The sequence below is a fragment of the Chryseobacterium sp. JJR-5R genome (genome assembly GCF_034047335.1).
GTDB lineage: Bacteria > Bacteroidota > Bacteroidia > Flavobacteriales > Weeksellaceae > Chryseobacterium.
Map to the genome: position 1 here is coordinate 3920811 of NZ_CP139137.1, position 115343 is coordinate 4036153.

The 115343-nt window shown below is 40.7% G+C and carries 105 protein-coding genes and 2 riboswitches (2 of these 107 cut by a window edge); of the genes, 46 read left to right on the forward strand and 59 right to left on the reverse strand.

Annotated features, from left to right (window positions below; translation table 11 throughout):
• The 6 genes from SD427_RS17320 to SD427_RS17345 form a co-directional block, all read right to left on the reverse strand.
• A protein-coding gene (locus tag SD427_RS17320; protein ID WP_320559026.1) for an NAD(P)/FAD-dependent oxidoreductase crosses the window boundary here: on the reverse strand, positions 1-90 show its 5' end (the start). The gene continues 1446 nt to the left of window position 1, outside the view; the window shows 90 of its 1536 coding nt (coding positions 1-90); it begins with the start codon at positions 88-90; the stop codon falls past the left edge of the window.
• A gap of 224 nt (positions 91-314) precedes the next feature.
• The gene (locus SD427_RS17325) at positions 315-1199 is read right to left on the reverse strand and encodes a lipid A biosynthesis acyltransferase (RefSeq protein ID WP_320559027.1); all 885 of its coding nucleotides are present in this window, start codon (positions 1197-1199) and stop codon (positions 315-317) included.
• Positions 1200-1325: 126 nt separating this feature from the next.
• Positions 1326-1580: an acyl carrier protein gene (locus SD427_RS17330; RefSeq protein WP_320559028.1), complete on the reverse strand. Its 255-nt coding sequence runs from the start codon at positions 1578-1580 to the stop codon at positions 1326-1328.
• 3 nt (positions 1581-1583) lie between these two features.
• Positions 1584-2804: a beta-ketoacyl-[acyl-carrier-protein] synthase family protein gene (locus tag SD427_RS17335; RefSeq protein ID WP_320559029.1), complete on the reverse strand. Its 1221-nt coding sequence runs from the start codon at positions 2802-2804 to the stop codon at positions 1584-1586.
• A 93-nt stretch (positions 2805-2897) separates the two neighbouring features.
• Positions 2898-3629 carry a 3-oxoacyl-ACP reductase FabG gene (gene fabG / locus SD427_RS17340; protein WP_320559030.1) on the reverse strand — a complete coding sequence of 244 codons (732 nt, stop codon included), beginning with the start codon at positions 3627-3629 and terminating at the stop codon, positions 2898-2900.
• 84 nt (positions 3630-3713) lie between these two features.
• Entirely contained in the window at positions 3714-5234 is a 1521-nt protein-coding gene (locus SD427_RS17345; protein WP_320559031.1) for an aromatic amino acid ammonia-lyase, read from the reverse strand.
• Positions 5235-5331: 97 nt separating this feature from the next.
• Here SD427_RS17345 and SD427_RS17350 point away from each other — a divergent pair, with 97 nt between their 5' ends.
• A complete protein-coding gene (locus tag SD427_RS17350) occupies positions 5332-6576 on the forward strand; it encodes an NAD(P)/FAD-dependent oxidoreductase (RefSeq protein WP_320559032.1) in 1245 nt (414 codons plus the stop codon).
• Positions 6577-6823: 247 nt separating this feature from the next.
• Here the strand turns inward: SD427_RS17350 and SD427_RS17355 are convergent, their stop codons facing one another.
• Positions 6824-8116 carry a phenylacetate--CoA ligase family protein gene (locus tag SD427_RS17355; protein ID WP_320559033.1) on the reverse strand — a complete coding sequence of 431 codons (1293 nt, stop codon included), beginning with the start codon at positions 8114-8116 and terminating at the stop codon, positions 6824-6826.
• Between the two features lie 254 nt (positions 8117-8370).
• Between SD427_RS17355 and SD427_RS17360 the strand changes: the two genes are divergently transcribed.
• The 11 genes from SD427_RS17360 to trpS all read left to right on the forward strand — a co-directional run bounded on the left by SD427_RS17360 (position 8371) and on the right by trpS (position 19695).
• Positions 8371-11049 carry a hypothetical protein gene (locus SD427_RS17360; protein WP_320559034.1) on the forward strand — a complete coding sequence of 893 codons (2679 nt, stop codon included), beginning with the start codon at positions 8371-8373 and terminating at the stop codon, positions 11047-11049.
• Positions 11050-11056: 7 nt separating this feature from the next.
• The gene (locus SD427_RS17365) at positions 11057-11377 is read left to right on the forward strand and encodes a hypothetical protein (protein ID WP_320559035.1); all 321 of its coding nucleotides are present in this window, start codon (positions 11057-11059) and stop codon (positions 11375-11377) included.
• A 450-nt stretch (positions 11378-11827) separates the two neighbouring features.
• Positions 11828-12136, forward strand: coding sequence for a hypothetical protein (locus SD427_RS17370; RefSeq protein ID WP_320559036.1), 309 nt, complete (start codon positions 11828-11830; stop codon positions 12134-12136).
• A gap of 17 nt (positions 12137-12153) precedes the next feature.
• The gene (locus SD427_RS17375; RefSeq protein WP_320559037.1) at positions 12154-12438 is read left to right on the forward strand and encodes a hypothetical protein; all 285 of its coding nucleotides are present in this window, start codon (positions 12154-12156) and stop codon (positions 12436-12438) included.
• A 264-nt stretch (positions 12439-12702) separates the two neighbouring features.
• Positions 12703-16095: an isoleucine--tRNA ligase gene (ileS, locus tag SD427_RS17380; protein ID WP_320559038.1), complete on the forward strand. Its 3393-nt coding sequence runs from the start codon at positions 12703-12705 to the stop codon at positions 16093-16095.
• 52 nt (positions 16096-16147) lie between these two features.
• Positions 16148-16528, forward strand: a complete 381-nt coding sequence (locus tag SD427_RS17385; protein WP_320559039.1) for a TraR/DksA family transcriptional regulator — start codon at positions 16148-16150, stop codon at positions 16526-16528.
• A gap of 85 nt (positions 16529-16613) precedes the next feature.
• Positions 16614-16859, forward strand: a complete 246-nt coding sequence (locus SD427_RS17390) for a DUF6576 domain-containing protein (protein WP_320559040.1) — start codon at positions 16614-16616, stop codon at positions 16857-16859.
• A gap of 18 nt (positions 16860-16877) precedes the next feature.
• Positions 16878-17066 carry a DUF2683 family protein gene (locus SD427_RS17395; protein WP_320559041.1) on the forward strand — a complete coding sequence of 63 codons (189 nt, stop codon included), beginning with the start codon at positions 16878-16880 and terminating at the stop codon, positions 17064-17066.
• A 50-nt stretch (positions 17067-17116) separates the two neighbouring features.
• The gene (locus tag SD427_RS17400; RefSeq protein ID WP_320559042.1) at positions 17117-17755 is read left to right on the forward strand and encodes a lipoprotein signal peptidase; all 639 of its coding nucleotides are present in this window, start codon (positions 17117-17119) and stop codon (positions 17753-17755) included.
• A gap of 13 nt (positions 17756-17768) precedes the next feature.
• Positions 17769-18413, forward strand: a complete 645-nt coding sequence (locus SD427_RS17405) for a vancomycin high temperature exclusion protein (protein WP_320559043.1) — start codon at positions 17769-17771, stop codon at positions 18411-18413.
• A gap of 313 nt (positions 18414-18726) precedes the next feature.
• On the forward strand, positions 18727-19695 hold the full coding sequence (gene trpS, locus SD427_RS17410) for a tryptophan--tRNA ligase (RefSeq protein WP_320559044.1): 969 nt from the start codon (positions 18727-18729) through the stop codon (positions 19693-19695).
• Between the two features lie 71 nt (positions 19696-19766).
• On the opposite strand, the gene SD427_RS17415 is transcribed toward trpS, so the two are convergent.
• The 5 genes from SD427_RS17415 to SD427_RS17435 all read right to left on the reverse strand — a co-directional run bounded on the left by SD427_RS17415 (position 19767) and on the right by SD427_RS17435 (position 24499).
• A complete protein-coding gene (locus tag SD427_RS17415; protein ID WP_320559045.1) occupies positions 19767-20462 on the reverse strand; it encodes a YjjG family noncanonical pyrimidine nucleotidase in 696 nt (231 codons plus the stop codon).
• A 203-nt stretch (positions 20463-20665) separates the two neighbouring features.
• Entirely contained in the window at positions 20666-21256 is a 591-nt protein-coding gene (locus SD427_RS17420; protein ID WP_320559046.1) for an RNA polymerase sigma factor, read from the reverse strand.
• Between the two features lie 197 nt (positions 21257-21453).
• Positions 21454-21945, reverse strand: a complete 492-nt coding sequence (locus SD427_RS17425) for a hypothetical protein (RefSeq protein ID WP_320559047.1) — start codon at positions 21943-21945, stop codon at positions 21454-21456.
• A 90-nt stretch (positions 21946-22035) separates the two neighbouring features.
• Positions 22036-23316 carry a methionine adenosyltransferase gene (gene metK, locus SD427_RS17430; RefSeq protein WP_320559048.1) on the reverse strand — a complete coding sequence of 427 codons (1281 nt, stop codon included), beginning with the start codon at positions 23314-23316 and terminating at the stop codon, positions 22036-22038.
• A gap of 232 nt (positions 23317-23548) precedes the next feature.
• Complete coding sequence (locus SD427_RS17435; protein WP_320559049.1) at positions 23549-24499, reverse strand: LysR substrate-binding domain-containing protein; 951 nt, start codon at positions 24497-24499, stop codon at positions 23549-23551.
• 132 nt (positions 24500-24631) lie between these two features.
• Between SD427_RS17435 and SD427_RS17440 the strand changes: the two genes are divergently transcribed.
• The 5 genes from SD427_RS17440 (at position 24632) to SD427_RS17460 (ending at position 28896) form a co-directional block, all read left to right on the forward strand.
• Positions 24632-26119 carry a catalase gene (locus SD427_RS17440; protein WP_320559050.1) on the forward strand — a complete coding sequence of 496 codons (1488 nt, stop codon included), beginning with the start codon at positions 24632-24634 and terminating at the stop codon, positions 26117-26119.
• Between the two features lie 103 nt (positions 26120-26222).
• Positions 26223-26990: an enoyl-CoA hydratase/isomerase family protein gene (locus SD427_RS17445; RefSeq protein ID WP_320559051.1), complete on the forward strand. Its 768-nt coding sequence runs from the start codon at positions 26223-26225 to the stop codon at positions 26988-26990.
• 44 nt (positions 26991-27034) lie between these two features.
• Positions 27035-27457 carry a dCMP deaminase family protein gene (locus tag SD427_RS17450; protein ID WP_320559052.1) on the forward strand — a complete coding sequence of 141 codons (423 nt, stop codon included), beginning with the start codon at positions 27035-27037 and terminating at the stop codon, positions 27455-27457.
• 10 nt (positions 27458-27467) lie between these two features.
• Positions 27468-28406 (forward strand): site-specific tyrosine recombinase XerD, encoded by a 939-nt coding sequence (gene xerD, locus SD427_RS17455; RefSeq protein WP_320559053.1) that lies wholly within the window; start codon positions 27468-27470, stop codon positions 28404-28406.
• Entirely contained in the window at positions 28381-28896 is a 516-nt protein-coding gene (locus SD427_RS17460) for an NUDIX hydrolase (RefSeq protein ID WP_320559054.1), read from the forward strand. The genes xerD and SD427_RS17460 overlap by 26 nt, the downstream gene beginning before the upstream one ends.
• Before the next feature lie 71 nt (positions 28897-28967).
• Here the strand turns inward: SD427_RS17460 and SD427_RS17465 are convergent, their stop codons facing one another.
• The 4 genes from SD427_RS17465 to SD427_RS17480 all read right to left on the reverse strand — a co-directional run bounded on the left by SD427_RS17465 (position 28968) and on the right by SD427_RS17480 (position 33522).
• On the reverse strand, positions 28968-29426 hold the full coding sequence (locus tag SD427_RS17465; protein ID WP_320559055.1) for a heme-binding domain-containing protein: 459 nt from the start codon (positions 29424-29426) through the stop codon (positions 28968-28970).
• Positions 29427-29430: 4 nt separating this feature from the next.
• On the reverse strand, positions 29431-31182 hold the full coding sequence (locus tag SD427_RS17470; protein WP_320559056.1) for an Ig-like domain-containing protein: 1752 nt from the start codon (positions 31180-31182) through the stop codon (positions 29431-29433).
• A gap of 25 nt (positions 31183-31207) precedes the next feature.
• On the reverse strand, positions 31208-32470 hold the full coding sequence (locus SD427_RS17475; protein WP_320559057.1) for a serine hydrolase domain-containing protein: 1263 nt from the start codon (positions 32468-32470) through the stop codon (positions 31208-31210).
• A 122-nt stretch (positions 32471-32592) separates the two neighbouring features.
• Positions 32593-33522, reverse strand: coding sequence for a 2-hydroxyacid dehydrogenase (locus SD427_RS17480; protein ID WP_320559058.1), 930 nt, complete (start codon positions 33520-33522; stop codon positions 32593-32595).
• Between the two features lie 97 nt (positions 33523-33619).
• On the opposite strand from SD427_RS17480, the gene SD427_RS17485 reads away from it, so the two are divergent.
• Positions 33620-33979, forward strand: coding sequence for a hypothetical protein (locus SD427_RS17485; RefSeq protein ID WP_320559059.1), 360 nt, complete (start codon positions 33620-33622; stop codon positions 33977-33979).
• Here the strand turns inward: SD427_RS17485 and SD427_RS17490 are convergent.
• From SD427_RS17490 to SD427_RS17505, 4 genes are all read right to left on the reverse strand, one after another.
• The gene (locus SD427_RS17490) at positions 33972-34493 is read right to left on the reverse strand and encodes an acyl-CoA thioesterase (RefSeq protein ID WP_320559060.1); all 522 of its coding nucleotides are present in this window, start codon (positions 34491-34493) and stop codon (positions 33972-33974) included. The genes SD427_RS17485 and SD427_RS17490 overlap by 8 nt on opposite strands.
• Positions 34490-35245, reverse strand: a complete 756-nt coding sequence (locus tag SD427_RS17495) for a hypothetical protein (protein WP_320559061.1) — start codon at positions 35243-35245, stop codon at positions 34490-34492. Before SD427_RS17495 ends, SD427_RS17490 begins: the two co-directional genes overlap by 4 nt.
• Before the next feature lie 298 nt (positions 35246-35543).
• Positions 35544-37649, reverse strand: a complete 2106-nt coding sequence (locus SD427_RS17500) for a TonB-dependent receptor (protein WP_320559062.1) — start codon at positions 37647-37649, stop codon at positions 35544-35546.
• 89 nt (positions 37650-37738) lie between these two features.
• A riboswitch (TPP riboswitch) is annotated at positions 37739-37830 on the reverse strand.
• A 111-nt stretch (positions 37831-37941) separates the two neighbouring features.
• Positions 37942-38712: a WG repeat-containing protein gene (locus tag SD427_RS17505; protein ID WP_320559063.1), complete on the reverse strand. Its 771-nt coding sequence runs from the start codon at positions 38710-38712 to the stop codon at positions 37942-37944.
• Positions 38713-38866: 154 nt separating this feature from the next.
• Here SD427_RS17505 and SD427_RS17510 point away from each other — a divergent pair, with 154 nt between their 5' ends.
• Positions 38867-41134, forward strand: coding sequence for an aconitate hydratase (locus SD427_RS17510; RefSeq protein WP_320559064.1), 2268 nt, complete (start codon positions 38867-38869; stop codon positions 41132-41134).
• Between the two features lie 56 nt (positions 41135-41190).
• On the opposite strand, the gene SD427_RS17515 is transcribed toward SD427_RS17510, so the two are convergent.
• Together SD427_RS17515 and SD427_RS17520 are read right to left on the reverse strand one after the other, a co-directional pair.
• A complete protein-coding gene (locus SD427_RS17515; protein WP_320559065.1) occupies positions 41191-41877 on the reverse strand; it encodes a LytTR family DNA-binding domain-containing protein in 687 nt (228 codons plus the stop codon).
• On the reverse strand, positions 41864-42892 hold the full coding sequence (locus SD427_RS17520; RefSeq protein ID WP_320559066.1) for a sensor histidine kinase: 1029 nt from the start codon (positions 42890-42892) through the stop codon (positions 41864-41866). Before SD427_RS17520 ends, SD427_RS17515 begins: the two co-directional genes overlap by 14 nt.
• 164 nt (positions 42893-43056) lie before the next feature.
• Here SD427_RS17520 and SD427_RS17525 point away from each other — a divergent pair, with 164 nt between their 5' ends.
• The 3 genes from SD427_RS17525 (at position 43057) to SD427_RS17535 (ending at position 48333) form a co-directional block, all read left to right on the forward strand.
• Positions 43057-45174 carry an outer membrane beta-barrel family protein gene (locus tag SD427_RS17525; protein ID WP_320559067.1) on the forward strand — a complete coding sequence of 706 codons (2118 nt, stop codon included), beginning with the start codon at positions 43057-43059 and terminating at the stop codon, positions 45172-45174.
• A 56-nt stretch (positions 45175-45230) separates the two neighbouring features.
• Complete coding sequence (locus SD427_RS17530) at positions 45231-47465, forward strand: TonB-dependent receptor domain-containing protein (protein ID WP_320559068.1); 2235 nt, start codon at positions 45231-45233, stop codon at positions 47463-47465.
• A gap of 169 nt (positions 47466-47634) precedes the next feature.
• On the forward strand, positions 47635-48333 hold the full coding sequence (locus tag SD427_RS17535; RefSeq protein ID WP_320559069.1) for a DUF1345 domain-containing protein: 699 nt from the start codon (positions 47635-47637) through the stop codon (positions 48331-48333).
• Between the two features lie 17 nt (positions 48334-48350).
• Here SD427_RS17535 and SD427_RS17540 read toward each other — a convergent pair whose 3' ends face one another.
• The 12 genes from SD427_RS17540 to SD427_RS17595 form a co-directional block, all read right to left on the reverse strand.
• Entirely contained in the window at positions 48351-49061 is a 711-nt protein-coding gene (locus tag SD427_RS17540; RefSeq protein ID WP_320559070.1) for a HesA/MoeB/ThiF family protein, read from the reverse strand.
• A gap of 78 nt (positions 49062-49139) precedes the next feature.
• The gene (thiH, locus tag SD427_RS17545; protein ID WP_320559071.1) at positions 49140-50264 is read right to left on the reverse strand and encodes a 2-iminoacetate synthase ThiH; all 1125 of its coding nucleotides are present in this window, start codon (positions 50262-50264) and stop codon (positions 49140-49142) included.
• Between the two features lie 10 nt (positions 50265-50274).
• Complete coding sequence (locus tag SD427_RS17550; protein ID WP_320559072.1) at positions 50275-51051, reverse strand: thiazole synthase; 777 nt, start codon at positions 51049-51051, stop codon at positions 50275-50277.
• Positions 51048-51662: a thiamine phosphate synthase gene (locus tag SD427_RS17555; RefSeq protein ID WP_320559073.1), complete on the reverse strand. Its 615-nt coding sequence runs from the start codon at positions 51660-51662 to the stop codon at positions 51048-51050. Before SD427_RS17555 ends, SD427_RS17550 begins: the two co-directional genes overlap by 4 nt.
• Positions 51663-51745: 83 nt before the next feature.
• The gene (locus SD427_RS17560; RefSeq protein WP_320559074.1) at positions 51746-52333 is read right to left on the reverse strand and encodes a thiamine phosphate synthase; all 588 of its coding nucleotides are present in this window, start codon (positions 52331-52333) and stop codon (positions 51746-51748) included.
• Positions 52330-54141 carry a phosphomethylpyrimidine synthase ThiC gene (gene thiC / locus SD427_RS17565; RefSeq protein WP_320559075.1) on the reverse strand — a complete coding sequence of 604 codons (1812 nt, stop codon included), beginning with the start codon at positions 54139-54141 and terminating at the stop codon, positions 52330-52332. The genes SD427_RS17560 and thiC overlap by 4 nt, the downstream gene beginning before the upstream one ends.
• 10 nt (positions 54142-54151) lie before the next feature.
• The gene (gene thiS / locus SD427_RS17570) at positions 54152-54358 is read right to left on the reverse strand and encodes a sulfur carrier protein ThiS (RefSeq protein WP_320559076.1); all 207 of its coding nucleotides are present in this window, start codon (positions 54356-54358) and stop codon (positions 54152-54154) included.
• 58 nt (positions 54359-54416) lie between these two features.
• Positions 54417-54513: riboswitch (TPP riboswitch) on the reverse strand.
• Positions 54514-54703: 190 nt separating this feature from the next.
• Positions 54704-55291, reverse strand: coding sequence for a glycoside hydrolase family 19 protein (locus tag SD427_RS17575; RefSeq protein WP_320559077.1), 588 nt, complete (start codon positions 55289-55291; stop codon positions 54704-54706).
• A gap of 106 nt (positions 55292-55397) precedes the next feature.
• Positions 55398-56078, reverse strand: a complete 681-nt coding sequence (locus SD427_RS17580) for an RluA family pseudouridine synthase (protein WP_320559078.1) — start codon at positions 56076-56078, stop codon at positions 55398-55400.
• Positions 56079-56081: 3 nt separating this feature from the next.
• The gene (locus SD427_RS17585) at positions 56082-56405 is read right to left on the reverse strand and encodes a hypothetical protein (protein WP_320559079.1); all 324 of its coding nucleotides are present in this window, start codon (positions 56403-56405) and stop codon (positions 56082-56084) included.
• Between the two features lie 3 nt (positions 56406-56408).
• Positions 56409-57224, reverse strand: coding sequence for a 3-methyl-2-oxobutanoate hydroxymethyltransferase (gene panB / locus SD427_RS17590; protein WP_320559080.1), 816 nt, complete (start codon positions 57222-57224; stop codon positions 56409-56411).
• A gap of 62 nt (positions 57225-57286) precedes the next feature.
• Positions 57287-58000 (reverse strand): Crp/Fnr family transcriptional regulator, encoded by a 714-nt coding sequence (locus tag SD427_RS17595; RefSeq protein ID WP_320559081.1) that lies wholly within the window; start codon positions 57998-58000, stop codon positions 57287-57289.
• Between the two features lie 89 nt (positions 58001-58089).
• Here SD427_RS17595 and SD427_RS17600 point away from each other — a divergent pair, with 89 nt between their 5' ends.
• From SD427_RS17600 to SD427_RS17635, 8 genes are all read left to right on the forward strand, one after another.
• Complete coding sequence (locus SD427_RS17600; protein WP_320561059.1) at positions 58090-60468, forward strand: heavy metal translocating P-type ATPase; 2379 nt, start codon at positions 58090-58092, stop codon at positions 60466-60468.
• 110 nt (positions 60469-60578) lie between these two features.
• Positions 60579-60788 carry a cbb3-type cytochrome oxidase assembly protein CcoS gene (gene ccoS / locus SD427_RS17605; RefSeq protein WP_320559082.1) on the forward strand — a complete coding sequence of 70 codons (210 nt, stop codon included), beginning with the start codon at positions 60579-60581 and terminating at the stop codon, positions 60786-60788.
• Between the two features lie 21 nt (positions 60789-60809).
• Positions 60810-63068: a cytochrome-c oxidase, cbb3-type subunit I gene (gene ccoN, locus SD427_RS17610; protein ID WP_320559083.1), complete on the forward strand. Its 2259-nt coding sequence runs from the start codon at positions 60810-60812 to the stop codon at positions 63066-63068.
• Between the two features lie 18 nt (positions 63069-63086).
• The gene (locus tag SD427_RS17615) at positions 63087-63287 is read left to right on the forward strand and encodes a cbb3-type cytochrome c oxidase subunit 3 (RefSeq protein WP_320559084.1); all 201 of its coding nucleotides are present in this window, start codon (positions 63087-63089) and stop codon (positions 63285-63287) included.
• 9 nt (positions 63288-63296) lie between these two features.
• The gene (locus SD427_RS17620; protein WP_320559085.1) at positions 63297-64178 is read left to right on the forward strand and encodes a cbb3-type cytochrome c oxidase N-terminal domain-containing protein; all 882 of its coding nucleotides are present in this window, start codon (positions 63297-63299) and stop codon (positions 64176-64178) included.
• A gap of 97 nt (positions 64179-64275) precedes the next feature.
• On the forward strand, positions 64276-65730 hold the full coding sequence (ccoG, locus tag SD427_RS17625) for a cytochrome c oxidase accessory protein CcoG (RefSeq protein ID WP_320559086.1): 1455 nt from the start codon (positions 64276-64278) through the stop codon (positions 65728-65730).
• 9 nt (positions 65731-65739) lie between these two features.
• The gene (locus tag SD427_RS17630) at positions 65740-66192 is read left to right on the forward strand and encodes a FixH family protein (RefSeq protein WP_320559087.1); all 453 of its coding nucleotides are present in this window, start codon (positions 65740-65742) and stop codon (positions 66190-66192) included.
• Positions 66183-66947 carry a sulfite exporter TauE/SafE family protein gene (locus tag SD427_RS17635; RefSeq protein ID WP_320559088.1) on the forward strand — a complete coding sequence of 255 codons (765 nt, stop codon included), beginning with the start codon at positions 66183-66185 and terminating at the stop codon, positions 66945-66947. The genes SD427_RS17630 and SD427_RS17635 overlap by 10 nt, the downstream gene beginning before the upstream one ends.
• 77 nt (positions 66948-67024) lie before the next feature.
• On the opposite strand, the gene serS is transcribed toward SD427_RS17635, so the two are convergent.
• The 10 genes from serS to SD427_RS17685 all read right to left on the reverse strand — a co-directional run bounded on the left by serS (position 67025) and on the right by SD427_RS17685 (position 78571).
• Positions 67025-68305 carry a serine--tRNA ligase gene (serS, locus tag SD427_RS17640; protein WP_320559089.1) on the reverse strand — a complete coding sequence of 427 codons (1281 nt, stop codon included), beginning with the start codon at positions 68303-68305 and terminating at the stop codon, positions 67025-67027.
• A 67-nt stretch (positions 68306-68372) separates the two neighbouring features.
• Positions 68373-68876, reverse strand: a complete 504-nt coding sequence (locus tag SD427_RS17645; RefSeq protein WP_320559090.1) for a hypothetical protein — start codon at positions 68874-68876, stop codon at positions 68373-68375.
• Between the two features lie 90 nt (positions 68877-68966).
• Complete coding sequence (locus tag SD427_RS17650; protein ID WP_320559091.1) at positions 68967-70220, reverse strand: polysaccharide biosynthesis C-terminal domain-containing protein; 1254 nt, start codon at positions 70218-70220, stop codon at positions 68967-68969.
• Positions 70217-71353, reverse strand: coding sequence for a glycosyltransferase (locus tag SD427_RS17655; protein WP_320559092.1), 1137 nt, complete (start codon positions 71351-71353; stop codon positions 70217-70219). The genes SD427_RS17650 and SD427_RS17655 overlap by 4 nt, the downstream gene beginning before the upstream one ends.
• Positions 71354-71445: 92 nt before the next feature.
• Positions 71446-71934, reverse strand: a complete 489-nt coding sequence (locus SD427_RS17660; protein ID WP_320559093.1) for a hypothetical protein — start codon at positions 71932-71934, stop codon at positions 71446-71448.
• Positions 71935-71958: 24 nt separating this feature from the next.
• Entirely contained in the window at positions 71959-73098 is a 1140-nt protein-coding gene (locus SD427_RS17665) for a hypothetical protein (RefSeq protein WP_320559094.1), read from the reverse strand.
• Between the two features lie 38 nt (positions 73099-73136).
• A complete protein-coding gene (locus SD427_RS17670) occupies positions 73137-73922 on the reverse strand; it encodes a (Fe-S)-binding protein (protein WP_320559095.1) in 786 nt (261 codons plus the stop codon).
• Between the two features lie 73 nt (positions 73923-73995).
• Positions 73996-75336, reverse strand: coding sequence for a (Fe-S)-binding protein (locus tag SD427_RS17675; protein ID WP_320559096.1), 1341 nt, complete (start codon positions 75334-75336; stop codon positions 73996-73998).
• Positions 75337-75346: 10 nt separating this feature from the next.
• A complete protein-coding gene (locus SD427_RS17680; protein WP_320559097.1) occupies positions 75347-76297 on the reverse strand; it encodes an MlaD family protein in 951 nt (316 codons plus the stop codon).
• Positions 76298-76423: 126 nt separating this feature from the next.
• Positions 76424-78571 (reverse strand): peptidylprolyl isomerase, encoded by a 2148-nt coding sequence (locus SD427_RS17685; RefSeq protein WP_320559098.1) that lies wholly within the window; start codon positions 78569-78571, stop codon positions 76424-76426.
• Between the two features lie 260 nt (positions 78572-78831).
• Here SD427_RS17685 and lon point away from each other — a divergent pair, with 260 nt between their 5' ends.
• Complete coding sequence (gene lon / locus SD427_RS17690; protein ID WP_320559099.1) at positions 78832-81240, forward strand: endopeptidase La; 2409 nt, start codon at positions 78832-78834, stop codon at positions 81238-81240.
• 182 nt (positions 81241-81422) lie between these two features.
• Complete coding sequence (locus tag SD427_RS17695) at positions 81423-82535, forward strand: AI-2E family transporter (protein ID WP_320559100.1); 1113 nt, start codon at positions 81423-81425, stop codon at positions 82533-82535.
• Positions 82536-82656: 121 nt separating this feature from the next.
• Here the strand turns inward: SD427_RS17695 and SD427_RS17700 are convergent, their stop codons facing one another.
• Positions 82657-84015, reverse strand: a complete 1359-nt coding sequence (locus SD427_RS17700; protein WP_320559101.1) for an acyl-CoA dehydrogenase family protein — start codon at positions 84013-84015, stop codon at positions 82657-82659.
• Positions 84016-84318: 303 nt separating this feature from the next.
• On the opposite strand from SD427_RS17700, the gene SD427_RS17705 reads away from it, so the two are divergent.
• The 9 genes from SD427_RS17705 (at position 84319) to SD427_RS17745 (ending at position 92918) form a co-directional block, all read left to right on the forward strand.
• Positions 84319-85227: a DUF4349 domain-containing protein gene (locus tag SD427_RS17705; protein WP_320559102.1), complete on the forward strand. Its 909-nt coding sequence runs from the start codon at positions 84319-84321 to the stop codon at positions 85225-85227.
• 256 nt (positions 85228-85483) lie between these two features.
• Positions 85484-87124 (forward strand): glucose-6-phosphate isomerase, encoded by a 1641-nt coding sequence (gene pgi / locus SD427_RS17710; RefSeq protein WP_320559103.1) that lies wholly within the window; start codon positions 85484-85486, stop codon positions 87122-87124.
• A 108-nt stretch (positions 87125-87232) separates the two neighbouring features.
• Entirely contained in the window at positions 87233-87379 is a 147-nt protein-coding gene (locus tag SD427_RS17715) for a hypothetical protein (RefSeq protein ID WP_320559104.1), read from the forward strand.
• 307 nt (positions 87380-87686) lie between these two features.
• Entirely contained in the window at positions 87687-88571 is an 885-nt protein-coding gene (locus SD427_RS17720) for a bifunctional 5,10-methylenetetrahydrofolate dehydrogenase/5,10-methenyltetrahydrofolate cyclohydrolase (RefSeq protein ID WP_320559105.1), read from the forward strand.
• A 7-nt stretch (positions 88572-88578) separates the two neighbouring features.
• Entirely contained in the window at positions 88579-89208 is a 630-nt protein-coding gene (locus SD427_RS17725; protein WP_320559106.1) for a 7-carboxy-7-deazaguanine synthase QueE, read from the forward strand.
• 39 nt (positions 89209-89247) lie between these two features.
• Positions 89248-90618, forward strand: coding sequence for an exopolysaccharide biosynthesis polyprenyl glycosylphosphotransferase (locus SD427_RS17730; RefSeq protein WP_320559107.1), 1371 nt, complete (start codon positions 89248-89250; stop codon positions 90616-90618).
• Between the two features lie 137 nt (positions 90619-90755).
• On the forward strand, positions 90756-91508 hold the full coding sequence (locus SD427_RS17735; RefSeq protein WP_320559108.1) for an ABC transporter permease: 753 nt from the start codon (positions 90756-90758) through the stop codon (positions 91506-91508).
• Positions 91508-92323, forward strand: coding sequence for an ABC transporter ATP-binding protein (locus tag SD427_RS17740; protein ID WP_320559109.1), 816 nt, complete (start codon positions 91508-91510; stop codon positions 92321-92323). The genes SD427_RS17735 and SD427_RS17740 overlap by 1 nt, the downstream gene beginning before the upstream one ends.
• Positions 92307-92918, forward strand: coding sequence for an outer membrane beta-barrel protein (locus SD427_RS17745; protein WP_320559110.1), 612 nt, complete (start codon positions 92307-92309; stop codon positions 92916-92918). The genes SD427_RS17740 and SD427_RS17745 overlap by 17 nt, the downstream gene beginning before the upstream one ends.
• A 36-nt stretch (positions 92919-92954) precedes the next feature.
• Here SD427_RS17745 and SD427_RS17750 read toward each other — a convergent pair whose 3' ends face one another.
• Positions 92955-93281, reverse strand: a complete 327-nt coding sequence (locus SD427_RS17750; protein ID WP_320559111.1) for a hypothetical protein — start codon at positions 93279-93281, stop codon at positions 92955-92957.
• A 92-nt stretch (positions 93282-93373) separates the two neighbouring features.
• Positions 93374-94180: a M48 family metallopeptidase gene (locus SD427_RS17755; RefSeq protein ID WP_320559112.1), complete on the reverse strand. Its 807-nt coding sequence runs from the start codon at positions 94178-94180 to the stop codon at positions 93374-93376.
• A 103-nt stretch (positions 94181-94283) separates the two neighbouring features.
• Between SD427_RS17755 and SD427_RS17760 the strand changes: the two genes are divergently transcribed.
• Entirely contained in the window at positions 94284-94829 is a 546-nt protein-coding gene (locus tag SD427_RS17760; protein WP_320559113.1) for a DUF4251 domain-containing protein, read from the forward strand.
• On the opposite strand, the gene meaB is transcribed toward SD427_RS17760, so the two are convergent.
• Positions 94826-95812 carry a methylmalonyl Co-A mutase-associated GTPase MeaB gene (meaB, locus tag SD427_RS17765; RefSeq protein WP_320559114.1) on the reverse strand — a complete coding sequence of 329 codons (987 nt, stop codon included), beginning with the start codon at positions 95810-95812 and terminating at the stop codon, positions 94826-94828. The genes SD427_RS17760 and meaB overlap by 4 nt on opposite strands.
• Before the next feature lie 274 nt (positions 95813-96086).
• Between meaB and SD427_RS17770 the strand changes: the two genes are divergently transcribed.
• The gene (locus SD427_RS17770; RefSeq protein ID WP_320559115.1) at positions 96087-96377 is read left to right on the forward strand and encodes a cytochrome c; all 291 of its coding nucleotides are present in this window, start codon (positions 96087-96089) and stop codon (positions 96375-96377) included.
• Positions 96378-96507: 130 nt separating this feature from the next.
• Here the strand turns inward: SD427_RS17770 and SD427_RS17775 are convergent, their stop codons facing one another.
• From SD427_RS17775 to SD427_RS17790, 4 genes are all read right to left on the reverse strand, one after another.
• The gene (locus SD427_RS17775) at positions 96508-96942 is read right to left on the reverse strand and encodes a hypothetical protein (RefSeq protein WP_320559116.1); all 435 of its coding nucleotides are present in this window, start codon (positions 96940-96942) and stop codon (positions 96508-96510) included.
• 63 nt (positions 96943-97005) lie between these two features.
• Complete coding sequence (gene prfH, locus SD427_RS17780) at positions 97006-97704, reverse strand: peptide chain release factor H (protein ID WP_320559117.1); 699 nt, start codon at positions 97702-97704, stop codon at positions 97006-97008.
• Positions 97692-98270, reverse strand: coding sequence for a hypothetical protein (locus SD427_RS17785; RefSeq protein WP_320559118.1), 579 nt, complete (start codon positions 98268-98270; stop codon positions 97692-97694). Before SD427_RS17785 ends, prfH begins: the two co-directional genes overlap by 13 nt.
• Positions 98271-98351: 81 nt before the next feature.
• Complete coding sequence (locus SD427_RS17790) at positions 98352-99743, reverse strand: RtcB family protein (protein WP_320559119.1); 1392 nt, start codon at positions 99741-99743, stop codon at positions 98352-98354.
• A gap of 580 nt (positions 99744-100323) precedes the next feature.
• Here SD427_RS17790 and SD427_RS17795 point away from each other — a divergent pair.
• From SD427_RS17795 to SD427_RS17805, 3 genes are read left to right on the forward strand one after another with little or no spacing between them, the layout of a single operon-like run.
• Positions 100324-101793 (forward strand): DUF4836 family protein, encoded by a 1470-nt coding sequence (locus SD427_RS17795; protein ID WP_320559120.1) that lies wholly within the window; start codon positions 100324-100326, stop codon positions 101791-101793.
• Positions 101786-102433, forward strand: a complete 648-nt coding sequence (locus SD427_RS17800; RefSeq protein WP_320559121.1) for an ATP-binding cassette domain-containing protein — start codon at positions 101786-101788, stop codon at positions 102431-102433. The genes SD427_RS17795 and SD427_RS17800 overlap by 8 nt, the downstream gene beginning before the upstream one ends.
• A gap of 5 nt (positions 102434-102438) precedes the next feature.
• Entirely contained in the window at positions 102439-103599 is a 1161-nt protein-coding gene (locus tag SD427_RS17805) for an FtsX-like permease family protein (protein ID WP_320559122.1), read from the forward strand.
• A gap of 53 nt (positions 103600-103652) precedes the next feature.
• Here SD427_RS17805 and SD427_RS17810 read toward each other — a convergent pair whose 3' ends face one another.
• The 7 genes from SD427_RS17810 to SD427_RS17840 form a co-directional block, all read right to left on the reverse strand.
• Positions 103653-104165, reverse strand: a complete 513-nt coding sequence (locus tag SD427_RS17810) for a hypothetical protein (protein WP_320559123.1) — start codon at positions 104163-104165, stop codon at positions 103653-103655.
• Between the two features lie 60 nt (positions 104166-104225).
• The gene (gene scpA, locus SD427_RS17815; RefSeq protein WP_320559124.1) at positions 104226-106343 is read right to left on the reverse strand and encodes a methylmalonyl-CoA mutase; all 2118 of its coding nucleotides are present in this window, start codon (positions 106341-106343) and stop codon (positions 104226-104228) included.
• 159 nt (positions 106344-106502) lie between these two features.
• Complete coding sequence (locus SD427_RS17820; RefSeq protein ID WP_320559125.1) at positions 106503-108614, reverse strand: prolyl oligopeptidase family serine peptidase; 2112 nt, start codon at positions 108612-108614, stop codon at positions 106503-106505.
• A gap of 148 nt (positions 108615-108762) precedes the next feature.
• Complete coding sequence (locus SD427_RS17825) at positions 108763-109428, reverse strand: hypothetical protein (protein WP_320559126.1); 666 nt, start codon at positions 109426-109428, stop codon at positions 108763-108765.
• A gap of 261 nt (positions 109429-109689) precedes the next feature.
• Positions 109690-110775 (reverse strand): peptide chain release factor 1, encoded by a 1086-nt coding sequence (gene prfA / locus SD427_RS17830; protein WP_320559127.1) that lies wholly within the window; start codon positions 110773-110775, stop codon positions 109690-109692.
• A 117-nt stretch (positions 110776-110892) separates the two neighbouring features.
• Positions 110893-113730 (reverse strand): alpha-amylase family glycosyl hydrolase, encoded by a 2838-nt coding sequence (locus SD427_RS17835; RefSeq protein WP_320559128.1) that lies wholly within the window; start codon positions 113728-113730, stop codon positions 110893-110895.
• A gap of 246 nt (positions 113731-113976) precedes the next feature.
• Positions 113977-115343, reverse strand: the 3' portion of a protein-coding gene (locus SD427_RS17840) for a T9SS type A sorting domain-containing protein (protein WP_320559129.1). The gene runs 709 nt beyond the window's last position; the window shows 1367 of its 2076 coding nt (coding positions 710-2076); the start codon falls outside the window, past its right edge; it ends in the stop codon at positions 113977-113979.

Genomic DNA, 115343 nt, shown 5'->3' on the forward strand with positions numbered 1-115343 from the left:
GACTTTCCGTCCCTCTTTGGCTAAAATAAGAGCCGAAACGAGCCCGCCCAATCCGCTGCCGATTACCAGTATATCAAATTCTTCTTTCAAGGAATGTGCTTTCTTTTATAGTTGAGAAATCAATAAATCAGGAATTAAATTGTACAGTCTTTTATATTGTTTAAAACAGGCTGTATCATGCAAGCCTCTCTAAAATGGCAAAAATAATTTGTATACCAAATGGTTATAAATGAAAAAACTACCGACTGATTATAATTTGATCCTAATTTTCTGAGTTTTATATATTAGTATTTCAGGAAGTAAAAGTAGGAAATTTAATCAACATCATCCCAAAAATCAAAGTAATTGAACCATTGAAGGGGATATTTGCTGATCATGGATTCAAGATTGCGGGTATACGAGTGCAAAAGCCCTTGTGCATCCCGCTTTTTAACGTTCTGCGCGACCCTTGCATATAAATGGTAATGAAGGTTTTTCTCTTTCATCACATGGACGTACACTACCGGGACACCCAGCCTGGAAGCAATGAGAAAAGGGCCGGCAGGAAATTTCGCACTTTTGCCGAGCAGATCTCCTTCAAGATATTTTGAGCCTTCGAAATAGCGGTCACCGGTAAAACAGATCAGTTCATTTTTAGATAACGCCTCATGGATATCAAAGATATGGGACATGTCCTCTTTTACGTAGATGAATTTGATACTGCTTTTCTTAACGGAAACGCTTTCAAGGTATTCTTTGATCACCGTTACTTCCTGGTCGGTTGTTACCAGGTTGATCTGACAGTCAAAATCGATATCTGCAAAAAAATGTTCCGCTATTTCAAAATTCCCGATGTGGGCACTGATCAGGACGCCGCCTTTTTTTTCAGCTAAAAGGTTCCTGAGGTTTTCAATACCGTCAAATTCATAGGTGTATCTGTCTCTTAAACCGGTGGAAATTGCGGTTTTATCAATCAGGACCTTGCCGAAGGTAAAGTAACTCCTGAATACGGAAATTTTTGTTTTGCGGGAACTGTAGTTAAGACGGTTTTTAAAGTAATGTGCAATATAAAGGTTGCTTTTTTTCTCGAACAGGAAATAATAGGTGGCAACAAAGTAAAGAACGGCATATGAACTTCTTACGCCGATATTTCTAATACACCACACGAATATTTTATATCCTAAAATAGTGCCTTTAGATTTACCTTTCCACTTATTCATCGTATCAGTTCAGCAATGTATCGGTTAACAGTATACAGTATAATGATTGGTTTTAACTTAAAAAATATAGCAGGCTGCTAAATTGTCTGTTGTTATGGTTAATTCAAAGTAAATTTTTATCGATAACTATGCGTTTTTTTCAGTGATTTTATTCTCAATGGTTGAATAGAAATCTTCAAAAGTAATGATCTGCTTAAAATCAGCTTCGCCCAGCTTCACTCCGAAATTGGATTCAATGACCACTACCAGGTCAATATAATCCAGGCTGTCTAAGCCCAGCGTTTTTTTAAAATTAGCCTCATTGCTGATTTCATCACCGTCAACTTCAAATTCACTAACTAAAAAGTCGTTGACCGTTGCAACAATTTTTTCCCTTTCCATGTTTTATTTAAATTTTTTAACGATTAATGCAGAATTGGTTCCTCCGAATCCGAAAGAATTGGACAAAAATACATCAATTTTTTGACTTTTTGTTTCAGCGACCAGATTTATCTTTTTCGCCTCATCATCAGGATTTTCCAGGTTGATATTCGGTGCTATAAAATCATTCTGCATCATCAGGATAGAATAGATCACTTCGCTTGCCCCTGCCATCCAGCATTCGTGGCCGGTCATTGATTTGGTAGAGCTTACCGGGACCCCGCCACCGAAAATTTCATAAATCGCCCTGGCCTCATTGGCATCGCCAATCGGTGTAGAGGTTGCGTGGGCATTAATATAATCAATGTCTTCTGCCGCTAACCCCGACTGTTTCAAAGCGCGTTCCATTGCCAGCGCAGGGCCGTCCACATTGGGTGTGGAAATATGGCCTCCGTTTGAGGAAAAGCCGTACCCGACAATTTCGGCAATAATATGGGCTCCTCTTTTCTGGGCAGATTCCAGGCTTTCAACAATCAGGGATGCCGCGCCGCCGCTTGGGATCAGCCCGTCCCTTCCTGAATCAAAAGGCCTCGATGCTTTTGCAGGCTCGTCTTCCCGGACCGAAAAAACGCCCAAGCCGTCAAAGCTGGCCATGGAATATTTATTGGTTTCCTGTGCCCCGCCGCAAATAATCATCTCCTGAAAGCCGTTCTTTATCATCATATAAGCCAGGCCTAATGAGTGGGAACCGCTTGCGCAGGCGGCACTGATGGTAAGATTAATGCCCGTTAGTTTAAAAATTGTGGAAAGGTTCATGGTTACCGTAGAGTTCATGGATTTAAAAATGGCTCCCGAACCTATTAAGGTGGTATCTTTTTTTTCTCTCGCAATATCAATGGATTCTACAACGGCCTGCGAAACACTGTCGTTTCCGTATAAAATCCCGACTTCGTTGCGATCCAGGAAATCCTGATCAATGCCTGCCTGACGCAATGCATCAAGCGTGGCAACATATGCGTATTCGCTTTCTTCACCCATGCTTATGCGCTGCCTCCGGTTCAGAAGGTTTTTAAGGTCGGGTTTCGGGACTACGCCGGTAAGCCCTGACCTGAAGCCGAATTCTTTTCTTTCATCCACCAGAACAATCCCGGACTTCCCCTGATAAAGAGATTCTTTTACCTCTTCCAAAGAAGTCCCGATGCAGGAATAAATCCCCATTCCGGTAATTACAACCCTGTTTTCCATGTTATTAAATTTAACAATATATCAGGATAACAATGTAATAATAATTTTAATCGGTACACTGGTAAATTGTTATAGTAGTACATTATTTCACTATTACGAATAGATTCCTCCGTTAATATTAATTACTTCCCCTGTAATGTACGATGATTTTCCAGAAGCCAGGAACGCTACGAGATCTGCCACTTCTTCAGCTTCCCCGAACCTGTTGACCGGGATCATTGCTTTTAATTCATCTTCATTGAATTCCTGGGTCATATCCGTCCTGATAAAGCCGGGTGCGACGGCATTTACCGTGATGTTTCTTTTGGCCACTTCCTGAGCCAAAGCTTTTGTAGCACCCACCAAAGCCCCTTTCGCTGCAGAATAGTTGGTCTGGCCTGCCGTTCCTTTTACTCCTGATACGGAAACCATGTTGATGATCCTGCCGTATTTGTTACGCAGCAGTTTTTGAATAAAGAAATTCGTTACGTTAAAGAATCCGTTCAGACTGGTGTTAATCACCGCATTCCAGTCTTCACTCGGCATCCACATAAACAATCCGTCTCTGGTAATCCCTGCGTTATTGATAATCACCTCAACCACATCATCCGTATGCGCCTCCTGCCATTGTGTTAAAACCGTTTGGGTTTCCTCTGCATTTCCTACATCGAACTTAAGAATTTCTCCGGTAGAGCCCAATTCTTCAACTTTGGCCAGTGTTTCTCTTGCCGCCGCTTCATTTGAAGTGTAGTTGATCAGGATATGGTATTTTTTCTCTTCCGCGAGTTTTATACAGATGGCACTTCCGATTCCTCTTGAGCCGCCCGTTATGATTGCACATTTCATGTGTTTTGTTTGTTTTTTGTTTTTAGTTTTTACGTTTTTTCCGGTCCCGCTGCATTCAGTAAAGACCGTTTGTTACAGGAAAAGTTACGAAGATTTTAAATAATTCTTCACTTCTTCCAGATAAGGATACATCACCATGTCATCTGAAAAAGCCGGAATAATTTTCCTTACCTTATCATACAGCTCTTTGGTAGCAGACGAGATTTTATCCTGATACCCAAGATACTCAATAGCCTGGACGATGGTAATTGCCTCAATCGTCAATACTTCAAAAGCGTTATCAATCACTTTCCGGCAGATTACGGCTGCATTGGTCCCCATGCTTACAATATCCTGATTGTCATTGTTGTTAGGAATGCTATGAACATACATCGGGTTGGACAGCATTTGGTTTTCAGCTGTTGTAGAGGTTGCCGTGAACTGGACGCCCTGCATTCCGAAATTAAATCCCAGCTTGCCTAAATTGACAAAAGGAGGAAAAATTTCGTTGATCCTGGCATTTAAAAGGTAGTTCAGCTGTCTTTCTGCCAGCATGGTTAATTTCGTTACCACGATTTTCAGCTTGTCCATTTCAAGGGAAATATAATCACCGTGAAAATTCCCGCCATGGTAGACGTGCCGATCCTCAATATTGATAATCGGGTTGTCATTCGCTGAATTAATCTCATTTTCAAGCACTTTCTCCGTATACTCCAAGGTATCCAGAACAGGCCCTAAGATCTGCGGGACACACCTGAGGGAATAATATTCCTGAACTTTTTCTTTAAATACTTTTTCCTGTTCTTCGAAACGTGTGTATAAATGATCGGCCCTTTTTCTGATCAGCTGGCTGTCAGCCAGGTGTTCACGCATCTTTGCAGCAATTTTCTGCTGCCCTTCATGAAGCTTTGTCCCGTTCAATACCTCAGAGAAATGATCATCGTATGCCTGAACGATTTCATTGATGGCACAGGACAGTTTAACAGAAATATCCGTCAGCTGATTCGCTTTATGAGCATTGACAATACCGATTCCTGACATCACGGAAGTCCCGTTCATTAAGGCAAGCCCCTCACGGATCTCCACCCGGACCGGATGCAGGTTCTCGGTCTCAAAAACCGTTTTGGTCAGTTTCCGTTCTCCTTTGTAAAAAACTTCGCCTTCACCGATTAAAACCAGAGCCAGATGGGCAAGCTGAACCAGGTCTCCGCTGGCGCCCACGCCCCCGTGCTCAAAAATCAACGGCGTAATATCTCTGTTTATTAATTCCTTAAGCAGAATAACTACCGAAGGATGGACCCCTGAGTTCCCAAGAGACAAGGTGTTCAGCCTTGCCAGCATGGAGGCCTTCACTTCTGCTGCAGGAAGAGGGTTTCCCATTCCGGAAGAATGGCTCCTTATTAAGTTATACTGAAGCTGATGGGTATCTTCATCACTGATCTTAAACTGGGCCATAGGCCCGAAACCCGTGTTCACCCCATATATTACTTTATTTTTTGAAAACTCCTTCAAAAACTGAAAACTTTTGTCCACTCTTTCCAGAAGTGTTTCATCCAGTTCTATTTGCTCATTTTCAATGATGACCTTTTTAAAGTCGCTCAATTCTAAAAAGTTATTTATTCTCATTAATTAAAGTAATAGTAATATAATTTTGTAATTATTAATTAATTGTCATTAATTTTGCGGCAAAGATAGAAGTTATTATTAAAATAAAAAACCAAAGATGAGCAAAGAATTTGTTGATGTTCTCGTAATCGGGGCAGGGCCTTCCGGATGCGTATCTTCTTCATATTTAAAGAAGAACAACATCAGCGTAAAAGTTGTCGAAAAAACAAAATTCCCGAGACTGGTGGTGGGCGAAAGCTTAATCCCGAGAGTAATGGACCATTTTGAAGAAGCCGGACTTTTTCCTGCTCTGGATAAAATGGGTTTTGAAAAAAAACTGGGGGCACGTTTTTTACGCGGCAATGAAGTCTGCATTTTTGATTTCAGCAACAAATTCGGTGAAGGCTGGGACTGGACCTGGCAGGTACCGAGGGCTGACTTTGATAATACCTTAGCTCAGGAAGTCATTAAAAAAGGAATTGACCTTGAGTTTGAAACTGAAGTTACCGATATCCGTTTCAACGGAACGGATTCTATCACCACCGTAAAAAATAAAGACGGCAAAACAAAGGAGATTCATGCAAAATTTGTCATTGACTCCAGCGGATACGGAAGGGTTCTGCCCCGTCTTTTAGATTTAGAAAAACCTTCAAAATTATCTCCCCATTCTGCAATTTTTGCCCATGTAGAAGACCTCAACAGAGAACAAGGAACGGAAGGTACTTTGATTTCCTTTGATATTATTGAAACGGAAGTCTGGCTTTGGGTCATCCCTTTCTCCAACGGAAATACCAGCGTAGGAATTGTTGGCCCTACGGAATATATTGATAAATTATCTGAAAACGGAGATCCTTCAGAAGCGCTGAAAAAAGCAATATCCCTTTCTGACTATTATGTAAAACGTTTCGGGGATGCAGATTTTCTTTTTGAACCGAAGCATCTGAAAGATTATTCCTGTTCAGTGAAAAGCCTGTTCGGGGACGGTTTTGCCCTCACCGGAAATGCTTCTGAATTCCTAGACCCGGTTTTTTCTTCGGGAATGGCTTTTGCCACGGAATCCGGGATGCTGGCTGCCAAACTGGCCGTGCGGCAGCTGAACGGCGAAACAATAGACTGGCAGACGGAATATTCCGATTATATTTTATACGGTGTTGATGTTTTCACGACGTATGTTAAAGAATGGTACACGGGAAATCTTCAGGAATTATTTTTCCACCAGCCGGAAAACCCGGATGTCAAAAGAAAAATATGCGCCGTTTTAGCAGGTTATGTCTGGAACAAAAAGAATACGTTCGTAAGAATACATGATACCGCGATAAAGAATCTTGCAGAATTTATCAAGACAGAAAAGCTTCACTCATAAAACAGGTTACATCTTGAAACTTTTTTCTTTTCACTAAAATTTTCCCTGAATTCAATAGCTGCAAAAATAATTGAAACTTCATTATTATTTCTCAGAACCTGCTGAGGTTCATTTATAGATTATTTCAGGCATATTATGCTGGCCATACAGTTTACGCCTGCTAAATTTAGAGAATAAGCAAGAGTATATTTAAGAATAAGCTGCAAATTTTTATTAAGATTTAAACAGGCTTCCAAAATCTTACTAACTATCTTAGATCGATAAATGTAATCGGCTTTCTGCTGCTCGGGTTGAAAACAGTTTTAGACAAAATATCAAAATCCACGATTTCAATTTTCGGGCTTACCCTTAATTTTGCCCGGAAATGGTCCCGCACTTCATTCTCAAAATTCTCGTTGCTGATTTCTGTACTTAATTTGATAATGATTTCATCTAAGCCTATTTCATTTGATTGAATTACGATTTGGTAACATAAAATTCCATTAAAATCGTTAAGAATATCATTCATCGCAGGCGGATACAATGTTGTCCCTTTGTATTTGATCATCTGCTGCTTCCGCCCGATAACAGGGCCCAGCCGCATCGTATTTCTTCCGCATAAACAAGGCTCATCATGGGCCTGCACGATATCCCCTGTTTTGAACCTCAGTAAAGGAAGGGCTTCTACGCCCAAAGTAGTGATCGTCAGTTCGCCACTTTCTCCTTGCTGAACGGGATTTCCATAGTCATCAAGGATTTCCGTAATAATAAGCTCAGGATGCTGGTGACCGCCGATCTGATGCTCGCATTCCGTGAAAGCCGTGCTCATTTCCGTGGATGCATAGGTGGAGAATAATTTAATATTCCATTTTTCCTTGATCTTCTGCGAGAGGATATTATCTGTAAAATCCTGGTTTTTGATGCTTTCCCCGATACAGACCGCACCATATACACTGGAATTTTGGTAATCCAGACCGTGCTTTTCGGCGTAATCAATCATTTTTAACAGAAACGAAGGAACCGTGATCAGGTATTTCGGTTTGTATCTGAAAATAGAATCCCACTGCAATTCCGGAATCCCGGGGCCCATCCGGACCACACTTGCCCCCATTTTCCGTAAGCCTAAAAAATAAGCCAGACCGGCCATAAAACGTTTGTCAATGGTGGTGATCATCTGTACCACATCACCTTTCCGGATTCCCGCACAAGCAAAAGAGATGGCTTCATTATACGCCAGCCGTTCAAGATCGTTATCTGACAGTCCGAATGTTACCGGATCGCCCAGGGTTCCTGAAGTAGTACTGTAATCCACAATTTTGTCTGGCGTAACACAGAAAAAATCATCATTGTTCTGCTGGATGTCGTTTTTTGTGGTGGTTGGAATTTTCTGCAGATCTTCCAGCGTCTGAATATCAGCAATCGTTATGTTGTTTTCTTCAAATAATTTCCTATAAAACGGCGAATAGGCTTCAATATACACCAGCAGCTCCCGAAGCTTTTGCTCCTGAAACTTTTTTATTTCGTGAATATCTGACTGTTCGATAAGCGGATAGAATTCCAATGGCTTTATTTTAAAGGGCAAATTTATTTAAAATTAAAAGATTATTGAGTAATGAAAACTAAAAATAAAGCATGGCTGCTCACTTAAAATGCTTTTTACAAAAAATTCATAAATTAATTTTTTCACGTCAAGTTTTGTCGTTACCGGCATTGATATTTGCATCAGAGAGATTGAGATGACACCATAAGACCATCTTTATTTATTTGAAATAAGATACAAACCATAAGAAATATTAATAATGAAAAAACCTGAATATGAATTTTAAAAATCCTTTAAAAGGAATGGACGATTTTGATAAGATCAGCCGGGAAATATGGGCCGATATGAGAGGAGAAAAAATTGCTACCAATTCCATAGAACCTTTTTTTACAAACCTGTGGGTAGATGAAAGAAAGCTTTTCACATTACTTGCTTCGTCAACAGATTTCAATACTTATCTGTTCGATGCAAAGAAAAACTTTATTAATTATTCTCAGGAAGCAGAAAAAGTAAATCTTAAAGAAATACCTCCGGCAAAGATCGATAACGTAAGAGTAAAGGCTAAAATGATTGAGAAATTAATGATCCAAGAGCCTGAATTGGATGAAAAACAATTTCAAAACTCATTTCTGGAACGCCTTGATAAAAAGGTCTGGGTGAATATAAGCCCGGGGTATATTGACTCCCGAAAATATACCCATCATACGGCGATCGGAATCCGGGAGAGAAAGATAGAATGCACCATCAACATCCCTTATCGTAATTACCATAGGGAAGCCACAAAAACCGTAATAAATGAGACGGAAGCCACTGTCCATTATTCTTCAGAATCTCCTGATGCCATACAGATCAGGCTGAGTGATGCCGAAGACTATATGGCTGCCATCACTTACCTTTTTCCGTACCATCGACAGGAAGCGCAGGTTGCGCTTATAGCTCATTTTGAAGAGGCAGGAAACGGGCTTACTTCTATTGATGACCTGATGTTCTTCTATAACCAGCTTCCAAATTTTGCCCTGACCGGGGTGGATTATAAAGGAAAAGCAAAGAAGCTTTCAGACGAGCTGTTATGGGATCATTTTTTACAGTTTTTAAATTTTGATTCCCAATTAATCCGTGATGTAGACTCAATAGGCAAAGCCGCTGCTCTGGCAGCAGAGCCGTTCAGAGATAAGAGCCGTTATGCGATCCGTATCCTTACGGCAATATCCGGGGAATTCGTTTACCGAAAGATTAAAAACGACCCTAAGCTCATTCTTCACATTTATCATTCTCTGGATGGAGAAAGCGTGTACATGGGAAAAGGCATTATTTCAGATACCAATCAGGCTGCCCCTGGTCAGATGTTTGAAAACAAAGAGCTTTTTGTCATCTATGTAACCGCTTTCATGCAGGCTCAGCATGCAACGGATGATGCCCACCAACCGTTACAAAGTGGTTCTCTTTTCGCATTAGGCGTCAGCAGGGATTCTGATACGATAGAAAGACATTGTGAACTTACCGGATATTTTATGGAAGGAGATCCTGACAATATCGTAACCCTGATCAATACGGTAAAAGTGTTTAACCTGAAAACAGAGAAAATTGAAGCTGAAAACGAAATTGAAAACGGAGAATTCAGGCCACTGGATATGCTGCACCTCAAAGTGTATGAACAGGAAAAACTTCGGACGGGTAAGGTTCAGACTCATGAAACCGATACTGAAGTGCCTGCTTTGTTTCTTTATCATATTGCTCAGAGAAAAGCTGCTGAGGATGCCTTGAGGTGTCTTCGCGTTGCCGCGGATCTCATGGTGATCTCAGCCAGTCTTGCGACTATTGAATCCGGAGTTTCAGGGTTACCTTTATATGCGGCTTATGCAGATATTGGCGTTGCGCTTTCAGATTTTTATATAGAGACCCGGCTCAGAGATGAGCTTAAATTCACCACTAAAGGGAAAAAACTTCTGGAATTATGGGATGACATTTACATGGTCCAGGGCACAGCAGGTGCCATGGTGAGCATGTTACCAAAGGCAGAAAAAGCATTGGATGCCACCGTAGAAGTTCTGTATATCTCCAGGTATCCGCGTCAACAGAAAAGCTTACAAAAGTTAATTAAAAATACATTATATTCGTTTCCTTTAAGGGATTATTCTAAAAACGGATTAAGCGTTCTTTCAAAAAACGGTATAAAAAGCATTACCAAGCATGCTTCTGATTTTGAGAAGCTGAAAGTGCTTTTTGTAGAGAATGCAAAGAAAGAGGTAGCAGTACTTTATAAAGGGAAAAAGTTCTTTCAAGCAGATTCCGCCGGAAGAACAGGGAAATTCCTAGATTATCTTTACAGGAAAGCTGGCGGTAATATTACAAAGCTTGATCAAGAGATGAGCCGTCTTGTTGGGATGGCGGACAACATACCTATTTCTAATACTATTATAACGGCAGAACAGTTTGAAGCAAGATTAGAAGCTCTTCAAAATGCTGACATTACGGCTGCAAATGCATTAGATTTTTTTGAGGAAGCAAGGATTTTTTTTAATCATACAACTAAAATAAATGCGCAAGGGGGAAAAGTTGTTGTACAAATAGCTGATCATAATTGTGTGGAAGTAGTGAAGGTTGTAGATGTGTTTTTTAAAACTGGAAAAATTAATTGTGCTACTTTTTCTCATGCTCAAGATATGTGGGTTGATCTTAGTTTGTGGTTCCAAAATGAATACAACCTCAAAAGAGGACTTGAATATATTGAAAATGTTGGCGTTCTGCATACTAGAATGGATAATAATGAAACAGGGATTCTTCTTTGTATGAGAGGAGGTCTAGAAGATCATCATGTAATGAATGTAGTAAAAAGAAAAGGAAGTAAATTTGCAAGTTTTGAAGATTGTCAAAAATTGAGTAAAATTATGAATCTGAATAAATATCCTAAAGGCCCTTATATAAATTTTAAATATATGAAAACTAGTAAATAATAAAAATATGTTAACAGAACAAGAAGTAATAGAAATCGCAAAAGATTATGTAAAAAAGCAGAGCGAAAGAAGTGGATATGATCTTGTCATCCTGGATAATGCCGAAATTAAAAAACCATACGGAATAATATTCAGATACAATACAAAAAAATTCAATCAGACAAGAGATTACAATGATAAAACATTAATTGGAAATACTCCATTCTTGGTTGAAAATAAAAATGGTAAAATTATAATATTCGGTTCTTCACAAGGCTTAGATTATTATGTTGAAGAATACGAAGCTGGAAGATGGCCGGATATGCCAAGACTCAGCGATTTTCAATAATTCACAGCCACCTTCGGGTGGCTTTTGTATTTTTTAATAAATTATATTATTATTGGATAAATAAAGGTAATTTCCATGACTAAAGAACAAAAAACATTATATTATTTATGTTAAACAAAGACGAAATAAATGAAATAGCAAAGCGCTAGATAGAATACCTTGAAGCAAATATGAATATAAAATTAGCTATTGCTCAATAACTTACAATAAACAAACCTTACGGAAATATTTTTTTTGGGAGCACAAGATTCTAAGAAGCATCGTTTAGTAGGTAATGGTCCTTTTTTGGTAGAAAGTAAAGAAGGCAGAATACTTAGATTCGGAACAGCCGATCCTACGGAATACTATATTTCATTATATGAAAATGGAAATTGGAATCCGGGTTCTAATGACATCTGGTATCCAAATTAACCGACATTATTTTAGTAAATAAATCCCAAGGCAAATACAATGCTGACAGACAGTCAAATGCTAGAAATAGCGAAAAAATACATAAAATTAAACGAAGAAGAAATAAATATAGAACTAATTATTTTTGAACAACTTACAATGATTAAGTCTTATGGAAACATCTATTCCTATGGACCAAAAGACTCTAAATATCGTCTAGCGGGTAATGGGCCATTTCTCGTAAAAAATGATACTGGCTTAGTCATTCAATTTGGAACTTCTAATGATATAGAATATTATATAACAGGATATGAAGATGGCACATGGAAACCTAGTACTCATGGCGTTTGGGATCCTAATCAGAATTAATATTCATAAAAACCCACATGCTAACAGAAATAGAAATAATCAGCACTGCAAAAGACTATATAAAAAAATTAAGTCAAAAATGGCAAACAGAACTTACTATTGCGGAGGAACGTTTAATTCAAAAAGGGTATGGAATAATATTTTATTTTAACTCAAAAAAATTTATAGAAGACAAAATAGAAAAAGCCAAGCTAATAGGATGCTCCCCATTCTTAGTAGAAAGTAAAACTGGTCAAATTATAGTGTTTGGGACAAATAGATCCATTGACTACTATATAAAAGAATACGAAGCAGGAAGATGACCGGATATGCCAAGACTCAGCGATTTTCAATAATTCAAAGCCACGTTCGGGTGGTTTTTATAGATAAAATGACTTCAATCTAACACTCAGAAGAGTCCGATATATCTTCACATTCTCTATTTAACATTCGCTTTTCTCACTTCTCCCATTTATATTCCTGAAACAAATTTCCCATCCAAACCTCCAAAATAAAACATATCTTATAAACCGGTAAATTTTAGTAAATTTGCCAACTTAATGAATCAACGATATTGATAGATTACCATGAGCCAGTTTAAAGAATATAAAAGCCTCAACCTTATTGACGTAGCCGAGAATGTAGCCGAATTCTGGAAGCAGAATAAAACCTTCAATAAAAGTGTTGAGATCCGTGATGGGCAGCCTGAGTTTGTTTTTTATGAAGGTCCGCCTTCCGCAAACGGCATGCCCGGAATTCACCACGTCATGGCCAGGGCGTTAAAGGATATTTTCTGTCGTTACCAGACCCAGATCGGGAAGCAGGTGTTCCGTAAAGCAGGCTGGGATACCCACGGACTTCCTGTAGAACTTGGTGTGGAAAAAGAATTAGGAATTACGAAAGAAGATATCGGCAAAAAAATTTCTATTGAAGATTACAACAAAGCCTGTCGTGAAGCGGTAATGCGCTACACGGATGTCTGGAATAACCTGACCGAGAAAATCGGGTATTGGGTGGATCTTGAGGATCCATACATCACCTACAAATCCAAATATATGGAAACGGTTTGGTGGCTGCTGAAGCAGTTGTATGATAAAGGATTATTATACAAAGGCTACACCATCCAGCCCTATTCCCCGAAAGCGGGAACCGGACTTTCTTCGCATGAAGTCAACCAGCCCGGCGCATACCGTGATGTTTCCGACACAACCATTGTTGCGCAGTTCAAAACATTGCCGGAAACGCTGCCTTCATTTTTACAAGGGTTTGGCGATATTCATTTCTTAGCCTGGACGACTACTCCATGGACACTGCCGTCCAATACGGCTTTAACTGTAGGTCCTAAAATCGATTATGTTTTGGTCAAAACGTTCAACCAGTATACTTTTGAGCCGGTTAATATTGTTTTGGCTAAACCATTGGTCGGAAAACAGTTCGGGAAAAAATTCGCTGAAGGAACAGATGAAGATTTCGCCAATTATAAATCAGAAAGCAAAGTCATTCCTTACCAGATTCTTGCAGAGTTCAAAGGCGTTGATCTGGTCGGGATTAAATATGAGCAGCTGCTGCCGTATGCTTTACCTTACCAAAACCCGGAACATGCATTCAGGGTTATTTCAGGGGATTTCGTGACCACGGAAGACGGAACAGGAATCGTTCATACGGCACCGACCTTTGGTGCTGATGATGCGAAAGTAGCCAAAGAAGCTACGCCGGAAGTTCCGCCCATGCTGGTCTTAAATGAAAACGGAAACCCGGTTCCACTGGTGGATTTACAGGGAAAATTCACCGCCCATATGGGAGATTTTGCCGGCAAATATGTTAAAAACGAATATTACGATGCCGGGACAGCACCCGAAAAGTCCGTGGATGTTGAAATCGCCATCCGCTTAAAAGAAGAAAACAAAGCGTTCAAAGTAGAGAAATACGTTCACAGTTATCCGCACAGCTGGAGGACTGATGAGCCGTTATTATATTATCCGCTGGATTCATGGTTTGTGAAAATGACCGCCGTGAAAGACCGGCTGGTTAATTTAAACAAAGAAATCAACTGGAAACCGAAAGCGACGGGAGAAGGCCGTTTCGCCAACTGGCTTGAAAATGTAAACGACTGGAACCTTTCCCGTTCAAGATACTGGGGGATCCCGCTGCCGATCTGGAGGACTGAAGACCTGAAGGAAGAAAAAATCATCGGTTCCGTTGAAGAATTATACAACGAGATCGAAAAATCTGTTGAAGCAGGGCTGATGAAAGAAAACCCGTTTAAGGATTTCGTCATCGGGGATATGTCTGAGCAGAATTATGCTCTGGTAGACCTGCACAAAAATATAGTCGACCAAGTGATTCTGGTCTCAGATTCAGGCAGGGAAATGAAGCGTGAAAGCGACCTGATCGACGTTTGGTTTGATTCAGGCTCCATGCCTTATGCGCAGCTGCACTATCCTTTTGAGAACAAAGAATTAATCGACAACCATAAGGCGTTCCCGGCAGATTTCATCGCAGAAGGCGTTGACCAGACCCGCGGATGGTTCTATACGCTCCATGCAATCGGAACAGCTGTTTTTGATTCGGTGGCTTATAAAAACGTGATGAGCAACGGACTGGTTCTGGATAAAAACGGAGTGAAAATGTCGAAATCCAAAGGAAACGGAATTGATCCGTTTGACACATTAGCCGTATACGGGCCGGATGCCACACGCTGGTATATGGTTTCCAATGCCAACCCATGGGAAAACCTGAAATTCGACATCGAGGGAATTGACGAGACCAGAAGAAAATTCTTCGGGACATTATATAATACGTATTCTTTCTTTGCTCTGTATGCAAATGTTGACGGATTCAGTTACGCTGAAAAGAACGTTGAGAACCGCCCGGAAATTGACCGGTGGATTCTTTCTGAACTAAACCTTTTGATCAAGGAAGTAAAAGCATTCTATGAAGATTACGAACCGACAAGAGTGGCAAGAGCCATCAATACGTTTGTGAATGACAACTTAAGCAACTGGTACGTAAGGCTTTGCAGAAGACGTTTCTGGAAAGGAGATTACTCCGAAGACAAAATCTCGGCTTACCAGACTTTATATACCTGCCTGGAAACGGTGGCCAAATTATCGGCCCCTGTTGCTCCGTTCTTCATGGACCAGCTGTACCAGGATTTAAATAAAGTCAACGGAAAAGAAACCCATGAATCCATTCACTTAACGGATTTCCCGGTGGCTGATGAAAGCCTGATCGACCAGGATCTGGTTGAGAAAACGCACTTGGCGCAGAACATCACCAGTATGGTTTTCTCCCTGAGAAAGAAAGAAAACGTAAAAGTACGCCAGCCGTTACAGAAAGTACTGATCCCGGTTTTAGATGCTAAGACCCAGGAACAGATTTCAGCGGTTTCAGAATTAATTAAACAGGAAGTTAATGTTAAGGAACTGCAATTAATCAATGCCGAAGAAGCGTCACATCTGATTATCAAACAGGTAAAACCAAACTTTAAAACGCTGGGTTCCAGGCTTGGAAAAGACATGAAAGCAGTTGGCAGTGAAATCACTAACCTTTCTGCAGAACAGATTTCATCTTTGGAAAAAGAAGGAAATCTTATGATCCAGGGATATGAAATTACGGTGAACGATGTGGAGATCTCAACAAAAGATATCCCGGGATGGACCGTAACATCAGACGGAAAAACGACCGTGGCACTAGATTTGACGCTCACAGATGAGTTAAAATCTGAAGGGATTGCGAGGGAATTTATCAACAGGATCCAGAACCTAAGAAAGGAAAAAGACTTTGATTTGACAGACCGGATTACTATTTCTGTGGAGGAAAATTCTCCGTTCTTAAATGACCTTAAGAAAAATGAAGAATATATTTCATCCGAGGTCTTGTCAGATAAAATAGAAATTGTATCTTCACTCTCAAATTTTAACGAAATCAAGATTGATGAGGTTAATTTTAAGATAAATGTTGAAAAAATTAACATATAGTTGGTATTTTTAACACCCCATTTCATAATTTTATTAAAAAAGAGAAACGAATATGTCAGACGAAAGAGTAAGATACAACGACACTGATTTACAGGAATTTAAGGCTATTATTAAAGAAAAAATAGAAAAAGCGGAAAATGATCTGAAACTGATCAGAGAAAGTTTTATCAATGACCAGAATAACGGAACGGATGATACCTCCCCTACTTTTAAAGCATTTGAAGAAGGAGCGGAGACGCTGAGCAAAGAGCAGAATTCTATTTTAGCCGGAAGACAGGAGAAATTCTTGCGTGATCTGAAAAATGCTCTCATAAGGATTGAAAACAAAACCTACGGTGTTTGCAGGGTAACCGGTAAGCTGATCCCTAAGGAAAGACTTTTGGCCGTACCTCATGCCACACTGAGTATTGAAGCGAAGAATATGCAGAAATAACCACCAGGTTAGTTATAATATATTGGGTTTATATCGTATTTATCTTATGAAATACTGTATAAACCTGATTTTTTAATATATACCCATGATTGAATTTTTAGTTTTAGCAGTCATCATCGTGGCGGTATTGGTATTTTTTAACAGGGAACCATTGAAGAACAGGTTTTTCCCGGATAACAAGAAGAACTATACCCTGGATGACCGGTTTAATGAAAATAAGCGGGAACGGGAAAAAGAAATCGACAGGCTTCTCAGCAAGATGGGCAGAAACGGGATCAACGATTTGTCCTCAAAAGATCGGAAACGGCTTGATGAACTGTCCAAAAAATAAATAATTAAAGCAAATACAATGGAATCTATAATAGTCCACACAAAAAATGCAATGGAACTGAATGCTTTGAAAAGTGTTCTAAAAGATATGAATATCGAGTTCGAGAAATTCCATACCAAGATGCACCACAACAATAAAACGATCAAGAAAGTAATCGACAGGAAAAACGAAAAAATAGGAAAACCTTTTAAACCGAAAGGGCTGTAATAAAGTCACACGGTGATTTTATATGACCGTTAAATAATCCAATTCTTCTTATGAAAAAGATACTACTTGTCACCTTTCTTATTTTATTGATTGATCAGGCTTCAAAAATTTATATAAAAACACATTTCGGACTGGGAGACAGCGTTTCTGTTATACCCGGCTTTAAGCTTACCTTTGTGGAAAACCCGGGAATGGCTTACGGACTTCATTTCGGCGGAGTAATCGGAAAATATTTTCTTGTGATCGTCAGGATTTTCCTGATCGGAGGAATGGTGTATCTTTTTAAGAAATGGCTGGAAAGAGGTGAATCCAATTATCTGCTGATTCCTATGGCCATGATTTTTGCCGGCGCCATCGGGAACTTGATAGACGGCATGTTTTACGGGATGATCTTCGACAGCGGAACTGTTTATGATGCCAGCATCGACCGTTGGATTGACTATAACGGAATTTCAAAATTAGCTTCTTTTGGCCATGGGTATTCCACTTTTATGAGGGGATGCGTGGTTGACATGTTCCATTTCCCATTGGTAGACTGGAACGTGCCTGAAAGCTGGCCTTTGATAGGAGGAAAGCACATAGAATTTTTTAAATATATTTTTAATATAGCAGATTCTGCCATTACTGTAGGCGCAGTATTGCTGTTGGTCTTCAGAAAAAAAGCCTTTCCGAACGGACTGGAATTTTAAATATACACACAAAATGAAAAAATTCATTAAAAACATTTTTACCTTTTTCCTGCTTCTTTTTGTTGCAGGAATTATTTTTATTACCTGGGCAAATTACAGCATGAAGACAGACACAGAAGATTTTATGTCTTACCAGACTGCCGCTGTTCCTGAAACCAAGACGGGTTTATTACTCGGAACAAGCAGGACACTGGATAACGGCCAGCCCAATGGCTATTTTAACAACCGGATCGAGGCAACATGGGAACTGTATAAAAGCGGCAGGATCCAGTATATTATTGCCAGCGGCGACAACAGCAGGAAAGACTATAATGAACCGGAAGACATGAAGCAGGCCCTGATTGGGAAAGGCATTCCTGAAGGTCATATTTTTATGGATTTTGCCGGATTCAGGACACTGGATTCCATAGTAAGGGCCAAAGAGATTTTCGGGCAGCATAAGATCATCGTTATTTCGCAGAAGTTTCATAACGAAAGGGCGGTATTCCTGGCCCGGCAAAATGGCATCGATGCCTTTGGATTCAATGCAGCGGATGTTAATAAATATGCCGGCTTTAAAACCAATGTACGGGAATACCTGGCCAAATCAAAAGCGTATCTCGACCTTTTATTAGGTGTAGAGCCGAAATTCGGAGGAGAGAAAGTTTTGATTCCTTAAGGCTTAAATTTAGTCCTGAAACCTGATAAAGCATTTAAAGCGTATTCCAAACTGTATTCCTGCTGACTTTTTAGATTTTGCAGATTAAATGCAAATAAAATCTACGTAATTACCAAAATCTGTTGGATCCTATTTAAAATAGATCAGATGCAGTAATGCTCAGTTTTAATTTTTATAAAGAAGCATTAAAGCTAATCACCGATCTCTGTATTCAGATTCAAAATAAACTATAAACATGCCTATAGATTACCTGAATCTGCAAGAGAAACCATAAATTTGAAGTTCATTAATTTTTTAAAATAAATTTAAACAAATGTCAAGAATTCTTACCGGTATCCAAGCCACCGGAACCCCTCACCTCGGAAACTTGCTGGGTGCAATTATTCCTGCGATAGAATTATCGAAACAGGAAGGAAATGAATCATTTTTATTTATCGCGAACCTTCATTCTTTAACCCAGATCAAAGACGCGAAAGAACTGAAACAGAACACCTATGAAATTGCTGCGGCTTGGCTTGCCTGCGGCCTGGATACGGAAAAAACCTATTTTTACAGACAGAGCGACATTCCTGAAACCTGTGAACTTTCTTGGCATTTATCCTGTTTTTTTCCGTATCAGCGGCTTACTTTAGCCCACTCCTTCAAAGATAAGGCAGACCGTCTTCAGGACGTCAATGCAGGCCTGTTTACCTATCCGATCCTGATGGCTGCAGATATCCTGCTGTACGATGCGGAAATTGTACCTGTGGGAAAAGACCAGCTTCAGCACCTGGAAATCGCCCGTGATGTGGCTTCCAGATTCAATAACCAAATGGGGGAAGTATTTGTCCTGCCGCAGTCTGAGCTTCAGGAAGATACTAAATATGTCCCGGGAATTGACGGCCATAAAATGTCCAAGTCCAGAGGCAATATCATCAACATTTTCCTGCCCGAAAAAGAGCTGAAAAAGCAGGTCATGAGCATTGAAACGGATTCCAAGTCCCTGGAAGAGCCCAAAGATCCGGAAACCGATAAAACATTTGCAATCTATCAGTTGATTGCAACACCTGAACAGACTGAAGAATTGAGGGCAAAATATTTAGCCGGAAACTTCGGGTACGGCCATGCGAAAAAAGAGCTTCTGGACCTGATCCTGGTAAGGTTTGAAAAAGAGAGGGAACTGTTTGCTTATTACATGAACAACCTGGACGAACTGGAAGCAAAACTTCAGGAAGGTGCAGCAAAAACAAGAGCAATTGCTGCAGAAACAATGAAAAGAGTACGGGAAAGCCTGGGAATTTAAACCCTTATCAAACTTGCTTTTTCTAATATATAGTTTCGGCGGCCTCGTTAAAAACGAGGCCGCCGAAACTTTTATAAAAATTCTTTAATCTGCAGAAGATGGGTAATAATTTTCAACTCTTCCTGTTGCGGGTTTTCATTCAGGACATCAAAGAAGATCACATCCATCCCGAAACGCTGTGCTCCGGCCACATCTGCAATCCAGTCGTCCCCGATTAAAATACTCGTTTCCTTCCGTGCCTCAGAAAGGTCCAGAGCATATTCAAAAATAGCAGGATTGGGTTTTCTGACGCCTACGGAATCTGCACTGGTAATGGTCTGGAAATAATGGTCTATTCCCGATAAGATGCACTTTCTTTCCGTGACTTCCTTAAAACCGTTGGAAATAATATGTAAAGTATAATTTTTAGATTTCAGGTATTCCAAAACAGATTCCGCTCCTTCCACAAGGTTATTATGGTTCAGAATTTTATCTAAAAAATGCTCTTCAAAATACATTGACAGCCCCTCATCATCTATCTTAAAATGCCTGAAGGTATCGTAAAAACGGTGTTTCCTGAGATATTCCTTATCAATTTTTCCGTCCCGGATATCTTCCCAGAGCTTCTCATTGATGTCATGGTAGACCGCATGGAATTCTTCAAAACCAATACGGTAGCGCAAGGTGATTTCTTCTTTTTCAAAAAGATCCCTGATGGTAAGATAGGCATTTCTGCGGTGATCCCAGAGCGTATTGTCGAGATCAAAAAAAATGTGCTGAATTTTCATACAGCACAAAATTAATACTTTTAATTTTTGGAAATCGGATAATTCTTACTCTTGGTCTTGATGACCTCCAGGTTCTTTGAAAAATTGAGCAAAAACTCAACAGTTTGTTTTTTAGGTTTCAAAGTGGTGACTTTTAAGGAATCATTTTTTCTCATAGGCGAGTAATGTTTTTCCTTAAAACGGGAATTTTCCGAAATTATTATCTAACGTGTAAGGACAATATGATTTTCATCCATGATTTTTCTCAGGTTGATCAAAGCATAGCGTACACGGCCCAGCGTGGTATTGATGCTCATATTGGTATGGTCTGCTATTTCTTTAAAGCTCAGCCCGTCAAAAAACCTCAGCTGGATTACTTCCTGCTGGTTCTTAGGCAGGTACTGCAGCATCTTCAACAGGTCATCCTGAATCTGATTGGTCACCAGCTGGTCTTCGATATTCTCTGAAGGTTCTCTTAACAGATCAAAAATAGAATATTCATCGGTTTCAAAAGTGGTTTCCGAAACTTTGATATTTTTTGATTTTGCCCTGAAATGGTCAATAATCAGATTATAAGCGATTCTTTTTGCCCAAAGGATGAATTTTCCTTCTTCGTTATAGCGTCCTTCTTTCAGCATAACAATAATTTTCATGAACGTATCCTGAAAAACATCGTTGGCTAAATCTTCATCATTAATTTTGTAAAAAATGAATGTAAAAAGTTCTCTCTGATGGCGATAAATAAGGGTTGACAACGCCTCTTCGTCTCCTTTCTGGTAAAGGGAAATTAATAAACTATCCGATTTTGATTTCATAACTTCTTCTCAATAAATATTTTCGCTGACAAATCAGTTTTCAGATATATTATCTGACATCAGCTGTAAATACAAAACAATTCTTCAGAGTAAAGTATAATCAATAGGCGGATACAATTTTCTATGGTGTAAATATAATAAAAATTTAATAACTGTTAACCAATTATTAAATTTTTAAGAGAAAAACTTAAGAAAAATCAATTAAACATGTCATGAATGAATACAGTAGGGATATTTAGTGTAAAATTAATATTCAGTCCTTTCAATTCTTTGCCGTTGATACCGCTGTTGCCCACAGGAAAAGCATATCCTCCGGTTAAATCCAGAAGGCCGAAAAGCGTAACCCCTACTTTAGGGGCAATATATTTGTTGGTAGCCTCTGCGCCCATCAGGAAATAATAGGAATGGTAGAAGTCTACATTTTTCTGAAAATTTAACAAAACATCGGCAGATACTTTAGGCATGATAGCAAATTTGGAATTTGCGGAGCCCATCATTGCAGAACCTCCCAAACGGTAAATAACATTATCATTGTTCAGGAAAAGCAGCTTCCCTCCCACATCACCGAAGCTCTGGTTCTGGTATGTATAGCCTACACTGATCATTTTATGCATGGTCAGCTGGGCTTTGGCAAAAGTGCCGAGAAAAAATAAGGTAAGGACAGTAATGGCAAATCTTGCGTTCTTCATCTTCTGATTTATTATGTATATATGTAAAATTAAAAAAAACTGCCTTACCGGAAAGATAAAGCAGTTATTATTTATTGTAAGGCAGGCAGATTAAATTCCGAAAGCGGTTTTAATCTCATCTACTTTGTCCAGTTTTTCCCATGTAAAAAACTCTAGGCCTTTTAATGTAAGTTCTTTTTTCTGGCCTTTATTGAATGTTTTGTCAGCTACATAGCTCTCTCTTCCCATGTGTCCGTAAGAAGCGGTTTCCTGATAAATCGGGTTTCTCAGTTTAAGGTTCTGCTCAATAGCATACGGTCTTAAATCAAAAATGGCAGAAACTTTTTTGGCAATTTCCCCGTCATGAAGATCTACTTTTGAAGTTCCGTAGGTATTGATATACAAACCGCAAGGTTCTGCTACCCCGATAGCATACGAAACCTGTACCAAAACCTCATCAGCCACGCCTGCAGCTACTAAATTTTTAGCAATATGCCTTGTGGCATAGGCTGCACTCCGGTCTACCTTTGAAGGGTCTTTTCCGGAGAATGCACCTCCGCCGTGAGCTCCTTTTCCGCCGTAGGTATCCACAATAATCTTTCTTCCGGTAAGGCCTGTATCACCGTGAGGGCCTCCGATAACGAATTTCCCGGTTGGGTTGATATGATAGGTAATCTGATCGTTAAATAACCTTTTGATTTCGTCACTCTGCCTCGCAGCGACCCTTGGAATCAGGATATTCTTAATATCTTCACGGATTTTGTTCAGCATTTCTTCCTCCGTACCGAAATCATCGTGCTGTGTAGAAACTACAATGGAATCAATTCTTACCGGCTTATGGTCATCGGAATATTCAATGGTAACCTGGCTTTTCGCATCCGGGCGAAGGTAGGTAATTTCTGAATTTTCTCTTCTGATGGCAGAAAGCTCTTTAAGTATTGTATGGGCAAGATCCAGAGCAAGCGGCATATAGTTAGTCGTTTCATTGGTCGCATACCCGAACATCATTCCCTGGTCACCTGCACCCTGGGCATTTGCTTTGGTTTCAAAAGACTCGTCTGTTACCTTTCTGTCAACACCCTGGTTGATATCCGGAGACTGCTCGTGAATCGCAGAAATGACACCGCATGAATCACCGTTGAACATATATTCCCCTTTGGTATACCCGATTCCGTTGATCACATCTCTTGCAATGGTCTGAACGTCCAGGTAAGCGTCAGATTTCACCTCACCGGCCAGCACTACCTGTCCTGTGGTAACAAGGGTTTCACAGGCTACTTTTGAAGATTGGTCATATGCTAAAAAATGATCGATTAATGCGTCGGAAATCTGATCGGCAATTTTATCCGGATGTCCTTCTGAAACGGATTCAGACGTAAATAAATAAGACATATTATTCTATTTGTTTTAGATTAGAATTCACGAAGAAAGTAAGAATATATTGCCGGAAAGTCTAAAAAAGAATACTGTTTTAGCATTTTTTTATAGAGGTTGCAATCAGGTCAAATTTCCTCGTTTGTAAACACTGGCAAATTTAAGTACTATTTTTTTAATACTCAAATTTTTGCCGGCTAATTATAATTTTCTTCAGATTAACGGTTTATCAGCATGTAACCGTAAATAACTATTGTGGTTTTATGCTTACGAATTCTTTAGGATTTTCGTGATAATTTAATTTTTTCTCTAATGAAGTCCTGATGGAATGAGCCAATTCGTCAATAATTTTCTGCTTGAAGGTCGGCTTGTAATAGATGATGCTAATTTCCCTGTACGGAAAAGGTTTCTTGAATCTGAAGACATTTTTTTTCTGGAGTTCGGAAAGCTGGCTCAGGGCAAGCTCAGGCAAAATACTGATTCCCCCTACTTTATCCACCATATGTATCAGTGTCTGGATATTTGAAGCCAGGAAGTCGAGGTTTTTAGGCTTCAGCGTATTTTCTTTCAGGTGGCAGATATTTTCAAACTGGTTTCTCAGGCAGTTTCCTTCTTCCAGCAACCATACTTTTTCTACATTAAGGTCTTCCGGCACTACATAAGCATTCTTTTTGTTGGCTTCAGTATCAGAACTGTAAATCATCAGCTCTTCATTAAACAGGAAATCCTGATAGAATTCATCTGCTGCATCATACGGCGTAGAAATAATCCCGGCATCCAGTTCACCGGCTTTCAAAGCCTTGATGATGTTATCCGTAGTCATTTCCTTTACATTCATCTGGATTTTTGCATTATCTTCCAGAAATTTGAAAATTTCAGTAGGTAAGATAAAAGATGAAACCGTAGGAATGATCCCGATATTGATAGTTCCTCCTAAAATGTTATTCAGCAGGTTGGCTTTATTCCTCAGCTCATTGACAGCCTCTATAATCACCTTGGCCTGATCGATAATCTGAAGTCCTACATCTGTAGTACGGATCGGATGGGTGGTCCTGTCAAAAACCTTTACATCCAGTTCATCCTCAAATTTCTGTATCATTGCACTTAATGTAGGCTGGGTAATGAAGCAGGCCTGCGCAGCTTTACCAAAGTGTTTGTACTTATCTACAGCGATAAGATATTCCAATTGCTGAATGTTCATCTGATTAATATTATCTATTACAAAGATATGATGTTTTTGCTTTCAGCAATTAAAATTTCAGGTAAATTTGACAATCATTACCTTTACGAGATCAAATACAATTAATGCCATCATTGATACAGTTATACGCTTATGGATCCTAAAAAACTAACACTGAGCAACGGTGCTCCTTACTTTGAACATCAGGACTCCCAAACAGCTGGCCCAAGAGGCCCGGTTCTTCTGCAGGATTTTATTTTACAGGAAAATCTTGCACACTTTGTAAGAGAGAGAATCCCGGAGCGGGTGGTACATGCCCATGGAAGCGGTGCATACGGAACTTTTACCGTAACACACGACATCAGCCAATATACCAAAGCCAGATTATTTTCAAATGTCGGCAATTCATGCAGGATGTTCGCCCGTTTTTCCACTGTAGGCGGAGAAAGAGGAAGTGCAGACACGACAAGGGACCCGAGAGGCTTTGCCCTGAAATTTTATACAGAAGACGGAAACTGGGACCTGGTAGGAAACAACACGCCGGTTTTCTTTATTAAAGATGCCAAGAAATTCCCTGATTTTATCCATACCCAGAAAAGGGTACCGAAAACCAATCTTAAAAGCGCCGCCATGATGTGGGATTTCTGGAGCCTCAATCCTGAATCTCTTCATCAGGTCCTTATTTTAATGTCAGACCGAGGTACGCCTTACGGATACAGGCATATGCATGGTTTCGGATCCCATACGTTTTCAATGATCAATGATAAAAATGAAAGAGTGTGGGTAAAATTCCATTTTAAGACAAAGCAGGGGATTAAGAACTTCTCTGATGAGGAAGCAATGAAAATGGCAGGCGAAAATCCTGATTTTGCACAGGAAGACCTTTGTACTGCTATTGAAGAAGGGAATTTCCCAAAATGGACCATGTACATCCAGGTCATGACGGAAGAGCAGGCAAGAGATTTCAGATGGAATCCTTTTGATATTACAAAAGTATGGTTCCAGGGGGATTTCCCGCTAATTGAAGTGGGGGAAATGGAGCTGAATGAAGTTCCTGTAAATTATTTTGCCCACGTAGAGCAATCCATCTTCTCACCCAGCAACCTGATCAACGGGATCAGCTTCTCCCCGGACAAAATGCTTCAGGGAAGACTGTTCTCCTATCCTGATGCCCACAGATACAGAGTGGGTGTAAATGCCCACCTTTTGGAGGTGAACAGATGCCCTTTTGCTGTTAACAATTATCAGCGGGACGGCTTTATGGCAGATTCAAGCCATTATCAGGATAAGCCGAACTATCACCCGAACAGTTTTGATGATATCACGCCTGACCCTTCCTATAAAAGCTTTGAATATGAGCTTGACAGTGCCCATGTTGCCAGCTACAACAGGAATGAACATGATGACGACCATTACACACAGCCGGGCCTGCTGTATTCAAAAGCAATGAATGCTGAACAGAGACAGCATCTGGTAACTAATATCGTGGGAAGCCTGAATAAGATTAAAGGCCCTAAAAAAGACGAGATTATCAACCGCCAGCTCTGCCATTTCTTCAGAGCTAATATTGAGCTTGGCATGAAAGTAGCTACCCAGCTGAATGTTGTTATTGATGCCAATATGATGAATCATTCAAAATAATTATATCTAAGAATAATTTCAGCAAAAAGGAAAAAAGTCAATATTTTTTCCTTTTTTTTGTAAAAAATTTATAATTTGCACGGAATAATATTTTATAGTGAAAATGAGTTACGAAAATATATTATTGAAAAAGGATGGTACTATAGCTTTTATCACCATCAACCGGCCTGAAAGTCTAAACGCTTTAAATGCCCGGACCATTAATGAACTGAGCTCAGCTTTAGACGGATTTGATGCTGATACTTCCTGCAGGGCAATTATCCTGACAGGAAGCGGAGAAAAATCTTTTGTTGCCGGAGCAGATATCAAGGAATTCAGTGATTTCGGACAGGAGAAGGCAGAAGAACTTGCCAGAACCGGACAGAATAATTTGTTTGATAAAATAGAAAATATGACCAAGCCTGTAATTGCAGCCGTTAACGGCTTTGCATTAGGCGGCGGTCTTGAGCTTGCTATGGCATGCCATATCAGATATGCATCAGAAAATGCACGGCTGGGACTTCCGGAAGTAACGCTGGGCTTAATTCCCGGTTACGGAGGAACCCAAAGACTGCCTAAACTGGTAGGAAAAGGCATGGCCAATGAAATGATCTTCTCTGCCAAAATGATTCCTGCTGCGAGAGCGAAGGAAATCGGACTGGTAAATGAAGTGTACCCTATTGAAGAATTATTAACCAAAGCAAAAGAACTGGCTGATGTTATTGCCCGCAATTCACCTATGGCAATTTCAAAAGCGATTCATGCTGTTAACCTGTCGGATACAGACCGGGGTTTTGAAACCGAAATCAGAAGTTTCGGAGAACTTTTTGATCTGGCCGATAAAAAGGAAGGCGTTTCCGCATTTTTAGAAAAAAGAAAGCCCGACTTTTAATTTTACCTTAATACAAATTATTTCGAAAAAACCAATGCTGCTGTATGAATAAGTTTGATAAAGCTTATCTTAAAATGGCCCTGGAATGGGCAAAACTTTCCTACTGTAAACGAAAGCAGGTAGGAGCTCTTATCGTAAAAGATAGGATGATTATTTCAGATGGTTACAATGGTACTCCTTCAGGATTTGAAAACTGCTGTGAGGACAATGAAGGCAAAACACACTGGTACGTGCTGCATGCAGAAGCAAATGCTATTTTAAAACTGGCCGCTTCCACGCAGTCCGCAAAAGATGCCACACTGTACTTAACACTCTCCCCGTGCAAAGAATGCAGCAAGCTCATTCTGCAGGCCGGGATTGCCAGACTTGTTTATATTAATGAGTATTCGGATGACGACGGGATATCATTTTTAAGAAACCATAATATTGAAATAGAGCAGATTTCGGATTATGAACTAAAAAAATAACACAACAACCATGACATGGGATGAAAAAATTAAGGATTTTGAAATCTTTCTTCGCTTCGAAAGAAATTTTTCAGAAAACACGCTTGATGCCTATATACGGGACATCAGAAAGCTGAAAGAATATGCAGAAGAGGATCTGGACAACATCGGCCCGGATACCATCGGATACGAAAACCTGCAGGAATACATCTTTAACCTTTCCAAACAGAAATTCAGCGAACGGTCTCAGGCCAGATGGATCTCTTCCATCAAAGCATTTTTCAGGTATCTGATGGAAGATGAGTGCCGTGAAGATAATCCGGCAGCCTTGCTGGAAGGGCCTAAACTGGGGCTTTATCTTCCGGATACGCTAAGCCTTCCCGATATCAACAAAATCATCAATGCCATTGAACTGAATACGGATCTCGGAAAGAGGAACCACTGTATTATTGAAGTGCTGTATGGCTGTGGCCTCCGGGTTTCTGAACTGATCGAGCTTAAGATTTCCAACATAAATTTTAAAGAACACTATATTAAAGTGTCCGGAAAGGGAAACAAGACCCGTTTTGTTCCTCTGGCAGGTTACACGGCGGAACTGATACAGGGCTATATCAGCGATACGCGTTCAAAAGGCAAAGTAAACAAAAAACATGAAGACACACTTTTCCTCAACAGCAGGGGAACATCGATGTCCAGGGTTATTGTATTTTTAATTATAAAAGAATTAACGGACAAAGCCGGCGTAAGCAAGAAAATTTCACCCCATACATTCAGGCATTCGTTTGCAACCCATCTGCTCCAGAACGGTGCAGACCTCCGATATATCCAGGAAATGCTGGGGCATTCGAGCATTACCACTACAGAGATTTATACCCACCTGAAGACAGAAGAGCTGCGGGATGTTATCCTGAGCTACCACCCGAGAAATATTAATCTATCACTTAATGAAAATACTGGAATACTGCCCTGACTGCGGCGAAAAATCCTTACACTGGGACGGTGAAAAGAAATGGAGCTGCCCTGTTTGCAATTTCAACCTGTACAACAATGTTGCCGGGGCCGTAGCCGTGGTGATCAGGCATGATGACGAGGTTTATCTTACCAGAAGGGTGAGAGACCCGAAAAAAGGAAAACTTGATCTTGCCGGCGGATTTGTGGATCCGAAGGAAAGTGCTGAAGAAGCCTGTAAGAGGGAACTTTTTGAAGAGCTGCAGCTTACCGTTGATATTTCAAAGCTGCGGTACCTCACAAGCCTTCCGAATGTATACCAGTACAAAGAAATTGATTACCATACGATTGATCTTTTTTACGAGTATCATGTCCCGGAAAAGTTTGAAGTTAATCTTGAAGCCTCTGAGATTTCAGAAGCTGTCTGGATCCCTTTAAGAGATTTAGCGCTTGAAGACCTGGCATTTGATTCACAGAAGACCTTTTTCAAAGCCTATCTGAACAAGAATTAAGGAAGACCCTTACAGAATTCATATTAAAAACACCGGTTGCAGCAGCCGGTGTTTTAATTTTAATATTCAGATCAGTACGGCTTAGATTTTAAAAGCCCTTCAAAATACTGTATCAGCAGGATCCTTTCGGCATCAGAAAGGTTGGCTTCCTTGTGATACACAATATATCCCGGCATCGGCATGGTCCTGTTCTGAAGCGTCTGGACCGCTTTATTCATCATGCTTTCCTTAAGCTCCTGATTATAGTTTTTCCAGACAGAGAAATTCATATGTTCCCGGCCTTCATTGATATGGCTTTTTACCGACCAGGAAACCGGTGCAATATAAGCGTATTCCGGGTAAACGGTTTCATTGGAATGACAGTCATAACACGCTCCCCGGATCAACTGCGCGATTTTATCCGGCGTTTTATGTATATCGATAAAATTCACCTTATGATCCACAGGCTTATTCACTTTGTCTGTTGGAATAAACTGTATCAAAGCAAAACCCAGCAGGCTCCAGAAGAGTATTTTTTTAAATGTTTTCATAGGGTTACCGCGTAGGGCTTAGCAAAGCATCATTGCTTTTTAAGTCTGTTTTATTCAGGTCTTTCGGCGGTGTATTGGTATTGGTATTTGTTTTCGGCGTGCTTAATTTTGACGTATCCAGTACCCTCGTGTCTTTCAGGTCCCACTCTTCATTGCTGTCCCAAAGCGGCCTTACAATAATAACTTTATAATAGGTATATGCATCTTCTGCAAAAACCTCATTCCGGAAATCCGCTTCATCCCAGTATTTATTTTCATTATTGTCCGTCAGGATCCTCACGATATACTCACCAGGCTTTAGAATATCAAATTTGACATCGCTGCCTTTTGTATATTTCTGATATAAAATTTTATCCGAACTGTCTACCAGCTGGATCCAGTAGCTTGACACCGGCGCATTCTGCAGCTTAAAGGTCAGGCTTCCGTAATTTTCAACTTTATCCGCTTCAAAATCAAAACGCTTGGACTGGTAGTTTTTAGCATAGAACGAGGATACCGTCTCTTTCGGAACCGTCAGCTGGTATTTTTTACCCGGAACAAAATCAGCTTTCATCAGAATCTGGTACGGATTGGTTTCTGAGATTTTTGCGGTGAAAGGCAGGGTATTTAAGCTGTCACCGGCTGCTCTGAAAATCCATTTGTCGGTATTTATCTTATCGATATAGTAATTTGAGCTCAGCTTGAAATCCTCTTTCGGGGCAAGCAGTCCGCCGCCGTTATCGCTGTTGAGATCCATCGCATTTTTCGTATTGTACTTATAGAACAACGATGCATTGTACAGGCTGTCTTTTTTACCGATGCCTGCATTATATCCGAATTTGAGATTTTCCGTTGCCGACTGGCCCACGTCACTTTTCACTGCATCAAACCAGATCCGCAGCGTGTCGGATTTCGGCGCGCGCGTAACTTTATAGTCTTTGATTTTTTCATTCAGCGGCTGCACTTTAACGTCATCCGGCTTTCCTTCAAACGTCATCATTACACCTCCCGGAGCTTCTTTCATTTCAAGGTATTTTACCGGTTTCCTGGAAGGGTACAGTTTTAAATTCAATCCGGAAACTGATTTCTCAACCACTACAGGGTCTTTCTGAAAGCCTACTTTTTCCTTGCCTGGGTCATATACTGAATTTTCATTCTCATCTTCAAAAGCAATAACCTTATAGGATCCGGGAGACAGGTAGTTCAGTTCGTAATATCCGTCTTCATCTACCTTGGTCATGTAATAAGGCTTCTTTTTATAATCGATGGTATCTTTTGCACGGTACAACCCGACTACAAATTTATTTTCACCGGCTTTTTTAAGGGATAAAGCATCTTTTATTTCTCCGCTTACGTAAAGGTCATCCAGTTTTTCACCTGTAGAAAAGGCAAAATTGAAATAGCGCAGGACATTCGTCTCATTGTTATCTGCAATAGAATTCCCGAAATTAAAGTTATAGGTTGTATTGGCCTGGAGGGTATCCGTCCACTGGATAAGGACAAACTTATTCGCAATATTGGCGGGAATAATTCTTGTGATATTGTTGATGGGAGGAGAAATATTCAGGTTTTTACTGACATCCTTTAAAGTAATGTACTCATCAAAATCCAGGCGCAGTTCTTTAATATCCCTCGGAACATTAATCCTTGTGGTATCAATGTTGGAACCTAAAAATTTAGGGGCCAGCGTATCTTTAGATCCTCCTACAGGGGACCCGACCCTTGCACAGGACTGCAAAAGGAAACCGGTAATTAATAATAAAAAAAGTCTTTTCATGAATAGGTTTACGCAAAAATAAACATTATTCTCCATAAACTTCACCATGTCCTTTCAATGTATCTCTGCCATCGCTCATTACGCTGTGCAGTTTGTCTGTCTGGGCAGGAAAGTCTTCGAACAGGCCGGATAAGGCAAGCGCTGTATACACCTTGCCTGAATATCTGTTCCCGATGGCTACAATGGTTACTTTTGATTTTAATAAATGGGCGAAAACAGAGTTAGTTCCGTGCCACCAGCCGTTGTGGTAGGTAAGTTTCTCCCCGTTGTCAAAAATTTTCATCCTGAAGCCAAGCCCGTAATTATTCATCCCTGCCTTCTCATTGCTGTAAGGCGTGAATACCATCTGCATCAGTTCCGGCTTTAAAAAATCTTTGGAAAACATGGCTTTTGAGAAGTTATATAAATCTCTCGGTGTTGTATATACATTTTTATCCCCGTAAATAAGGTCAAGCTTATCCAGCGGATATAGTCTGTTCCCTCCGTAATAAAATGACTGGGAAGCTGTGGGAATGTCTTTTTCCCGGAAAATAAAGGTATCCTTCATTTTCAGCGGATCAAAAACCATTTCTTTCATCGCCTGCGGAAAAGGGGTTTTGGTTATCTTCTCAATCAGTAAAGCCAGCATGGCGAAGTTGGTATTACAGTACATGAATCCGGTATCCGTGTCTCTTGCCAGGTCCGGTTTGTATTTAATGATCATATGTAATATATCTTCATTGGTAATGAAAGGCTTTGAAAGCTCTGCCGGAACCGGCTGGATCTTTGTGATAAAATATTCGTATTTCGGGAGGCCGCTTCTCTGGTCCAGCAAGGTCTGTACAGTAACAGCCGGATATGGGAACCCCGGGAAATATTGGGTCAAGTGGTCTGTAAGCTTAATTTTCCCCGCTTCCACCAGTTTCATCATGGCCATTGCCGTTAATGTTTTTGAAACCGATGCCACATGGAGCGGCGTATTTTTATCAATCGGCTTCTGATGACCTTCCCTGGCAAAGCCCCGATAATTCTCATACAGGATGTCATCCCCTTTTGCTACCAGGATGCCGCCGCTTAAATCACTTCCTTCCCAGACTTTTTTATAATACTGATCAATATAACGCACCAGCGATGCCTTGTCAGGGAGCTGGCTGTCACCTTTCGTAAATACTTTGCCTAAATCCACATTGCCGTAATTCGGAAGATCGGTTGTAGGTTCTGTAACGGCATGGGAATCTTCAGATTTTTTTTTACAGGAAAAAAAGAATAAAAAAGCAGTGATCAGCAGTAAGAAGTAGCGATTATTCATGAGTACAAAAATGAGCGGCAATTTAATGAAACTCAAAATAAATACTAACTCCTAAGGGTAAATTATGAATTATTTAACATAAAAATCAAACTGAAATCACGAGGTACCAGCTGATACTTTTTTTATGCAAACCGGGCTGTAATCTTATCCGCGATTACCTGCGCGAGTTTTTCTTTGCTCTGATGGGTCCATCCTGCAATATGCGGTGTAACAATGGCTTTCTCAGATTCCAACAGGTATTTCAGATCTTCATTCTCCGTTTCCAGATTCTCAAAAGAGGATTTTTCATATTCCAGCACATCCAGGCAGGCACCTTTAACCTTACCGGAACGCATGGCCTCAACTAAGCTTTTCGTTTCAACATTCTTCCCTCTGGCTGTATTGATGAAATAAAAATCGTTTTTCATTTCAGCAATGAAAGATCCGTCAATCAGGTAATAAGATTCTTCCGTTAAGGGAATGTGCAGGCTTAGGATCTCTGCCCGTTCTTTTAATTCTTCCGGAGAAACCTGTGTGGCATATTCATCCGACAGGCCCGGCAGGATATCATGGAAAATAACGGTACAGCCAAATCCTGAAAGCCTTTTTGCCGTTGCTTTCCCCATATTCCCGTAACCGATCAGCCCGACGGTTTTTCCCAGGAGCTCGTCGCCCCGGTTTTCTTCGCGCAGCCAGATTCCGTCCTTTACTTCCTGTGAGGCAATAAACAGCCTGTTCATAAGAACCAGCAGCATCCCGACCACATGTTCCGCTACGGAATCCCTGTTTCCTTCGGGGGAATTGATCAGCTGAATCCCCAGTTTTTCAGCCACGGGAATATCGATGTTCTCCATTCCCGCTCCTACCCTGGCAATAAACTTCAGGTTTTTGGCACGTTCCAGAAAGTTTTTATCCAAGGGGATCCGGCTTCTGATAATAACACCGTCATAATTTTCAATTTTACGGTATACCTCATCGTAGGAAGAGGTAAAATCTTCTTCCAGGATAAAGTTTTTTTCCAAAAGCTGTTCGGTAATAAGCGGGTGGTTTTTATCTAAAAGCAAAATTCTCATAGAAGATATTATTCTTTATATTTGTTACGGCAAAGGTAAGGGCAAAGATTCAGAAACAGCTTTTACAGGATAAAATTTTTCAGTTAATCAAATGAATATGAAATCATATACATTTATTTTCAGCCTGTCAGCAGCACTGCTGGTGGTATATGCCGTCTTTTTAGGAATAAAATTCCCATCGGTTAAGGAAACTATTCCCATTCATTATTCTTCTGAAGCGGCAGACGTTTTCGGGAGCAAAATGTTCCTGTGGCTAGAAGTGGGCATCAATGCCGTCATTTTATGCCTTATCGCATTGCCTTTATTCCATCCCCGGAAAATGTTCGGAAAAGATCATAATAATTACCTGGAATCTTCAACGGAAACGGCAGTAAAAAACCGACAAACATTTCTGTCGGTGTTATCTTTAGCAGTTACACTGCTTATGTGCGGCCTTTCCCTGAAAGCGATTATTTAGGTTCCTGGAAAAGCTTTTTCAGTTCCACGGAATCCAAGGGCTTCATTCTTCCGGAAAGGATGAGCGACAGTTCTTTTCTTCTTAAAGCAGCGGCAAACCGTTCTTTCTCTTCTTCCGTTTCGGGCTCCATGTCAGGAATCGGGATCGGCCTGTTGAATTCGTCCACTGCCACAAAGGTATAAATCCCTTTATTGGTCTGGATTTTTCTATGGTTGATCGGGTCATCCAGCCAGACATCCACATAAATTTCCATAGACGTGGAGAAAGCACGGGAAACTTTGGATTCCATGACGACAATTCCTCCTTCCGGGATCGGATGGTCAAATGAAACGTGGTTTACGGATGCCGTTACGACCCTTCTTTCACAGTGCCTTGTGGCGGAGATGGAAGCACAGCGGTCCATTCTCGCCAGCAATTCGCCGCCGAAAAGATTTCTCAGCTGGTTGGTATCATTGGGAAGTACGATATTCGTCATGATCGTCAGGGATTCTGACGCTTTTTTTATTTTTGTCATTTTTTCTTAGTGTTGTTTTGAGTGGCCGGAATCTTAACGGATTGTCCTGCGGCAGGCTGTACCGGTTTCTGTACTGAATCTTTTTTCAGGAAATCTGCAACAACCGGCGCGTGTACCTGTACCTTAACCGTATCTTCCGCAATCCTGTGGGTTTTTGTCTGTACGGAAATATTGGTCTTATCAAAAGATTTTTTCCCGAAAAGAAGCTCCTGCTGCGCATAAGCCACATACAAAATCCCTATAACCGGGATAATGACCAGGAAAGCCCAGAGGATTGATTTATTGAACCTGTAATCTTTTTCCGTATTTACCGGAACGGCAGGCTTCGTGGTTTTATCGTTAATATCCGATATCTTAATTTCTTCCAGCCCGTAAAAATCAGGATGGTCAGACTGCAGCCTGTTGCCTTTAAAATGAGTTTTGCCCTCTGTAACAAAGATCTTCCCCAGCCCCTGGATATCCAGTGCCTGTTCTGCCTGGAGCTTCTTTTTCCAAAAATCGGTCTGGATCTGAAGATCCGTTGCTGATGCTTCCAGGGACATCTGTTTCTGGCTTCCGATAAAAGCCGCCAGGTCATCAGATTTTACTTCATAATCCGGTTTGTAAACAATGGTGCTTGCCGGAGGAAGAATACTCCCGTTTTCGGAATTGATAATGGCCTTGGAATTTTCCAGGGAAAATATGCCAAAACCCGGAACGGTAACTGTCCCGAACTGTTTTAAATATTCTAAAATGTAAGCTGAGGTATTCATTTGACCGCAAATTTATAACTTTTTGATGACTTTTCGGAAGATTTGTTTTTTTGAGGTTGAGACGTAAATGTCATTGTAAATCAGATGGTTTTACAGCCCTCTTTCTTAGCCCCGATAGGAACGGCATCCTTTTTTGTTGCGGCCGGAGTGAAACGGAGGCCGCAGCAAAAAAGATACAGTGGATAGCGGGAAACAGCTCCCAATAAAAAAAGGCCGCCGGAGCAGCCTTGGCCTAACTTTACTTTACTTTACTTTACTTTACTTTACTTTACTGGTTTATTCACAGTGGTATTACTGATTAGCGGATTTTCCAGCTGATCCCGAACATGAAATTTGTTCCTGCCTGTGAAAAATAGTAAGGAGTGCCGTCATACACTGCCCCGTTATTAACATATTTCCTGTTGAAAAGGTTGTTGATCAATAATTTCACGGCAATATCGTTATTCTTTATTTTAAACTGGTACTGCGCATTAAAGTCCGTTAAAAAATAGTCTTTCAGCTGCAGGTCCTGATCTTCTGAATTATCCAGGTACTGCTTCCCGACATACTGATTGATCAGGGCAAACTGGAAATTCTGATTTGGATTGAATTTCAGGCCTATATTCGCAATTACATCGGGCGAGAAAGAAATCTGTGTGTTCCCCAGATTTTGTACCCCTTCTTCATTCTCTACTTTAAAATCCAGGTTCCTGTTGCTGCTGAAGCTTATGTTTCCGTTAAGTTCCCATTGCTTCGAGATTTTCGCCAGGGCACCCAGCTCAATTCCGCTCCTGTAGCTTTTCCCTGAATTGGTCCTGATAAAAGCACCTACATTGTTCAGCTCGCCGTTCAGCACCAGCTGATTAACATAATACATATAATACAGGTTTGCCGTGAATGAAACCCTGCCGAACTGCCTTTCAAAACCGGCTTCAAAATCATGCAGCTTTTCTGCTTTCACGGTATTGTCAGCCAACAGGTCATCCCTGTTGGGCTCGCGCTGGGCATGGGCGTAAGAAATAAAAATCTTTCCTTTCGGGATCCTGTAATTGATGCCTGCTTTCGGATTAAAGAACAGCCAGTTTTTATCCAGATCAGCCCCTTCTTCGTCTCCGGACTGTATAATTCTGGTATCATAATCTATATTCCTCAGCTGCAGGTCTCCGAAAAATTCAAAATTGTCGATCCTTAGTAAAGCCTTGGCGAAACCGGCCGCTTCATTTTTTACCGAGCGATTCCGGTAATATTCATGTTCATCGATCTGCGGCAGGAAAACCCCGGTGACATTTCCGAAATGCCTTCCGTAATACTGGTTCCCTACAATCCCGAAGTTCAGGTCAAGGTTTTCAAATTTCCCGTATAAGGTAGAAACAACACCGTAAAAATCATTGTCCAGCCATTTTTTCCTGATGAAATCCGAATATTTTTCGCCTGCCATATCAGCCAGGTTATATCTTGCAAAAGGGTCGCCCTGCTTATAATTTTCATAATATCCTTTTCCTTTTGTGTAATGCACCGTGGTTTCTAAATTCCAGCGGTCGTTAAATTTCTGTTCCCAAAGCAGCTGGTAATGGTTTTGCCTGTAATTGTCGGTTTCATTGTCATAAAAGCCGACGATATTTTCCCAACCGGCATCATAAATCGCTCCGGAGTAATTGAATTTCGGATTGGTTTCCCAGGTTTTGCGGTCAATCCCGTTCCAGGCCTGGTATGTTTTTTCCTTCCCTCCGAAAGCCATCAGGCGCACCCTGGTATTTCCTTCCTCATACAAAGCCGTAAAATTATGGGAATGCAATTTTGAAAAAGCCCGGTCTATATACCCGTCGGAATTGATACGGGTGTATCTCCCCATCACGGAAAGCCTGTTGCCCCAAAATTTTCCGGAACCTATTTCCGCAGAATATTTGTAGGTATTGAATGACCCGTAGCTGTCATCCGTTTTAAAATAAAACTTTTCTTCCGGGTCTTTTGAAATCACGTTGATGCTGGCCCCGAAGGCTGAAACCCCGTTGTTGGAAGTCCCTACTCCTCTCTGGATTACAATCTGTGAGGCAGAGCTCGTAAGATCCGGGACATTTACAAAGAAAGTCCCCTGGCTTTCTGAATCGTTGTAAGGAACGCCGTTCATCATGACATTGATCCCACTTCCTGAAACCCCACGGATCCTGAACCCTGTGTAGCCTACTCCGTTTCCGGCATCGGAAGTAGAAATAACGGAAGTCTGGTTTTTGAGAAGAATGGGCAAGTCCTGGCCCAGATTGCGGCTGTCGAGATCTTTGGCAACATCAATGATTTCTTTGGCTACAGGAAGCCTTCTGGTGAAATTAACGGCTTCAATTTCCTTTACTTTGAGAGAATCTGAATTCTGTGCCTGCACAAAAGCGAATGAGCCTGCAGTAAGCCCTAAAAAAAATAATCCTTTCATTCTATAAATTTTAAAATTTAATGAATAAAAGGGGCGGATTATCTATAATTGATAAGTGATCTATTATAATTGATTATCAGTTATCATTTACCAATTATATAAATGTTTCCCTAAACGGCATTACCCGTTCCAGGTTCATTGGGTATAATCTCAGCTTATTACAGCACCCCTTTATTTCAGCCGCGAAATTACAAAATTTTTATGAGATGCAGCGGCATCAAAATATTGAAATTGGAATTGAAAAATTTATAATCCGGTAATTACTATAATTATCTATCCGTACATATTGTCTTTAATAGGTTTTATTCTGGTCGTCTACATAATAGTAATTCTTTCCGTCTTTTGAAACATCAAACATTTTCCCCAGCTTCCAGCTGAAATTACGCTTGATATCTTCATATTCAAACGGGATTATTATTCTGTTGTTCACATCAATCACGCCGAACATATTGTTTTTAGAAGCAATGATCATGGGATTGGCGACATCATCCCCTTCCAGGATATACAGATATTCATACTGCGGATAAATCTTAAACTGCCTGTAGTCCTGCGCATTCTTAAAGGCGGATTTTTCTATGATTCCGTAGAACCCGTTGAGAACATAGGCCTGGAACAGCTGCTGCACATATTCTTTATGGGCACATTTACCTAAGTCCGACTGCTTAAACTGATACACCCTTTTCCCCTTCTGGTCAATCCTGTAAGAGATTTCATTCTTTTCCACAGTGGCATATGCGTCTGTTCCGAATTTTCTTATTTTTTCATTGGGAGCATTCAGCAGGTTGCAGTCTTCATAGAAAAATACGGCAATGTGATATTCAGGCTGGATTACAAATTTCCCTTTTTGATTAACATAGCCGAAACTCCCATTTTTCTTTTTAGGAATCAGGGCGGGAAGATCTTTATTGACAACCGGAAAATTATTGCTTTTTTCATTGACGACAGGCGTTGTGGCCACGGTTGTTTTTAAGGTATTTTTAAGCACCGGTTTTTTCAAGACGCGTGCCTGGGAAAAAACAAATATAGATATAAATACCCCGATCAGCTGAGCTCCTTTTTTCATATTCATGATTTGGCAGCAAAAATACATCCAAAATAGAAACTATAAAACACATATTTATAAAGAATCTAAATAATATAGCTCATATAAAATATTAAAAATTCGTAAATTTGGGAACATTTTTAATTGTTTGATAACTTTAAAACGTTTTTGAGATATGACATTTGATATCGATATGATCAAAAAAGTGTACGAGCGTTACCCTGAAAGGATTGCAGCAGCAAGACAGATCGTGGGCAAGCCTCTTACATTATCAGAAAAAATATTATACACCCACCTTTGGGAAGGAAATGCTACGAAAGCACATGAAAGAGGGAATTCTTATGTAGACTTCGCACCGGACCGAGTAGCCATGCAGGATGCCACCGCACAGATGGCACTTCTGCAGTTCATGCAGGCCGGAAAAGCCAAAGTAGCAGTCCCTTCAACGGCTCACGCAGATCACCTGATCCAGGCAAAGGTAGGGGCAGATAAAGATTTACAGGAAGGTATCAATAAGAATTCTGAGGTTTTCAACTTCCTGAGTTCTGTTTGTGATAAATACGGAATCGGCTTCTGGAAGCCGGGTGCCGGGATCATTCACCAGGTTGTACTGGAAAATTATGCGTTCCCCGGAGGAATGATGATCGGTACTGACTCCCACACGGTAAATGCAGGAGGTTTAGGGATGGTAGCGATTGGTGTAGGAGGTGCCGATGCGGTAGATGTAATGGCTGGAATGGCCTGGGAGCTTAAAATGCCTAAGCTGATCGGTGTAAAACTAACCGGTAAAATGTCCGGATGGACTTCTGCAAAAGACGTTATCCTTAAAGTGGCAGGAATCCTTACCGTAAAAGGCGGAACCGGATGCATCGTAGAATACTTCGGGGAAGGGGCAGAATCTCTTTCGGCAACAGGTAAAGGAACCATCTGTAACATGGGTGCCGAGATCGGTGCCACCACTTCTACTTTCGGGTATGATGATTCCATGAGAAGGTACCTGGCTGCTACGGGAAGACAAGACGTAGTGGATGCTGCAGATAAAATTGCCGAACATTTGACCGGTGATGCTGAAGTATATGCCAACCCTGAGCAGTATTTTGACCAATTAATCGAAATCAACCTTTCTGAACTGGCACCTCACCTTAACGGGCCTTTCACTCCGGATTTGGCAACACCTGTTTCTGAATTCAGAGCTAAAGCGGAAGCGAACGGATGGCCTTTGGAAGTGGAGTGGGCTTTAATCGGGTCTTGTACCAACTCTTCTTATGAAGATTTATCAAGAGCAGCTTCTATCGTAGAAGATGCCGTAGCAAAAGGAGTAAAACCTAAGGCGATCCTGGGAATTAACCCGGGTTCAGAACAGGTGAAATATACTGCTGAGAGAGACGGATTCCTTGACTCTTTCAGAAAATTTGAAAATGCAAGAATCTTTACCAATGCCTGCGGACCGTGTATCGGGCAGTGGGACAGAGAAGGTTCCGAAAAAGGAGAGAAAAACTCAATCATCCATTCTTTCAACAGAAACTTTGCGAAAAGAGCAGACGGAAACCCGAATACCCATGCTTTTGTAGCATCTCCGGAAATGGTAGCCGCTGTTGCCATCTCAGGAAGACTGGATTTCAATCCGATTACCGATACGCTGACTGCCGAAAACGGTGAGCAGATTAAGCTTGACGAACCTAAAGGTTCAGAATTGCCGGCTAAAGGTTTTGCTGTGGAGGATGCCGGTTATCAGGCACCATCCGAAGACGGTTCGTCAGTAGAGGTTAATGTAAGCCCTGCTTCAGACAGACTTCAGCTGTTGGAAGAATTCCCTGCATGGGACGGTAAGAACATCGAAGGGGCCAAAGTATTGATCAAAGCTTTCGGAAAATGTACAACCGACCACATTTCAATGGCCGGGCCATGGCTGAAATACAGAGGACACCTTGACAATATTTCCAACAACATGCTGATTGGGGCCGTGAATGCCTACAACATGGAAACAAACAGCGTGAAAAACCAGCTAACAGGTGAGCATGGTGAAGTTCCTGCAGTACAGAGGGCATACAAGGCTGCCAGAATCCCGACTATCGTTGTAGGAGACCAGAACTACGGGGAAGGTTCTTCCAGAGAGCACGCAGCAATGGAGCCGCGACACCTTGGCGTAAAAGCCGTACTGGTAAAATCATTTGCAAGGATCCACGAAACCAACCTTAAGAAACAGGGGATGCTGGGATTAACGTTTGCCAATGAAGCGGACTACGATAAGATCCAGGAAGATGACACTGTGAACTTCTTAGATTTAGATCAGTTTGCGCCTGGAAAACAACTTTCTTTAGCGTTTGTGCACGCAGACGGAACAAAAGACATTGTTATGGCAAACCATACTTATAACGATCAGCAGATTGATTGGTTTAAGGCAGGTTCTGCGCTTAACCTGATCAAAAGGCAAGAGAATTAATTGTTAGATTAATTAATCATATAAAAAGCAGTTTCGTTGGAAACTGCTTTTTTATTTTATTTTATCCTGTTTAAAAGATTCGCCCGGTAGCTTTCCCCTATCGGGATTTCTTTTTCGGGAACCAAAGTGACCTTTCTGGCAGCTACGTCTCTGATCCGGTTCAGATTGATGATAAAAGATTTATGAATCCGTGCAAAAGAACTTTCCGGAAGCTGATGTTCCATGGATTTTAAGGTATCCAGAACAATATATTCCTGCTCCGTTGTTTTGATATTGACATAATCTCTGATGCTTTCCACATACAGAATATCTTTAAAATTAATCCTGTGCTGCTGGCCTGAAGATTTGACAAAAAAATGAGTATCTTCTTTATTTTCTGCTGTTATAAAACGTTCCTGTGCCTTCAGCACACTTTTATAAAATCTTTCAAACGGAATAGGCTTCAGCAGATAATCGATAATATGATGGTCATATCCTTCCAAAGCATATTCGGAATAAGCGGTGGTTAAAATGTATTTCTTCTTGTCGCCAAGAATTTTCATGAAGTTGATCCCGGTGAGTTCAGGCATCTGGATATCCAGGAAAATAAGGTCGGATGCATTTTTCTGGACATATTCCATGGCTTCAATGGGATTTTCGGCAGAGAAAACCAGCTCCAGAAAAGGTATTTTATTTACATAACTTTCCAGCAGCGAAATAGCAAGCGGTTCATCATCTACAATAACACATTTAATTTTTTCCATCCTTTAAATCAATTGTTAAATCTACAATAAATTCCGTCTCCGAATCTGTAATATCGAGTGTATGCTTTTGAGGATACAGAAGTTCCAGCCTTTTTTTTACATTTGCGATTCCGATTCCCGAACCTTCATCTTTCATTTTCAGTCCTTTGTAATTCATAAGATAAAAATGAAGGACCTGATCCTGATCTGAAATGCTCATTTCAAATCCTTTATTCCGGAAATCTCCGTGCTTAAAGGCATTTTCAACAAACGGAACCAGAAGCATCGGTGAAATACGGAGGTGAGGGTATCTGATCTTGTTTTTGATAACCAGCAGTTCGGGATTTCTGATCCTGAGCTTTTCCAGTGCCGTAAGGCTGTCTATGTATCCGATCTCCTTGTCCAGAGTAATAAAATCTTTCTCAAGATCCTTGGTGCTGTACCTCAGCAAACTTCCCAGCTCTTCGATGGCGGGTAAAGCTTTATCGGAATTCTGATACACCAGGGAATAAATATTATTTAAAGAATTAAAGATGAAATGAGGATTAATCTGTGTCTTCAGCGCATGGATTTTTGCCTGGTTCCTTTCCAGTTCCAGCTGTTTTTTTTCGGTTTCTATCACCCCGAATTTTTCCAGTAGCCACAATATGGCTGCAATGAAAACCGTAATGCTGCCGTTGTAGATATTATCGAAAAAATAAAAGGCCATCCCCGTTCCCTGATCATAATTTCCAAATCCGAAAGTGGCCGGCAGAAGTACTTCCTCTGTCAGATAACGTAAGGTTGTAAAACAGGTAATGGATAATAAAAAGACCAGAATGGCCGTATAAAATTTCCGGGAATTGAAAATTTTCGGAATAATGACAAGGTAACAGATATAAAATGTACTGATCCCGACGAGAAAATAAGTAATCCTGAGCACATCAATATGAAAATTGTTTTTTTCAGGATAAAATATTCTGGGCGTTATCACTTTCCCTATGAAATTAAAACTCCAGTACAGGATCTGAAGCCAGATGATATGCTTTTTTTTCATTCCCAAATGTAAGGTTCCCGATTTTCTTTTTCCAAACGTTTTTCGACAAAAGCCTTTTTTTTACCGATGAAATTATTTTGATCGGTTTAAAAGCAGATAAAATCTAAAGGCTGTTTCAGGGGAAAAGCTTTGGGAATACTTTTGCTCCAAGATTTAACAAAATTATGAAACTGAAATATTTTTTTATCCTTTCACTCCTCTCCGCTTCTTTCATTGCAAAGGCCCAAAAAGACAGCCTGAAAAACATTGAACAGGTGAATATCCTGATCAAGAAGAAACTGCTGGAAAGAAAAGCGGACCGCATGGTCTTTAATGTGGAGGCTTCCATTGCTTCCCAGGGCATGGACGGCACGGAAACACTGGCCAATGTCCCGATGATTAAAGTGGATGAATCCTTAGGTATTGTCTCTATTGTCGGAAAGAGCAGTGTGAATGTAATGATCAACGGCAGGATGCTGAATCTATCCGGCCAGGCCCTTCTGAATTATCTGAAGTCGATCCGTTCGGAAAACATCGCTAAAATAGAGGTTATCACCACGCCGCCGGCAAAATACGAAGCCCAGGGCAACAGCGGACTGATCAACATCATCCTGAAAAAAAATCCAAACCTGGGTTTCAGCGGAAACCTCGCTACCAACCTGATCCAGAGAACCTTTTCCGGATTCGGTACTACCGGAATGCTGAATTACCAGACCGAAAAGTTCAGCAGCAGCCTGAAGCTGGTCTATTATGATTCGGCCAAGAGAACCAGCGAAAACTACAGTATCATCGGTGCCACTCAGAATTACAGCAATTCCATCAGGAGAGATATGTGGAACGAGCTGACCCCAAGCATCAACATGTCTTATAAAATCAGTAAAAACTCCGAAGCCGGGTTCGAATATATTTTTGCCCATCAAAGATCCGGAATGGATATCGTCAACACCACCCGGAACATCAGCCCGGATCTTATTGAAGAAAAACTTCTGACGAACACGTTCCACCGCGAGAAGGATCCTACCCATACCCTGAGTGCCTATTATGACCTGAAACTCGATTCATTGGGTAAAAAATTAAGCGTAATGGGGAATTTTTATAAAAACAATTCCGATACGGAGGTCAATTTTTCCACCCGAAAACTTTCTGACAATACCATTCAAGAGGTAAAAACCCTTTCTTTGGTAGCCCCGCAGATATTTTCCGTACAGGCCGACCTGGAACTTCCTTTATCTTTCGGAACCGTTGAAACGGGCGTAAAATTCAATCAGTTTAAAAACAATTCGGATTTAAAATATTTCAATCTGACGGATAACGGGTACGTTCCTGACGAAAACAGAGCCAATCTTTTCAGATATAAAGAAGAGAATTATGCGGCTTATTTCAGTTATGCTAAAAACTTTGGTGAGCATTGGGAAACGAAAGCCGGGCTCCGGTATGAAAATACGGCCGCAGAAAGCCATACCCCTTCCAATGGTTTCGGTAATTCGTACCACTACGGACAGTGGTTTCCGTCTGCCTACGTTTCATACAAAAAAGACAAAAATATTTTCAGCCTGTCTTATTCCAGGAGGATCAACCGTCCCGGCATGAGTAATCTGAATCCTTTCCTGTGGTATTCTAACCCTTATTCGTATTCATCCGGAAACCCGCTCCTTACACCGTCGTATATCAACAATCTGGAGCTGGCCTATACCTTCAACAATAGGCTTACTGCAAGCATCTACTATCTCAAAACAAAGAATGCATTCGGGCAGGTTTCTTTCCAGGACGGCCTTTCTCAGATCTCAACGTATCTTAATTATTATAATAACCATTCATCGGGACTTAACATATCCTACACGGATACGTTTTTCAAATGCTGGGAATCTTCTGTTTCTGCCAATGCAGCCTACCAGGATTCCGATATGTTCGGAATAAATGCACAGAACCAAAAAGGAATATCTGTAAGCTACTCCGTAAACAATACCGTTACCCTCAATAAAAATAAGACCGCTGCTTTTTTCCTGAATTACGAACAGAACCTCCCTTACAGAAATGTAAATTATTACTTTCAGAATTTTTCCAATCTTTCATCAGGCTTTAAAATTTCACTGATGGAAAAACAGCTTCAGATCAATGCTACGGTGACTAACATTTTTGCCCAGCGTTCCCGCGGTTCTATCTATTTTGCAGACAGCGTGCAGCACATGAACAACTATTGGGACGGCAGAAGCTTCCGCCTGAGCGTAAATTATACTTTCGGAGGCCAGAAGAAAAAAATTCAAAAAAAAGCGATCAAATTTGAGGAAAAAGAAAGAGTATAAAGATTTAGTGTAACAAAATATGTTTTTCCTTGTCTAATTGTTATAGTAGAAAAAACATGAAAAAAACTATTATCACTTTATCTTTTCTGGGCGCAGCGTTTGTTTCCGCCCAGGAGAAGAACACAAATCCGCCAACCAAGGAAAAACAGATCGAAGAAATTACGATTACCAAGACTAAAAAAGCCGTTGAGCAGAAAGCTGACCGTACGATCTTCGATTTTTCGGAACAGCCCCAGCTGAATAACGGAAATGTCCTGGAAGGCATCAAAAAACTTCCGGGACTGGTTTCTACAGATATTGCAGGAATGATGTACCAGGGGAAAATCCTGGATGTTTACCTCAACGGGAGGCCTTTGAATATTACCTCCAATGAGCTGAATTCTTTTCTGGAAGGAATGCCTGCCAACTCGGTAGAGAGGATTGAAGTGATTACCCAGCCCGGCGCAGAGTTTCCGGCCACCTCCGGCGGAGCCATCATGAATATCATTACAAATAAAAATGCCAATAAATATTTAACTGCAACGTATTCGGGAAACTACTCTTTCACGAATTACGATAAATACAGAAGCAGGACGAGCAATTCTTTAAACCTGAACGCCAGAAATAAAATCTTCGGATGGCAGCTGAATGTGGGACAGAATTACCGGGAAAGCATGCTGGATACTAATCAGAACGACCTGTTAATAAGTAATACAGACCGGTACGGGCGGGGATATTTTGCAAAATCAGGATTAACTTTTGACCTCGGACAGGACCGTTTACTGGTCAATTATGACCTCTACCACAATAATAATGACAACTATACTTTAAGTAACGGCGACGGACAGGAGAAAAAGCCCATCGTCAATACAAACCCGCAGCAATACACCTACAGGGATTTCATTTTTGATGCATCTGATGCGGCACATACGCTCAATACAAGACAGGAAGCTGTAGTAACGTATCAGAAACGCTTCACGGAAAAAACCCAGAAACTGGACTTCCAGTTCGGATATACAAAATCTGACAGCAAGTTCGTGCAGGATAATATTTTCCGGGACATTACTTTTGCAAACACGGCCTCTGAGCAAAGGATCTCCCTTGGAAATCTGTTAAATAATACATCCGATATGAGTGTTGCCAATTTCAAAGTAGACTATTCTCAGCCGGTTAAGCTTCTGGACGGCGGAAAAGTAAGCCTGGGGGGATTGTATGAAAATCAGAATTTTGATACGGAAAGTAAAGGCATCACCAATTTAGAATATAAAAGACAAACCACCGCAACCTATCTGGAACTCCAGGCTAAACTGAAAAAGTTTGACTTTATTTTAGGAACGCGGGCCGAAAATTATGATATTTCCGGAGTTACAAGATATTACGGTAATAACAATGCCGTGATTGAAGCTGACCTTCTCCCTTTCAATAAGTTCAAGCTGTTTCCCAATGCAAGCGTACAGTATAATCTGATGAACCAGGTGTATATTGCTGCCAACTACAACAAGAAAATCAACCTGCCGAGTATTTCCGCCCTAAACCCAAATAACACAACTTTCCAGGGGCCCAATACCCAGGTTACCGGTAACCCGAACCTGCAGCCAACAATTTTTGACAATTATGAAATAAAAATATCTGCTTTCGATTACGCATTTATCGGATACAGCGTGAGTTCCGCTAAAAACCAGGTGGCACAGATCATCAGGAAAGACGGCAAAAACCTGTTTAATGAACAGATTAATATTTCAGAAATGAAGATTCATAATTTTAATCTCGGATTGCCGGTCCCGTTTATGATCTTCAGCAAACCACTGAGCGAAATCATGAAGTTTGATTTTAATCCTGACAAAATTAATTTCATGTATCTGTACGCAGGTTACCAGAAGCATGAAATTGAAAACCTGAACAACAGAGGTTTCTGGATTTTCAATATCATGGCTCAGGTAATTTTGCCGAAAGATGTTAAACTGACGGCAAACTACAGTTATCTGACCCCAAAAGCCGGCTATTTCTATTTTACTGCAGAAAAGCCTTTCAACAATTCATTCGATCTTACACTGACAAAGAAATTCATGGATAACCGACTGACGGTATCGGTCTTTGCAAATGACATTTTCAACGGGCAGGTAATGCAGGTCCGCTCGAATCCGCCTCTGGGAGAATCCGTCTATATGAGGAATAAATATGACACCCGAAACTTCGGATTATCGGTCAATTATAAAATTCCGACGAAAAACAAACTGGCCAAAGAGGACCAGAGTATTCTGAAAGAAAACAAAAAGGAAGACAGCAGCGGCGTGATGAACCAAGGCCAGTAATAACAGATTTAAGTACACAGAAATAAAGAACCCCCTTGATTTTAAGAAGTCAGAGGGGTTTTTACTATAAAATCCCCGGAATTCTGATGGCGCCATTAAAAAAATCTTAATTTCAATGCTGCCATGATCCGCGAAAAGTATTTTTCTCTATTTTTAAAGAAAATTTTGAATGACAAAAATTACAACCAACGAAAGCATTTTTTTACGCATAAGCCCTTTAAAAAGAGCCGCTATAAGTCTTTTTGCTGCGGCGTTGGTTTTCTTTTTGATTTTCAGGCTGAACCTTAAACCGCTCATCCTGCTTATTTTCTGCTGGCTGTCTTTTTCCCTGGTCTTTCTTTTTCTGGATTGGCAGGTGATTCTCCACAGGAAAGTGGATGACATCCGTAAAAAAGCCAGGGCCGATGACGGAAATGCTGTCTTTGTTTTTACCACCATTATCGTTGCCTCTTTTGCAAGTATGTTTGCCATGTTTTTTCTGGTCACTTCCAAAGACAAGCTGGTACAGAAAGAAATCTATTTCCTTCCGGTTGTACTCTGTGCCATGATCCTGTCATGGATTCTCGTACAGACGCAGTACATCTTTCATTATGCCCGGGAATATTATGATGAGGATGCTTCCGGCAGAAAAGAGGAAATCGGTGGCCTGGAGTTTCCGAAAGAAGACAAAAACGAACCATACCATCCCGATTATATGGATTTTGCCTATTACTCGTTCTGCATGGGCTGCACCTTCCAGGTTTCTGACGTCAGCATTACTTCCAGGAATTTAAGAAAAATAACCATGATCCACGGACTGCTTGCTTTCTTCATGAATACTTTTGTGGTGGCGCTCACCATTAACCTGGTAGCAGGGCTCAATGGTTAAATGACTGCTTGGTGGTCTTAAAAACCGACCGTCTGAAAGGTCCAGTCCGATGTGTCAATTAATGTCAGCCGGTTCAAAGGCAGAGGCAGATCCGTTATGATGCTCAGGGCTAAACCGGCCATCATGCTTCCCACGATTCCCGGCAGGGCTCCCAGGACACCCAGACTGTCACAATCGGGAATGTCCTCTTCAAAAGGCGGCTCCGGAAAAATATCCCTCAGGTTCCGGCTCCCGTTACAGTTAAAAACAGCGACCTGGCCTGAAAATCCCAAAATACTTCCGTACACCAGAGGTTTCCCCAACTTCACACAGGTATCATTAATCAGGTATCTTGTTGAAAAGTTATCAGAACCATCAATAATAAGATCGAACCGGGAGAGGATTTCTTCAGCATTATCAGCGGTAATTTTTTTTTCGATTGCAATGAAATCAATCTGGTGATTAAGATTCTTCACAAAAGCTTCTGCGCTTTTCACTTTTGATTTTCCAACTGAATTTTCGTTATGGATAACCTGCCGGTTTAAATTATGCAATTCCACCTTATCAAAATCCGCCACTCCCAAAATTCCGGTTCCTGCTGCTGCCAGGTATTGAATGACAGGGCTTCCCAGCCCTCCTGCCCCGACAACCAGTACTTTGGATCCCATAATCTTCCGCTGTCCTTCCAATCCGATTTCTTTAATGAAAACCTGCCGGCTGTACCGTGCAAAAACATCTTCTTTTTTCATGAGTTGAGTTATATATTGAGCTGCCGGCTTTTAGTTATCAAAGATTAACGGGTTTTACGTAAAACCTACGGTTGAATTTTAAATTTGAATTCCGCTATAAACAGCATCCCAGTCCTTCATTACCGGATCATATCCGGCTTTCCGGATGACGTTTTTAATTTCTTCCATGCTTCTTTCATCACTGGTTTCAAACTGTTCCAGAGATTCTTTGTCAACGGCATATCCGCCGGGATTGGTTTTAGACGCTGCACTCATTGCTGTTGCTCCCAGTGAAATGATATGATCCCGGAACTTTTCGCTTTCTCTCGTGGAGATGGAAATCTCCAAATCCTCGTTCCAGATTCGGTATGCGCAGATCAATTGCAATAAATCTTTATCTGACATTATAAAATTCGGTTCAATCATTCCTTCTGCGGGCCGGAGCCTCGGAAATGAAACGGAAAATTTACTTTTCCAATACTTCTTTTGAAGATAATCAATGTGGAACGCATTAAAAAAACTGTCTGTCCGCCAGTCTTCTAAGCCCAGCAGAACACCCAGCCCCATTTTATGAATTCCTGCTTTCCCAATTCTGTCAGGTGTTTCCAGACGGAAATTGAAATTCGACTTCTTTCCCTTCGGATGATATGCTTTATATACTTCCTGATGATAAGTTTCCTGATACACCAGAACAGCATTTACGCCTGCATCGTGAAGCTGCCGGTATTCTTCTTCTGACAAAGGCTGGACCTCGATGGATATATTAGCGAAATGTGGTTTCAGCAGACGCACAGCGTTCAAAAAGTAATCAATTCCAACTGTTTTATTCGCTTCACCGCTCACCAGTAAAACATGATTTACGCCCATTGATTTCAAAACGGTTCCTTCAATCATTAATTCCGTATTGGAAAGCGTCTTTCTTTTAATGGAATTATCCAGACTGAAACCGCAGTAGGTACAAATGTTCTGGCATTCATTACTTAGATACAACGGGGCATATAACTGAATTGTCTTCCCGAATCGTTTTTGAGTGAGCTGCTGCGTTATTTTTGCCATCACTTCCAGCTTTTGTGAGGCTACAGGGGAAATAAGGTTCAGAAAATCCTCAATTGTTTTATTTTTCTTGTAAAGGCTTCTTTCAACATCCGGCAAGGTTACTTTTTCAAGTTTCTCTTTTACCTCACCCCACCGGTATTTTTCAAAAAAATTTCTAAAATTCTCCATCCCTTTATGTTTAATCAAACAGAAAAGACGTCAGCGGGCTTGATGCTTCCGCATGTTCTGCAATCGCTCCCAGGCCGGATTCAAAAGCCCTTCTTCCGGCAATTACACCTTCTTTAAAGGCCAGAGCCATGCTTACCGGATTGCCGGCTACTGCAATGGCCGTATTTACCAGAACCGCATCCGCTCCCATCTCCATTGCTTTTGCCGCATCGGAAGGTGCCCCGATACCGGCATCCACTACTACGGGAACATTGCTCTGGCTGATGATAATTTCTAAAAAATCCAGTGTCCTCAGGCCTTTATTGGTGCCGATCGGTGCTCCGAGAGGCATAACTACTGCTGTTCCGGCATCTTCAAGCCGTTTGCACAGTACCGGATCTGCATGAATGTAAGGCATCACGATAAACCCCAGCTTTGCCAGCTCTTCCGTTGCATACAATGTTTCAATAGGATCAGGCAAAAGATATTTCGGATCCGGATGGATTTCCAGCTTTACCCAGTTGGTTTCCAGGGCTTCTCTTGCCAACTGTGCCGCAAGCACAGCTTCTTTGGCTGTTCTTGCTCCTGAAGTATTGGGTAGGAGATGCGTTTTAGCCGGTCTTAATGCACTCAGCAGATCATCATCTGACGATCGGGAGTCCATGCGTTTTAATGCCATGGTGACCATTTCACTTCCTGAAGCAATGATGGCACTGGTCATTTCCGAGAGGTTACCGAATTTTCCCGTTCCCAGGAACAGCCTCGATTCAAAAGTTCTGTCTGCGATGGTTAGTGTCTGATTATTCATTGTACTGCTGTTTTAAATTTTTTAATAACGGATGGCTGCCGGGTGATCTGCCCTGAAACGGCAACACCATAGATCCCGATCTGCTGCAGGAGCTCTACGTCCCCTGCAACCACCCCGCCGATGGCAAATATTCTGGGAATTTTTAGTGATTTGGAATGTAATTCCTCCATAATTTTCTGATAGCCTTTAAAGCCCAATACCGGGCTCAGCTGTTCTTTGGTTGAGGTAAACCTCAGCGGTCCCAGACCGATATAATCACAGGATTCATTCATCCTCCGGAGAACATCTGCCAATGTATTGGCCGTACCTCCAATGATTTTATTTTCGCCTAATATAGAACGTGCTGTTTCTATAGAAGCATCCTGTAGCCCCAAATGAATTCCGTCTGCATCTGCATTTTTTGCGGCCTGAACATGATCGTTGATGATACAGACCGCCTCATAAGACGAGCAAAGCTTTTTTGAAGTTTCACAAAGGCGTATGAATTCATTTTCAGGTGCATTTTTCCAACGCACCTGTACCCATTTTATGCCGTGATCAAGAGCATTATGAATGTTGAGTTCCTGCTCTTCGATTGTCAGTCCCTGTGATATATACTGTATTTTTTCCATTATTTATTTTAAATGAACTCCTGATAAAGCAGGGTTGGTTATTAAAATTCCATCTTACTGTTGCGGCATTAAATTTATACGGTTCACATTTGCCGGATTGCCTGCCTGCAAGATCTGAAAACCTGCAAAGGTTCCTCATTTTCCCAGATGGCTCCCAATAAAGCGGCACCGTCTGCCCCGTTTTCGAAAATATCCTGAATATTATATTGAGTAATCCCTCCCAGGGCAACCAACTGCACATACGGGTTGCTTCGTTTTTTAACTTCAGGTAAAACCGTTGAATGTCCTCCGTATCCTTTTTTGGAAATACTCGGGAATACCGGACTGACAAATGCATATGCCCAGCTTTTATCCAATTCATTAAACGTTTCCATATCATGAACGGATGTTGAAATAATTTTCCCTGTAAAAGAAATTTGCCGATGATTCTTCCGGTCGGTTTCCCTGAAATGAAGCCTTGAAATATCAAATTGTTCCGCCAGTTCATAATGGCTGCACAAGACCAACCGTTTACGGAATCCTGAATCTATATTCCGGATAAATTCCATTATTTCATTCCGGGACATAAAGGGTTTCCTCAGATGAAGCAGATCCAGCCCTTCCCGAAACAATCCATTGATGATTTCAGTTTCTTTATTTACATTTTTTTCGGGTGTGATAACGATGATCATATATAAATTTCCTTCCCGCTTTCAATGAATTCCCGGGATTTATCAAACATTCCTTTTTCTGCAGATTCACGGATTTCCTGGGTGATTTTCATGGAACAGAATTTCGGTCCGCACATTGAACAGAAATGCGCTACCTTCGCTCCGTCTGCCGGAAGCGTCTCATCATGATAAGACCTTGCGGTTTCAGGATCCAGCGATAAATTAAACTGGTCTTCCCAGCGGAATTCAAACCTGGCTTTGCTCAAAGCATTGTCTCTGTACTGTGCTCCGGGGTGCCCTTTTGCCAAGTCTGCCGCATGAGCAGCCAGCTTATAGGTAATCACGCCTGTTTTTACATCTTCTTTATTCGGAAGCCCCAAATGTTCTTTCGGCGTTACGTAACACAACATCGCACAACCGAACCAGCCAATCATCGCGGCCCCGATTCCTGACGTAATATGGTCGTAACCCGGAGCAATATCCGTTGTCAAAGGTCCTAATGTATAAAAAGGAGCTTCGGCACAGACTTCCAGCTGCTTTTCCATATTTTCTTTGATCATGTGCATCGGGACGTGGCCGGGACCCTCAACCATTACCTGCACATTGTGTTTCCATGCAATTTTTGTCAGTTCACCTAAAGTTTCCAGTTCGGCAAACTGGGCTTCATCATTCGCATCGGCAATGGATCCCGGGCGAAGGCCGTCTCCCAGAGAAAAGGCAACATCGTATTTTTTCATGATCTCGCAGATTTCCTCGAAATGTGTGTACAGAAAATTTTCTTTATGATGAAACAGGCACCATTTCGCCATGATTGAACCGCCTCTGGAAACAATTCCCGTCACACGGTTTGCGGTCAGGTGGATATACCTCAGCAAAACCCCGGCGTGAATGGTGAAATAAGAAACACCCTGTTCTGCCTGTTCGATCAATGTATCTTTAAAAATTTCCCACGTCAGGTCCTCGGCAACGCCTTTTACTTTTTCCAGTGCCTGATAAACCGGGACGGTACCGATCGGAACCGGGCTGTTTCTGATGATCCATTCCCTGGTTTCGTGGATGTTTTTTCCGGTGGACAGATCCATAATCGTATCTGCGCCCCACCGGCACGCCCAGACTGCTTTCTCCACTTCTTCTTCAATGCCTGATGAAACGGCACTGTTTCCGATATTCGCATTGATTTTGACCAGAAAGTTCCGCCCGATAATCATCGGCTCGCTTTCCGGATGATTGATATTGTTAGGGATAATGGCCCTTCCTGCTGCAATTTCGTCCCGTACGAATTCAGGCGTAATCTTGCTTTTCGGAGTTTTTGCTCCAAAGCTGTTTCCCGGATGCTGGGCAGCCATGTCTTTTGAAACGCAATCCAATTGTTCGATCCGTTGATTTTCCCGGATGGCAATGTATTCCATTTCAGGCGTGATGATGCCCTGCCTGGCATAATACAGCTGGGTAATTTCTTTCCCGGCTTTGGAAACCTTGGGTTTATGATTGTAGGAAAAACGCAGTTCATCCAGTTTTGCATCTGCTAAACGGGCTTTTCCATAGTCGGAAGTAATTCCACCCAAAACTTCTGTATCATTTCTGTCTGAAATCCATTGTTCCCTGATTCTCGGAAGGCCTTTTTCAATATTGATTTCTGAATCTTCATCGGTGTAAGGCCCGGAAGTATCGTATACCGTAACAGGCAGATTCTCTACTAATGTGCCGTTGGTAAGTTTGGTCGGACTTAAATGTATTTCCCGCATTGCTACATGAATCGGATGAATATTCCCTTCAACATAGATTTTTTTTGAGTTCGGAAACGGTGAACGTGTAATGTTATGAGCCATAAAATATTTTTTATCCGCCTTGGGTAGCGGTGATGATTAAGATTGAATCTTTGTTTCTGAGAATGGTTTCCGGCCAGGATGACTGCGGAATTATACGGTTGTTGAGCGCTACGGCAATCCCTTTTTTCTTTTCGGGTATTTCCATAGCCATTAATGCTTCCAGGTTTTCCGGAAGTACATCAAACTTTTTCTGGGTGTGGTTGATTGTGAGCTCCATTCCTAAATTTTTAAATATACTTTAGGAATGCCCGTCATTGTACAATAGAATGTACAGCAAAAGTCATTTCACTTTTCCCTACGCTGGTATAATCCAGATCAGGTTCAAAGGGTAAAATCTCAGTCTGCTCATCACAGACACCCCTAAAGTCCGGACGAAGGTAGTTATTTTTTTGAATTCAGCAAAATTTTAACAAAAAAGGCCATCCCGATCTGAGAAAGCCTTATCTATTATTTTAAAACGTTGGTGTAACTACAGGCCAAACATTTTCTTTCTCCTGTAAGAATATCATTTTTTTCAAAAAAAATTTTCAGCTTGGCCGGCTGCGGTTGCCCTGACTAAGGATTAAAGAAAATAAGATAAGCCTGCCTTGTAACGATTAAGCCTGTCCAGCAAACCATTATATCCTCCGTTGATCACTTTAGTAATCTTTTTAAAAACAACAAGATTATTGCCGGCATCAATACTTTTGATGATATCGATCTGATCAGCCAGTGCATTTAGTTTCCTGTTATTCCAGAACCAACCTGCACTTGCGGCTGCATTTTTTAACTGAACATCGCTGCATTTTGTTACATTCTTCCCGCCGAGCAATGTCAGATTGAGGATAAAATCTGTTCCTAAAGCCGCAGAAACTGCTTTATAATTGGCTCTTCCTGTGATCTGTATCAGGCCGCGCCCTTTAAATTTAATACCATCTCCTTTTTGGGTATTCCCCAAATCAGCCCTTCCTTCATAAGCGCTTCCACTTGCCAATTCTTCAGTATAAAACAAACCGCCGCTTTCATGCCCTACCTGTGCCAAAAAGTTAAGCATCCTGGAAGGTGTATTGATCGAAAATTTATCGCACGTATCTATAACATACGGTAAGAATTTAGAGGCATATGTTGATTTGGAACACGTAGCTTCTTTGAGTTGTCCAAGTGTAAGCATAATTATTGTTTTTTTAGTTAGGCATATAGTTGTAAATAAACAATAAAAATAGATTAAACTTATTATTTAGAAATCAGTATTTCCACTGAATTTGTGACAGGAAGAATCATAGCTCTTCACAAGCTTTCCAGATCGCATCATTCTGCGGAACGGGAGCTGTAATTTCTACATTTTCTTTGGTAACGGGATGAATGAACTCCAGCTTTCTGGCGTGAAGATTAATACCGCCGTCCGGATTGGAGCGGGGTGCGCCGTATTTTAAATCTCCTTTAATCGGAACCCCGGTTTTTGACAGCTGTGCCCTGATCTGGTGATGCCTGCCGGTTTCCAAGTCAATTTCCAGCAAAAGATAATTGTCCAGGCTTTTAATGATATTATAAGTAAGAACTGCCTCTTTAGCGCCCTCCGTTACTTTTGTAAAAACAATAGCTTTATTGTTTTTTTCATTTTTCTGAAGATAATGGACCAGCCTTCGGCTTTGCGGAATCATTTCTTTTGCCACCACGGCCCAATATGTTTTTTTAATTTCACGGTTTTTCACCATCTGTGTCAAGCGGGACAGTGCTTTGGATGTCTTGGCGTAAATCACTAAACCGGAAGTCGGCCTGTCAATACGGTGAACCAAACCCAGAAACACATTTCCCGGCTTGCCATCCCTCTTTTTTATAAAATTCTTAATGGTGTCGAGCAGAGACTCATCGCCTGTTTTATCACCTTGTACAAGCTGCCCGACTTTTTTATTGATCACCAGAAGGTGATTATCTTCATATACAATCTGTTCCTCCATAAATTATTGACGATAACCGGGCCTGTTGGTGAATGATATGATGATGCCTGCCAGAAGGCCGAGTGTCTTGATTCCTGAAATTTTCCATTCCAAAGGTAAAAATGCGCCGATGATGCATAATCCCGCTGCGCCATACATGCCATACATCAAATTCCTGTTGGTAAGGAAAGGTGCCTGTAAAAAAAAGCTGGCCCCGATTAATACATAAAATACCCTCCGGGAAAGCAGATTATTAATTTCCGGTGAAAAAAGGTTAAACCATCCTGCCGCAAGGCAAAGTAAGGCGACGATGGATAAAATCCCCTGAACAGATTGCTGGTTTCTCATGGATTAGTAGCTTTCTTTTTCATTCGGGAAACTTACATCTTTTACATCTTTTACATATCGGGCAACGGCGCCTGTTATTTCTGTATAAAGATCGAGGTATCTCCTAAGGAATTTCGGACTGAAGCCCTGGTTCATTCCTACCATGTCATGGTATACCAGAACCTGGCCGTCACAATCAGCACCTGCCCCGATCCCGATGGTAGGTATTGTAATCGCTTCCGTTACTTTTTTTGCCAGATCGGCAGGAATTTTCTCCAAAACCACTGCAAAGCATCCCAATTCTTCCAGAAGCTGTGCATCGGCAATTAATTTTTCGGCTTCAGCTTCTTCTTTAGCCCTTACTTTATAGGTCCCGAATTTATAGATGGACTGAGGCGTTAAACCCAAATGCCCCATCACCGGAATTCCGGCATTGATTATTTTTTTGATGGATTTGGAAATCTCCTTTCCCCCTTCAATTTTTACGGCGTGTGCCCCTCCTTCTTTCATCATCCTTACTGCAGATTCCAATGCTTTTTCAGGATTGCTCTGGTAGGTCCCGAAAGGCAGATCTGCCACCACGAGTGCCCTGTCTGTTCCCCGCACCACACTCTGGGCATGGTAAATCATCTGGTCCAGGGTAATGGGCAGCGTCGTTTCGAAACCTGCCATGACATTAGCTGCGGAATCTCCGATCAGAACGGCATCTATTCCTCCTGCATCCACCATTTTGGCCGTGGTATAGTCATAAGCCGTAAGCATGGTTATTTTATCCTTGTCGAATTTCATTTTACGCAAGGTTTCAGTGGTAACTTTTTTAATTTCAGAATGAACAGACATAAGGTATCTATTTTTAAAAGTTAAAAAGTCGGCACTGAGCCGACTTAAGTTTGTGTATGGTTTTATAAAACTACGTGACCTAGTTTCATTAATTTATCGTGGTTGAGAATTTTGATATTCCGCCCGTCCACTTCAATGAGCTGGTCTCCTTTAAACTCGGAGATCAGACGGATGGCACTTTCGGTAGCGGTCCCGATGATATTGGCGATTTCTTCCCTTGTCAAAGAAATTTTGATAAATCCCTCCGGGTCAACGCCCAATTTCTGCTCCAACAGCAGCAAAATTTCCGCCAGTCTTTCCCTTACCGTTTTTTGTGCAAGAAAAGTAATGGTATTGGATGATTCCCCCAGTTCATAGGAAATTTTCTGAAGCATGACAAAAGAAAGCTGCGGGTCTACTTCCAGCAGGTACATAAAAACATCGGCAGGTAAAAAGGTAGCTTCAATATCCGTCATCGCTTCTGCTTTTGCCTGGAAATTTTCACCACACAGCAAAGAACGGTAGCCGATGATATCGCCTTCCTTGATAAACCTCAAAATCTGGTCTTTGCCAAAAGCCCCGGACTTTGATAATTTTGCCGCTCCTTTTTCTAAAAAGTATACGCCTTTTGGGATTTCCCCGTCTTCGAAAATGGTGTCGTGTTTCTGGAAACTGAGTCTTTTTTTAGCACTTATATATCTCTCAAAATCAGCATTGGAAAGTCTTTCCTTGAATGATTTATCATTAAAAACCCTGGCGAACCTATCTTCGATGGCAATCTGTTGTCCCTGCGACATTTTACATGATATTTATCACAAAAATAGAACTTTTTAACTCGATAAACAAAAAAATTTGTTATAATTTTGTACTTCAATAATTTATGAAGGTGAGCGAAAACTGTTTTCATTGTGGTCAAGATATCGAAAAGGAAAGGATTTTATTTGATGAAAGGATTTTCTGCTGCAACGGTTGCAAATCGGTCTATGAGATTCTGAATATCAATAATTTAGCTAATTTTTACGAACTTAATAAAAGAGCCGGAATCCGGCCGGGCGATGCCAATTCTACCCAGTTTGATTATCTGGATACGCCGGAAATTTTTGAGAAGGTGACGGATTTCTCCGAAGGGGGTACAAGCCTGGTTACATTTAAGATCCCCGTGATCCACTGCTCTTCATGCATCTGGTTACTGGAAAGCCTTCATACATTAAACAAAAACATCAAGTATTCCCAGGTTAATTTTACCCGAAAGACCTTACAAATCTCCTTCAGCCATAATGATTTAAAATTAAGCGAATTAGCCAATTTTTTAACCAATCTGGGCTACAGGCCCGTGATCAGCCTTGAAACAGCTGATAAAAATGTAGAGCACCTGGACAAATCTCTGCTCATTAAGTTTGCCATTGCCGCTTTTGCTTTCGGTAACGGAATGTTCCTGGCTTTCCCTGAATACATCGGGGGTGAAGATTACTGGATGGATCATTACAAAGGGCTTTTCCGGGCTTTGATGTGCATGCTGGCCATTCCCGTTGTGGTTTATTCGGCTTCAGATTATTATAAATCTGCATGGTACGGCTTAAAAAATAAAATCGTCAACATTGACGTGCCGATCGTGCTGGGAATCATTGTGCTTTTCGGGCGGAGTCTATACGAAGTAGCCACCAATTACGGCTCCGGGTATTTTGACACTTTATGCGGGCTCCTGTTCTTCATGCTGTTGGGGAAAATCTTTCAGAAAAGAACATACAATGCCTTATCCTACGACAGGGATTACAAATCCTTTTACCCGATTGCCGTAACGAAGGTTGACTTTGAGGGGAAACAGGACAACATCCTGCTGTCCGAAATTAAAATCGGGGACCGGATCATGGTGAGAAACCAGGAAATCATCCCCGTTGATGCCATTTTGATTAATGGCGAGGGAAATATCGACAACAGCTTCATTACGGGAGAAAGCGCCACCATCGGTAAACAGCCGGGAGATAAAATCTTCGCGGGAGGGAAACAGATCGGTTCTTCCCTGGAACTGGAAGTGATAAAAAATGTAGACCAGAGTTATCTGACCCAGCTCTGGAACAAGGAAGCCTTTAAAAAACATGAAACCGGACTTGATACGCTGACAAATAGTGTAAGCAAATATTTCACGTTCATTATTCTGGGAATCGCTTTAATTTCCGGGGTTTACTGGTATTTTGTTGATTTAGACACAATGTTCCAGGTGGTATCTGCCATTCTGATCATTGCCTGCCCGTGTGCGCTTGCCCTATCTGCTCCATTCACCTTCGGGCACATTATGCGGATCCTGGGACGGAATAAATTCTATGTTAAAGATACCCTTACCATTGAAAAAATTGCCAAGCTCGATACGATTGTCTTTGATAAAACAGGAACCATCACGCACAGGAAAAAGTCAAATATAAAATACGACGGCGCTGAAATCAAAGAGTTTGATTTATTGAATATCAAGACTTTATTAAAAAATTCAAACCACCCGCTGTCCAAGTCGCTGTATGAATTTCTTGATGTGACGGATGCATACTTTCCTGTTGAAAATTTCCGGGAGATTTCAGGCAAAGGCTATGAAGCGAGCATAAGAGGAAATATATATAAAATCGGTTCTGCAGCATATAACGGACAGAAATCCAGGAATCTTGAAACAGCTGTCTATATCAGCAGGAACGGTGAATTTTTAGGCAGGTTCATTTTTAAGAATGAATACCGTGAAAACCTGAAGAATTTATTTAAAAAGCTGGGCAGTTACAAGGTGTTCATTTTAAGCGGGGACAATTCGTCTGAAGAACACCAGCTGAAAGAACTGATCCCGAATTACAAAGCAATGGCCTTTAACCAAAACCCTGAAGACAAGCTGAATTACATCCAGAATCTTCAGAGCCGGAACCTGAGAGTTGCGATGATCGGGGACGGGTTGAATGATGCGGGTGCCCTGAAACAGAGCAACGTAGGAATTGCCATTGCAGATGACAGCAACAGTTTTACTCCTTCTTCAGACGTTATCATGAACGGTGAAAAGGTAGTCACCCTGGACAGGTACCTAAATGTATGCAAGGGTTCCATTAAAATTGTGAAAATGACATTTATAATCAGTTTTCTTTATAATATTGTTGGTTTAAGCTATGCAGTTACAGGCCATATGCATCCGCTTTTTGCTGCGCTGATCATGCCGGCAAGTTCAATCACAGTTGTTTCATTTACTACTTTTTCCACCTGGATCCTTGGAAGAAAATATTTTAAAAAACGGGCTTAAAACACGCTTATTTAGACTGATTTTAAATTAGCTGAAAAGCGTATTTCGTGATGAAAGTCATTATTTTTCCTTAAATTTGAGACCCGAAAATAGGTTAATTTTGTTGTCTAATGGATATTCTTTATTTAATGATCCTTTGCAGTGTTTCTTTGGCTGCAGTTTTTCTGGTGGTGTTCATCATATATGCCAGAAAAGGACAGTTTGAAGATGATGAATCTCCCGCTGTAAGAATCCTCTTTGATTCTGATGAAATCAAGGAAAAAGACGAAACTCCTGACAATGGAAGCAAAGATGAAAAAGGAGAAAATAATAAAAATTGAAGAAAAAAGTGAATAGTTGATATGGAAACACAGAAGTTTAGTTATGACAACAGTATTGTCCGGGCATTCCTTTATGCGACCGTAGTTTTCGGGATCATAGGGTTTTTGTTTGGGCTTACGGCTGCATTAATGCTTTTCTACCCTGAACTTCCGGAATTTTTGTTCGGAACGGATGACACCACCATTAAAAGCATGGGCGGCGGCATCCAGGGATTGATAAACACACATGGTGCGTTCGGGTTCGGAAGAATCAGGATGCTGCACACGACCACTGTAATTTTTGCATTCGTAATGAACGTTGTGTATGTTGGGGTATATTACTCTTTACAGCGTTTATTGAAAACAAGAATGTACAGTGACACCCTGTCATGGATCCATTTCTGGACCTGGCAGATTATGATCATCGTGACCTACATTACGTTCTTTATGGGAATCAATACTTCAAAAGAATATGCAGAGCACGAATGGCCGATTGATATTTTAATTGCTTTCTCATGGATCATTTTCGGAGCCAATATGTTCCTGACAATTTCCAAAAGAAGAGTAAGACACTTATATGTGGCAATATGGTTCTACATCGGAACCTGGATTGCAGTGGTTATGCTTCACATTTTTAACAACCTGGAAGTTCCTTTGTCTTTCACAGGCTGGAAATCTTATTCAGCATATGCAGGGGTAAAAGATGCCATTGTACAGTGGTGGTACGGACACAATGCAGTAGCATTCGTACTGACAACTCCGGTACTTGGTCTGATGTATTATTTCCTGCCGAAAGCGGCAGACAGACCGGTATTCTCATATAAACTGTCTATTATTCACTTCTGGTCGTTAATTTTTGTATACATCTGGGCAGGTCCTCACCACCTTCAGTATACAGCTTTACCGGCTTGGGCCCAGGCAGTGGGAACAGGTTTCTCCATTATGCTTATTGCCCCATCATGGGGAGGGATGCTTAATGGTCTTCTTACCTTAAGGGGAGCATGGGATAAAGTCCGGGAAAACCCGATCCTGAAGTTCTTTGTGGTAGCCGTTACCTGTTACGGGATGGCAACATTTGAAGGTCCGCTTTTAGCGACTAAAAATATTAATAAAATCGGTCACTTTACAGACTGGGTCATCGGACACGTACATTTAGGTGCACTGGGATGGAACGGTTTCATGGCATTCGGTGTTATCTACTATTTGATCCCGATCTTGTGGAGAACGAAAATCTATTCGGTAAAACTGGCCAACTGGCATTTCTGGCTCGGAACGTTAGGGATTATTTTCTATGCGGTCCCGATGTATATCTCAGGATTTACACAGGGATTGATGTGGAAACAGTTCAACCCGGACGGAACCCTGGTTTGGAAAAACTGGCTGGATACGGTAACCGCGGTTATCCCTTATTTCAAAATGAGGTTTTTCGGTGGTTTCCTGTATCTTTCGGGAGCCTTGTTAATGGTGGTTAACCTGATTGCTACGGTAAGAAAAGGATCATTCCAGAAAGAAGTACCTGCAGAAGCGCCTGCATTGGCAAACATCAGCGGGAAGCGTAAGGAAGGAGAAGGAACACACCTTTGGCTGGAAAGAACTCCGGTATTACTGGGTTTCCTATCCTTATTTGCAATTTCTATCGGAAGTATGACCGAGATTATCCCTACTCTTTCTCTTAAGAAAAGTGTACCTACCATTTCTGCGGTGAAACCTTATTCTCCGCTGGAGCTTGAAGGGCGGGACCTGTATATCAGAGAAGGATGTAATGCATGCCACTCGCAGATGGTAAGACCGTTCAGGGATGAGATCGTAAGATTCAACGGTAAAAACGGACAGTACTCCAAAGCCGGAGAATTTATCTATGACAGACCGTTCCTTTGGGGATCCAAAAGGACAGGACCGGATTTGCATAGAGAAGGAGGTAAAAACCCGAGTTCTTGGCACTATAAGCATATGTATAACCCAAGATCTACCTCCGCAGGTTCTATCATGCCTCGTTATCCATGGCTGATCGCCACCAACCTGGACAGGTCTAAAATGGTGGATAAAATGAAGCTGATGAAGAATGCTTTTGAAGTTCCTTATACGAAAGCTGAAATTGATTCCGCCAATTCATGGGCAGACAACCAGGCAACTAAAATCGTAAGGGATATCTTATCCGAAGCACCTGACCTTAAAGATGCATATGCAAAGAGGCCAAAAGGAGAACTGGAGAAAAAAGAAATTGTAGCGCTGATCTCTTATCTGCAAAGATTAGGAACGGATATTAAGACAACTGAAATAAAAACAGCAAGTAATAACTAATATTAAAAGGATCACATCATGATACCGCAGAATTTCAAAGACATTTTATCAAACACCGATAATGCTGGTTTTTACCAGACACTGGCTCTGATTTTCTTTATGCTGTTCTTCATTGCTCTGGTTATATATGTTTTCAGCAAGCCGAAAAAATATTATAAGGAAGAGGAAGAAGCACCATTGCAGGATGATGAGGATGATGATTTCAATCTAAAAAATTAACTTTTTATTATGAAACAAAGAACACCGGTTGTTGTAAACATTTTAATAATAATTGGACTTTTAATAGTTTTTTATTATCTGTTTGTACAGAGTTATGAATTCTTTCGCTCGCCGTATTTCTGGGGGACTGTGGTAATTGCTGGTATTTTAGCATACATCCACAGTGCAATCGGAGACCTTATTGAAAACAATAAATTCAAAAGGCTGTCTCCAGAAGAAAAAGCGGCTTATCTGTCGGAAAAAAGAGTACCTTATCTGGTAAGATTATACAGTGCAGCCTTTAAAAAGCAGTCTGCAGACGAAGAAAAGGATATCCTTATTGACCACGGTTTCGACGGAATAATGGAACTGGATAACCAGTTGCCGAAATGGTGGCTTGGATTGTTCTACTTTGGCACCGTTTTTTGTATTGTATATGTAGCAGCGTATTCTTTTACAGATTTTGCCCACCCGATCAACGAGTATGAGCAGGAATATAAGGAACAGATTGCAGCGATTGATATTTACAACAAGACCCAGCCGCCTGTAACCATTGAAACCGCTAAATATTCAGCTGATAATATTGCAGAAGGTAAAGAATTGTTTAAAACAAACTGTGCATCATGCCACAAGGAAGACGGTAGTGGAGGTATCGGGCCAAACCTTACTGATAACTACTGGATCAACCAGCCTGAGAAAACGCTGTTTAAAACGGTTTTCCATATGGACTGGAACGGTTCTCCAACGAACCCTGCCATGAGGGCATTTGGTAAAAACGGTGAAGTATCGGGTGCTGAAATTGAAAAAATTGCAGCATACGTATATCACATTAACCAGGAATTGCCTCCTGTATCGAAAGATAAAGGCGGAGCAGCTCCTCAGGGTACCGAGGCGCACTGGGAAAAGGAATAATTTTAATTAAAAAATTAAACATATGAGAAAACATAATTTGTTATTAGATTAAAATAGTAACGAATTATGTTTTTTCTTTTTTAAAAACATTACAAACATGTCAGACATAGAAGAAATAGAAGTACGCGGCGGGCAAGGACAGGTTGTAGACCCTGAAACTTACAGAGATTCTATCGGAACTATGGACCAGTCCGGTAAAAGGAAATGGGTATATCCCAGAAAACCTAAAGGAAAGTATACCAATTACAGATACCTGGTAAGCGCAGGCTTACTGCTCTTTTATTTTACCGTTCCCTTTATTTCCATTAACGGCAATCCGTTCTTTTTATTTGATGTGATTGACCGGGAGTTTTACATCTTCGGGCAGCCTTTTTATCCGCAGGATTTTTTTATCCTCACTTTGGGTGCCATTGCTTCTTTAATATTCATTATTGTATTTACCATAGCTTTCGGCAGAATTTTCTGCGGGTGGATCTGCCCTCAGACAATTTTCCTTGAAATGATCTTTCGTAAAATAGAATATGCGATTGAAGGAGACCGGAATAAGCAGATGAAGCTTGACAGGCAGGAATGGAACAGCGAAAAGATTTGGAAGCGGGGCTTAAAATGGGGTGTTTATGTAATCATATCATTAATTATCACCCATTTTATGCTGATGTATATTGTAGGGTATAAAGAGATATTCAAGATTATATCAGAAGGGCCTTTTGCTCATCCTACCAATTTTATTGTAATGGTACTCTTTACTTCAGCATTTTATTTTGTATTTGCATGGTTCAGGGAACAGGTATGTACGCTGGTATGTCCATATGGAAGATTACAAGGTGTTTTAATCGACAAAGATACCATTAATGTATTCTACGATTTTAACAGAGGGGAGAACAGAGCCAAATGGAAAAAAGGGGAAGACCGGAAAGCAGCAGGAAAAGGAGACTGTATAGATTGCCATCAGTGCGTAGTAGTATGTCCTACAGGAATTGATATCAGAGACGGCCAGCAATTGGAATGTGTCAATTGTACTGCATGTATCGATGCCTGTGATGAAGTAATGGAAAAAGTAGGGCTTCCGAAAGGGCTGATCCGTTATGCCTCCGAAAATGAGATTGAAAAACGGACTGAATTCAAATTCACCGGAAGGATGAAAGGGTTTGCCGTAATTCTCGTTCTGTTGGTAGGCTTTTTAGGATATCTTCTTTATAACCGCGGTGAAATGGAGGCTAAATTCATTAAGCCTGCAGGAAGCACATTCTTTGTAAGGGACGGAAATATCACCAATACCTACAATTATACTTTCCTGAATAAAACAAATGATAAAAAAACAGTTACCGTTAAAATCATAGAACCTAAACACGGAGAGGTAATTTACAGCGGATCAAGTAAAATTACTGTGGATAGGGATAAGATAACAAAAGGTACCATTAACATAAGCTTTCCGGAAAAGGAAATGAATCTTTCCAAGCAGAACATCACCATTGGTGTATATGATATGAAAGGAGAACTGGTAGATTCTTACCAGACTTATTTCGAGGGGCCGTTTAAATTACAATTTTAATTTTTAAAGATGAAAAACTTTAATTGGGGACACGGTATGGTAATCGCATTACTGGCGTTCATCATTTTTATATTGTCCATGCTGTTTTTATTTCCGAACGGACAAAAAAATTCGGAAATGGTAACGGAAAATTATTACGAAGAAGAACTGAAATACCAGGATGTAATTGATGCCAAAGGAAGAGCAGACCAGTTGCAGGAAAAACCGGTATACAGTCAGGATAAAAACGGGATTAAAATAACATTCCCGAAAGAATATGACAATTCAAACGCAACGGTAAAATTTGTTTTAAACAGAACCGACGACCAGAATCTTGACATTCATAAATCGGTACAGTTGGATATGAATAAATCATTTTTAATCCCTGCACAGGTATTGACACCGGGAAATTACACGTTGAGATTAAGCTGGACAAAAGATAAAAAAGACTACCGGCTGGATTATGATGTAATATGGAAGTAGCACTTGTTATATCAGCCATTGCACTGGGTTTCGCTTCCGGGTTCCACTGTGTCGGAATGTGCGGACCTATCGCATTATCCATGGGGCTGACTAAAAAACAGGCAACCAACTTTTACCTTCAGAATCTCACGTACCAGTTTGGAAGAATATTTACTTATTCTCTTTTGGGCGCGGTATTGGGAATCATCGGTGAAGGTTTTGAAATGGCCGGTTTCCAGAAATACCTTACCATTGCTGTAGGTATTCTGTTGATTGTTATGGCAGTATTTTCTTTCGGAGGTAAAGATTTTGCATCAAAAATCCCGTTCTTCTCTAAGTTTCTGTTCAAAGTGAAATCAAATTTAGGAAGACTGCTTCAGAAAGCGGATTACCGTTCAAGATTTACCACAGGGCTGCTGAACGGTTTTCTACCGTGCGGCATGGTTTATATGGCTCTGACAGCCAGTCTGGCAAGCGGAGGGATATGGCAGGGAGCTCTTTATATGGCCTTATTCGGTTTTGGGACCCTCCCGTTCATGTTTGCTGTAGTTTTGGTCGGGAACCTCATGAATCAGGCATTCAGGATAAAAGTATTAAAAGCGGTTCCTGTAGTCATGATTATTCTGGGAGGACTGTTTATTGTACGGGGCCTCGAATTGGGCATTCCTTATATCTCTCCGAGAGCAGAAGCAATGACCATATCAAGGGACAACCAGGGTGACTGCCATTTGCCGGGAGACCACAGTACGCATGATCACAATGCGGATTGTCATTGATAAAATAAAATCAGGATTATATAAACAAAACGGATCAGTTAATCTGATCCGTTTTTATTTTATGTTTATAATTTTAATTAATTGATCACATCAAATCTTGTATATTCAGCAATCTTCTTTGGAAGTTTAATACCTTCCGCAGTCTGGTTGTTCTCCAGCAATGCCGCCATAATTCTTGGCAGTGCCATCGCAGAACCGTTCAGCGTATGGACGAGCTGGGATTTTCCGTCTGCTTTGTAACGGCACTTCAGCCTGTTGGCCTGGAATGTTTCAAAATTAGAAACAGAACTTACTTCCAGCCACATTTCCTGGGCGGCGCTCCACACCTCGAAATCATAAGTCATGGCAGAAGCAAAACCGGTATCGCCACCACAAAGCCTTAACACCCTGTAAGGAAGCTCAAGGTCAGTTAATATTTCTTTAATATGCTCTACCATTTCTTCCAGGACCGCATAAGAATTTTCAGGTTTTTCAATCCGTACGATCTCTACTTTCTCAAACTGATGGAGACGGTTCAGTCCTCTTACATGGGCTCCATAACTCCCCGCTTCCCTTCTGTAGCATTGAGAGAAAGCTGTGTTTTTTATCGGAAGCTCTTTTTCTTCAAACAGAACATCACGGTAAAGATTGGTTACCGGAACCTCTGCTGTCGGGATCAGAAAAAGAGTCTCAGCAGTTGTATTATTGGCAATTTCATACATTTGCCCTTCTTTATCCGGAAGCTGCCCCGTTCCATATCCGGAAGCTTCATTGATTACGTGAGGAGGATTCACTTCCATATAGCCTTTCTCTACATTTTTATCCAGGAAATACTGAACCAAAGCCCTCTGCAGTCTTGCTCCTTTTCCAAGATAAACGGGGAAACCGGCACCTGCAATCTTTACACCCAGTTCAAAATCAATCAGGTTGTATTTTTTCGCCAGTTCCCAGTGAGGGATCGCACCTTCACCAAGCCCTTCCACATCATGAGACTGATAAATGGTCTCATTGTCTTCTGCAGAAGCCCCGCTTTTTACCAGTTCGTACGGAATGTTCGGGAGCTGATATAAAATAGTGAGTAGATCTTTTTCTCTTGTATCCAACTGAGATTTCAATTGTGATGTCGATTCTTTAAGCTGTGCGGTTTTAGATTTTGCGGCTTCAGCTTCTTCTTTTTTCCCTTCTTTCATCAAAAGCCCGATTTCCTTGGAAATTTTATTGCTCTCGGAAAGCTGGGAATCCAGTTCAAACTGAATTTTTTTTCTGTCATCGTCAGTAGCAATAGCCTCATCTACCAACTCAAGATTCCTGAACTGTCTTTTTTTAAGACCTTCTAAAACGCGCTCTTTGTTGTCGCGCAAAAAATTGACTTGTAACATTTTATTTAGATGTTAGTGATTATAATGTTGTGCATTGAAATGCCAACAGTTTTGCAAATGTATAAAATTATTTTACGATTGTCACTACGTTCGGCACACCGTCCTGCTTGGTAAATCTCAGCGTATCATTGTAATAGACTTTCGAGACTTCGAAAACGCTTGGTGTCATGCGGTACTGCACTTCAAGTTTATCATTGATGGTATCCAGAATGGTATTATTGAGCCTTTTGATCAGTGAAACCGTAATGACTGAATGGTATGTCTTATTTTCAGGATTAAGGGTATCCAGCCCTATCCTTCTGGCCCCCGCAATATATTCTATGAAAAGTGTAGAATCCGCTGTTGCCCTGAGTGAAGTATTAACAGGAGCAAGATCTGCCACTCCATTCACATCATTCATGGAATAGGTAAAATAGGTTACACCTGCTTTGTTGTTAAGAAGATCCCGCCCGGTGCCGTTTTTCATATAAATATTTAAAATCTGATCAATTCTCTGCACGTCGTCATCGTCCGTCTTGCAGCTCAGGAATGCACAGAAAATCACCAGAAATCCAAAAATAATATTTCTCATTTCACACAAAGATAAAAACTTATTTTAATTTTACTGCTGATTTATCCGAGCTTTGGAATTATTTGCTTTCAGCCCAGTTCCGGATCTGAATTATCTTCTCAGAAACTTTTTCAGTAAAAGGTTCATTTCAACCCTGGAGAGTATAAAATCATGGATATGGAATTCCGTAATCTGATAAAACCTCCAGAACAGCAAAGCAGATGAAAGGCAATATGACGCCGAAGTAATTATACATGCACCACGGATTCCCCATTTGGGAATGACAAAAACTGAAGAAATAACCGTAAAAACAAGCCCGATGACCGACTTTACATTTAAAATCCTCAGCTTATTGATTCCGGCAAAATAATACCCGATGATATTGCTTACGGCAATGGCTAAAATTCCGGGTGAAAGATACAGGACAATCTCTTTAGTCTGGCTGAAATCCTTCCCGAAAACCAGGGAATAAAGCTTTGCAGGAATCATCAGCATTATTGTAATAAATAACAAAGTAACTAAAAAGCTTACCCGTAATGAAACTTTGGTTTTTTCAATAGCTTCATCAGAATTTTTATTATTGAGGACATCCGCATACAGCACTACGGAAAGGCTTCGGCTTACCGTCCAGATCGCTTCGGAAAAGGCAATGCCTACGGAAAAAATACCGACACTTATAATTCCTCTGAAATATTCCAGAAAATAAAAGGACAGCCTGTTATTCAAAAATTGTAAAAAAGTACTCAGCTGGATTTTCCAGCCGTAATTAAATAACCTGCCTACTGTTTTTCCGGAAAATGAAATCTGCTTTAAATTACAATATTTAAGGACCTGAAAAGTGCTCATAAGAAATAAAATCCCGAAGCAGCAGATCTGAGCCATAAAATAGGCATTAACAGAAGTGATCTTAACAGCATACACGATGATGATGATAAATACAATGTGGATAACCTGTTGTAAAACAGTATAAAGATTAAACATTTTCATATTCTGCTGCCCGACAAATAAATTAACGTTGGCGGCGAGGAGCGAAGATAAAACGGAGAGAGCCATCAGGTACCTGGAATATTCCGAAGCATGATTAAAGCTGAAAATTAGAGGCACTGAAATTCCCATGGCAACTGACCACAGATAGGCAAAAGGGAGGATTTCTTCCGTTTTGTATTTTGAAGCAAAATAACTCATGCTGCTTCCTACAAAAATATTGGCGAAAAAACTGATGATGGTAAGGTCTGCAATAACAATGGAAATGATGCCCTTCCCTTCACTACCCCACCTATTGGCGGAGTAAACAACCAGCCCGAAATTTAATATTAAAATCAGAAACCGGGAAACAAGCGTTTTCAAAATCGTCTTCTGCTTCATCCCGGAACTGTTGAATTTCTTACGAAGTTTACAAATGATTGCCTGATAGCATTCCAGTTATATTTTGTATCATATTCTCTTCTGGCATTCTGCGCATGAAGTGCATACAGATCAGGATTATCTATATAATCCAGGACCAGGCCGGCAATGGCTTCGGCATCTTGGGGATTAACAAGATATCCGAATTTTGAAACATCCAGATGTAGCCTTATCGCTTTCAGATCTGTATAAATTACGGGTTTTGCGGAAGCTGCATAATAAAATATCTTAATCGGGAGACAGTGGTGGTTTTCAAAATTCAATGCCCTTAAATCAAAACAGATATCAGCATCGGCATAAGCTTCCGTAAAAGTTTCAAAGGAGGCAGATTTTCTGATGGTCATATGTTCAAACTGATACTTAGAAACCAATTCAGCAAAATACGTCCTGTCTTTTTCTTTTCTCGCTCCTCCGATCAAAAGAACGCAGACCTCAAGCTCAGGCCTTTTCTTCCTAACCCTGTCAACCGCCGCAAAAAAATTACCGATTCCTTTTTCTTCGGAAAACTGACCTGTATAACCTAAAGTGATTTTATTTGTTTCCGGTTTTTTACGGTTTCGATGGATATAAATATCATCCGGGTAATACGGCAAAACCATCGATTTCTTGAATGGGAAAAAGTAGGCCAGCGGAAATTTTTTCGTGTCTTCACCGAAAATATAATGGGTACTTAAAAAGCCTGCATACAGTTGAATCAGAAAAAATTTCACTGCATGAACAGCGTTAAAGGGAAATTTAAAATGTTCTACCATCCTCATGGAAGGGTACCATTCGGTTATATCATAAATAACGCTTACCTTTTTGCTTTTCCTGATCTTCCGTGTGGAAATAACGGCTAACGGCTCGGAGCAGATAATACAGTCCGGCTGAAATTCATCAATGATTTTTCGAAAAACCGCTTTTTTTTCTTCTGTATTTTTATCTAAAACTGAACAGGACTCAATCTGAATTCCTCCAGCAATACCTTGGAATTCTGAGGAAAGACTGCTTATTTTAACCTGATGGCCCTGATCCTGTAAGGCTTTTGCCTGATGATAGAAAATCCGGTCATCATCGTATCGGTGGGCAGTTGTTAGAAACAGAATTTTAGACATTTTTTCAGGATTTCAGGATCAAAATATTGCAAATATACTTAAAGCAAAAAAAAGTAGACTGCTCCACTTTTTTTTTTACTCATATTTGTTAATTATTTGATGGAAGCCGCCCAGCTCCTGTCAAGCGGTAAAAGAAAATTCCCTATAAATTCCAGATAGGTGTTCTTTGAGAAATCAAAGACCTGAATATCTCTGGAAACTTCTCCGCTTCTTACTTTATTTTTAAAGTCAATAAGCTTCAGTGTCTTTACTTCATTGTTTTCAATAAAACAGGCTTTCATCCTGTCAAACAGGCCAAGCCGGTATTGTTCGTCAATTTCCCTCATTACTTTACCCAATGCATCAATACTGCATCCGGAAGCCATTTCCTTCTCTTCATCAACACAAATAATGATGAACTGATTTTTCTCAATCTTAAAAGATGATGAAAGCGGTTTGCCGTGGGCAGCCCAGTTTGCCAAGAAATCAAAAAGCTTTTCCGTAATTGCTTTTGCTTCCTTTGTTTCCAGCGGCCTGGATGCCGGATATATGATAACCCTATAATCGTTGGTCTCTACTATGTTTGATTCTTCAATCTTCATTTCTGATAAATTTAAAGGATAAAATTACGCAATTTTCCTGAGTCTGAAACTATTGTATTTTTTTCCTGCCGCCCAGAGGAATACCACAAAAAGCATCATGATAAACCCGAAGAAGAACCTCAGTCCTGATGAATGCGGGAAAAATATGAACTTAATGTAAATATTGGTAAAAATCAGCAATGAGCAAATCCTGATCCACGGGTCTTTTGAACACCAGAATGTCAATCCTACCAATAGTAATGACGTAAGCGTTACTTTTTTAAAATAGATGATTTTACTGAAAAAAACTTCAAAATATTCTTTTGCACCGAAATCAGGCGGCGGCCCGGAGATAAAGTGTCGCCTGTGGATAAAAGTATCGTAAAAGAGATGCTTCCAACCCGGATAATGACAGATTTTAATGATAATTATATACAGAACCAGAAGAATAAAACCCTGGACTGCAAAACTGAAATTCAGTTTTTTGTTTTTATAATACTCATATAATCCTTTAACAGCAAGATAACTTAATGTAAGCGGAATATAGTCAGGCCTTATAAAAATAATGGCAAACAAGACCAGAAACATCAGCCAGGGTTCCCATTTCTGAAGCAGACCGATCATAAATACCAGCAAAAACTGGAAAATGAATATATCGGGCGTTGAGATTCGCGACATATAAGTCATAGGAGGCAAAATAATAATGCCAACCGTTATCACACCTGCCAGAAAATAATTTTCGGGGAAAGTAATTTTTAATATATAAAAAAACAGGAGCCCTGAAATGAAATAAGAGATGATGCTTAGCATCAAAACAGAGTCTGGAGGCGTAAGGCCTGCTGTATACAGTGCTGAAACGGCAAAATTATACCCGACTTTAATCTGAAAATATGGCAGCTGTTCGCTGAATGCTTTGGTATTACCGGCAAAAACCTGACGTGCTTTGTCGGGAGGGTTTAGAATACCGAGAATATCTTTATATTCCGGTTCCGGGGCTTCTTTTCGGATTTCGTTATACGTAAGTATTCGGACTTTATCCTGATCATTCGGATATTTAGAGGTATATAAACAACCGATATATCCCGGCATATCCCAGTCGAAAATTCTGTTTGTATAATTCCAGAAGCTAAGACCGCTGACAATAATAAGTACAATAAGAAAGGAAAGCCTCCACTTTATTTTCATAAGATATTAAGATCAATCATTTAAGATTCATTATTATCCTATAAATCTTCTGCTTCTGCCAAAAGCTCAACGATATCTTTTACGGCAACTTCTGAATTTTTATTAAAATGTTTTACTCCGTCTGTTAACATCGTATTACAGAACGGACAGCCTGTTGCAATTACTTTAGGCTCAAAAGATAGCGCTTCTTCTGTTCTTTCAATATTTACATCCTTATCACCTTTTTCCGGTTCTTTGAACATCTGTGCACCACCGGCACCACAGCAGAGGCCATTGGTTTTGCAACGCTTCATTTCCACCAGCTCGGCATCAAGCTTTTCGAGCAGCATCCGCGGTGCTTCATATTCATTGTTTGCTCTTCCCAGATAGCATGGATCATGAAAAGTAATCTTCTTACCTCTGAAGGCACCTCCCTCAATTTTCAGGCGGCCTTCTTCCATCAGATTCTTGAGAAACTGGGTATGGTGGAGCACCTCATAATGTCCTCCCAGGCTCGGATATTCATTTTTCAGGGTATTAAAACAGTGTGGGCAGGCCGTAACGATTTTTTTAACTTCATATGCATTCAGCACTTCAATGTTTGTTAAAGCCATCATCTGAAATACAAATTCATTTCCGGCACGTTTCGCAGGATCTCCCGTACAGCTTTCTTCCTGTCCTAAAACAGCAAATTCAACCCCGATTTTATTCAGTATTTTGCAAAATGCTTTCGTAATCTTTTTAGCACGGTCATCGAAACTTCCGGCACAGCCCACCCAGAATAAAACTTCCGGGGCCTTTCCTTCGGCAGCGTATTCTGCCATGGTTTTTATATTGAAATCCATTTGATTTTCAGTTTATCAATATGCCACAATGTATAAGTTTTGCCTGTTATACACTGTTGCACTATTCTGTTAATTAGTCATTTGCCCATTTCAGTCGATCTGCCTGGTTGTACTGCCAAGGAGCCGCATTGTTTTCAACATTCGTCATCATCAGATTCAGTTCCTGCGGTGCAGCAGACTGTTCCATGACCAGGAATCTTCTCATATCAAAAATAATTGAAAGCGGATCTAACAGTACAGGACAGGCCTCTGTACAGGCATTACATGTGGTACATGCCCAAAGCTCTTCTTTGGTAATATAATCGTTAAGGAGTTTTTTGCCGTCGTCTTCGAATTTACCGTTGTTTTTATCGATATTCCTTCCCACTTCTTCCAGACGGTCCCTGGTTTTCATTAAGATCAATCTGGGAGAAAGTTTTTTCCCGGTAATATTAGCCGGACACACCGCTGTACAACGGCCGCATTCCGTACATGAATAGGCATTCAGCAGCTGAACCTGATTAAGGTCAAATACATCTTCCGCACCGAATTTTGAAGGCGCTTCCGCCTCACCTTCTGCAGGAGCTGCATAAGGATCCGCATTCGGATCCATCATCAGTTTGATTTCCTTAGTGACAGATTCCAGGTTATTGAACTTCCCTTTCTTCTCCAGGTTTGCAAACCATGTGCTTGGAAAAGCCAGTATAATATGTAGGTGTTTAGAATAGTAAAGATAATTCATAAAGAAAAGGATTCCTACAAAGTGAAACCACCATGCAGCCCGTTCTGTAAAAATCAGAAATCCGTTATCAAAGCTGAAAATTTCCAAAAACGGGACGAAGATCATCTGGCTTATAGGAAAAGATCCCGCCTGGTGAAAACCTTCTGCACCTCTCATCTGTAAAATAGAATCTGAAGCGTTCATGGTAAAGAAGGCCATCATCAAGGCAAACTCGATAATCAGGATCCAGTTGGCATCCTGTTTCGGCCATCCGAACAGTTCTTTCATGGTTAATCTTTTTACCCCGTAAAAATTCCTTCGGATAAAAAACAGCACCACTCCGATAATCACCAGCAATGCTAAAACCTCTAACGTAGCTGTAAAGAAACCGTAAGAACCACTTCCGAATATGGAGAAAAGAAACCTGTGGGTTCCGAAAATCCCGTCAATAATAATTTCAATAAGTTCAATATTGATGATAATAAAGCCTACATATACAAAAAGGTGCAAAACTCCGGCAATCGGGCGTTTGACCATTTTGCTCTGGCCCATCGCCACTCTGGCCATGGTTTCCCAGCGTTCTCCTTTTCTGTCAGTCCGGTCAATTTCACGGCCCAGCCTGATATTTCTGTAGATTTTCTGCAGGCTTTTTGCAAACAGCCCAAAACCTGCCACCAATAAAACAAGAAAAATAATAGTACTGATATATTGCATACCGTAAAGGTTATTCTTTAGAATTCTTGCCGAAGACCGAGAAATTCACGTATCGCTTAGGATTCGCTTTCACATCTTCAAGCAGGGTATTCAGGTTGGTAGATGCTGCATTCAGGTTATTGTAAAGCTGATCGTCTTTCATGATTTTACCTAAACTTCCCTGGCCGTTATCAATCCCGGAAATTACCTGGTTCAGCTTTCCTACTGTATTGTCAAGGTTGGCAATGGTAGCATTCAGTTTTTGGGTATCGATGCTTTCTGCAAGGGTACCGTATTTGTCTAAGGTAACTTTACCGCTCTGCATGGTAAGGCTGGCATTATCAAGCACTTTCTGAAGCTTAGGATCATTGTGACCTACCAGTGAATTGATATTTCCTGCAGTAGTTTGTAAGGCGCCTACCGTTTTATTAAGGTTGGACAGCAGCAATCTTATCTCTTCTCTGTTCTGGGCATTCACTACCTGGTTAGCACTTGACATTAAAGAATCAACACGATATAAAACGGTCTGCAACTGATCTTTTACCGGACCTACCTGAGAAGAAAGGCTTCCTAAAGTACCAAGTTTAAAAGCTCCTTTTAAGGTATCGCCATCCTTTGCCGTTACACCTCCATACATTAGATTAATCCTCATTTCTTTCCCGGACATCAGTCCCGGCTCAAAAATTTCCAGTGTTGAATTTTTTGAAAATTCAAAATTATTGTCAACTGTTATTTTTACAAGAAAATCGATTTTTCCGTCTTTGGATGTATGGGGAATAATTTTATCAACCTGCCCAACCTTCAGACCGTTAATGGAAACGGGAGAAGACTGCGCGAGTCCTTCAACGTTTTCATATTGGGCATAAAATATATTATCGGTAGTAAAAAGGCTTCTGCCTTTCATGAACTGAAACAGCACCACAAAGCCTACAATGGCTAAAAGTGCGATTACACCAGCTTTTAATTCTTTACTGAACTTCACTTGCTAAATTTTTCTAGTGAGCAAATATACTACATTTAAATTAATGTTTTTTTGTACTGCCCTGTGTTAAACACAAAAAAAGCGGCAAAAACTTTGCCGCTTTTTATCTTTATTAAAAATAATCTTTTATTGTTGCTGAGCACCTGCTTTATTCCAGATCTCAATTCTGTAGTCATCAATATCAGAATTGTCCTGCAGGCTCTTCAACCAGGCCTGTCCGAACATTCCTCCGTTTCTCTGGGTAACAGATTCTGTAAACTGCTTAAGATCTCCAGGCTGCTTGTTTACGGTTTCATTCTTCTTGATGAGTACATAAACACCAGTCCCGCCTTCAACAGGATTGGAAAGCTTCCCTTTCTGAACCCCGAATGCTGCACCTGCAACTTTAGGCTCCATAGCACCGGCCACTGAAGGATTCAACAAGTTAACCTGTGCCGACTGTTTGGTTGTCCCGAACTGCTTGGCAATCTGATCAAGGCTGCCTGCTTTCCCGATTTTCTCGGCAATCTGTTTTGCAGCAAGTTTATTCTTAACCACAATTTCGATCTGATCTCTTACTGATTCAGGATCTGCACTTCCTTTCTCCTGCTTCCCATTCAGGTATACTACAATTTTATCTCCTGTGCCTTCCACCGTAAAGAATTCGGTATCTCCTTTTTCTCTTTTCTTATCAAAAGCCCAGGCTAAGATTTCCCCGTCTTTTTCTGTTCCTAACCCCTGAAGCTGACCGTCGAATCTCTTCGCCTGCTTAGGATTGGAGAACTGATAGTTTCCTTTTTTGGCAATATTCACGAAATCATTGAAAGATTTCCCCTGCACCTGCTGGATAAAACGTCTTGCTTTTTTATCTGTTTCGGCTTCCGTTGCATCAGACGGCTTCACTGCTTTTACAAGGTTAGCCACCTTGTAGCTCATGGCTCCGGCTTTTTTATCTTCAATATTGATGATGTGGTAACCGAACTGAGTTTCCACTACTCCTGTTGCTCCTTTAGGATTGTTTGCCAGGTAAGTTAAAAATTCAGGAACAAAAGGTGTTTCCGGGGTTGTCCAGCCTAAGCTTCCGCCTTGTGCAGCAGAACTTGGGTCGTTTGACAGCTTAAGGAATTCCGTGAACTTAGCAGGATCGGCTTTTACAGCAGCTCCAATGGAATCCGCAAGTTTTTTGGCGGCTTCTTTAGATCTTGTAACCCCTTCTCCTGCAGGGCTTCCTTTAAAGGCAATCAGAATATGTCTTGACAATGTAGAATCTGAGGTTTTTTTATCCAGAAGCTTAGAAACCACATAGAAGTTCTGCTCTTTGTAAGGCCCGAAAACCTGTCCGACAGCAGCAGATGGAACCTGCGCCTGAATGGTCTGCGGCAATTGGGCCGGACTCATATACTGTGCGTTGAAAGGCATATCAGAATTGGCCATTACGAACATAGAGTCGTTTTTGGTATTCTGGAAATTTTCTGTCCCGCCGCTGGCATCAGTTCCTCCTGAAAATAGTTTATTGATTTCTTTCTGAGCTGCTGCATCATCTGCTGCACTTGGCTGAGAAGGGAAATAAACCACCCCAAGATTTCTGCTTGCTTCCGCTTTGAACATTACCGGGTGCTGCTTGATATAGTTTGCCAGATCTTCAGTGGTTATTTTGATATTATTTTTCTGAAGGTAAGCTGCATAATCAATTTTCACGAAGTCGATATCCGCTAACTGATCTCTCTGCTTCATTAATTCTTCAGCTTCTTTTTTACCGGTAGTAATCCCTATAGAAATATTGGCAAATACCTGTCTTGCCATCAATCTGTATTCGATTGATTTTCTGGTTTTCAGCCATTGGTTGTACCCTTCCGGCGAAGCTGCCTTCATTTCCTCTATCTGTTTTTTAAGCTCCTGAGTTTTGAAATTGCCTTTTTCGTCGAAAAACTGCTTCTGCTGAGCAAACATCTGATCATACTGAAGCTGATTCCAGAAATAATCCTCCGTCATTTCGAAGCCCATTTTTTCAAATTGCTGCTTGATCAGTTTAGACTGCACAAGCAACTGCCAGGCCTGTTCTTCAAGACCTGTTTTCGGCTGACCCTGCTGGTCTGCCTGTTGCTGTAATACGAAAAGCTGGTCATTAAACTCCTCACGGGTAATTTTCTCACCATTCACTTTTCCTAAAACATCAGGATTTTTACCAAAAACCTTATCGATACTTTCGGGGTTTACAAGGAACGCCAAAAGCGCCAGTGCAATTACTCCCATCAAAAGCCAAGGCCTACTCCTAATTTGTCCTAAAATTGCCATTATATAAATTATAGTTTTTTATCAGTGTGCGAAAATACACATTTTTAAGAAATTACGGAAATCCAAGTCCTTTTTTTAATTTTTTTAAATTTAAAAATTAAAAAAAAGGAAATTTTGACCATTTTTTATGCAGAAAAACAAATGGCATAAGTCTTGTGCAACTTTAGCCCCCATCATATATCCTACTTATTATAAAAGATATGGTGAAATTTCACGTTAACGAATTAAAACGGTAATGACAATTTGTCATTCGATTAACTATGACAGAGTTTGAAGATATTAGTTTAGAAGAGATGATAAGTGACGGATTTGATATTGTAGCGGAAGAAATCAGTCTTTCTGACCTTTCTGAAACAGAGAAAAATTCCGGACAAAAAATATTCCCGATCCTTCCTGTAAGAAATATGGTAATGTTCCCCAATGTGGTCATGCCTATTACCGCAGGAAGAAAAACATCCATCCAGCTTTTGGAAGAAGCCCAGAATAACGGCGAACTGATAGGAATCGTAAGCCAGAAAAGCTCGGACCTTGAGCAGCCGGCAGAAAAAGACATGTATCAGATCGGCACCCTGGCAAAAATTATAAAAATCATTAAGCTTCCTGAAGGCAATATTACAGCCATTACAAAAGGATTTTACCGGTTTAAGGTTAAAAAAATCACTGAAACACAGCCTTATTTCAAAGCTGAGATTTCCAAATTGAAAGACGGAAAGCCGAAAAATCAGGAAGAATATGAAGCTCTGCTGGAAAATGTAAAGGATCTGGCTTTAAAAATCATTGAGCTTGATCCCAATATCCCGAATGCAGCCAATTTTGCCATAAAAAACATCAACAACAATGATGACCTGCTGAATTTCATCTGTACGAATGCCAATTTCCCATCCTCTGAAAAGCAAAAGCTTCTGGAAGAGAAAAATTTGATGGAAAGGGCCAATAAATGCTATGAAATGATGCATGAGGATTTTAGGAAACTTGAGTTGAGGAATCAGATCCATCAGAAAACTTCCAAGGATCTTGATAAGCAGCAGAGGGAATACTTCCTGAATCAGCAGATCAGGACCATCCAGGAAGAGCTGGGCGGCGGACCGGAAAATGACGTGGAGGAACTGATTCTTAAGGCGAGAAAGAAAAAATGGAATGAAGAAGTAGAAGAGCATTTTCAAAAGGAAATCAACAGGCTGCAGCGCCAGAATCCTAATTCTCCGGATTATAATGTCCAGAGAAACTACCTGGATTTTTTTACGGATTTACCGTGGGATACCTTTACCAAGGACACTTTCGATATTGAAAAAGCCCAGAGGATACTGGATAAAGCCCATTTCGGGTTAGAAGATATAAAGAAAAGGATACTGGAACACATGGCAGTCCTGAAACTGAAAAACAACATGAAATCCCCTATCCTTTTATTGGTAGGACCTCCGGGCGTTGGGAAAACCTCATTGGGAAAATCTGTTGCCGATGCACTGGGAAGAAAATATGTACGTGTTTCTTTAGGCGGGCTTCATGACGAAAGTGAAGTACGAGGCCATAGAAAGACCTACATCGGGGCTATGGCAGGAAGGATTCTTCAGTCTATTAAAAAATCAGGGACATCCAATCCTGTCATTGTCCTGGATGAAATCGATAAGGTAGGAAAAGGAATGCACGGAGACCCAAGTTCTGCCCTTCTTGAGGTGCTTGATCCTGAACAGAACAAGTCTTTTTACGATAATTTCCTGGAAATGGGTTATGACTTATCTAAAGTGATGTTCATTGCGACAGCCAATTCACTATCAACCATTCAGACTCCTTTACTGGACAGGATGGAAATCATTCAGATTTCAGGATATACCCTGGAAGAGAAAAGCGAAATTGCCAAAAGACACCTCATAAAAAAGCAGCAGGAAGAAAACGGCCTGGATGCAAAATCATTTAAGCTCGGGAATGCTGAATTAAAACACATCATAGAAGCACATACTTCAGAAAGCGGGGTTAGGACCCTGGAAAAAAGGATTGCTGCGATCGCCCGTTGGGTAGCTTTACAGACTGCTTTGGCAAAAGAATATGACCCGAAAATATCAATCGCAAAAATTGATGAAATCCTCGGGGTGCCGAGACCGAAAAGCCTGTCTGAGCTTACAGATGTTCCGGGAGTGGTTACAGGCCTTGCCTGGACAAGCGTGGGCGGAGATATTTTATTCATTGAAAGCATCATCAGTAACGGAAAAGGTGCGCTGACCATGACCGGTAACCTGGGGACCGTTATGAAAGAGTCTGCAACCATTGCGCTGGAATACATTAAAGCGAAACATGATGAACTGGGACTTACACAGGATGATATTGAAAAGAAGAACATCCATGTTCACGTTCCTGAAGGAGCAACACCGAAAGACGGACCGTCTGCAGGTATTGCCATGCTTACCTCAATGGTTTCTTCATTTAGGAATAAAAAAGTAAAGCCCCATCTTGCCATGACAGGCGAAATTACGTTGAGAGGGAAAGTACTTCCTGTAGGCGGAATTAAGGAAAAGCTCTTGGCTGCCACACGGGCGGGAATCAAAGAAGTTATTCTTTGTGAAGCCAACAGAAAAGATGTTGAAGAAATCAAAAAGGATTATCTTAAAGATCTTAATGTCCATTATGTCAGCTGGATGAATGAAGTCCTTGAACTGGCTCTTGAAAATAACTGATACTAATTTATCATCATTAATAAAAGCATGCCTCAGATCCGGGGCATGTGTTTTTATCTATACTCTACTGGCTTTTATTTAAAAAATATGGCATAGAATTTTCTAATATCCTGAAAGAATCCGGCTGATCGATCTAAATATTTTTTCGAAGGGTTTTATTATTTTTAAAGAACATTGAAATTATGAATCTACTTCGGCTCCCTTTTATTGTCAAGCTTACCCTTGTCGTGATCTCAATTATCGGGATCGGTTACCTTTTAGCATTGGGACAGAGTATTTTAGCTCCTTTCTTTCTTGCTTTTCTGATGGCCATGCTCTTCTTACCTGCCGCAAATTTTATGGAAGAAAAACTGAGGTTTTCCAGATCCATATCAACCATCGCTTCGGTACTGATTATGCTGATGATTTTAACGGGAATGATTTATTTTTTCGGGTCACAATTATCTGATTTCAGTAAGGATATTCCGCATCTTAGGGTACAGTTTACGTCTGTTTTTAATGACCTGCAGCATTGGGTTTCCAAAACGTTCCATGTAAAAATAGATGAACAGCTTACTTATCTTGACCAGGGCCTGAGTAAAATTCTCTCTTCTTCAGGTGTGATTTTGGGTTTTACCTTCGGGATTTTTTCAACAGGGCTGGGCTTTATTGTTTTCTTTATCCTGTTCTTTATTTTTATCCTGAATTACAGAAGGGTCCTGAATAATTTTATTGTAACCGTTTTTAATGAAAAACATAAGGCAAGTGTTCAGGAAGTAGTTCGTGAAGTGAGAATCATGACCAAAAAATATATTGTCGGGCTCTGTCTCCAGGTTTTAATTGTCTCAACCCTTACTTCTATTGTTCTGACAGTACTAGGCGTGAAATATGCAATTTTACTGGGTGTTTTAACCGGCCTGCTGAATGTTATACCTTACCTGGGAATCTGCATTGCCCTTTTAATTTCGTGCTTCATTGCTTTTGCCACAGCGGCTCCGTCAACCTGTGTTTATGTGCTTATCGGATACATCGGTGTCCATATTATCGACGGGAATATTGTCCTGCCTTTTGTAGTAGGCTCAAAAGTAAAGATCAATGCTCTATTTTCGTTTATCGGTATTATCATAGGAGAACATTTGTGGGGAATTGCAGGGATGTTCCTTTGCATTCCGGCCATTGCGATTATTAAAATTATACTTGAAAGAGTAGAAGGCTTACAGCCTTGGGGAAAACTCCTTGGTGAAGAGGAAAAACCTGATCAAAAGAAGAAAAGCTATAAGTTATCAAAAAGCATTACGCTGAAAGAAATGGACTGATTATGATCAGAACAAAAAAATTTATAACATAACAAGAGCCTTCCAACATGAAGGCTCTTTATTTTATAATATAATTCAGAATAAATTAATTATTTTACTCGTATGGATATTACTTAAAAAATCATACAAAAGCACTGAACCCTGTAATAGACCTTCCCACAATCAGGGAATTGATTTCTTTGGTCCCTTCATACGAATAAATGGCTTCGGCATCGGCAACAAATCTTGCCACATCATATTCCAGAAGTATCCCGTTCCCTCCCAGGACTTCCCGGGCCCTGGAAACGATATCGCGGGTTCTCAATGTGCAGAATACTTTTGCTAAAGAAGCGTGCTCATCTCTAAGAATACCCTCATCCTGCATTTCAGACAGCCTGAACACCATCGTCTGCATAGCGGTCAGATTAGATAGCATCTCTACCAAATGCCCTTGGATCATCTGGAAAGAAGCAATCGGTTTTCCGAACTGTTCCCTCTTTCTGGTATAATCCAGGGCGCTTTCATAGGCTCCTCTCGCACAGCCCGTTGCCATCCAGGCTACTCCTGCCCGGGTCATTCTAAGAACTTTTCCCGTATCTTTAAATGAATTGGCATTCTGAAGCCTGTTTTCTTCAGTCACCAGACAATCTTTTAACGTAATCAGGCCGTTCTGAACAATTCTCAATGCCATCTTGCCTTTAATTTTCTCAACGGAGTAACCTGGATTGTCTTTTTCTACGATAAACCCTTTTACTTCGCCGTCACCCAGATCTCTCGCCCAGATAATTACCAGATCGGCAAACGTTGCATTTCCGATCCATTTTTTCTGTCCGTTCAAAATCCAGCCTTCAGGTGTTTTCTTACACGTTACCGTTAAACCTCCTGCCGCTCCGGAACCTACTTCAGGTTCTGTGAGTCCAAATGCCCCGATTTTTTCAAACTTCTGCATCTGGGGCAGCCATTTCTGTTTTTGCTCTTCAGAGCCGCAGATATAGATGGACCCCATGGCCAACCCCGACTGTACGCCGAAGAATGTAGCGATGGAAGCATCAATCCGGGCCATTTCCATGGCAATCACCCCTTCCATCAGAAAAGGCATTCCCGGACAGCCATATCCTTCATAGGTGACGCCGCAGATATTAAGCTTCTGAAATTTCGGGATCAGTTCATGCGGGAACTCATCCCTGAGCCAGTAATGATTCACCAGAGGCTTCACTTCTTTTTCCATAAACTCCCTCACCTTAAGCTGAATTTCGCGCTGTTCCGGTGACAGTGTATGGTAAATATCATAGAAATCGCCATCAATAGGCGGAAGCTCTTTCTTTTTCCGGTCCGGATCCAGCATTTTCATCATGTCTTTTAACTGCTTATCATCCAGCTTGGAAAAATTTTCCATCAGCTTCGGAAGATTTATTTTTTGTGAGATTTCACCCAGTTGATCAAAGTCGATGGATCTGAACAATTCTACTGCATTTCTGATTTTAGAAAAAGTATCTGACATAATAATGTATTGTGTTTGACTGGTAAAAGTTAGCAAAATTTAATCTAAAAACACGTATTCGCAGTTTAATTTATTTTACAAAATATTGATTTCAACATCTTTAAAACAGAATTTCCCTTTACAAGATTTTACCTGTGATATTCAAACATTACAAACAATACTGTCTGAACTTTGAATAAGCAGAACAGTAATAATCAACCTAACTGAGTTGCCGTCAGCTTAACAGTTATAAAGATCTGTGAAATGACGGCAGCATCTTACATCATAAACAATAAATACCCGTAAAACAATAAATACCCGTATATGAAAGCCACTTACAAATTATCAATCGCAATAGCGCTTTTACTTGGAACCTATTCATGTAAAAAAGGAGAAGCTTCATCACAAGCGCTTAATCCTTATTCTACTGTAGATTCTGCAGCAGTTATGAATTCCGACAGCATTTCTTCTGCCGCTACCATGGAAATACAAAATAAGCAGTTCATTAAAACGGCAGAGGTCAGCATGGAAGTGAAAGACGTTTATGATACGACCGTTTCTATTGAAAAATCAGTTCAGGATCTGAGCGGATTTGTTACGCACAGCAATTTGCAAAGTAATGTCGTTTCAGAAGAGACATACAACACTTCAAATGAAAATGCAGTTCTGGTGAAAAAATACCAGACTGAAAACACTATGCAGGTAAGGGTTCCCACTGATAAGCTTGGTGCTTTTTTAACTTTAATCAATGATAAAAAACTATTCCTCAATTCCAGGACCACCAATGCCGAAGATGTGACATCCAATATAAAATATGCTGAACTGGAAAGCCTGAGAAACAAAAAGACCGCCGACCAGATTGCGCAGATGAATACCTATAAAGATAAAGTAGACATGGGAAACAGCAACATGAAAGAAGGCAATCAGCAGCAGTTGGAAAACATGAATATTGCAGATCATCTAAAATACAGCACGGTTGACATTTACATCAAAGAACCAAAGATCCGAAGCGCGGCAATCCCCGTTACCAATACGAAAAGCATTGATGATAAATACAAACTTGATTTTCTGTACAGCGCAAAATCTGCTTTTGTAGATGGATTTTATTTGATTCAAAAGATTTTTATCATACTGATTACCATCTGGCCGCTTGTACTGATTGCAGCAGCCGTTATATTCTTTCTGAAAAAAAGAAAACCTGCTGGAAAACAACAGAGCACAACGGAAATTTAAGTGTCCGACCTTATCGTTGTCTCTATATTACAACGCCTGAAACTTCGGATCTCCAGGGTTTGGATCAGGATCGTGAAGCGCCAAAATAACTTATAATAAACAGGATCCTTTTTATCTGATCAGAACCCATAGATTGATTTTTAATTCTCTATTAACATCATTGGCGTAAAATTCCTTAAATTTGCAATCAGTAATTTTACAGGATGATTTGGCATCCAACAAGCCACATCCGAAGTCACAACTCTAATTCTAAACTATGCTGTCAAAAATAAATCCTACTCAGACCAATAGCTGGAAAGCCCTTGATGAACATTTCGGTAATAATGATTTCGATTTACGAAGCCTTTTTGCCTATAACCCGAACCGTTTTGAGGAATTTTCAGTGAAAAAAGATAATTTCCTTTTTGATTATTCCAAAAACCTGATTGATACAAGAACCAAAGCGCTTTTACTGAACCTTGCAGAGGAATGCCTGCTGAAGGACGCGATTTCTAAAATGTTTTCGGGAGACAAAATCAATGAAACAGAAGGAAGAGCTGTTCTGCATACGGCTTTGAGGGATTTTTCCGGTAAAGAAATTTTAGTTGACGGTGAAAATATCAAACCTCAGATTAAGAGAGTTTTAGATCATATGAAATCGTTTTCTGAAAGCATTATTTCAGGAAACCACAAAGGATTCAGCGGAAAAGAAATTACGGATGTCGTGAACATCGGGATCGGTGGTTCAGATCTGGGACCGGTAATGGTGGTATCTGCCTTAAAGCATTTTAAAACAAGGTTAAACGTGCATTTTGTCTCCAACGTAGACGGGAATCACCTGGCGGAAGTGGTGAAAAACCTAAATCCTGAAACTACCCTGTTCATCATTGCGTCCAAAACATTTACGACCCAGGAAACCATGACCAATGCCAATTCGGCAAAAGACTGGTTCTTACAGGCAGGGAAACAGGAAGACGTAGCCAGGCACTTTGTTGCTTTATCAACCAACGTTCAGGCGGTTAAGGATTTCGGGATTGCAGAAGAGAATATTTTCGAATTCTGGGACTGGGTTGGCGGAAGATATTCGCTTTGGAGCGCAATTGGTTTAAGCATCGTGCTTGCAGTAGGCTATGAAAATTTTGAGCAGCTGCTGAAAGGTGCCTATGATACAGACCAGCATTTCCAGACGGCAGACTTTACTGAGAATATTCCCGTTCTGATGGGGCTTTTGGGAATCTGGTACCGTAATTTTTATGCAGCGACAAGCCATGCCATCCTTCCTTACTCACAGTATTTAGACCGGTTTGCAGCCTATCTTCAGCAGGGGGATATGGAAAGTAACGGGAAATGCGTGGACAGAAGCGGTGAATTTGTAGAATATGAAACCGGCCCGATCATCTGGGGAGAACCGGGAACCAACGGGCAGCACGCTTTCTATCAGCTGATCCATCAGGGAACAGAACTGATTCCTGCAGACTTTATTGCATATGCAAAGAGCCCGAACAAGGTTTCTGATCATCAGGATAAATTATTGGCCAACTTTTTTGCCCAGACAGAGGCACTGGCGTTCGGGAAAACAGAAGAGGAAGTGGAAGAAGAATTAAAAAATGCAGGGAAGTCCGATGAAGAAATAGATTTCGTATTAAACTATAAAGTATTCCACGGAAATACCCCAACAAACTCCATGATGTTCAAAGAACTGACACCGTTTTCTTTAGGACAGCTGATTGCACTGTACGAACATAAGATTTTCGTTCAGGGCGTGATCTGGAACATCTTCAGTTTTGATCAGTTCGGAGTGGAACTTGGGAAAGTATTAGCGAATAAAATTTTACCGGAACTTGAAAATAATGAGGCAGTCAGTTCTCATGACAGTTCAACAAACGGGTTGATTAATTATTATAAATCAAATAAATAACTGTTAAGGATTTTCATTAATTTTGATTAAAAATAAAGATATGACACAGATTATCATTAACCTGAACAATAAGGAAAAAGAGACTTTTGTGGAAACTTTTTAAAAAAAATGAAAACCAGTTTTGAAAAAAATGAGGATGATTTTGGAATGACGGATGCGATCAGAAAAGTGATTGAAAGATTAATAGAAGATGAAAACATGTATGTAGATGCCAAAGGATCTTTAAAAAAGATTTCTGAGAAATATGGCATATAAAATAGTTTTGTCTCTAAAAGCAGAAATTGAAATCAGTGATGCTTTTCACTATTATAGTAAATTTTCAAAGTCACCTGCAAAATAATTTAAGGAACAGCTATTGGATTCTTACAGAAAAATTCGGCAGAATCCTTTTTTTGAGAAAAAATATTATAACGTAAGAGTATTGCATTTTCAAAGTATCCTTATATTATTGTGTAAGGTAGATGAAACTGCAAAGAAAGTTTTTGTGCTTTCTGTATTCTGCACCCATCAAAATCCGGAAAAATATCCTTAAAAATCTAATAATAAAAAGTAATAAAGTAAAATGGCAGAAATTCTTGACGGATTAAAAGTATCCAAAGAAATAAAAGCAGAAATCAAGGTTGAGGTTGACAAAATTCTTGCGGGAAAAAGAAGAGCACCACATCTTGTGGCGATCCTTGTGGGGAATAACGGGGCAAGCAAAGCGTATGTGAACTCTAAGGTGAAAGACTGTGAAGAAGTAGGCTTTCAATCCAGCTTAATTAAATTTCCGAGCACCGTTTCCGAGTCTGAATTACTGGAAAAAATTGAGGAACTTAATAAAGATAAATCTGTAGACGGTTTTATCGTTCAGCTGCCTCTACCGGATCAGATTGACCAGGAAAAGATTATTAACGCTATTGATCCCAGAAAGGATGTAGACGGCTTCCATCCTGAAAATTTCGGAAGAATGGCTCTGGAAATGGATACATTCCTGCCGGCAACCCCATTCGGGATTTTAACTTTACTGGAAAGATATAATATTGAAACAAAAGGCAAAGACTGTGTGATCATCGGAAGAAGCAAAATCGTGGGCAGGCCTATGAGCATCCTGATGGGAAGAAAAGATTTCCCGGGAAATTCTACCGTGACGCTGACACACTCTTACACCAAAGACATCGAAGAATATACCAAAAAAGCAGACATTGTGATTACCGCACTGGGTGATCCTCATTTTTTAAAAGGCGACATGATCAAAGAAGGAGCCGTGATCGTTGATGTAGGAATCACCAGAGTAGACAATGACTCTCCGAAAGGGTATTACCTGGCCGGTGATGTGGATTTTGACAGTTGTGCTGCCAAAGCAAGCTGGATCACGCCGGTTCCCGGAGGTGTAGGGCCTATGACAAGAGCAATGCTGATGAAAAATACCATCATTGCTTATAAAACTTCAGTCTATAACGACTAAATTGATAATGAAAATAGAAGAAGATATTTTATTAAAAGAAGGTAAAATGCTCCCTGTAATGGAGCATTTTTACACTCTTCAGGGGGAAGGGGCACATACCGGAAAAGCAGCTTATTTCATCAGATTGGGTGGCTGCGACGTCGGGTGCCACTGGTGCGATGTAAAGGAAAGCTGGGATCCTACTTTACATCCGTTAATGAATGCAGAGGAAATTGCAGAAATGGCGGCAGGCCACTGTAAAACAATTGTTTTAACAGGCGGTGAACCGCTAATGTGGAACCTGGATATTTTAACATCCCGATTGAAGGAACTGGGATGTACAGTCCATATCGAAACTTCAGGAGCCTATCCGCTAAGCGGGCAGATTGACTGGATCACCCTTTCGCCAAAGAAAACAGGCCTTCCCAAAGAAGAAATTTACCAGAAGGCCCACGAGCTGAAAATGATTGTTTTCAATAATAATGATTTTCAGTTTGCTCAGGAACAGGCTGCCAGAGTTTCTGAAAACTGCACGCTTTATCTGCAGAGTGAATGGAGCAAGCGCAATGAGATGTATCCGAAAATTACAGATTTTATCCTGGCACACCCGAAATGGAGAGCCTCGGTACAGACCCACAAATACCTGAATATTCCGTAAAAATACATATCTTAGCCTTTTGACCGCTAATACCCATAGATGCAGAGAATCCGATACTCCAGATACCTGAAATCGATCATTGTTTTGCTTGACCTGCTGGTTATGGCATCTATTTTTATATTCTTTTTTTTAAGCAGGAACCAGGACTTGAAATACAATCCGGAAACCTGGTATCAGAATGCGTTTTCCCTGGCATTGCTGTTTCTGTTCTGGATGCTGTTGAGCGGCAGGACAAAAATTTACAATATCCCGAGAAACCTTACCTATACCCTTTTTCTGGAACGGCTCCTGGTACATTTCCTGATATTTATTTTCGGTCTTTTGCTGATCGGGAAAGTAAGTTATAATGTATTCTTTAATTCAGACATCTACTGGCTTTCATTTTATCTGTTCTTCTTTATTTTTTTAGCAAAATCGCTGATTTTTTTCGGAATCAAATATTTCCGGAGCCTGGGGATTAACCACAGGAATATCATGTTCCTGAATGAAAACAGTGCTACAGAAGTCCTGAAAAACATTTTAAAATCAAGAAAAGATTACGGATACAAAATCTTTGAATATAAAAACAATGAAATTAATGCTGCAGAATTGATAGAATTCTGGAAAACGAACGGCATCCATACGCTGTTTATTCCGATGGAAAATGCATACAGCGAACGTACGGAAAAACAGATTTTCAGATTAGCGGAAGCCAACAAAGTTCATATTTCGTTAATTCCCAGCATCACACAAAGTGATTTTTTCCTGTATGATATGGGATATATCCAGACCCAGCCTGTATTGAACCAGGCCAAGTATCCTCTGGATTATTATTCTAATTTTTTATTGAAAAGGATTTTTGATATTACATTTTCAGCCATTGTTCTGGCAGGAATCTGCTCCTGGCTGTTTCTCATAATTGCCGTTTTAATTAAAGCTACGTCAAAAGGCCCTGTATTTTTTATTCAGAAAAGATATGGCTTTCATGAAGATGTTTTTCACTGTATTAAATTCAGAACGATGGTGGTGAATAATGAATCTTCAACAAAAACCACTGAAGAAAATGATGTAAGGATTACCAGAATCGGTAAGTTCTTAAGAAAAACCAGCCTGGATGAAATGCCGCAGTTCATCAATGTCTTAAAAGGCGAAATGTCTATCGTCGGGCCCAGGCCGCATATGCTGGCCGTAGACAACTATTATAAACCAAAAATCGGGCGGTACAGCCTGCGGAGTATGGTGAGCCCGGGAATTACCGGCCTGGCCCAGGTAAACGGCCTTCGTGGCGATGCAGGGAATGTGGAAATTGAAATGAATAAAAGGATCCTGGCAGATGCTTTCTATGTGAGGAACTGGAGTTTTGTACTGGATCTGGTTATTATTCTTAAAACAGTACTGCTGATAATAACCGGAGATAAAAATGCGAAGTAAACCTGTAAATAAGGCTTTACTAAGGATTAATTTCAATTAATAACCGATGTTTGATTTTAAATACATTACATCGGATGCTTTTCGGCACTCTTGTTGTTCTGTCATTTAAATTAATAAAAAAAGTCTAATTTAGCAGAATGTTAAAAAAGTTTTTTACGGCAGTAGGAGAATATATTATCCTTATGGGTAAATCCATGCAGAAGCCTCAGAAAATGAGGGTCTTCTGGAAGCTGCTCATGAGAGAAATCAATGATTTGGGAGTCAACTCTTTTGGGCTGGTTATCTTTACATCCATATTCGTCGGGGCAGTAGTTGCAATTCAGATGTTTAATAACTTTGCTGCTTCTGATTTCCCGATACCAACCTCATTTGTAGGATATGCAACAAAGGCTGTTCTTGTACTGGAATTCGCACCTACGATTATCAGTCTGATTCTGGCAGGAAAAGTAGGCTCTTATATTGCATCCAGTATCGGGACCATGAGGGTTTCCGAGCAGATTGACGCACTGGACATTATGGGAGTAAACTCACCAAACTTCCTGATATTGCCTAAAATACTTGCCTGTATGATCTTTAATCCTTTACTGATTGCGATCAGTATCGTATTCGGCATCTGCGGAGGTTACATCGCCGGTATTTTAACAGGAAACTGGACGACCAATGACTATATCACCGGAATCCAGATGTATATGCCCAATCTTTTTATTTATTATGCATTTTCCAAAACCATTGTTTTTGCTTTTGTTATTGCTACCGTTCCTTCTTATTTCGGATATAATGTAAAAGGCGGTTCACTGGAAGTGGGCAGGGCAAGTACACAGGCTGTAGTCTGGACAATGGTATTTATTATCCTTTCTGAGTTGTTGTTAACCCAATTAATATTAAGCTGATGATTGAGGTAAAAGATCTTAAAAAAAGTTTTGATGAAGTTGAAGTGCTTAAAGGAATTTCAACCACCTTTGAAAAAGGTAAAGTAAACCTGATTATCGGGCAGAGCGGTTCGGGGAAAACGGTTTTTCTTAAAAGCCTGCTGAATGTATACCAGCCTTCATCCGGAGAGATCCTTTTCGACGGCAGGGACATTAATGTGATGAACCGTGAAGAAAAACAGCAGCTTCGTTCTGAAATAGGAACCCTTTTCCAGGGAAGTGCATTGTTTGACTCTTTAACGGTGGAAGAAAATATCATGTTTCCTCTGGATATGTTCACGAACCTTACCTTCAGGGAAAAGAAAAGAAGGGTTTTTGAAGTCATCGGAAGGGTGCATCTGGATAAAGCCAACCGCAAGTTCCCCTCTGAAATTTCGGGCGGGATGCAGAAACGTGTGGCCATTGCAAGAGCGATTGTGAACCACCCTAAATATTTGTTCTGTGATGAGCCCAATTCCGGGCTTGATCCTTATACATCCAATGTTATTGATGATCTCCTGCTTGAAATTACCAAAGAATATAATACAACCACTATTATCAATACACACGATATGAATTCCGTGATGACAATTGGTGAAAAAATTGTTTATCTGAGATTGGGCATTAAAGAATGGGAAGGCAATAAAGACATCCTGATTACCGCAGGCAATAAAAACCTGATTGATTTTGTGTATTCATCAGAATTATTTAAAGAACTGAGAGAATACCTGCTTGAAAATAACAAGACTATTGATAATACAATCACTAAATTAGAAGATAATGAAAAAGATTCTTAGTATCGCGTTAATCGGTGGTTCTATCTTTGCTTCCGCCCAGATTTCGCTGGCAGGAAAAGCGAACATCATATTCCCGACAGGTTCACCTACCTGGCAGAATATCAAAGGAACCGTGAATCAGGCCATTGAAGGAGAAGGCAAAAATAATGTAGGATTTAATGTAGGGCTTTCCTTAAAAGTAGGATTACCGACCTCATTTTTTCTGATGCCCGAACTGTATTACACCAACTTTAAAAATGAATTTACGGCAGCCAATACTACATTTGATATCAAAAGCAGCAGAATTGACGTACCCGTTCTCTTAGGATATAATATTCTGGGTAATACCTTAGGTGTCTTCGTAGGTCCGGTTGCCAGCTATAATCTGAGTAAGGAAGATACCTTTAATGATTTCAAAGAGAATGCAAGGGACAATTTTACTGTAGGATACCAGTTCGGTGCCCAGGTTGAAATCTCAAAATTGATTCTGAATGCAAAATATGAAGGTTCATTCAGTAAAGATTCCCGAAACTTTATCAGCAGGGTTTCAGGCGAAGAGATCAGGTATGACAACAGGCCCAATCTCTTTATGGTGGGTGTAGGCTATAAATTTTAATTTATAAAATACAATATAGAATAAATCCTCAGATCATCAGATTTGAGGATTTTGTCTTTGGTTATAATTTTGATTTTGTAATTCCTGCTCGCGTCTTGCCAGCTCAGCAGTCTGAATTTCAAGCTCTTCCTTTTCTTTCTGAAGCTGTGCAAATTCTTTTCTTCTCTGGTCTTCTTTGATCGCACTTCCTTTACTTACATAGCCTACCATGCCGCCGATAATCAAACCGATACCGATGCCGCCCAGAATTCCCATAATGTGAGGCATCCCGAGGTCATTAACTGTGAAGTTGTTTGCCGTTAAATAAAATAGCAGTATGGACAGTGCTAAAAGTACGAGCCCAATAATGGTTAAATTTTTCATATTGCTGTGTTTGTGTGATGTTAAATTAAAAAACCTTACCAAATTTAACACAATTTAATAAGGTTTCAATCAAGATTAGTTATTTATAATATTTATATTTTTCCTCCGGCAGCTTTATAATATTCCAGTGCTTTGGGAAGATCCTTATTGATATCTGAAATCCTTGTTTCTGGATTCGGGTGGGTAGATAAAAATTCAGGCTGTCTTGCTCCTTTTGAAGCACCTTCCATCCTGCTCCAGAACGGCACTGCTTCCCTCGGATCGTATCCTGCCATTCCCATCAGGTACAATCCCATTTTATCAGCTTCAGATTCCTGGCCTCTTCCATATTTCAATAAGGCAACCTGTGATCCGATAGGATATACTTTTTCAAAAACGCCTGCCCACTGTGCATTGGAAATGCTTCCGCCTAAAATAGCACCGCCATACTGTGCTACCATGGCTTGGGAAATCCTTTCATTTCCGTGTCCTGCCAAGGCATGCGAGACTTCATGCCCCATTACTACGGCAAGTCCGTTCTCATTTTTTGTAATAGGAAGAATTCCTGTATATACGGCTACTTTTCCCCCTGGCATACACCATGCATTAAGCTCGTTACTTTGTATAAGGTTAAATTCCCAACTGTAATTGGCAATATCTGCAGAACGCCCGATAGACTGGTAATACCTTTCTGCAGCAGATTTTATTCTTGATCCTACACTCGTTACCCTTTTTGCATCTGCCGTTCCCGTAATTACCTTGGATTTCCCCAGTGTTGATCTGTATTCCTGAGCAGACATGGTCATAATTTCAGAATTGTTTGCCAGTTGCAGAGAAGACCTTCCCGTGATTGGGTTTGTAGTACATGCTGAAACAGTAAGAGCAATTGCTCCTATCCCTAAAAGATGTGTAATTTTCATATTCGAGTGTTAATAGTTCAACCTTAACAATTTTTATTCCAAAATAATTTCACGGCTGTATATTTGCATGTAATTTGGTATTTAACCTCAAATAATCCGTATCATGAAAAAGTATATCCCAATTATATTTATATTCAGCTTCCTGATGATTTTTCAGAGCTGTTCATCCCAGAATAATGTTCCGTCTCAGGCAGTTAACATGATGGTAAATGCACAGGATTTTTCATTCCGTGCACAAAGGGCCAACCCTACCAATTACGATGTAATCAATGTGATGACTTCTTTGCCGAATGCTCCTGTAACAAGAATACTGGATCTGTCAGGAAGCAATTATTCCATCGATTTAAAAAATGACAAGCTTGATGTCGCACTGCCTTATTTCGGAAGGGTTTTTAATCCGAGTTACGGAAATACTTCCCAAAGCGGATACCGGTTTTCATCAAAGGATTTTACGGTGAACAAATCACAGAATAGAAAAGGCAACTGGATTGTAAAAATTAAAGTGAATGACCAGTCTACGGTAGATGAAATTACCATTGAGGTTTTTAAAAACGGAAAAGCCTTTACATCAGTAAGGAGCAATGACCGGCAGCCGATTTCTTATGACGGATACATTACCAAAAACGAAGAGCAGAAAGCCCAGCCTTAATCAAGTTTGTTTAAAAACTGTTCCACAAATAATTTTGCTTCTGTACTGGGGTTTGAAACCCTTGCAGAGGCATTTTTTTTGCGCAGGATGTAGGCTTCTTCCAAAGAATTGTCTTTCTTGACCATTGACAGTATATATTCCTGCACCCAGTATTCGAAACGTTTCTCTGCCTGCAGGGTCCTTACGGATTCAAAATGATTGTTTTTCTTTTTTAAACTGATAAACTCATCGATTTTTTCAAAAATATCTTCCAGCCCCTGATTATTTAGAGCGGAACCCAGTAAAACAGGTATTTTCCAGTCTTTTTCTTTCGGCGGAATAAAATCCAAAGCCCGTTTCAGTTCAAGCCGGGTGTTCTTTGCCTTCTGCAGGTTATCCGGATCTACTTTATTGATGAAAACAACATCCACCATTTCCATAATCCCACGTTTGATTCCCTGAAGCTCATCTCCCCCGCCGATAATTTTCAGGAACAGGAAGACATCGGTAATATCCGCAACCAGCACTTCAGACTGTCCTACGCCTACCGTTTCTATCAAAATATAATCATAACCCGCCGCTTCACAGATCATCATCGTCTCAAATGTGGTATTGGCAACGCCGCCTAAAAACCCGGAACTCGGCGAAGGGCGTATAAAGGCATTCTCTTCCCTGGCAAGCTCTTCCATCCGGGTTTTATCACCTAAAATACTGCCTTTATTAATTGAAGAACTGGGGTCTATTGCCAGAACAGCTACTTTCTTACCGGCTAACAGGGCCAGCCTTCCGAAATTTTCTATAAAAGTAGATTTACCTGCTCCAGGAACCCCTGTTATTCCTACCCGGACTGAATTGCCTGTAAAAGGCATAATCCGTTTCAACAAATCTTCAGCCTGTTGCCGGTGTTCGGTTTTCTTACTTTCCACCAAAGTAATAGCTTTCCCGATCAGGCGCTTGTTTCCTGACCGTATTCCTTCTATAAGTTCTTCTGTAGAAAATTTCATTGATTCAAAAATAAGGATTAAACGGTAAATGATCAATAGTGAATTTGATATTGAAGCTGTTTTTAAATTTACGCTTAGAATTTTCAGGAAATTACAAAGCCTTTCTTTTCAGAGGATGGGAACTTGAGTACAATATCCGGGAGAATTTTCATGTGAAAGGATTTAACATTCACTTTATCCGCTAATTTGTATCCCGTCTAAATTATTCTCCATTCCATTAACGGGAAAAGGAAATTCTTACATTTGCTTCATTCATTCAAACAAATAAGTAAACATGAAAAAAATTATTGCTGCGGCATCATTTACGGCTATTGTACTGGCATCCTGTACTCCGAAAGCGACAACCGCAACAGCACCGGTGGCTGCAACGTCTACAGCAGAACAGATGGCCCAGGGGAAAATCATCTTTGAAAATTCCTGTGGCAGATGCCATAAACTGCCGGATCCAACCGCCCATACTCCGGTACAGTGGGTAGGAATCATGAATTCAATGGCTCCGAAAGCGAAATTAACTGATGAACAGCACCAATGGGTTTATGATTATGTGGTTTCTGTAAAAAAATAATTCCCTGAACATTTCAAATTTGCTTCAAAAGACTATTAAGTACAATCCGGTATTAAATGGTTTACGATTGCCTTATTTTTCTCCTTTTAATAAAAAAAATAAGCATATAAAGCATACGATAAAAGGAGACTTATTGGATCTCCTTTTTCTTTTTAGTTTTGTTTTTCGGCCTTTTAGACTGTATGAATTTCTTCCGTTCTTTTACCAGTTCCAGGCTGCATGAGGTAAAACAATGTTTTTCCGCTTCTTTTAGAAACTTCAGGGCATTTGCCAGGCTTCCTCTCTTTTCAGAAAGCAGAGACCGGTGCATCAAAATTATTGATCTGTCAATTCCTTTGATTTTTAAAGAATAGCTGATGAGCTTTTCTGCTTCATTCAGATCTTCATTGTCCAGAAGGCATTTGATATAATACTGCGGGACATTAAGATTGGTCATGTCACACTGTATCGCTTCTTCAAAATAAAGCTTTGCCTTGTTATAATCCGTGAGCATTTTACTGTAGATCCTTCCCATCAGGCACAGGCTGTCTACATCTTCAGGATCGTAGGACAGCGCATAGTTCAATGCTTCCAGGCAATCGGCAGGCTGTAAGGGTAATTATCTAAAGCTTCGAAATAATATTTGCTTTTAGTTAAGGTCATTTCTGTAATTTTTTAATTCATTTTTTAAACTGTTTCTTTCTTTCCTGAAAGATTTTTCCTGATAAGACTTTTTGAAATCTGTTCCGGAAAATGTGCGGACCGGATTTCCCCGCTGCACCTGCAGATGGTTGTTCCAGGTTTCCTGCATCCTCTTCTGAAGCTGAATGATATTGTGCTCTAAGACTTTTTCTTTTAATCTTATGACAGACAGTTTCCTGTTCTCCAGCTGTGAGCGTGAATCCTGTACGAAAACACTCTGGCCAGTCGGCAAATGAGTGGCACGAACGGCCGTATTGACTTTATTCACGTTTTGTCCACCGCTTCCCTGGCTCCGGGCAGTCTGAAACTGAATATCTTTTTCATTGAAATTAATTTTGTCCAAACCTTCCAGTTCAAAAATACCGATGAACCAGTTGCTTCTTTTGTGCAGTTTCCGGAATGTACTTTTCCCGGTCCAGCAAATGCTTCCTAACCATGTTTTTAAAAATTCATTTAAATCTTTTGCTTTCAAAAGGATGGTTACGGATTTCAATGTCAGGTTTTCATCGCCGTTTTTGCGGTGTATGATTTCGTAATCTATTGTATTATCTTTTGCTTCTTCAAGGAATGCCTTCAGCACTTTGGCAACCACCCATTGGCATTCCAAAGGCCCTCTTCCTGCAGTGAGCTGTATTAATTTTTCCACTTTTGTAAAATTTTTAAGATCGCGTCTCTGTTTTTAGCTTCTTTAATAAATGTTGGCAGCTTTTCTACCATTCGCATTCTGTAAGGCAGTCTTGTCCTTAAATCTGATGAAACATAATTTTCCATTTCTAAAAGATGTTCCCTGTTCTTTGCCCAGAATAATTTGCTCTTAAAATCTTTCTGGAAATAATAAGGACAGCCAAAAATCCGGTCATGTATTAATCCTTCCTGTTTTGCAAGAGAATTTAAATATTTTTCAGTTTTCGGCTGAGTATGAAAAGAGGCATCACATCCATTACATTTTATCAGAACACTTTTTGAGGTTATTTTCAGATTACCCTGTTCATAGCGGATAGGATGCGCACACATCGGACAGTTAAGATTTACAAATACTTTGTAAACCATCAGATCCTGTCCCTTTTTCTTCAGATTACAATGCCTGCATTCCAGGGATGCCTGTTTGCAGCTATGCTCATTTTTCACGACAGCATCTTCTCCGCAATCCGGACAGACAACAAGTATACTATCGTGGTAATTGAAATATTTCTGCTGATATATTTTTTTCATTTTATTAATCAATTTTCGATTGTTGACGGTCTAATTGCCGGCTAAAGCCCATCAGCCGGCAATTACAGCCTACCAATCATTTTACTTATCCATCCTCACAATCCTGGGCTGAAAAGTCCCGAGGATGTCTACCAGTCCGCTTTGGGCATTCATGACTTCGTTGATGTCTTTGTATGCCATCGGTGCTTCTTCTGTATTTCCGCCCATTAAAGTGACATTTTTAAGTTTTAATTCTTTTCTGATGTCATTCTGAGTAAACAGGTTCCGGCATTCTCCTCTTGAAAAAGCCCTGCCGGCTCCATGTGAAGCAGAATTCAAAGACTCAGGGTTTCCTTTACCGCGGACGATGAAGCCTTTTGCCGTCATTGATCCGGGAATCATTCCCAGTTCATTTTCATTAGCCGGAGTGGCACCTTTTCTGTGAACGATCACTTCTTTTCCGTTGTGGAGTTCTTTCCATGCAAAGTTATGGTGGTTTTCAATCCTGGCTTTTACCCGTCCGCCTACTGCTTTCACCAATCTTCGGTGAATATCGTCATGGCAGGCTGAAGCATAATCTCCCGCCAGGTTCATCGCCGTCCAGTATTCCAATCCCAGATGCGTATCCAGATTCAGCCAGGCAAAGTTCTGCGCTTCTTTCGGCAAGGGGCACTGTTCCGTGGCTACTCTTGAATAATACTGGGCGATTTCCGCTCCCAGACCGCGCGAGCCGCTATGGGAAAGGATGCCGAGATACTTCCCTTTCGGGAGCCCGATCTGCACATCTTCTTCCGTAATCTGAACTTCCCCGAATTCCACGAAATGGTTTCCGCCGCCGGAACTTCCCATTTGTTTGATGGCTTTTCCTTTTAATCTCTTTAAAACCGGAATCATGTCGAACGTATCCCTGTGGAATAATTCATGATCGACATGGGATTTATGGGTTTCATACATCCCGAACTTGGTATGTTCGGCCAGTGCTTTTTCATATTTGTCTTTCGCCCCGTCCAGATATGAAGCCGGCGTATCCAGAATACTCAGGCTCATCCTGCAGCCGATATCCATCCCGACCCCGTAAGGAATTACGGCATTTTCTACTGCGAGAACGCCGCCGATCGGCAGGCCGTAGCCGCTGTGGGCATCGGGCATCAGTGCGCCCTGCACCGCAATCGGTAGTTTCAGGCCGGTGTACAGCTGGTTTTTGGCTTCGTCTGAAATCTGCGTCCCGAAAATATGGAAGGCCGTCCGGTTGGCATTCAGCATCCTTTTTTCTGTTTTATTTGATGAAAGCAGGGCTTCCGCGATCTGTCCGAAGGTTAAATCTTTTTCATAGTTCTCCGGATTAATCAGGATTTCCTTCAGAAGCGACTTCACATGATGAATATTTTTTGTGGCAAAATTCCTTTTCATTACCTCCAAAGCGATATTGACGCTCTGATTATTCGGATACCCCAGTTTTAATATATCTTTTCCTTTTAATTTTAAATTTCCCATTGTTTTATTTTTTAGATGTAATATGTAAGGCACCAGATTTCAGATTTCTAAAATCAGACATACACCAATCATTATCAACTAAAATTTTAGTTGAATTTTCTTTAAACCTCATAGGCTTTAAAAACCTGTGAGGTTTAGGCTGAGCTTTATCATTAGCCCCGATGGAAACGGCATCCTTTTTTTGTATAGGCCTGAAAAACGTCGGCAAAAAAGATACAGTGGACAGCGGGATTACGCTCCTGATTAAAAAATGATTTCGGGGAAACTTCTCTGAGTTTGAAATATTGCACAATAAAAAACCCGAAATCTTATGACTCCGGGTTCTGATATTTAATTATACTGTTATTCTAAGAATGTACCCAACCACGAAGCCTTACCACCATAAGTGGCAAACCGAAAGGAGAATGATGATCTAATCTGAACATTGCTTCGCTGTTTTTAAAAGGGTTAAACTTTATTTTCTGATGCAAATATATAAAATTTTATTAAATCCAGGCTTTATTTCCAATTTTTGTTATTTATATATAAATAGGCTCCGTTCAATACAAAACGTTATATTTGTTTCATATACTCAATAATTATGAAAAACACTTTAATAAAATCATTATTCTACGTATTTGCATTTGCAGTCCTGTTTTCCTGCAATTCCAATAAGAATAATGAAATTCTGGCGTATACCACAGACACCACATTGGGACTATCAAGGGTTAATTTAAACACCATTTCAGAGAAAATTCCCGTTGATAAGATTTTAAAGGAGAAGAAAAACCTGAAATCTGATGAAAAATTCTTTTTACAGCTGGTAAGCAAACCGAAGGAATCCGGAATTGATACGGATAAGCCGCTTTATTTTATTGTTGACCAGGGTAAATCTGCGTATGATCCTGATGCAAAAGCCTTTTTGTGGATCAGTGACAAAGCAAAATTCCAGAAAAGCATGTCTGATCTTACAAAAAGTAAAGTCAGTATTGATAAAAAAGACTATATCTACATTGACGGAAAACTGGCAGGCAGCATAAAAGGCGATATGGCCATTATCTCCAGCGAAAAGTCTTATAACCCATATGCGGGATATGATCCTTATACCGGTTATAACCCGATGAACAGACCTTCAGAAAATCCCCTGAAACTCAATGAAAAATATTTTACAGATTTCTGGGCAAGAAAAGGAACTTCAAGCACGGTTATCAAGGATCAGGTAAACCAGTCTTTAGCGGATAACAAAGACATCAGCGGCTGGGTAAATCTTTCTGCTGTAGCAAGCTACCTTTCCAAAGGATATATCGAAACCCTTGCCGTAAATAAACTGATCAAAGATTCGGGGATCGGCTTTGATTTCAACTTTGATAAAGGAAAAGCCGAAATGGATACCAAAACATTCTTTAATAATGATATGAAGAAAGTTGTGGAAAAGTATTATGATAAAAACACGGTTAACTACGATCTGGTAAAGAATGTTGAACTTGATCATGCTAAATCTTTTACCATAGGATTCTTCAGCCTGGATTTTATGAAATACCTGATAAAGGAAGCCGGTTTTGAAGCTACTGTAAATCATTATCTGGCATCAACCAACAAAACCCTGGAAGATATTACCTCAACTTTTACAGGAGATTATGCTTTTGTTGACTTTAAAACCAAACCTATTGACAGTACAGATTATCCCTACAGGTCTAATAATGCACTGGTATTAGGTTTTAATCCGGATAAGAAAGATCAGCTTACTTCATTGTTACAGGGACCTCTTGGGGCGAGCAAAAAATATATGATCGGCAAGAATGAAGTGATTTTTTCTGATGACAACACGGTAATCTATCAGTTTCAGAACAAAAAGGCAGGTAAAAACTCAAAGCTTGATAAAAAATCCGGGGTTACCGCCTATTCATGGTCTGACGGAAATGACTATAACCAGAAACAGAATGCTGCCGTAAAAGTAACCAATATGGTTAATGAATCTAAAGAAGACGATGGAGACCTGGTTTCTAAAACAGTCTTTACTCTGGATAAAAAGGATGAAAATGCATTGTATTATTTAATCATGAATGGATAATATTATTTTAGAACGTATTTCGCCAAAGTATTTCACGCCCAGAAATATCGGACAATCTGAAATCTGGAACCGAAATGCTGTTTTTCAGAAAGGAAAGAAATTTCTGGTTGTTGCGCCTTCCGGAAGCGGTAAATCTACACTGGCCACCGCTATGCTGGGAACTCATTTTCAGTATGAAGGAAATATAAAGTATGATCAGCAGCCGGTTAAAAACCTTCATCTTGAACAAATTGTGGAACACAGAAAAGACGGAATAAGCCTGCTGTTCCAGGATGTGAGGCTGATTAAGAACCTTACGGTTTCGGAAAATATCTTACTGCGCGTTTTTAACCAGGACCGGAAAAAATTCATCCCCAAAATGAAAGCATATGCAGAAATATTGGGAATCGAAAACCTGCTCGATAAAAAAGCGGAAAACTGCTCCTATGGGGAACGGCAAAGAAGCGCTATTATAAGAAGTCTGATCAATCCGACGGATTTTCTGGTCTATGACGAATGTTTCAGCCACCTGGACTTAGATAATAAAAAAATTGCCTTTTCCCTGATCCATGAGGTATCTCAGGAGAGCGGAAGTTCGGTTATATTTTTTGAATTGAATGAGTTCCCTTTTGAACATGAATATCAAATTCTTCATTTGTAAAGCGTATGAAGAAAATTTTTAACTCAGTGATCCTGTATGCAGGACTGTTTATAGCCTTTATCCTCGTGCTGTCCTGTCTTCAGCTTTATGAAAATGCCAACCGGCTTTTCGGAAATAAAAGCAGCGACAGCAACTACTGGCTGACTTTCAGCAAGAAAATTACGCCTGATAATATCGGACGGAGAGAACTGCTCGGATTCAATGAAAAAGATATTGCCGGGCTTAAGCAGTGGCAGGAAGTAAAAAGCGTACATCCGTTTTCAGCAAACGAATTCAAAGCTTCGGCAAACGGCGGTGACTTCATCCCTTTTTATACCGATTTGTATTTTGAAGGCGTGGATCTGAAAGCGATTGATGTTCCGCTGACCGAAGAAGGATTCCAGGTAAAAGGTGACGAGATCCCGATCATTATTTCAAGGGAATACCTGAACCTGTACAATTACGGATTTGCCTTAAACCAGGGCCTGCCGCAGATTTCTGAAGATTTCGCCAAGAAAATTGAAGTGAATATCAATATTGTGGTCAATAAGCAGAATAAGACGTACCGCGGAAAGATGGTGGGATTATCAGACAGGATCCATTCCTTACTGATTCCGAAAAAGTTCCTTGATTCCCTGAATCTGGCAGAAAAGCCTCAGCTGGCCCATCAGCCTAAGATTTTCAACAGGGTTCTGGTACAGGTAAAAGATTCGGGCGATGAAAGCCTGGTTTCAAAGATGAAAGAACATAATTATGAATCCAATCAGGAAAGCCTGCGGTCTGCCAAGATAAAATCAAAGCTTTTCCTTGTGCTCAACCTTATTTCTTTACTGGGGATTTTTATTTTCGCTTTGTGTCTTTATATTATTGTAAGCTTTATTAAAATCCAGTTTCTGGAAAAACAGGAAGAGGTATCTATTAAAAACAGCCTGGGATATTCACCGAAAAAAATGGTAAGCGATATCAGCAGACAGTTCTGTATCAGCTTAATGATTGTTCTGGCAATCAGTTTAGCAGTAATTGCAGGAGGGCAATACTTTTTAGCACAATCCAGTATTTCCAACGGGCTGTTATCCATGTATATCAACCCTTTGTTATGGACGGTAATCATTATTATCCCGGTATTGGTTTATTTCTTTGTGAAAGAACTGATCTATCGCTGGCTGATCAGATCATGGAAAGTATAACAAAAAGACCGTCAATCTGACGGTCTTTGTTTTTCTATATCTTTTATTTAAAATTAATCGTTGGATCCGAGGCTGTCCATTTCATCTTTCATGCCCCGTCCGGTATCAGCCTGTTCCCTGTCTGAACCCAGGAAATAAACATTATGCCTTGCTTTGGCAATGATCCCGTTGTACACGTCTTCAGACATGCCTTCAGGTGCCGTATCCTGGTGATTGTGATTGTATGTTTCGGAGTCTTTGCGCTGGACCTGGATTGCCCCTCTTTCGTTAAGTACGGCTTTTGCCCGCTGGGCTTTCTCCAGATCATCGGTATAAACAACAATATTCGTTTTTCCCGTGCTTTCGTTTCTGTAAGCATCAAGTGCTTCTACGTCATTGGCAAAGACAAAATCCCAGAATCCTCTGTCTTTTTCATTATCCTGATGGTTTTCTGCGGATAATTCATTTACCGGCCTGGATGGTGAAACAACGATATCTGATTCCTGGAAACCATAATTTCTCAGGTCATTTTTAATTCCTTCCGTATCTGCTGTTGAAGGAAATATTGAAACTACTGTATATGCCATAATGAAAATTTTCATTAATCTATACAAAAGGCATGCAACTTATCCTTGGATGAAGTTAAATTAATCTAAAAATCTTTTGAGGATATCGACGGCACATTTCGGGAGATTGGTTCCGGGACCAAAAATAAAATCGGCTCCGTTGGCATATAAAAATTCATAATCCTGCTGGGGTATAACTCCGCCGACCACAATGGTAATATCATCTGCCCCGAGTTTTTTTAATTCTTCCACCACCTGGGGAACCAAAGTTTTATGGCCTGCTGCCAGCGAAGAAACCCCCAGGATATGAATGTCATTCTCTACGGCCTGTTTAGCGACTTCTTCGGGCGTCTGGAACAGCGGGGCGACATCTACGTCAAATCCCATATCCGCAAAAGCTGTGGCTACTACTTTTGCTCCTCTGTCATGGCCGTCCTGCCCCATTTTGGCAACCATCAGCCTCGGGCGGCGGCCTTCTTCCTCCTCGAATTTTCCCGTAAGCTCAAGTGCTTTTCCAAAATATTCATTTTTGCCTGCATTCATTGCGTATACTCCTGAAATGGTTCTGATGTTGGCTTTATACCTGCCGAAACTTTCTTCCATCGCATCGCTCATTTCACCCAGTGTTACCCTTCTTCGTGCTGCTTCAATACACAAGGCAAGAAGATTTCCCTCTCCGGATTTTGCAGAGTCCCGGATTTCGTTCAGAATCTGCTCAACAGCATCGGCATTTCTTTCAGCTTTGATGGTATTTAACCTTTCAATCTGCTTTCTGCGGACTTCCGTATTGTCGATATCCAGAATTTCGATCCGGCCCTGTTTCAGAACTGACCTGAATGAATTGACTCCGATGATGAATTCTTCACCGCTGTCAATTTTTGCCTGTTTCCTTGCTGCAGCCTCTTCTATTCTCATCTTCGGGATTCCGGCTTCGATGGCTTTGGTCATTCCGCCTTCCTGTTCTACCTCATCAATGTATTTCATCGCTTCTTCAATCATCTGCTGGGTCAGGCTTTCCACCAGATTGCTTCCGCCCATCGGATCAACCACATCGCAGATCCCGCTTTCCTGCTGGAGGATAATCTGAGTATTTCTTGCAATTTTTGCTGAATAATCTGTCGGAAGTGCAATGGCCTCATCCAAAGCATTGGTATGAAGGGACTGTGTACCACCCAAGGCCGAAGACAATGCTTCAATGGCTGTCCGGGTAATGTTATTGAATGGTTCCTGCTCTGTCAAAGACCAGCCGGAGGTTTGGGAATGGGTCCTTAAAGCCAGGGATTTTGGGTTCTGTGGATTAAACTGCTTCAAAAGGGTTGCCCAGATATATCTTGCCGCCCTCATTTTGGCAATTTCCATAAAATGATTCATCCCGATGGCCCAGAAAAAGGAAAGCCTCGGAGCAAAATCATCCACGTTCATTCCGGCTTTTATTCCGGTTCTTACATATTCCAATCCGTCTGCCAGGGTATAGGCCATTTCCAGTACGGGTGTGGCACCGGCTTCCTGCATATGATACCCTGAAATGGAAATGGAATTGAATTTCGGGATGTTTTTAGAGGTGTATTCAAAAATATCGGCGATGATCTTCATTGATGGTGCCGGCGGATAAATATAGGTATTCCTCACCATGAATTCCTTGAGGATGTCATTCTGGATGGTCCCTGAAAGCAGTTCCCGGGATACGCCCTGCTCTTCTGCCGCTACGATATAGAATGATAAAACGGGCAGTACAGCTCCGTTCATTGTCATGGAAACTGAAATCTGGTCCAGCGGAATTTCATTGAACAGGATTTTCATGTCTTCAACAGAATCAATGGCAACACCTGCCTTCCCGACATCTCCGACCACCCTTGCATGATCGGAATCATAACCTCTGTGGGTTGCCAGATCGAACGCTACGGATAGCCCTTTCTGCCCCGCTGCCAGATTTCTCCTGTAGAATGCATTGGATTCTTCCGCTGTTGAAAATCCCGCATACTGACGGACCGTCCACGGCTTCTGGACATACATCGTGGAATACGGACCTCTTAGATAAGGCGCTATTCCTGGAGCAGTCTGTGTTAGGGATTCATCTTTAATATCTTCTTTTTTATATGAAGATTTCAGCTGCAACCCGTCTTTTTCAAACTGATAAATTTCCGATGTTTTTCCGGTTATGTTAAATTGAGGAACTTTATTCTGAACTTCCGTTCTCATACTGGCAGATTTATTAGATGGCTAAAATTACACATTTTTAGAATACTAATTTTACGTTAATTTTTTTCAAAAAAAAGGCGGAACTGCACGCATGCAATTCCGCCAATACAAATTCTGATGATTGAGCTCAACACGAATATTAAGATCAGTGACTATCTGTTATTTTCCCAATTTCTTAATCCCCATTTCAAACAGTGCAAAAGAAATAAGATCTGCATTCTCGCTGATGACCTGATCGGTTGCCCTTCCTGCTCCGTGGCCGGCATTTTTTTCAATTCTCAATAAAACCGGGTTGCTGCAGGCCTGTTTTTCCTGCAGTTCAGCCCCGAACTTGAAAGAGTGTGCCGGAACCACCCTGTCATCATGATCGCTTGTGATAATCATGGTTGACGGATAACAGGTTCCGGGTTTTACATTATGAACCGGAGAATAGGATTTCAGATATTCAAACATTTCCTTATTGTCTTCCGCTGTTCCGTAATCGTAGGACCAGCCGGCTCCGGCCGTGAATTTATTGTACCTCAGCATATCGAGAACGCCTACGCCCGGAAAGGCAACTTTCGCCAGATCAGGACGCATGGTCATGGTGGCACCTACCAGTAATCCGCCATTCGACCTTCCGGAAAGCGCCATGTATTCTTTTGAAGTGTAGCCTTTATTCTGCAGGTATTCTCCGGCCGCAATGAAGTCATTGAACACGTTTTTTTTATCCATTTTAGTTCCTGCATCATGCCATTTTTTACCGTATTCACCGCCGCCGCGGATATTGGGAACCGCATAGATCCCTCCGTTTTCCATCCAGATGGCATTAACCACCGAGAAAGCGGGCTGCAGGCTGATATTAAAGCCTCCGTAAGAATATAAGATGGTTGGGTTTTTACCGTCAAGTTTTGTCCCTTTTTTATAATTGATCATCATCGGGATCTTCGTTCCGTCTTTTGAAGTATAGAACACCTGCTCCGAAATATAATCTTCAGGATTAAACTTTACCTTAGGCTTCTGGTATACTTCTGATTTCCCTGTATCTGCATTGAATTTATAGGTGGTTCCGGGCGTAATATAGTTGCTGAAAGAATAATACATCTCTTTTTCTTTTTCCTTACCGCCGAAACCTGAAATATTTCCTTTTCCGGGAAGGGAAATCTCTCTTATCAGCTTTCCTGTTTTATCGTACTGCTTCACCTGATCGATGGCATCAACCATATAAGTTGCAAAGAAATAACCGCCGCCGCCGGAGACAGCCAGCACATTTTCAGTCTCAGGAATGATATCTTTCCAGGTTTCCGGAGACGGGTTGCTGATCGTTGTTTTTACCAGACGCATATTCGGAGCATCTTTATCGGTAAAAATAAACAGGTCATCACCTTCGGTATCAACAATGCTTACGTTGATATCAAAGCCTTTATTGATCTGAATAAAATCACCTCCGTTTTTTAAATCCTTAATATACAGCTCATTTCCGTTGGTTGCATTGGCTGCGGAAATAATTAAATACCGCTGGTCTTCAGAAACGCCCGCGCCAAGGTACCTTCTCGGGGTCTTGTCCCCTCCGAAGATCAGTTTATCTTCAGATTGTTTTGTGCCTAATTTATGGAAATATACTTTGTGCTTATCTGTCATTCCGGACAGTACGGTGCCTTCTTTCGGCTTATCATAGCTTGAATAGTAGAATCCTTCATCTCCCTGCCAGGAAATCCCGCTGAACTTTACATCTGACAACGTTTCGTCGATCTGCTTTTTAGAAACGGCATCGATGATGATGATCTTATTCCAGTCGCTTCCGCCTTCTGAAATAGAATAGGCTGCCAGATTTCCTTTTTTGTTAAAGGACAGCTGGGCAAGCGAGGTGGTTCCTTTTTCTGAAAACTTATTGGGATCCAGAAAAACCTCCGTAGCTTTTGTTTTATTATTTGTCCTGTAAAGAACCGATTGTGCCTGCAGCCCGTCATTTTTATAATAATAGGTATACTCCCCTTCTTTGAAGGGTGCCGAAATTTTCTCGTAATTCCAGATGTCCCTCAGCTGATTTTTAATCTGATCCCTGAAAGGAATTTTGGCAAGATAATTCTGGCTGTATGCCACTTCTTCGTCCACCCATTTCCTGGTGGCTTCCGAATCATTTTCCAAATCCCGGAAAGGGTCTGCCACGGCTGTTCCGAAGTAGGTATCTGTTTGGGTACCTTTTAATGCTTTTGGATAGGTCATTTTCTGAGAATATAATGTTGCCGAAAATAAGACTCCGGCAGTTAGTAAAATCGGTCTGAATTTCATAATACACTGTTTTCCCAAAAATAAGAAATCTAAATCAAATATGGATTACTTACAGATATCCGTAAAATGAATTGCCATTTCTCTGTTCGGCAATGTAATGATATAATAAAAAAGCAGCCTTAAAAAGACTGCTTATCCGGTTGGTTGGTTAATTAAGATTCCTGAAATAGAATTCAGTGGCTTTCCAGAGCAGCTCCTGCGGGCCGCCGTTCCAGTAATAGGTATCGGAACCGTTTTTTATCTGATACAGATTAAATTTCTGTTCTGCCGTAACTGTTTTATCTGCTTTTTTAAGCTGGCCGGCTGCATCAATAAGGTATTTTTTCATTTCCCCACTGCCAATTTTCTTAATATCACCCATGTTCAGGGCGGCAATATTTGACGGGACTTTAAAGCTTATTTCATAAGTTACTTCGGTTATTTCCTGGTCTTTCAGTTGCAGGTTGTTAACCGACTTTACTGATTTAACCTTATAGGTTGCATTTTTGAAGTTACCCATTAAAACAGCGAAGTAATCATGTGCTTCAGTTTTACACTTCGAATTTACGTCTGCCGGCAGATTGGAAAGAAATACCTGCGTAAGATTATCCACTTTCTGGTTGTAAGCATCTTCCAGATTCATCCTGTGGGTATTGTCTTTTCCTAAAAAGTTGATCACATAGCTATTAAGTTCTTTTAAAGAATCATCATCAAAGTTTACAAAAGAATTAAAATATAGATTGAATACATTTTCGGGTAACATAATATTCTGTGATTTAAAATTTTGCGTACAGAAGATAAGCATTACCAGAATGGTACTTTTAAGGTTTTTCATAGGACTGTTTTAAGCGGTACAAATACTTATGATTTTTCACAAGATGCATAAATATATATTTATTCTCAAAATACATACCATATTTTAATAAATTTATTGAAAACTTAAAAACAAAAAGCCTTTATAAATATAAATAATTGAATTAAAATGTTATATCACAAATATTTGATACCATATTTAATTTATTAATACTTTACCGTTGATACCCAAACAAAAACCTCCGGAATTATCCGGAGGTTTGAGATTATCTGTACTGAAGGTTTAGAAGTTTTCTTCTTCTCCTTTCATTTTCTCTGCATTTTCTGCCATGATCACGGCATCAATCATTTCAGAAATGTCGCCGTTCATGTAGGCATCCAAGTTATACATGGATTTGTTAATCCTGTGATCCGTTACTCTTCCCTGAGGATAATTATATGTTTTAATTTTTGCGGAACGGTCCCCTGTGGAAACCATTGACTTACGCTGTGCCGCAATATCGCCGACAGATTTCTGAACTTCAATGTCATATAACTTGGTACGGAGCATTTCCATCGCCAATTCACGGTTGGCCAGCTGAGAACGTGCCTGCTGGCAAATCACCACCATTCCGGAAGGCTTGTGCGTCAGCTGTACCTTGGTTTCGACCTTATTTACGTTTTGTCCGCCCGCGCCCCCTGAACGCGACGTCTGCATTTCGATATCTGCAGGATTTAATTCGAAATCAATTTCTTCGGCTTCAGGTAAAACGGCAACAGTAATTGCGGATGTGTGAACCCTGCCCTGGGATTCGGTTTCCGGGACGCGCTGCACCCGGTGGACTCCGGATTCGAATTTCATAATTCCGTATACGCCTTCTCCTTCCACTTTTAAGATAAGTTCTTTGTATCCTTTTGCCGCTTCGTTAGAATCCGTAATTTCATGCTTCCATCCTTTGGTCTTGAAGAACATGGAATATGCCCTGTACACATCTTCTACAAAGATGGCCGCTTCATCGCCGCCGGTCCCGGCACGGAGTTCTACAATGACGTTTTTATCATCGGCAGGATCTTTCGGAATTAAAAGCACTTTCAGTTCTTCCTCAAGGCCGGGAAGCTTTGCCTGAGCCTCCATTTTTTCCTCTTTGGCCATATCCACAAGATCCCTGTCTGAACCGTCTGCTATGATTTCTTCAGATTCTGCGATATTGTCCAAAGCATTTTTATATTGATCGTAAACGCGTACAATTTTTCCTAAATCGCTGTATTCTTTATTTAATGAAGAATATTTTTTCTGATCAGAAATAACATCAGGCTGGATAATAAGGTCTGCCACCTCATTATATCTCTGTTTTATTGCTTCTAATTTTGGAATTAATGATTTAGACATAGTAAAAATTTAGTTTGCAAAGATACGGATTGCTTATTAACAAAAAAAGCTCATTTTCATGAGCTTTATAAATTTGATCTGATCTTCAGCTTAATGCTGAACTATTTTAAAATAAAATTACTGAACAATCATTTTCTGGATGGCTGTTCCGGTATCGGATTTTAGGTAAACCAGATAAGTGCCTGCCGGATAGCTGACCTTAAGATCATAAGTTCCGTCTTCATTTTTCAGTTTAAATGCATCCAGCTTTTTACCGCTCATTTCATAAATCGTAATCTCCCCGTTTTTGGCTTTGTGATAGATTAGTTTTGCAGAACCATTTTTCACCGGGTTGTCTGCTACCTGAAGCAACAGCCTGCCGGACGTATTTTCCTCAGCAGCTGATAATGATCCTACATAATTTCCGAAAATCCGGAATTCTCCCGGCTGGAGTGTAACCGGAGCTGCAGTTGAAACCACATTTAAAACGGAATTATCCATTAAGTTCTGCCACGGGCCTGTATAAGGGAAATAAGGAACCACATTCTGTACTGACGTGGAATAATTGGCCAGGACCACAATATTTTTAACTCCGGCAGTTAACAGATTATCATAGACATAGATTCTTGTGATCAGACCATCCGGGTCATTAGACAGATTATTGGATTCTATAGTATAGGTTTTTGATCTGAAAACGGGATACGTATTCCTGATGTTGATGATTTTTGCCCAAGTATCATATACTGATTTCCTGTTGGCATCAGTATCATATCCTAAAGTAAAGGCAACCGGTTTTTCATCTGTCCGGCATCCGTTATTAATGGTGCCGTCTGCACAGCGGTTGATACTGAATTCATAGCCTAATTCACCAAACTGCCAGATCATTTTCGGGCCGGGAACGGTAAAGAAGGTTGCCCCGAAAGTCTTCATTCTTGCCAAAGCTGTATTTAGGTTCTTAACATCATAGCTTCCGTTTACCGCACCATAGGCAAGATTTTTAAACATCAGCCTTTCTTCATCATGGCTCTCACCGTATCCTACACCATACATATTCGTAAAACCGTGAAGCACGTGGTTCATCCTGTCAAAATTGCTGTTTTCCTCATAGCCCATCGTATTCTGGTTGTACGGTCCGTTCTGGTTGTTCCAGAGCATTACCCCTTTTCCTTCTGCAACTCTGTAATTGGCCCATTGCTGCTCTTCCTGATCGGTGCCCAGGTGTTCAAAAATCATGTAAGAATTAGGATCAATTGCCCATTGCTTATCTGCATAATTTTTTAAGATATCTACCCGGTCCTGCTGATAGGCATTGGTACAGGTTTCGTCGGTTTCGGAACAGTTCTGGGTAAATCCTTTGGTTAAATCCCAACGGAATCCGTCAATTTTATATTCTGTCAGCCATTGCTGAAGGCACCTTTCCACATAATACTGCGTAGAAGGGCTTGTGTGGTTAAAATCATTAAATACATTATAAGAATGCTTGGGAACGGTATTAAAGTAAGGGTTGTTCGCTGCTACGTTTCCGTAACCGTCGCCATCAGGGTCTACATTCCAGAGCCTTACCAATGGCGAGCGCCCCGTTGCATGGTTAAAGGCAACATCTAAAATCACGGCAATTCCGTTCTGGTGGCACAGATCCACGAATTCCTTAAACTTTTCCGGAGTACCGTAAGCTTTGTCCAGTGCATAATGGAAAGAGGTATTGTAGCCCCACGAAAGGTTGCCTTCAAATTCCATGACCGGCATCAGCTCGATGGCATTGATATTCAATCCTTTCAAATACGCGATTTTACTGATTAATGACTGCCAGTTTTTCTCCTGCGTGAAATCTCTCAGCAATAACTCATAGACTACCAGGTTTTCTTTTGCCGGACGCTGGAAGTTATTCACCTGCCAGCTGTATGGTGCCTGACCTGTTTTAAACATGGAAACTTCAAAACCCTGCCCTGCAGGAAAAGGCGGCAGATTAGGATATGTTGCTGATGAGATGTACTGATCATCATAAGACGATAGGATCTGCGGAGAATAAGGGTCTGCCACTTTCTTAAGATCATTGGTCCTGTACTGGAAAGTGTACAGCTGCTGCGGTGTTAATCCGCTCAGCTCAATCCAGTACAGATCAGGGTTTGCAGTATCTCTTTTCATCAGGTAAGTATCATTTACACTCCAGTTGCTGAAGCTCCCGATAACATGAACGAAATTTTTAGCCGGCGCATACAGGGCCAGGCCCACTTTTGTATTGTCTGACGGATAATAATTGATCCCCTGCCTGATCCAGCTGGGTACAGCCTGAGAAACTACAGTCCTCGGGACCTGCAGAATAAATGCAGAAGTCTTGGACGCTGAACCTTGTGTAGCAACCAGCTCCATATCGGCATCTCCCGTAACAGTATAGCTGTAGTCATATGAGGCAGCAGGAACTGTGGTGGAATGCACAACGGTTCCGTTGGCTTTTAACTGGAATGTCGCATTGACATTGGTGGTGGCTGTAATGTTGATAGAATTTCCTGCCGGGACTGATGTGAGGCTGCCAGCTACCGGATTGGTAAGATTCAGATCCAGAACTCCGACATTCACAAAAATATCAGGTGAAGTCTGATGGCTTCCTGTCTTATCTTTCAGCAGGAAACCGAATCTTCCGATTCCGGTTCTGGCATAGAAAACAGTGGGCGTAAAGGTTAAAGAATAGGTATCCGTTGCAGCATTATAATTTAGCCTGTTGGCTTCATTTGAACTGTTCCAGCTGCCGTTAGTAGGACAATCCTGGCTGTTCTGGTAGTTGACATCAAGCGACCATGACCAGATATACACTGCATTGTTTGAAACTCCCCATGCCGCTTCATCAATCTGGCTTCCCGGCACCGCCAACGTTATGGCATCTGTTTCATTAAACGGGTTAGGTGTTATGGTATAGCCTATTTGTCCGAATATCAAGGTAATGACAAATAAAAATATACCGGAATAGAATTTTTTCATAAATCTGATTTAATTAATTGAATACTAAAATAATCCATTTCCGACAATTTTTCTCCCTTTTTATGAAAAAGATCTCTTTTGATCGGTGATGTCTCTTTTACTGGTGCCTGCATCTTAGTTTACTTATTCAGAAATGCTTAGGGCGCGGGACAAAGTCCCGCGCCCTAAGCTTAATAATTTATCATCTAATTTAACGAAAGCTGCTTTCTTATTCTGATAGCATCATCATTTTGGTTAAATCAGAAATTAATTTTTAATTACTTTTTCAGATAAAGTCCGGCCGTTCTTTAATTTTAATTCCACAATATACATCCCATTGGGAAGCTCCTGCATATTAATCTGATGATCAGAAAACAGAACGGGTATTCTTTGGCCTGCCATATTGCTTACCGCTATGCTTTCGACAGCTGAGTCTGTTTTGATGTGCAGGATTCCATTGGTAGGATTGGGATACATACTGATGGGTTTAATGGTAAGCATATTTTCAGAGGTAGATAATCCTGTGACCTCTTTTATGCACCGTACCGATGCTCCCTGTCCTCTCGGAGCTCCTGAGCCTGCATTGGCAATTGCAGAGCCTATATATAAATATTTCCCACCGGAATTGGCGGTGTCGGAACTCCAGTAATACCCTCTTGCCCCTACATATGTAAAACTGCCGTTTGTATTGCTTCGGTTTCCTGCAGCGGGCAGTTTCACGCTACTGGCATGTGCAGAAGCAGGATTACCGATTCCTTCAGCACTTACCAAACCTGCCCAGTCTGCCTGTGAAGGCAGCCTCCAGCCCTGCCCGACTGCCCTGCAAGGATCTGCTCCTGCTGCAGAAGTAATATTTGATGCAGAAGCGGCATTCCAGGCATCGCTGGTTGCATTGGTAGACCACCAGGATGTTGAACCTGATCCTATTATAAAAGTATTCATTCCTGCTAATCCGTCAGGAAAATTTGCAGACGGAGCTGATGCAGTAGCCGAATTTCTCAACTGGTGGCCGTCATCCCATCTTCCCCACTGGAAAAGATCCCCATAAGAATTGGCATCATCAAAAGAAGCAGCCACCTGTGTACTTCCCAGGTTCTGCCGGAGCCAGATCTTCCCGTCTGCTCCCCGTACGGACGCATAAGATACCGGCTGGCCTCTGTAGCTGAACTTTACACATCCTGTGTCACCGGTATTATTTCCCGGATCGGTATTGTTACATTCCGGTGTAAGAGTTATCCTTTTCACTTTTGTACCGTTACCGTCCTGCGAATAGGCCAATACCAGATAATTATTGGTACCGTCTACTGCGAGGTCATTGAATTTTGCCTCTCCGTCTGAAATAAAACTTCCTCCGAAAGTACTCCACGTACCGGTAGCTGCATCCAGCTGATACACTGTATTTTTTAAAAAATCATCATTCTCCCAACGGCTGGCCACTACATAAGGCTTGCCGGCCGAGTTCACGGCAATAGCCACATGCTGTGCTTTACCTGCAGAGAAATTTGCATTGCCGAGCTGGACCCAGCTTGTCCCGTTGAATTTTTTCACATTGAGTTTCCGTCCGTTTGCCGAATTGGAAACATACGCAACATAAAGATTATTGCTGGCATCAACAGCAATATCAGCATTATACT

What these genes read in the sequence shown, in the direction of transcription:
- SD427_RS17325 (WP_320559027.1), bottom strand. Translation starts at nt 1,199, where the DNA reads ATGAATAAGTGGAAAGGTAAATCTAAAGGCACTATTTTAGGATATAAA.
- SD427_RS17330 (WP_320559028.1), bottom strand. Translation starts at nt 1,580, where the DNA reads ATGGAAAGGGAAAAAATTGTTGCAACGGTCAACGACTTTTTAGTTAGT.
- SD427_RS17335 (WP_320559029.1), bottom strand. Translation starts at nt 2,804, where the DNA reads ATGGAAAACAGGGTTGTAATTACCGGAATGGGGATTTATTCCTGCATC.
- fabG (WP_320559030.1), bottom strand. Translation starts at nt 3,629, where the DNA reads ATGAAATGTGCAATCATAACGGGCGGCTCAAGAGGAATCGGAAGTGCC.
- SD427_RS17345 (WP_320559031.1), bottom strand. Translation starts at nt 5,234, where the DNA reads ATGAGAATAAATAACTTTTTAGAATTGAGCGACTTTAAAAAGGTCATC.
- SD427_RS17350 (WP_320559032.1), top strand. Translation starts at nt 5,332, where the DNA reads ATGAGCAAAGAATTTGTTGATGTTCTCGTAATCGGGGCAGGGCCTTCC.
- SD427_RS17360 (WP_320559034.1), top strand. Translation starts at nt 8,371, where the DNA reads ATGAATTTTAAAAATCCTTTAAAAGGAATGGACGATTTTGATAAGATC.
- SD427_RS17365 (WP_320559035.1), top strand. Translation starts at nt 11,057, where the DNA reads ATGTTAACAGAACAAGAAGTAATAGAAATCGCAAAAGATTATGTAAAA.
- SD427_RS17370 (WP_320559036.1), top strand. Translation starts at nt 11,828, where the DNA reads ATGCTGACAGACAGTCAAATGCTAGAAATAGCGAAAAAATACATAAAA.
- SD427_RS17375 (WP_320559037.1), top strand. Translation starts at nt 12,154, where the DNA reads ATGCTAACAGAAATAGAAATAATCAGCACTGCAAAAGACTATATAAAA.
- ileS (WP_320559038.1), top strand. Translation starts at nt 12,703, where the DNA reads ATGAGCCAGTTTAAAGAATATAAAAGCCTCAACCTTATTGACGTAGCC.
- SD427_RS17385 (WP_320559039.1), top strand. Translation starts at nt 16,148, where the DNA reads ATGTCAGACGAAAGAGTAAGATACAACGACACTGATTTACAGGAATTT.
- SD427_RS17390 (WP_320559040.1), top strand. Translation starts at nt 16,614, where the DNA reads ATGATTGAATTTTTAGTTTTAGCAGTCATCATCGTGGCGGTATTGGTA.
- SD427_RS17395 (WP_320559041.1), top strand. Translation starts at nt 16,878, where the DNA reads ATGGAATCTATAATAGTCCACACAAAAAATGCAATGGAACTGAATGCT.
- SD427_RS17400 (WP_320559042.1), top strand. Translation starts at nt 17,117, where the DNA reads ATGAAAAAGATACTACTTGTCACCTTTCTTATTTTATTGATTGATCAG.
- SD427_RS17405 (WP_320559043.1), top strand. Translation starts at nt 17,769, where the DNA reads ATGAAAAAATTCATTAAAAACATTTTTACCTTTTTCCTGCTTCTTTTT.
- trpS (WP_320559044.1), top strand. Translation starts at nt 18,727, where the DNA reads ATGTCAAGAATTCTTACCGGTATCCAAGCCACCGGAACCCCTCACCTC.
- SD427_RS17415 (WP_320559045.1), bottom strand. Translation starts at nt 20,462, where the DNA reads ATGAAAATTCAGCACATTTTTTTTGATCTCGACAATACGCTCTGGGAT.
- SD427_RS17420 (WP_320559046.1), bottom strand. Translation starts at nt 21,256, where the DNA reads ATGAAATCAAAATCGGATAGTTTATTAATTTCCCTTTACCAGAAAGGA.
- SD427_RS17425 (WP_320559047.1), bottom strand. Translation starts at nt 21,945, where the DNA reads ATGAAGAACGCAAGATTTGCCATTACTGTCCTTACCTTATTTTTTCTC.
- metK (WP_320559048.1), bottom strand. Translation starts at nt 23,316, where the DNA reads ATGTCTTATTTATTTACGTCTGAATCCGTTTCAGAAGGACATCCGGAT.
- SD427_RS17435 (WP_320559049.1), bottom strand. Translation starts at nt 24,499, where the DNA reads ATGAACATTCAGCAATTGGAATATCTTATCGCTGTAGATAAGTACAAA.
- SD427_RS17440 (WP_320559050.1), top strand. Translation starts at nt 24,632, where the DNA reads ATGGATCCTAAAAAACTAACACTGAGCAACGGTGCTCCTTACTTTGAA.
- SD427_RS17445 (WP_320559051.1), top strand. Translation starts at nt 26,223, where the DNA reads ATGAGTTACGAAAATATATTATTGAAAAAGGATGGTACTATAGCTTTT.
- SD427_RS17450 (WP_320559052.1), top strand. Translation starts at nt 27,035, where the DNA reads ATGAATAAGTTTGATAAAGCTTATCTTAAAATGGCCCTGGAATGGGCA.
- xerD (WP_320559053.1), top strand. Translation starts at nt 27,468, where the DNA reads ATGACATGGGATGAAAAAATTAAGGATTTTGAAATCTTTCTTCGCTTC.
- SD427_RS17460 (WP_320559054.1), top strand. Translation starts at nt 28,381, where the DNA reads ATGAAAATACTGGAATACTGCCCTGACTGCGGCGAAAAATCCTTACAC.
- SD427_RS17465 (WP_320559055.1), bottom strand. Translation starts at nt 29,426, where the DNA reads ATGAAAACATTTAAAAAAATACTCTTCTGGAGCCTGCTGGGTTTTGCT.
- SD427_RS17470 (WP_320559056.1), bottom strand. Translation starts at nt 31,182, where the DNA reads ATGAAAAGACTTTTTTTATTATTAATTACCGGTTTCCTTTTGCAGTCC.
- SD427_RS17475 (WP_320559057.1), bottom strand. Translation starts at nt 32,470, where the DNA reads ATGAATAATCGCTACTTCTTACTGCTGATCACTGCTTTTTTATTCTTT.
- SD427_RS17480 (WP_320559058.1), bottom strand. Translation starts at nt 33,522, where the DNA reads ATGAGAATTTTGCTTTTAGATAAAAACCACCCGCTTATTACCGAACAG.
- SD427_RS17485 (WP_320559059.1), top strand. Translation starts at nt 33,620, where the DNA reads ATGAAATCATATACATTTATTTTCAGCCTGTCAGCAGCACTGCTGGTG.
- SD427_RS17490 (WP_320559060.1), bottom strand. Translation starts at nt 34,493, where the DNA reads ATGACAAAAATAAAAAAAGCGTCAGAATCCCTGACGATCATGACGAAT.
- SD427_RS17495 (WP_320559061.1), bottom strand. Translation starts at nt 35,245, where the DNA reads ATGAATACCTCAGCTTACATTTTAGAATATTTAAAACAGTTCGGGACA.
- SD427_RS17500 (WP_320559062.1), bottom strand. Translation starts at nt 37,649, where the DNA reads ATGAAAGGATTATTTTTTTTAGGGCTTACTGCAGGCTCATTCGCTTTT.
- SD427_RS17505 (WP_320559063.1), bottom strand. Translation starts at nt 38,712, where the DNA reads ATGAAAAAAGGAGCTCAGCTGATCGGGGTATTTATATCTATATTTGTT.
- SD427_RS17510 (WP_320559064.1), top strand. Translation starts at nt 38,867, where the DNA reads ATGACATTTGATATCGATATGATCAAAAAAGTGTACGAGCGTTACCCT.
- SD427_RS17515 (WP_320559065.1), bottom strand. Translation starts at nt 41,877, where the DNA reads ATGGAAAAAATTAAATGTGTTATTGTAGATGATGAACCGCTTGCTATT.
- SD427_RS17520 (WP_320559066.1), bottom strand. Translation starts at nt 42,892, where the DNA reads ATGAAAAAAAAGCATATCATCTGGCTTCAGATCCTGTACTGGAGTTTT.
- SD427_RS17525 (WP_320559067.1), top strand. Translation starts at nt 43,057, where the DNA reads ATGAAACTGAAATATTTTTTTATCCTTTCACTCCTCTCCGCTTCTTTC.
- SD427_RS17530 (WP_320559068.1), top strand. Translation starts at nt 45,231, where the DNA reads ATGAAAAAAACTATTATCACTTTATCTTTTCTGGGCGCAGCGTTTGTT.
- SD427_RS17535 (WP_320559069.1), top strand. Translation starts at nt 47,635, where the DNA reads ATGACAAAAATTACAACCAACGAAAGCATTTTTTTACGCATAAGCCCT.
- SD427_RS17540 (WP_320559070.1), bottom strand. Translation starts at nt 49,061, where the DNA reads ATGAAAAAAGAAGATGTTTTTGCACGGTACAGCCGGCAGGTTTTCATT.
- thiH (WP_320559071.1), bottom strand. Translation starts at nt 50,264, where the DNA reads ATGGAGAATTTTAGAAATTTTTTTGAAAAATACCGGTGGGGTGAGGTA.
- SD427_RS17550 (WP_320559072.1), bottom strand. Translation starts at nt 51,051, where the DNA reads ATGAATAATCAGACACTAACCATCGCAGACAGAACTTTTGAATCGAGG.
- SD427_RS17555 (WP_320559073.1), bottom strand. Translation starts at nt 51,662, where the DNA reads ATGGAAAAAATACAGTATATATCACAGGGACTGACAATCGAAGAGCAG.
- SD427_RS17560 (WP_320559074.1), bottom strand. Translation starts at nt 52,333, where the DNA reads ATGATCATCGTTATCACACCCGAAAAAAATGTAAATAAAGAAACTGAA.
- thiC (WP_320559075.1), bottom strand. Translation starts at nt 54,141, where the DNA reads ATGGCTCATAACATTACACGTTCACCGTTTCCGAACTCAAAAAAAATC.
- thiS (WP_320559076.1), bottom strand. Translation starts at nt 54,358, where the DNA reads ATGGAGCTCACAATCAACCACACCCAGAAAAAGTTTGATGTACTTCCG.
- SD427_RS17575 (WP_320559077.1), bottom strand. Translation starts at nt 55,291, where the DNA reads ATGCTTACACTTGGACAACTCAAAGAAGCTACGTGTTCCAAATCAACA.
- SD427_RS17580 (WP_320559078.1), bottom strand. Translation starts at nt 56,078, where the DNA reads ATGGAGGAACAGATTGTATATGAAGATAATCACCTTCTGGTGATCAAT.
- SD427_RS17585 (WP_320559079.1), bottom strand. Translation starts at nt 56,405, where the DNA reads ATGAGAAACCAGCAATCTGTTCAGGGGATTTTATCCATCGTCGCCTTA.
- panB (WP_320559080.1), bottom strand. Translation starts at nt 57,224, where the DNA reads ATGTCTGTTCATTCTGAAATTAAAAAAGTTACCACTGAAACCTTGCGT.
- SD427_RS17595 (WP_320559081.1), bottom strand. Translation starts at nt 58,000, where the DNA reads ATGTCGCAGGGACAACAGATTGCCATCGAAGATAGGTTCGCCAGGGTT.
- ccoS (WP_320559082.1), top strand. Translation starts at nt 60,579, where the DNA reads ATGGATATTCTTTATTTAATGATCCTTTGCAGTGTTTCTTTGGCTGCA.
- ccoN (WP_320559083.1), top strand. Translation starts at nt 60,810, where the DNA reads ATGGAAACACAGAAGTTTAGTTATGACAACAGTATTGTCCGGGCATTC.
- SD427_RS17615 (WP_320559084.1), top strand. Translation starts at nt 63,087, where the DNA reads ATGATACCGCAGAATTTCAAAGACATTTTATCAAACACCGATAATGCT.
- SD427_RS17620 (WP_320559085.1), top strand. Translation starts at nt 63,297, where the DNA reads ATGAAACAAAGAACACCGGTTGTTGTAAACATTTTAATAATAATTGGA.
- ccoG (WP_320559086.1), top strand. Translation starts at nt 64,276, where the DNA reads ATGTCAGACATAGAAGAAATAGAAGTACGCGGCGGGCAAGGACAGGTT.
- SD427_RS17630 (WP_320559087.1), top strand. Translation starts at nt 65,740, where the DNA reads ATGAAAAACTTTAATTGGGGACACGGTATGGTAATCGCATTACTGGCG.
- SD427_RS17635 (WP_320559088.1), top strand. Translation starts at nt 66,183, where the DNA reads ATGGAAGTAGCACTTGTTATATCAGCCATTGCACTGGGTTTCGCTTCC.
- serS (WP_320559089.1), bottom strand. Translation starts at nt 68,305, where the DNA reads ATGTTACAAGTCAATTTTTTGCGCGACAACAAAGAGCGCGTTTTAGAA.
- SD427_RS17645 (WP_320559090.1), bottom strand. Translation starts at nt 68,876, where the DNA reads ATGAGAAATATTATTTTTGGATTTCTGGTGATTTTCTGTGCATTCCTG.
- SD427_RS17650 (WP_320559091.1), bottom strand. Translation starts at nt 70,220, where the DNA reads ATGAAGCAGAAGACGATTTTGAAAACGCTTGTTTCCCGGTTTCTGATT.
- SD427_RS17655 (WP_320559092.1), bottom strand. Translation starts at nt 71,353, where the DNA reads ATGTCTAAAATTCTGTTTCTAACAACTGCCCACCGATACGATGATGAC.
- SD427_RS17660 (WP_320559093.1), bottom strand. Translation starts at nt 71,934, where the DNA reads ATGAAGATTGAAGAATCAAACATAGTAGAGACCAACGATTATAGGGTT.
- SD427_RS17665 (WP_320559094.1), bottom strand. Translation starts at nt 73,098, where the DNA reads ATGAAAATAAAGTGGAGGCTTTCCTTTCTTATTGTACTTATTATTGTC.
- SD427_RS17670 (WP_320559095.1), bottom strand. Translation starts at nt 73,922, where the DNA reads ATGGATTTCAATATAAAAACCATGGCAGAATACGCTGCCGAAGGAAAG.
- SD427_RS17675 (WP_320559096.1), bottom strand. Translation starts at nt 75,336, where the DNA reads ATGCAATATATCAGTACTATTATTTTTCTTGTTTTATTGGTGGCAGGT.
- SD427_RS17685 (WP_320559098.1), bottom strand. Translation starts at nt 78,571, where the DNA reads ATGGCAATTTTAGGACAAATTAGGAGTAGGCCTTGGCTTTTGATGGGA.
- lon (WP_320559099.1), top strand. Translation starts at nt 78,832, where the DNA reads ATGACAGAGTTTGAAGATATTAGTTTAGAAGAGATGATAAGTGACGGA.
- SD427_RS17695 (WP_320559100.1), top strand. Translation starts at nt 81,423, where the DNA reads ATGAATCTACTTCGGCTCCCTTTTATTGTCAAGCTTACCCTTGTCGTG.
- SD427_RS17700 (WP_320559101.1), bottom strand. Translation starts at nt 84,015, where the DNA reads ATGTCAGATACTTTTTCTAAAATCAGAAATGCAGTAGAATTGTTCAGA.
- SD427_RS17705 (WP_320559102.1), top strand. Translation starts at nt 84,319, where the DNA reads ATGAAAGCCACTTACAAATTATCAATCGCAATAGCGCTTTTACTTGGA.
- pgi (WP_320559103.1), top strand. Translation starts at nt 85,484, where the DNA reads ATGCTGTCAAAAATAAATCCTACTCAGACCAATAGCTGGAAAGCCCTT.
- SD427_RS17715 (WP_320559104.1), top strand. Translation starts at nt 87,233, where the DNA reads ATGAAAACCAGTTTTGAAAAAAATGAGGATGATTTTGGAATGACGGAT.
- SD427_RS17720 (WP_320559105.1), top strand. Translation starts at nt 87,687, where the DNA reads ATGGCAGAAATTCTTGACGGATTAAAAGTATCCAAAGAAATAAAAGCA.
- SD427_RS17725 (WP_320559106.1), top strand. Translation starts at nt 88,579, where the DNA reads ATGAAAATAGAAGAAGATATTTTATTAAAAGAAGGTAAAATGCTCCCT.
- SD427_RS17730 (WP_320559107.1), top strand. Translation starts at nt 89,248, where the DNA reads ATGCAGAGAATCCGATACTCCAGATACCTGAAATCGATCATTGTTTTG.
- SD427_RS17735 (WP_320559108.1), top strand. Translation starts at nt 90,756, where the DNA reads ATGTTAAAAAAGTTTTTTACGGCAGTAGGAGAATATATTATCCTTATG.
- SD427_RS17740 (WP_320559109.1), top strand. Translation starts at nt 91,508, where the DNA reads ATGATTGAGGTAAAAGATCTTAAAAAAAGTTTTGATGAAGTTGAAGTG.
- SD427_RS17745 (WP_320559110.1), top strand. Translation starts at nt 92,307, where the DNA reads ATGAAAAAGATTCTTAGTATCGCGTTAATCGGTGGTTCTATCTTTGCT.
- SD427_RS17750 (WP_320559111.1), bottom strand. Translation starts at nt 93,281, where the DNA reads ATGAAAAATTTAACCATTATTGGGCTCGTACTTTTAGCACTGTCCATA.
- SD427_RS17755 (WP_320559112.1), bottom strand. Translation starts at nt 94,180, where the DNA reads ATGAAAATTACACATCTTTTAGGGATAGGAGCAATTGCTCTTACTGTT.
- SD427_RS17760 (WP_320559113.1), top strand. Translation starts at nt 94,284, where the DNA reads ATGAAAAAGTATATCCCAATTATATTTATATTCAGCTTCCTGATGATT.
- meaB (WP_320559114.1), bottom strand. Translation starts at nt 95,812, where the DNA reads ATGAAATTTTCTACAGAAGAACTTATAGAAGGAATACGGTCAGGAAAC.
- SD427_RS17770 (WP_320559115.1), top strand. Translation starts at nt 96,087, where the DNA reads ATGAAAAAAATTATTGCTGCGGCATCATTTACGGCTATTGTACTGGCA.
- SD427_RS17785 (WP_320559118.1), bottom strand. Translation starts at nt 98,270, where the DNA reads ATGAAAAAAATATATCAGCAGAAATATTTCAATTACCACGATAGTATA.
- SD427_RS17790 (WP_320559119.1), bottom strand. Translation starts at nt 99,743, where the DNA reads ATGGGAAATTTAAAATTAAAAGGAAAAGATATATTAAAACTGGGGTAT.
- SD427_RS17795 (WP_320559120.1), top strand. Translation starts at nt 100,324, where the DNA reads ATGAAAAACACTTTAATAAAATCATTATTCTACGTATTTGCATTTGCA.
- SD427_RS17800 (WP_320559121.1), top strand. Translation starts at nt 101,786, where the DNA reads ATGGATAATATTATTTTAGAACGTATTTCGCCAAAGTATTTCACGCCC.
- SD427_RS17805 (WP_320559122.1), top strand. Translation starts at nt 102,439, where the DNA reads ATGAAGAAAATTTTTAACTCAGTGATCCTGTATGCAGGACTGTTTATA.
- SD427_RS17810 (WP_320559123.1), bottom strand. Translation starts at nt 104,165, where the DNA reads ATGGCATATACAGTAGTTTCAATATTTCCTTCAACAGCAGATACGGAA.
- scpA (WP_320559124.1), bottom strand. Translation starts at nt 106,343, where the DNA reads ATGAGAACGGAAGTTCAGAATAAAGTTCCTCAATTTAACATAACCGGA.
- SD427_RS17820 (WP_320559125.1), bottom strand. Translation starts at nt 108,614, where the DNA reads ATGAAATTCAGACCGATTTTACTAACTGCCGGAGTCTTATTTTCGGCA.
- SD427_RS17825 (WP_320559126.1), bottom strand. Translation starts at nt 109,428, where the DNA reads ATGAAAAACCTTAAAAGTACCATTCTGGTAATGCTTATCTTCTGTACG.
- prfA (WP_320559127.1), bottom strand. Translation starts at nt 110,775, where the DNA reads ATGTCTAAATCATTAATTCCAAAATTAGAAGCAATAAAACAGAGATAT.
- SD427_RS17835 (WP_320559128.1), bottom strand. Translation starts at nt 113,730, where the DNA reads ATGAAAAAATTCTATTCCGGTATATTTTTATTTGTCATTACCTTGATA.